Annotated in this window: 98 protein-coding genes (1 of these 98 running past the window's edge); 52 read left to right on the top strand and 46 right to left on the bottom strand. The window is 54.3% G+C overall.

The window, feature by feature from the left end:
- Nucleotides 1–284: 284 nt before the first annotated feature.
- Together PXG97_RS06290 and PXG97_RS06285 are read left to right on the top strand one after the other, a co-directional pair.
- The gene (locus PXG97_RS06290) at nucleotides 285–881 is read left to right on the top strand and encodes an acetyltransferase (protein WP_276496865.1); all 597 of its coding nucleotides are present in this window, start codon (nucleotides 285–287) and stop codon (nucleotides 879–881) included.
- Between the two features lies 1 nt (nucleotide 882).
- Complete coding sequence (locus tag PXG97_RS06285) at nucleotides 883–2,019, top strand: DegT/DnrJ/EryC1/StrS family aminotransferase (protein ID WP_276496864.1); 1,137 nt, start codon at nucleotides 883–885, stop codon at nucleotides 2,017–2,019.
- Nucleotides 2,020–2,101: 82 nt separating this feature from the next.
- On the opposite strand, the gene PXG97_RS06280 is transcribed toward PXG97_RS06285, so the two are convergent.
- Nucleotides 2,102–2,365, bottom strand: coding sequence for a hypothetical protein (locus PXG97_RS06280; RefSeq protein ID WP_276496863.1), 264 nt, complete (start codon nucleotides 2,363–2,365; stop codon nucleotides 2,102–2,104).
- An 802-nt stretch (nucleotides 2,366–3,167) separates the two neighbouring features.
- Here PXG97_RS06280 and PXG97_RS06275 point away from each other — a divergent pair.
- On the top strand, nucleotides 3,168–5,036 hold the full coding sequence (locus PXG97_RS06275; protein WP_276496862.1) for a polysaccharide biosynthesis protein: 1,869 nt from the start codon (nucleotides 3,168–3,170) through the stop codon (nucleotides 5,034–5,036).
- A 68-nt stretch (nucleotides 5,037–5,104) separates the two neighbouring features.
- On the opposite strand, the gene PXG97_RS06270 is transcribed toward PXG97_RS06275, so the two are convergent.
- From PXG97_RS06270 to PXG97_RS06255, 4 genes are all read right to left on the bottom strand, one after another.
- Nucleotides 5,105–6,004, bottom strand: a complete 900-nt coding sequence (locus PXG97_RS06270) for a flavin reductase family protein (protein WP_276496861.1) — start codon at nucleotides 6,002–6,004, stop codon at nucleotides 5,105–5,107.
- 118 nt (nucleotides 6,005–6,122) lie between these two features.
- Nucleotides 6,123–7,394 carry a fumarylacetoacetase gene (fahA, locus tag PXG97_RS06265; RefSeq protein WP_276496860.1) on the bottom strand — a complete coding sequence of 424 codons (1,272 nt, stop codon included), beginning with the start codon at nucleotides 7,392–7,394 and terminating at the stop codon, nucleotides 6,123–6,125.
- A gap of 374 nt (nucleotides 7,395–7,768) precedes the next feature.
- A complete protein-coding gene (locus PXG97_RS06260) occupies nucleotides 7,769–8,038 on the bottom strand; it encodes a NifU family protein (RefSeq protein ID WP_266051998.1) in 270 nt (89 codons plus the stop codon).
- A gap of 6 nt (nucleotides 8,039–8,044) precedes the next feature.
- Nucleotides 8,045–9,148 carry an Mrp/NBP35 family ATP-binding protein gene (locus PXG97_RS06255; RefSeq protein WP_276496859.1) on the bottom strand — a complete coding sequence of 368 codons (1,104 nt, stop codon included), beginning with the start codon at nucleotides 9,146–9,148 and terminating at the stop codon, nucleotides 8,045–8,047.
- 209 nt (nucleotides 9,149–9,357) lie between these two features.
- Between PXG97_RS06255 and PXG97_RS06250 the strand changes: the two genes are divergently transcribed.
- Complete coding sequence (locus tag PXG97_RS06250; protein ID WP_276496858.1) at nucleotides 9,358–9,891, top strand: O-acetyl-ADP-ribose deacetylase; 534 nt, start codon at nucleotides 9,358–9,360, stop codon at nucleotides 9,889–9,891.
- 173 nt (nucleotides 9,892–10,064) lie between these two features.
- The gene (locus PXG97_RS06245) at nucleotides 10,065–10,460 is read left to right on the top strand and encodes a helix-turn-helix domain-containing protein (protein WP_276496857.1); all 396 of its coding nucleotides are present in this window, start codon (nucleotides 10,065–10,067) and stop codon (nucleotides 10,458–10,460) included.
- Between the two features lie 218 nt (nucleotides 10,461–10,678).
- Here PXG97_RS06245 and PXG97_RS06240 read toward each other — a convergent pair whose 3' ends face one another.
- The 3 genes from PXG97_RS06240 to PXG97_RS06230 are packed head-to-tail and all read right to left on the bottom strand — an operon-like array spanning nucleotide 10,679 to nucleotide 12,547.
- Entirely contained in the window at nucleotides 10,679–11,269 is a 591-nt protein-coding gene (locus tag PXG97_RS06240; RefSeq protein WP_276496856.1) for a hypothetical protein, read from the bottom strand.
- Nucleotides 11,263–12,171 (bottom strand): relaxase/mobilization nuclease domain-containing protein, encoded by a 909-nt coding sequence (locus PXG97_RS06235; protein ID WP_276496855.1) that lies wholly within the window; start codon nucleotides 12,169–12,171, stop codon nucleotides 11,263–11,265. Before PXG97_RS06235 ends, PXG97_RS06240 begins: the two co-directional genes overlap by 7 nt.
- Nucleotides 12,164–12,547 carry a plasmid mobilization protein gene (locus PXG97_RS06230; RefSeq protein ID WP_276496854.1) on the bottom strand — a complete coding sequence of 128 codons (384 nt, stop codon included), beginning with the start codon at nucleotides 12,545–12,547 and terminating at the stop codon, nucleotides 12,164–12,166. The genes PXG97_RS06235 and PXG97_RS06230 overlap by 8 nt, the downstream gene beginning before the upstream one ends.
- Nucleotides 12,548–12,902: 355 nt before the next feature.
- Here PXG97_RS06230 and PXG97_RS06225 point away from each other — a divergent pair, with 355 nt between their 5' ends.
- The 12 genes from PXG97_RS06225 to PXG97_RS06170 all read left to right on the top strand — a co-directional run bounded on the left by PXG97_RS06225 (nucleotide 12,903) and on the right by PXG97_RS06170 (nucleotide 23,659).
- Entirely contained in the window at nucleotides 12,903–13,097 is a 195-nt protein-coding gene (locus PXG97_RS06225; protein WP_276496853.1) for a hypothetical protein, read from the top strand.
- Between the two features lie 92 nt (nucleotides 13,098–13,189).
- Nucleotides 13,190–13,483 carry a DUF4134 domain-containing protein gene (locus PXG97_RS06220; protein ID WP_276496852.1) on the top strand — a complete coding sequence of 98 codons (294 nt, stop codon included), beginning with the start codon at nucleotides 13,190–13,192 and terminating at the stop codon, nucleotides 13,481–13,483.
- Nucleotides 13,484–13,485: 2 nt separating this feature from the next.
- Complete coding sequence (locus PXG97_RS06215) at nucleotides 13,486–13,815, top strand: DUF4133 domain-containing protein (protein WP_276496851.1); 330 nt, start codon at nucleotides 13,486–13,488, stop codon at nucleotides 13,813–13,815.
- Nucleotides 13,816–13,830: 15 nt separating this feature from the next.
- Entirely contained in the window at nucleotides 13,831–16,275 is a 2,445-nt protein-coding gene (locus PXG97_RS06210; protein WP_276496850.1) for a TraG family conjugative transposon ATPase, read from the top strand.
- Complete coding sequence (locus PXG97_RS06205; protein WP_276496849.1) at nucleotides 16,250–16,921, top strand: plasmid transfer protein; 672 nt, start codon at nucleotides 16,250–16,252, stop codon at nucleotides 16,919–16,921. The genes PXG97_RS06210 and PXG97_RS06205 overlap by 26 nt, the downstream gene beginning before the upstream one ends.
- Before the next feature lie 15 nt (nucleotides 16,922–16,936).
- Complete coding sequence (locus PXG97_RS06200; protein WP_276496848.1) at nucleotides 16,937–17,560, top strand: hypothetical protein; 624 nt, start codon at nucleotides 16,937–16,939, stop codon at nucleotides 17,558–17,560.
- A 4-nt stretch (nucleotides 17,561–17,564) separates the two neighbouring features.
- Nucleotides 17,565–18,560 (top strand): TraJ family protein, encoded by a 996-nt coding sequence (locus tag PXG97_RS06195; protein ID WP_276496847.1) that lies wholly within the window; start codon nucleotides 17,565–17,567, stop codon nucleotides 18,558–18,560.
- Nucleotides 18,561–18,577: 17 nt separating this feature from the next.
- Nucleotides 18,578–19,186 (top strand): conjugative transposon protein TraK, encoded by a 609-nt coding sequence (traK, locus tag PXG97_RS06190; protein WP_276496846.1) that lies wholly within the window; start codon nucleotides 18,578–18,580, stop codon nucleotides 19,184–19,186.
- Entirely contained in the window at nucleotides 19,164–19,550 is a 387-nt protein-coding gene (locus PXG97_RS06185) for a hypothetical protein (protein ID WP_276496845.1), read from the top strand. The genes traK and PXG97_RS06185 overlap by 23 nt, the downstream gene beginning before the upstream one ends.
- Nucleotides 19,537–20,718 (top strand): conjugative transposon protein TraM, encoded by a 1,182-nt coding sequence (gene traM / locus PXG97_RS06180; RefSeq protein ID WP_276496844.1) that lies wholly within the window; start codon nucleotides 19,537–19,539, stop codon nucleotides 20,716–20,718. Before PXG97_RS06185 ends, traM begins: the two co-directional genes overlap by 14 nt.
- A gap of 1 nt (nucleotide 20,719) precedes the next feature.
- Nucleotides 20,720–21,508, top strand: coding sequence for a conjugative transposon protein TraN (gene traN, locus PXG97_RS06175; protein ID WP_276496843.1), 789 nt, complete (start codon nucleotides 20,720–20,722; stop codon nucleotides 21,506–21,508).
- 177 nt (nucleotides 21,509–21,685) lie between these two features.
- Nucleotides 21,686–23,659 (top strand): type IV secretory system conjugative DNA transfer family protein, encoded by a 1,974-nt coding sequence (locus tag PXG97_RS06170; RefSeq protein ID WP_276496842.1) that lies wholly within the window; start codon nucleotides 21,686–21,688, stop codon nucleotides 23,657–23,659.
- A 314-nt stretch (nucleotides 23,660–23,973) separates the two neighbouring features.
- Here PXG97_RS06170 and PXG97_RS06165 read toward each other — a convergent pair whose 3' ends face one another.
- Nucleotides 23,974–27,852, bottom strand: coding sequence for a phosphodiester glycosidase family protein (locus tag PXG97_RS06165; RefSeq protein ID WP_276496841.1), 3,879 nt, complete (start codon nucleotides 27,850–27,852; stop codon nucleotides 23,974–23,976).
- A 672-nt stretch (nucleotides 27,853–28,524) separates the two neighbouring features.
- Between PXG97_RS06165 and PXG97_RS06160 the strand changes: the two genes are divergently transcribed.
- From PXG97_RS06160 to PXG97_RS06130, 7 genes are all read left to right on the top strand, one after another.
- Complete coding sequence (locus tag PXG97_RS06160) at nucleotides 28,525–29,703, top strand: RNA-guided endonuclease TnpB family protein (protein ID WP_276496840.1); 1,179 nt, start codon at nucleotides 28,525–28,527, stop codon at nucleotides 29,701–29,703.
- Nucleotides 29,704–29,745: 42 nt separating this feature from the next.
- Nucleotides 29,746–31,659, top strand: coding sequence for a DNA primase (gene dnaG / locus PXG97_RS06155; RefSeq protein WP_276496839.1), 1,914 nt, complete (start codon nucleotides 29,746–29,748; stop codon nucleotides 31,657–31,659).
- A gap of 772 nt (nucleotides 31,660–32,431) precedes the next feature.
- On the top strand, nucleotides 32,432–33,679 hold the full coding sequence (locus PXG97_RS06150; protein WP_276496838.1) for a bifunctional 3,4-dihydroxy-2-butanone-4-phosphate synthase/GTP cyclohydrolase II: 1,248 nt from the start codon (nucleotides 32,432–32,434) through the stop codon (nucleotides 33,677–33,679).
- Nucleotides 33,680–33,881: 202 nt separating this feature from the next.
- Nucleotides 33,882–34,568, top strand: a complete 687-nt coding sequence (locus PXG97_RS06145; protein ID WP_276496837.1) for a hypothetical protein — start codon at nucleotides 33,882–33,884, stop codon at nucleotides 34,566–34,568.
- 145 nt (nucleotides 34,569–34,713) lie between these two features.
- Complete coding sequence (locus PXG97_RS06140) at nucleotides 34,714–35,358, top strand: HAD family hydrolase (protein WP_276496836.1); 645 nt, start codon at nucleotides 34,714–34,716, stop codon at nucleotides 35,356–35,358.
- A gap of 1 nt (nucleotide 35,359) precedes the next feature.
- On the top strand, nucleotides 35,360–35,944 hold the full coding sequence (locus PXG97_RS06135; RefSeq protein ID WP_276496835.1) for a DUF3267 domain-containing protein: 585 nt from the start codon (nucleotides 35,360–35,362) through the stop codon (nucleotides 35,942–35,944).
- Nucleotides 35,945–36,182: 238 nt separating this feature from the next.
- A complete protein-coding gene (locus PXG97_RS06130) occupies nucleotides 36,183–37,667 on the top strand; it encodes a S10 family peptidase (protein ID WP_276496834.1) in 1,485 nt (494 codons plus the stop codon).
- A gap of 119 nt (nucleotides 37,668–37,786) precedes the next feature.
- On the opposite strand, the gene PXG97_RS06125 is transcribed toward PXG97_RS06130, so the two are convergent.
- The gene (locus PXG97_RS06125) at nucleotides 37,787–39,262 is read right to left on the bottom strand and encodes a PQQ-dependent sugar dehydrogenase (RefSeq protein ID WP_276496833.1); all 1,476 of its coding nucleotides are present in this window, start codon (nucleotides 39,260–39,262) and stop codon (nucleotides 37,787–37,789) included.
- Nucleotides 39,263–39,381: 119 nt separating this feature from the next.
- The gene (locus tag PXG97_RS06120; protein WP_276496832.1) at nucleotides 39,382–39,897 is read right to left on the bottom strand and encodes a cupin domain-containing protein; all 516 of its coding nucleotides are present in this window, start codon (nucleotides 39,895–39,897) and stop codon (nucleotides 39,382–39,384) included.
- Nucleotides 39,898–39,971: 74 nt separating this feature from the next.
- Here PXG97_RS06120 and PXG97_RS06115 point away from each other — a divergent pair, with 74 nt between their 5' ends.
- The 5 genes from PXG97_RS06115 (at nucleotide 39,972) to PXG97_RS06095 (ending at nucleotide 45,391) form a co-directional block, all read left to right on the top strand.
- Complete coding sequence (locus PXG97_RS06115; protein ID WP_276496831.1) at nucleotides 39,972–41,057, top strand: Gfo/Idh/MocA family protein; 1,086 nt, start codon at nucleotides 39,972–39,974, stop codon at nucleotides 41,055–41,057.
- Nucleotides 41,058–41,136: 79 nt separating this feature from the next.
- On the top strand, nucleotides 41,137–42,192 hold the full coding sequence (locus PXG97_RS06110) for a Gfo/Idh/MocA family protein (RefSeq protein ID WP_276496830.1): 1,056 nt from the start codon (nucleotides 41,137–41,139) through the stop codon (nucleotides 42,190–42,192).
- A 62-nt stretch (nucleotides 42,193–42,254) separates the two neighbouring features.
- Nucleotides 42,255–42,668 carry a Dabb family protein gene (locus PXG97_RS06105; protein ID WP_276496829.1) on the top strand — a complete coding sequence of 138 codons (414 nt, stop codon included), beginning with the start codon at nucleotides 42,255–42,257 and terminating at the stop codon, nucleotides 42,666–42,668.
- Between the two features lie 780 nt (nucleotides 42,669–43,448).
- On the top strand, nucleotides 43,449–44,765 hold the full coding sequence (locus tag PXG97_RS06100) for a hypothetical protein (RefSeq protein ID WP_276496828.1): 1,317 nt from the start codon (nucleotides 43,449–43,451) through the stop codon (nucleotides 44,763–44,765).
- Between the two features lie 149 nt (nucleotides 44,766–44,914).
- Nucleotides 44,915–45,391 (top strand): Dps family protein, encoded by a 477-nt coding sequence (locus PXG97_RS06095; RefSeq protein WP_276496827.1) that lies wholly within the window; start codon nucleotides 44,915–44,917, stop codon nucleotides 45,389–45,391.
- 295 nt (nucleotides 45,392–45,686) lie between these two features.
- Here PXG97_RS06095 and PXG97_RS06090 read toward each other — a convergent pair whose 3' ends face one another.
- Nucleotides 45,687–46,961 carry a hypothetical protein gene (locus tag PXG97_RS06090; RefSeq protein ID WP_276496826.1) on the bottom strand — a complete coding sequence of 425 codons (1,275 nt, stop codon included), beginning with the start codon at nucleotides 46,959–46,961 and terminating at the stop codon, nucleotides 45,687–45,689.
- Between the two features lie 182 nt (nucleotides 46,962–47,143).
- Between PXG97_RS06090 and PXG97_RS06085 the strand changes: the two genes are divergently transcribed.
- On the top strand, nucleotides 47,144–47,932 hold the full coding sequence (locus PXG97_RS06085; RefSeq protein WP_276496825.1) for a PhzF family phenazine biosynthesis protein: 789 nt from the start codon (nucleotides 47,144–47,146) through the stop codon (nucleotides 47,930–47,932).
- A 66-nt stretch (nucleotides 47,933–47,998) separates the two neighbouring features.
- Here the strand turns inward: PXG97_RS06085 and PXG97_RS06080 are convergent, their stop codons facing one another.
- From PXG97_RS06080 to PXG97_RS06065, 4 genes are all read right to left on the bottom strand, one after another.
- Nucleotides 47,999–48,619 carry an NAD(P)H-dependent oxidoreductase gene (locus PXG97_RS06080; RefSeq protein ID WP_338088598.1) on the bottom strand — a complete coding sequence of 207 codons (621 nt, stop codon included), beginning with the start codon at nucleotides 48,617–48,619 and terminating at the stop codon, nucleotides 47,999–48,001.
- A 204-nt stretch (nucleotides 48,620–48,823) separates the two neighbouring features.
- The gene (locus PXG97_RS06075; RefSeq protein ID WP_276496823.1) at nucleotides 48,824–50,581 is read right to left on the bottom strand and encodes a M14 family metallopeptidase; all 1,758 of its coding nucleotides are present in this window, start codon (nucleotides 50,579–50,581) and stop codon (nucleotides 48,824–48,826) included.
- A gap of 232 nt (nucleotides 50,582–50,813) precedes the next feature.
- Nucleotides 50,814–51,263, bottom strand: coding sequence for a DoxX family protein (locus PXG97_RS06070; protein WP_276496822.1), 450 nt, complete (start codon nucleotides 51,261–51,263; stop codon nucleotides 50,814–50,816).
- A gap of 40 nt (nucleotides 51,264–51,303) precedes the next feature.
- Nucleotides 51,304–51,921: a mechanosensitive ion channel protein MscS gene (locus PXG97_RS06065; protein WP_276496821.1), complete on the bottom strand. Its 618-nt coding sequence runs from the start codon at nucleotides 51,919–51,921 to the stop codon at nucleotides 51,304–51,306.
- 121 nt (nucleotides 51,922–52,042) lie between these two features.
- Between PXG97_RS06065 and surE the strand changes: the two genes are divergently transcribed.
- Nucleotides 52,043–52,819, top strand: a complete 777-nt coding sequence (gene surE, locus PXG97_RS06060; RefSeq protein WP_276496820.1) for a 5'/3'-nucleotidase SurE — start codon at nucleotides 52,043–52,045, stop codon at nucleotides 52,817–52,819.
- Nucleotides 52,820–53,168: 349 nt separating this feature from the next.
- Here surE and PXG97_RS06055 read toward each other — a convergent pair whose 3' ends face one another.
- From PXG97_RS06055 to PXG97_RS06025, 7 genes are all read right to left on the bottom strand, one after another.
- Nucleotides 53,169–54,404, bottom strand: a complete 1,236-nt coding sequence (locus tag PXG97_RS06055; protein ID WP_276496819.1) for a TonB family protein — start codon at nucleotides 54,402–54,404, stop codon at nucleotides 53,169–53,171.
- Nucleotides 54,405–54,504: 100 nt separating this feature from the next.
- Nucleotides 54,505–55,803 (bottom strand): M56 family metallopeptidase, encoded by a 1,299-nt coding sequence (locus PXG97_RS06050; protein ID WP_276496818.1) that lies wholly within the window; start codon nucleotides 55,801–55,803, stop codon nucleotides 54,505–54,507.
- Complete coding sequence (locus PXG97_RS06045) at nucleotides 55,787–56,179, bottom strand: BlaI/MecI/CopY family transcriptional regulator (protein ID WP_276496817.1); 393 nt, start codon at nucleotides 56,177–56,179, stop codon at nucleotides 55,787–55,789. Before PXG97_RS06045 ends, PXG97_RS06050 begins: the two co-directional genes overlap by 17 nt.
- A gap of 129 nt (nucleotides 56,180–56,308) precedes the next feature.
- Nucleotides 56,309–57,688: a RagB/SusD family nutrient uptake outer membrane protein gene (locus tag PXG97_RS06040; protein WP_276496816.1), complete on the bottom strand. Its 1,380-nt coding sequence runs from the start codon at nucleotides 57,686–57,688 to the stop codon at nucleotides 56,309–56,311.
- A gap of 17 nt (nucleotides 57,689–57,705) precedes the next feature.
- Nucleotides 57,706–60,687, bottom strand: a complete 2,982-nt coding sequence (locus PXG97_RS06035) for a SusC/RagA family TonB-linked outer membrane protein (protein ID WP_276496815.1) — start codon at nucleotides 60,685–60,687, stop codon at nucleotides 57,706–57,708.
- 242 nt (nucleotides 60,688–60,929) lie between these two features.
- A complete protein-coding gene (locus tag PXG97_RS06030; protein WP_276496814.1) occupies nucleotides 60,930–61,505 on the bottom strand; it encodes a histidine phosphatase family protein in 576 nt (191 codons plus the stop codon).
- A 64-nt stretch (nucleotides 61,506–61,569) separates the two neighbouring features.
- Nucleotides 61,570–62,169 carry a GNAT family N-acetyltransferase gene (locus PXG97_RS06025; protein WP_276496813.1) on the bottom strand — a complete coding sequence of 200 codons (600 nt, stop codon included), beginning with the start codon at nucleotides 62,167–62,169 and terminating at the stop codon, nucleotides 61,570–61,572.
- 338 nt (nucleotides 62,170–62,507) lie between these two features.
- Between PXG97_RS06025 and PXG97_RS06020 the strand changes: the two genes are divergently transcribed.
- The 11 genes from PXG97_RS06020 to PXG97_RS05970 all read left to right on the top strand — a co-directional run bounded on the left by PXG97_RS06020 (nucleotide 62,508) and on the right by PXG97_RS05970 (nucleotide 74,867).
- Nucleotides 62,508–63,212, top strand: a complete 705-nt coding sequence (locus tag PXG97_RS06020) for an SDR family oxidoreductase (protein WP_276496812.1) — start codon at nucleotides 62,508–62,510, stop codon at nucleotides 63,210–63,212.
- Nucleotides 63,213–63,287: 75 nt separating this feature from the next.
- Nucleotides 63,288–64,406 (top strand): NAD-dependent epimerase/dehydratase family protein, encoded by a 1,119-nt coding sequence (locus PXG97_RS06015; protein ID WP_276496811.1) that lies wholly within the window; start codon nucleotides 63,288–63,290, stop codon nucleotides 64,404–64,406.
- Between the two features lie 56 nt (nucleotides 64,407–64,462).
- Nucleotides 64,463–66,508 (top strand): SDR family NAD(P)-dependent oxidoreductase, encoded by a 2,046-nt coding sequence (locus tag PXG97_RS06010; protein WP_276496810.1) that lies wholly within the window; start codon nucleotides 64,463–64,465, stop codon nucleotides 66,506–66,508.
- A 3-nt stretch (nucleotides 66,509–66,511) separates the two neighbouring features.
- Entirely contained in the window at nucleotides 66,512–67,522 is a 1,011-nt protein-coding gene (locus tag PXG97_RS06005; protein ID WP_276496809.1) for an MDR/zinc-dependent alcohol dehydrogenase-like family protein, read from the top strand.
- Between the two features lie 3 nt (nucleotides 67,523–67,525).
- The gene (locus PXG97_RS06000) at nucleotides 67,526–68,572 is read left to right on the top strand and encodes a Gfo/Idh/MocA family protein (RefSeq protein WP_276496808.1); all 1,047 of its coding nucleotides are present in this window, start codon (nucleotides 67,526–67,528) and stop codon (nucleotides 68,570–68,572) included.
- A gap of 9 nt (nucleotides 68,573–68,581) precedes the next feature.
- Complete coding sequence (locus PXG97_RS05995) at nucleotides 68,582–69,682, top strand: glycosyltransferase family 4 protein (protein ID WP_276496807.1); 1,101 nt, start codon at nucleotides 68,582–68,584, stop codon at nucleotides 69,680–69,682.
- Nucleotides 69,683–69,937: 255 nt separating this feature from the next.
- Complete coding sequence (locus PXG97_RS05990; protein WP_276496806.1) at nucleotides 69,938–71,062, top strand: CgeB family protein; 1,125 nt, start codon at nucleotides 69,938–69,940, stop codon at nucleotides 71,060–71,062.
- 7 nt (nucleotides 71,063–71,069) lie between these two features.
- Nucleotides 71,070–72,176 (top strand): CgeB family protein, encoded by a 1,107-nt coding sequence (locus PXG97_RS05985; protein ID WP_276496805.1) that lies wholly within the window; start codon nucleotides 71,070–71,072, stop codon nucleotides 72,174–72,176.
- Nucleotides 72,173–73,276: a CgeB family protein gene (locus PXG97_RS05980; RefSeq protein ID WP_276496804.1), complete on the top strand. Its 1,104-nt coding sequence runs from the start codon at nucleotides 72,173–72,175 to the stop codon at nucleotides 73,274–73,276. The genes PXG97_RS05985 and PXG97_RS05980 overlap by 4 nt, the downstream gene beginning before the upstream one ends.
- A 126-nt stretch (nucleotides 73,277–73,402) precedes the next feature.
- Nucleotides 73,403–74,215 carry a TIGR04290 family methyltransferase gene (locus PXG97_RS05975; protein WP_276496803.1) on the top strand — a complete coding sequence of 271 codons (813 nt, stop codon included), beginning with the start codon at nucleotides 73,403–73,405 and terminating at the stop codon, nucleotides 74,213–74,215.
- Between the two features lie 88 nt (nucleotides 74,216–74,303).
- Complete coding sequence (locus PXG97_RS05970) at nucleotides 74,304–74,867, top strand: NUDIX hydrolase (protein WP_276496802.1); 564 nt, start codon at nucleotides 74,304–74,306, stop codon at nucleotides 74,865–74,867.
- A gap of 442 nt (nucleotides 74,868–75,309) precedes the next feature.
- Here the strand turns inward: PXG97_RS05970 and PXG97_RS05965 are convergent, their stop codons facing one another.
- The 5 genes from PXG97_RS05965 to PXG97_RS05945 all read right to left on the bottom strand — a co-directional run bounded on the left by PXG97_RS05965 (nucleotide 75,310) and on the right by PXG97_RS05945 (nucleotide 83,636).
- A complete protein-coding gene (locus PXG97_RS05965) occupies nucleotides 75,310–76,878 on the bottom strand; it encodes an NFACT RNA binding domain-containing protein (RefSeq protein ID WP_276496801.1) in 1,569 nt (522 codons plus the stop codon).
- 116 nt (nucleotides 76,879–76,994) lie between these two features.
- On the bottom strand, nucleotides 76,995–77,756 hold the full coding sequence (locus PXG97_RS05960; protein WP_276496800.1) for an MBL fold metallo-hydrolase: 762 nt from the start codon (nucleotides 77,754–77,756) through the stop codon (nucleotides 76,995–76,997).
- Nucleotides 77,753–78,028, bottom strand: a complete 276-nt coding sequence (locus tag PXG97_RS05955; protein ID WP_276496799.1) for a hypothetical protein — start codon at nucleotides 78,026–78,028, stop codon at nucleotides 77,753–77,755. The genes PXG97_RS05960 and PXG97_RS05955 overlap by 4 nt, the downstream gene beginning before the upstream one ends.
- Before the next feature lies 1 nt (nucleotide 78,029).
- Nucleotides 78,030–78,410, bottom strand: coding sequence for a response regulator (locus PXG97_RS05950; RefSeq protein ID WP_276496798.1), 381 nt, complete (start codon nucleotides 78,408–78,410; stop codon nucleotides 78,030–78,032).
- A 3-nt stretch (nucleotides 78,411–78,413) separates the two neighbouring features.
- The gene (locus PXG97_RS05945) at nucleotides 78,414–83,636 is read right to left on the bottom strand and encodes a PAS domain S-box protein (protein ID WP_276496797.1); all 5,223 of its coding nucleotides are present in this window, start codon (nucleotides 83,634–83,636) and stop codon (nucleotides 78,414–78,416) included.
- Nucleotides 83,637–83,852: 216 nt separating this feature from the next.
- Between PXG97_RS05945 and miaA the strand changes: the two genes are divergently transcribed.
- Nucleotides 83,853–84,770, top strand: coding sequence for a tRNA (adenosine(37)-N6)-dimethylallyltransferase MiaA (gene miaA / locus PXG97_RS05940; RefSeq protein ID WP_276496796.1), 918 nt, complete (start codon nucleotides 83,853–83,855; stop codon nucleotides 84,768–84,770).
- Nucleotides 84,771–84,923: 153 nt separating this feature from the next.
- Here miaA and tamL read toward each other — a convergent pair whose 3' ends face one another.
- From tamL to pfkA, 3 genes are all read right to left on the bottom strand, one after another.
- Nucleotides 84,924–87,287 (bottom strand): translocation and assembly module lipoprotein TamL, encoded by a 2,364-nt coding sequence (tamL, locus tag PXG97_RS05935; protein WP_276496795.1) that lies wholly within the window; start codon nucleotides 87,285–87,287, stop codon nucleotides 84,924–84,926.
- Between the two features lie 4 nt (nucleotides 87,288–87,291).
- The gene (locus tag PXG97_RS05930) at nucleotides 87,292–92,331 is read right to left on the bottom strand and encodes a translocation/assembly module TamB domain-containing protein (RefSeq protein ID WP_476744921.1); all 5,040 of its coding nucleotides are present in this window, start codon (nucleotides 92,329–92,331) and stop codon (nucleotides 87,292–87,294) included.
- Between the two features lie 321 nt (nucleotides 92,332–92,652).
- Complete coding sequence (gene pfkA, locus PXG97_RS05925) at nucleotides 92,653–93,624, bottom strand: 6-phosphofructokinase (protein WP_276496794.1); 972 nt, start codon at nucleotides 93,622–93,624, stop codon at nucleotides 92,653–92,655.
- Between the two features lie 378 nt (nucleotides 93,625–94,002).
- Here pfkA and PXG97_RS05920 point away from each other — a divergent pair, with 378 nt between their 5' ends.
- Both PXG97_RS05920 and PXG97_RS05915 read left to right on the top strand, forming a co-directional pair.
- Nucleotides 94,003–94,365 (top strand): TerB family tellurite resistance protein, encoded by a 363-nt coding sequence (locus PXG97_RS05920; RefSeq protein ID WP_276496793.1) that lies wholly within the window; start codon nucleotides 94,003–94,005, stop codon nucleotides 94,363–94,365.
- Nucleotides 94,366–94,463: 98 nt separating this feature from the next.
- Nucleotides 94,464–94,778 carry a hypothetical protein gene (locus PXG97_RS05915; RefSeq protein ID WP_276496792.1) on the top strand — a complete coding sequence of 105 codons (315 nt, stop codon included), beginning with the start codon at nucleotides 94,464–94,466 and terminating at the stop codon, nucleotides 94,776–94,778.
- 135 nt (nucleotides 94,779–94,913) lie between these two features.
- On the opposite strand, the gene PXG97_RS05910 is transcribed toward PXG97_RS05915, so the two are convergent.
- The 3 genes from PXG97_RS05910 to PXG97_RS05900 form a co-directional block, all read right to left on the bottom strand.
- Nucleotides 94,914–95,540 carry a hypothetical protein gene (locus PXG97_RS05910; RefSeq protein WP_276496791.1) on the bottom strand — a complete coding sequence of 209 codons (627 nt, stop codon included), beginning with the start codon at nucleotides 95,538–95,540 and terminating at the stop codon, nucleotides 94,914–94,916.
- Nucleotides 95,541–95,586: 46 nt separating this feature from the next.
- Nucleotides 95,587–97,344: an SLC13 family permease gene (locus PXG97_RS05905; RefSeq protein ID WP_276496790.1), complete on the bottom strand. Its 1,758-nt coding sequence runs from the start codon at nucleotides 97,342–97,344 to the stop codon at nucleotides 95,587–95,589.
- 238 nt (nucleotides 97,345–97,582) lie between these two features.
- The gene (locus PXG97_RS05900; RefSeq protein ID WP_276496900.1) at nucleotides 97,583–98,776 is read right to left on the bottom strand and encodes an aspartate aminotransferase family protein; all 1,194 of its coding nucleotides are present in this window, start codon (nucleotides 98,774–98,776) and stop codon (nucleotides 97,583–97,585) included.
- A gap of 285 nt (nucleotides 98,777–99,061) precedes the next feature.
- Between PXG97_RS05900 and PXG97_RS05895 the strand changes: the two genes are divergently transcribed.
- On the top strand, nucleotides 99,062–100,594 hold the full coding sequence (locus PXG97_RS05895) for a PAS domain-containing sensor histidine kinase (protein WP_276496789.1): 1,533 nt from the start codon (nucleotides 99,062–99,064) through the stop codon (nucleotides 100,592–100,594).
- A 139-nt stretch (nucleotides 100,595–100,733) separates the two neighbouring features.
- Nucleotides 100,734–100,922, top strand: a complete 189-nt coding sequence (locus tag PXG97_RS05890; RefSeq protein WP_276496788.1) for a hypothetical protein — start codon at nucleotides 100,734–100,736, stop codon at nucleotides 100,920–100,922.
- Between the two features lie 56 nt (nucleotides 100,923–100,978).
- Here the strand turns inward: PXG97_RS05890 and PXG97_RS05885 are convergent, their stop codons facing one another.
- Nucleotides 100,979–102,076, bottom strand: a complete 1,098-nt coding sequence (locus PXG97_RS05885; RefSeq protein ID WP_276496787.1) for an MBL fold metallo-hydrolase — start codon at nucleotides 102,074–102,076, stop codon at nucleotides 100,979–100,981.
- Nucleotides 102,077–102,305: 229 nt separating this feature from the next.
- On the opposite strand from PXG97_RS05885, the gene PXG97_RS05880 reads away from it, so the two are divergent.
- The 3 genes from PXG97_RS05880 to pepE all read left to right on the top strand — a co-directional run bounded on the left by PXG97_RS05880 (nucleotide 102,306) and on the right by pepE (nucleotide 103,801).
- Entirely contained in the window at nucleotides 102,306–102,566 is a 261-nt protein-coding gene (locus PXG97_RS05880; RefSeq protein WP_276496786.1) for a hypothetical protein, read from the top strand.
- A 96-nt stretch (nucleotides 102,567–102,662) separates the two neighbouring features.
- Nucleotides 102,663–102,923 (top strand): hypothetical protein, encoded by a 261-nt coding sequence (locus tag PXG97_RS05875; protein ID WP_276496785.1) that lies wholly within the window; start codon nucleotides 102,663–102,665, stop codon nucleotides 102,921–102,923.
- A gap of 158 nt (nucleotides 102,924–103,081) precedes the next feature.
- Nucleotides 103,082–103,801, top strand: coding sequence for a dipeptidase PepE (gene pepE, locus PXG97_RS05870; protein WP_276496784.1), 720 nt, complete (start codon nucleotides 103,082–103,084; stop codon nucleotides 103,799–103,801).
- A gap of 107 nt (nucleotides 103,802–103,908) precedes the next feature.
- Here the strand turns inward: pepE and PXG97_RS05865 are convergent, their stop codons facing one another.
- From PXG97_RS05865 to PXG97_RS05825, 9 genes are all read right to left on the bottom strand, one after another.
- Complete coding sequence (locus tag PXG97_RS05865; protein WP_276496783.1) at nucleotides 103,909–104,349, bottom strand: Spy/CpxP family protein refolding chaperone; 441 nt, start codon at nucleotides 104,347–104,349, stop codon at nucleotides 103,909–103,911.
- Between the two features lie 7 nt (nucleotides 104,350–104,356).
- Nucleotides 104,357–104,797, bottom strand: a complete 441-nt coding sequence (locus tag PXG97_RS05860) for a hypothetical protein (protein WP_276496782.1) — start codon at nucleotides 104,795–104,797, stop codon at nucleotides 104,357–104,359.
- Between the two features lie 40 nt (nucleotides 104,798–104,837).
- Complete coding sequence (locus PXG97_RS05855) at nucleotides 104,838–105,377, bottom strand: RNA polymerase sigma factor (protein ID WP_276496781.1); 540 nt, start codon at nucleotides 105,375–105,377, stop codon at nucleotides 104,838–104,840.
- Nucleotides 105,378–105,512: 135 nt separating this feature from the next.
- Entirely contained in the window at nucleotides 105,513–106,469 is a 957-nt protein-coding gene (locus tag PXG97_RS05850; protein WP_276496780.1) for a transketolase family protein, read from the bottom strand.
- Between the two features lie 62 nt (nucleotides 106,470–106,531).
- The gene (locus tag PXG97_RS05845) at nucleotides 106,532–107,923 is read right to left on the bottom strand and encodes a vWA domain-containing protein (protein ID WP_276496779.1); all 1,392 of its coding nucleotides are present in this window, start codon (nucleotides 107,921–107,923) and stop codon (nucleotides 106,532–106,534) included.
- A gap of 43 nt (nucleotides 107,924–107,966) precedes the next feature.
- Nucleotides 107,967–108,836, bottom strand: coding sequence for a transketolase (locus PXG97_RS05840; RefSeq protein WP_476744964.1), 870 nt, complete (start codon nucleotides 108,834–108,836; stop codon nucleotides 107,967–107,969).
- A 151-nt stretch (nucleotides 108,837–108,987) separates the two neighbouring features.
- Nucleotides 108,988–109,437: a thioredoxin-dependent thiol peroxidase gene (gene bcp, locus PXG97_RS05835; RefSeq protein ID WP_276496776.1), complete on the bottom strand. Its 450-nt coding sequence runs from the start codon at nucleotides 109,435–109,437 to the stop codon at nucleotides 108,988–108,990.
- A 98-nt stretch (nucleotides 109,438–109,535) separates the two neighbouring features.
- On the bottom strand, nucleotides 109,536–111,452 hold the full coding sequence (locus tag PXG97_RS05830) for a M23 family metallopeptidase (protein WP_276496775.1): 1,917 nt from the start codon (nucleotides 111,450–111,452) through the stop codon (nucleotides 109,536–109,538).
- Entirely contained in the window at nucleotides 111,439–112,050 is a 612-nt protein-coding gene (locus tag PXG97_RS05825; protein WP_276496774.1) for a fumarylacetoacetate hydrolase family protein, read from the bottom strand. Before PXG97_RS05825 ends, PXG97_RS05830 begins: the two co-directional genes overlap by 14 nt.
- Before the next feature lie 356 nt (nucleotides 112,051–112,406).
- Here PXG97_RS05825 and PXG97_RS05820 point away from each other — a divergent pair, with 356 nt between their 5' ends.
- Complete coding sequence (locus PXG97_RS05820; RefSeq protein WP_276496773.1) at nucleotides 112,407–113,201, top strand: M48 family metallopeptidase; 795 nt, start codon at nucleotides 112,407–112,409, stop codon at nucleotides 113,199–113,201.
- An 11-nt stretch (nucleotides 113,202–113,212) separates the two neighbouring features.
- Nucleotides 113,213–113,848, top strand: a complete 636-nt coding sequence (locus PXG97_RS05815; RefSeq protein ID WP_276496772.1) for a hypothetical protein — start codon at nucleotides 113,213–113,215, stop codon at nucleotides 113,846–113,848.
- A 545-nt stretch (nucleotides 113,849–114,393) separates the two neighbouring features.
- Here the strand turns inward: PXG97_RS05815 and PXG97_RS05810 are convergent.
- Nucleotides 114,394–115,200, bottom strand: coding sequence for a 3'-5' exonuclease (locus tag PXG97_RS05810; RefSeq protein WP_276496771.1), 807 nt, complete (start codon nucleotides 115,198–115,200; stop codon nucleotides 114,394–114,396).
- A gap of 5 nt (nucleotides 115,201–115,205) precedes the next feature.
- On the bottom strand, nucleotides 115,206–115,343 hold the 3' portion of the coding sequence (locus PXG97_RS05805) for a UDP-N-acetylmuramate--L-alanine ligase (RefSeq protein ID WP_276496770.1). The gene runs 1,248 nt beyond the window's last position; 138 of the gene's 1,386 nt are visible here — the last part of the coding sequence; its start codon lies off the right edge, out of view; its stop codon occupies nucleotides 115,206–115,208.

Below are 115,343 nucleotides of genomic sequence, written 5' to 3'. Positions count from 1 at the left end.
AATAAGTTTGGCATTCAAACAAAGTGTGTAAGGGTTAAAAGCTTTCTCTATCGAAAATCCTGTTCATCCATACATCCTGTAAATCCTGATTAAGACAACTTACTGGACTAGAACGAACTATTTGCCCCTTCTCATGCTAACTTATAATAAAGTACAAGCTGCAAGCTTGCACCAAAGAAGGTCTAATGAGGTAAAATAAGCTTGTAGGCTCACTTCTACTGAATGTCACCGGATAAGTTCGGGGCCAGGAATAATAACTCTTCACTTTTAACTCTTAACTGAAAATGTATCTTTACGGAGCCAGCGGGCATGCCAAGGTCATCATTGATATTCTTCGGAACGTAGGGATTGCTGTGACTGGCTTATTCGACGATAATCCGGACCTAAAGGAGCTTGGCGGCATAAAGGTGCTGGGTAAGTTCATACAGGATCATGAGCTGGAGGAGCCGCTTATCATCAGCATTGGCGACAACCGTATACGGGCCAGGATCGCGCAGCAACTGCAGGTAACGTATGGGCGGGCAATAGATAAAAGCGTTATCTTGTCGCCAAGTGCTACGGTAGGAGAAGGCACTGTGGTGATGCAGGGAGCCATACTTCAGGCAGAGGTGCAGGTGGGCAGGCATGCCATCATCAACACAGGAGCTAAAATAGACCATGAGTGTGTGATTGGTGATTTTGCACATGTGTCGCCGGGTGCCGTACTTTGTGGTAACGTTTCGGTGGGCGAGGGTACTTGGGTCGGAGCCGGGGCGGTGGTGATACCGGGCGTGAAGATAGGTAAATGGTGTCAGATAGGAGCCGGAGCTGTGGTCATCCGCGATGTACCGGATAATGCCGTAGCCGTGGGCAACCCATGTAAGATTATAAAATACTGTTGATATGAACGAAAAGATCTGGCTCTCCTCGCCGCACATGGGCGAGAGCGAGTTTAAAAATGTAAAAGAAGCCTTTGACACCAACTGGATTGCCCCGCTCGGGCCACATGTGGACGGCTTTGAGCGTGATCTGGCTTCCTACTTAGGAGAAGGCGTGCATGTGGCGGCCCTAAGCTCCGGCACGGCGGCCTTGCACCTGGCGCTGATCATACTTGGCGTACAGGCGGGCGATGAGGTCATCTGCCAATCCATGACTTTCTCAGCCTCGGCAAATCCCATCGCATACCAGGGGGCCACGCCCGTATTTGTAGACAGCGAGGAGGAAACGTGGAACATGTCGCCGGAGCACCTGGAGGAAGCGATAAAGGACCGCATCACCAAAGGCAAAAAGCCCAAGGCGATTATTGTGGTGCACCTGTACGGCATGCCAGCCCAGATGGACCGCATCATGGCTGTTGCCGACAAGTATGAAATACCAGTAGTAGAAGATGCCGCAGAGGCACTCGGATCTTCTTATAAAGGGCGTAAGCTGGGTACTTTTGGTGCCATGAGCATCCTGTCCTTCAACGGGAACAAGATCATCACGACTTCAGGAGGTGGTGCCTTGGTGTCAAAAAACGAGGAGTGGATTAAGAAGTCGCGCTTCCTGGCAACACAGGCGCGTGATGCGGCTCCGCACTACCAGCACTCGCACATCGGGTACAACTACCGCATGAGCAACGTGTGCGCCGGTATCGGACGTGGACAAATGGAGGTGTTGGAGAAGCGCGTAGAAAAGCGCCGCAGCAACTATACGTTCTACAAAGAGGCTTTCGCTGAGCTGGAAGTCATTAAATTTGCCGAGGAGCCAAGTGCAGATTTCTACTCCAACAGGTGGCTCAGCACGATACTAGTAGAAGGTGAAGTAACCAGGGAGGACATTCGTCTGCACCTGGAGAAGGATAACATTGAGACCCGCCCGCTGTGGAAGCCCATGCACCTGCAGCCAGTCTTTGCCGATGCCCCCTTCTATGGCGACGGCACCAGCGAGCGTTTGTTCGAACAGGGACTTTGCCTGCCTTCAGGCTCTAACCTTACGGACGAGGACCTGGATAGGGTTGTGTCACAACTGAAGGCGCTGTATCAGGAGGAGAAAGTATAAAGTAGCAGTCAATCGCTCTAATAAACTGATAAAGGCCAAGGGATGACTCCCCTGGCCTTTACTTTTAAATACCAGAGTTTCTTTATTTTCCGGTGGGGTTGTTGCCTCCCTGGCCGCTACCCTCGCTTCCGGTTTCGCTACCCGGACGGGCCTCGTTATGCCTATTTTTATTCAGCGCGCCTTGCCCTTGCTGCTGGCTGGCTGTAGCTTTTGTGCCGTTTCTGCCTTCATCTACTCCTCCCTTGATGTTAGCTTTGTTGGAGTAGTTTTTAGGATTTGGTTGTGCGTTTGCTTTACTCGCCAGGTTTCTGTCGGTGTCTTCAGTCTTACTTTTCTTGTCTGCCATATCTGTTTGTTTTACTTGTTAGCTTTCTATTGCTTACGACCTCGGGCAAGCTTAGTTTATAGTTATTCGGTTAGGTGTAGTACAGCAGATGCCTTAAACACTTCTTTGACTTTCCTCCATACAAAGTGTGAAGCGAGATTTTTCTTCATAATAAAGAGGTATTAAAAATATGCTAGGAAAGAATCCAGATTTGAAGAGTTTTCTGCTTCGTGCAAAATAAGGCGTTTAAAGGTAATTAAAGGTTACACAAGCCCTTCTCAGAAGACTTGATTTGCTCCTGCGCATCATTTATTAATTACAACTTCAGTTAGGCTCTTAACGCGTAGAGGCGGCTAAGGTAGTATAGTGAAAAATCTTTCTTGAATAGAAGTACAAGCTGCAGCAGCCATGTATGGGTTTTTTATACTATATTTGCACAGTTTTTAGTAAAGTGTGTATTTTACTTTGCTAATATTCATTCTGGAGTGGTTAAAGGAGCAAAGTGCAATATTGTAACGCGAAGATGTTACAACTTAACTGCACTCTTTGCGTTCATAGGTACATGTTGTAGCTTACGCAACCATGACACCTGCATAATTATTTAACATTGTCTATCTTTTCTTTGAAGATGATGTTATTTAAATTTATGTGTAAACTTATTTGGTATCGATTGAGTAGTTTTTACAAAAGAATACAGTTCCTGCGTTGAGTGCCACTATCTATGATTGTGGCACAGCATCGTACTGTAAGGGTCTTCTATATGAAAATTTTGCTTAATAAGTCACTTCCTAAATGGATAGTGCTTTTAATAGATCAGCTAATCATGAGCTGGTCTTTTGCCCTTTCATTCTTTATAATTAAACAGTTCCACTTTGAGGAGATCATGCGTGGGCACTTTCTGGTGTACATCGGTCTCTTTGGGCTGGTGTCGCTGATCACCTTCTACACCATGCGCATCCATACCGGCCTTATCCGGTACTCCAGCATATACGACATATACCGCATTTTTACAGCTGTGCTCATTGCCAGCCTTGCCTACGGGGCCTTGATCGGCCTTTGGGTGGCGCCGGTGCATGGCATTGATTCTATAAACATTTACCTGGTCTTGCTCATCAGCTTCTTTGTATCCTCCACCCTGCTCACATTGGTGAGGATGGGAGCAAAAGCGCTATTTATTTTTTTCAAGAATGGCTCGCCGGGCGAGCGCGAGCGCGTGCTGATCTATGGTGCCAACGGCTTTTCCATATTGCTGAAGCAGGCACTGGAAACCAGTGGCATGGGGCGCTTTGTGATCGTAGGCTTCCTGGATGAGAACTCTAACAAAGTAGACAAGCACATTCACCAGAAGAGGGTATACCACATTGAGGACATTGAGCGCCTGCAGCAAAAGCTGAAGGTGGATAAGGTGCTGGTTTTTGCCGAAGACCTGAAGTCGGACAGCCAGAAGCTGTTTGTAGAGCGTTGCGTAGAGCTAGGCATTAAGGTACTGACAGTGCCCCCAACCGAGCAATGGATGTCTGGCCAGCTGAGCCTGAACCAGATCAAGGACCTGAAGATTGAGGACCTGCTGCAGCGACCGCCCATCGTGATCGAGAACGACCGTATTAATAAGGACTTGCGTGGCAAACGCGTATTAGTAACGGGCGGGGCTGGCTCTATTGGTTCTGAGATTGTGCGGCAAGTGTTGAGCTATGGGCCAGAGCTGCTGATTGTGTGCGACCAGGCTGAGTCGCCGCTGCACGAGTTGCAACTGGAGATGGAGGAGCAGTTCCCCGACGCGAAGATGGCTATCTTTATTGGGGACATCACGAATTCAACCAGGATGTACTCCATGTTTAAGGAGTATACGCCGGATGTGGTCTATCATGCCGCTGCCTATAAGCACGTGCCGATGATGGAAAACAACCCATGCGAGGCAATCCTGACAAACGTACTGGGTACCCGAAACCTGGCTGACCTATCGCTAACGTTTGATGTGGAGAAGTTTGTGATGATCTCCACGGACAAGGCCGTGAACCCTACCAACATCATGGGTACCACCAAACGCATCGCGGAGATTTACATTCAGTCACTGAATAACCTGCACCACGGCAAGGTGAATGGAAACAAGCACCCTTATAAGCAGGTGACGCAGACAAGGTTTATCACCACGCGCTTTGGGAATGTATTGGGTTCTAACGGTTCGGTTATTCCGCGTTTCCGCCAGCAGATCGAAAAGGGAGGCCCTGTTACCGTGACGCACCCGGAGATTACCCGCTACTTCATGACCATTCCGGAGGCCGTGCAGCTGGTGCTGGAGGCTGGTACGATGGGTAATGGCGGCGAGATCTTTATCTTCGACATGGGCGAGCCTGTAAAAATCGTAGACCTGGCCAAGAAGATGATCAAGCTGGCCGGTCTGATTCCGGATGTGGACATACCGGTGACGTTTACCGGCTTAAGGCCAGGGGAGAAGCTGTATGAGGAACTGCTGAACGAGGAGGAGCAGACTATCCCGACGCACCACAACAAGATCAAGATCTCGAAAGTGCGCCATTACAGCTACGATGATGTTGTGGTAGACATCGATGAGCTGATGCAGTTGAACAAGACAAAGGATGAGCTGCAGGTGGTGCGTAAGATGAAGCAGATCGTGCCGGAGTACATCAGCAAGAACTCTCGCTTCGAGGAGCTAGACCTGCAAATGGGATAAGAAAACAAACGAGCCCGCTACAGAAATAGCGGGCTCGTTTGTTTTGCAACAGCAGATGTATAAAGATGTTATACTTTAGCCTTCAGTAGCAGAACCTTCCAGGCTTTTTCTACCTGGTTATCTTCCAGTAGCTTTTTGCCCAGCAGTTCCAGTTCCTGGTGCAGTGCCGTAGGATCATTTTTATACTTGCTTAACGTATAGTTCACCAACGGATCCTGCTTAAAGTCCTCTACCTCCGTTTCTGACGGGACAGCCTCAGAGTTTCCGAGGCGCGCCAGGTTGTTTCCGGTAAGTATACTGCTGTTTCGGATGTACTCAGGCAGTTGGTCCACGCCAATGCCTTTGTTTCGGATCGGTTTAGGCAGCTCGAAGATGCAGTCGCCGTTGGCACGCAGGTAATAGTCGCCCCCCATACGCGCCACGGCATCTAGTTTAAACGGGTCTATTTTGCCGTTATCGTCAAGTATGTTTTCATGTACGTGGATGAGCACCACCTCACAAATAACTAAGTTACCGGCACCACCTTCAGGGCCAAGGCTGATGACATCCTTCACTTTGCACTCAAAAGCTACGGGAGCCTCCTTTACGCGAGGCGGCTGCACCAGCACGGAAGCCTCGGGCGTCAGGCCGGACTTTACAAACTCATTTATGCCCCGATCATACTCGGTGCTGGCCAGCGACATCTGCTCCACAATAGCATAGTTGGCTATGTTGATGACCACTTCACGTGTCTCCAGCACATTCTCCAATGTATGCTTGCTGGTGTTGTCGCGCACCCGGCGGGCAGGGGAGAACACCAATATAGGCGGCTTGGCGCTGAATACGTTGAAGAAGCTGAACGGGCTCAGGTTCACGTTTCCTGCGCGGTCGGTGGTGCTGGCAAACGCAATGGGCCTTGGCGCTATGGCACCCAGCAGCAACGCGTGTACCTCCGCCGTTTTTACCTCCTGTGGGTTTATCGTCTTCATGCAAATAAGTAAGTTTGGGAGTCAAAGAGTTTAGAAGTTAGAGCGTGAACGCGTCAGCTGTCTCACAACAATCCGGTCTTTAACCGGTAACAAATAACTATTTACGAACAACCAGCAACTAAACAGCCGGTAGCACCTTTGTACGCACCTCTCCGAAACCGATGCGGATGCCGTTGCGCTCGCTAAAGCCGCGCATGATCACTGTGTCGCCATCGTTGATGAACTTGCGCTCGGAGCCATCGGAGAGCTTGAGCGGGTTAGTGCCGCGCCAGGTGAGTTCCAGCATGGAGCCATAGGAGTCTTTCTCGGAGCCGCTGATTGTTCCGGAAGCATACATATCGCCCACCTGTATGTTACAGCCATTACTGCTCTGGTGCGCCAGTTGCTGGTTCATGTTCCAGTACATGTACTTGAAGTTAGAGCGGCAGATGCTGTTCTCCTCGCCGCCCTCCGGCTGCAGCAGCACCTCCAACTTAATGTCGTAGTTGTGGTTGCCCGTGAACTCCAGGTAAGGCAGCGGCTTAGGGTCCTGCACCGGCCCTTTTACCCTGAACGGTTCCAGGGCATCCAGCGTAACCACCCAAGGCGAGATAGAGGAGGCAAAACTCTTGGCCAGGAACGGGCCCAGCGGCACGTATTCCCAGGTCTGCATGTCGCGGGCCGACCAGTCGTTAAAGAGCACTAGGCCGAAGATATAATCATCAGCCTCGTTAGGGGTTATACTTTCGCCCAGTTGCGTTTCCCTGCCCGTGATAAACGCTACCTCCAGCTCAAAGTCCAGCAGCCTGGAAGGGCCAAAAGTGGGCGCCTCGGCATCCGGGGCTTTGGTCTGGCCATTTGGGCGATGAATATCCACACCAGACACCACAATGGAAGAGGCACGGCCGTGGTACCCGATCGGGATGTGCTTCCAGTTGGGCAGCAGAGCGTTGTTGGGGTCGCGGAACATGGTGCCCACGTTAGTGGCGTGCTCAATGCTGGAGTAGAAGTCGGTATAGTTACCCACCTTTACCGGCAGCATCATGGTTGCCTCGCTTTGCTTCACCAGCACGGCCCGGATCAGGTTGCTGTTGCCGCTGATCTCGTCGTTGTCGTTGCGGAGCAGCTCGGAGACCCGGTTGCGCACAGCCCGCCAAACCGGTTTGCCTAAGGCTATAAAATCGTTCAGATAGGGGCGGTGGAAAACGTTCGGGTCTAGGTCGATGAGCTCGAAGAAGTCGCGGCGGCCCAGTTCGCAGAGGTCCAGGATGTACTCGCCTATGGCTACGCCTACACGCGGGTCGCGGTCCTGTGTGCGGAAAATGCCGAAGGGCAGGTTCTGAATGGGGAAATCGCTGTTAGCGTCAATCTCGATCCAGGAGTGCAGAGATGGGTCGTTCGCTCTTATCATCGTGTCGTTCGTTCTGGTTTAGCTGTAGTACAAATATAGTTTTTTCGGGCGCTGAATCAGAATGATTAAAACTGATTTCATGAATTTTATACTTCCGGTGCCGCCGTTGAAGAAGAGAGGTGTTCTGTCGAAAATACCTCCTGTCATTCTGATAAGGAACTTAGTGGGGAAGGTGAAGCTGTTGTGCCTGGATCACGATGTTCTTTACAAAAGCATACCTTAAAGGCACTGGCTTTGGCAGGCACTGATGTTTTCCTTGAAGCTGTTGCTGTACAGGCCTCCAAAGTATGGCGCCTCTACAAAGGGCAACAAAAAAGGTGTGGCTACTGCTGCAGCCACACCTCTCGGTAATTTGTATGTTTTACCTCTATACTTTAGAGTTCGGTAGGAGTCACGTTAACAGCTTCCACGGCTTTGATCTCTGGCACCGCACGCAGCACCGACTGCTCCACACCTGCCTTCAGCGTCATGGTAGACATGGGGCAGGAGCCGCAGGCGCCCAGCAGTTCGAGTTTCAGCACCATCTCGTCTGTTACCTCCAGCACCTTTACGTTCCCGCCATCAGCCTCTAAATAAGGCCTTATCTGGTCTAGGGCCGACTCGATGCGGAGCATGAAATCCTGATCTACGTTTGTGGCTGCCATGTATTTTTAGCTTTTGATTTCTACTGGTTTTGTTTTGGCCATGGTCGCGTTGCGCAGCGATACCTGCTGGGCTACAGACTGGGCCAACTCTTTGAAAACACCGCTCGCCGGAGAATCGTTCTGCAGCACGACCGGAGTTCCTTCGTCGCCACTCTCGCGAATGCTTTGCACAATAGGCACCTGACCCAGCAGGGCTACGTCAAACTTATCGGCAAGCGACTTACCGCCACCCTGGCCAAAGATATAGTACTTGTTCTCCGGAAGCTCGGCAGGTGTAAAGTACGCCATGTTCTCCACAATACCCAACACCGGCACGTTAATTTGCGGCTGGCGGAACATCTGCAGGCCACGAATGGCGTCTGCCAAAGCCACCTTCTGCGGCGTGGTGACAATCACGGCGCCTGTTACTGGCAGGGCCTGCACCATCGTCAGGTGGATGTCGGAAGTTCCTGGAGGCAGGTCCAGCAGCAGGTAGTCCAACTCACCCCACTCCACGTCAGAGATAAACTGGCGTAGCGCAGAGCTGGCCATCGGGCCTCTCCAAACCACCGCGCCATCGGCAGGCGTCAGGAAACCGATCGACATCATCTTTACACCATACTTCTCCACCGGCTGTATGTAGTTCTTTCCGTGATCTCCCTGCACCATGTACGGGCGTTCGTTCTCCACGCCAAACATGGTAGGAATAGAAGGTCCGGAGATGTCGGCATCAATCAAACCAACGCGGGCACCACTCTCGGCCAGGGCAATGGCCAGGTTCGTGGTCACGGTAGATTTACCCACCCCGCCTTTACCCGAGGCCACGGCAATGATGTTCTTCACCCCGTGCAGCACTTCGGAGGTGTCGCCACGGCCGGAGGTAACGCGCGAGGTCATGTTCACGGTTACTTCCGCCTCTTTATCCACCATTGCGTGAACAGCGTTAACGCAAGCGTTGCGGATCAGGTCTTTCAGCGGGCAGGCCGGCGTGGTCAGAATCACCGTGAAGCTCACGTTCTTGCCATCCACCTGCACATCCTCCACCATGTTCAGCGTCACCAGGTCCTTGCCCAGGTCCGGCTCCTCTACATAGCTGAGGGCTTTTAGTATATCTTCTTTTGTGATAGCCATAGTATAAGTTGCGATTGCCCTGCAAAGATACAAACAAATTATTCCCCCTGAAAAGGCAAATCCTCTACTGTGCAACAAGTATGCGCTGGGAATAGTTTTAGGGAAGGGGAATTGTAGATTCGTAAACCTACAGACGTGTTAAGGTAGTCAGACGGAGCCACTGATCCCGCAGCTTAGTTGATAATCAGTTGCTATGAAAAAGTTAAACGATGCGTAAGACAACAGTAGAAGTGCAGCAGGGGGATATCACCAAAGTACAGGTAGACGCAGTAGTAAATGCTGCCAACAACAGCCTGCTGGGCGGGGGAGGCGTGGACGGTGCCATACACCGCGCAGGCGGACCAGCCATCCTGGAGGAGTGCAAACAGATACGGGCGCGGCAAGGGGGTTGTCCTACCGGAGAAGCTGTGATCACGACTGCAGGCAACCTGCCGGCAACCTATGTGATCCATACAGTAGGACCGGTATGGAACGGCGGGGGCAAGGGGGAACCGGAGTTGCTGGCTAACTGCTACCGCAACAGCCTGAAGCTGGCCGAAGAGAACGGTGTAAAAAGTATCGCTTTCCCCAACATCAGCACGGGCGTATATGGCTATCCCAAGGACAAGGCCGCCAAGGTAGCCGTGGAGGCGGTAAAATCATACTTGCAGGAGCACGAGACAAGTATAAAGCAGGTGGTTTTTGTGTGTTTTGATGAAGAGAATTACCAACTCTACCAGCATTTTGTAGGATCTAATCTCTAGATGTAAAAAGGCAGGTTTTGGTTTGTGCAGAAGAGCATATATCTTTAGCCTGTATTTTTTTCGCAGGTGCAGGAGCTTCTGTGCTTCCTGCTATTGTATTTAACAACAAAACAACTGTTTATTACAAGAAAATATTTCTTGGCTAAATAGGATTATTTTTGTATATTAGTTCTATGGAAACAGCAGTCAGAAAAAGACCCATACACCTGGGCGACCACGTAAGAAGAATGAGAACCGCTTTGGGAGTGAAGCAGGCTTCTCTGGCCAATGACCTGGGAACTACCCAGCAGAACATTTCCAGAATTGAACAGGAAGAAGACATGGACAAAGCCACGCTGGAGAAAATAGCCAGGGCCCTAGGCGTCACCCCGGAAGCGATTGAGAACTTTTCGGAAGAGGGGGCTGTGTTTCACATAAACACAATGAATGATAACTCGGTCGGCATGTTGAACCAGTATAACTTCAACCCTATCGAAAAAATCGTGGAGCTGTACGACGCGCTCCTGAAAAGCGAGCGGGAGAAGAATGAACTGCTTGCCCAGTTGCTCAAGGAAAAGCAGGCAGGTTAGCCGCTTGCGTTTAAGCCTGCATTTAGGGTGAGCACACAGCTATATACCTTGCGTTTGAGGTAGTGGGGAGATAGTTCTGCAGGTAAGCTGAAGTGCATGTGCGGACAATAGGTGACTAGCTGTCACAGCCTTCAATCCGAAAGCCTATAGTAGCAAGTATACCCAACAGATAGCCGCTCTTCCCTTCCTTGGTAAACCAAACTACTCGAAGGATCCCCTTATGGGGTGTCCTGCCTGAGCTTTTCCACCTGCCGTGCGGCTTCCCTTGCTTCTTCCTCTTTGCGTTTTGCCAGCGCTTCTGCCTGTGTCAGCGACCCCTGCCTGGCCTCCTCTTGTTCAACAAACGTTCGCAGGTTGCCCGGGTGGGATCGGTACACACTGTCTGCCCAGTGTGTGGCCTCCGGGTAATAGAGCCCGAGCAGGCGGTACTGCACGTCACGGCCTTCTAGCCTGCTGTTTTCCCTGTACAGGCTAAAACACAGGCCCGTGGCCAGCGCGGTGATGAGCAGCAGCACCAGTCCCCCGATGATAAACCATCTGGCGCTGTCCTCCATGTGGTGGTGGTGCTCAACGGGCAGCGCCCTGGGTATGGCCGAAAGCGTATGCTGAACCGCCCCGAGCTGGGCAGTCAGGGCCTCGAAATCCTCAGGAGGAGGTGCTTTCCGCAGAAGGTCCCTGATCTCGGCCAGCGCCGCGCTGTGGTCTGGCTGCTGGCTGCTGGCCTGCGTCGCTTCCAGCTCCCTGAGTTGCCTGGCCTGTAAAGCGAGCAGGGCCTCCGCGTCCGTTAGCCTGTCTGATAACTCTACCATTTCCATAGGTTCCTGTTAAGCGCCTGCCGTGTCTCCTGTTTCTGTGCTTCCGCCTGTCGGGCATCTGCCCTTCTTTCGGGCTGGAGTCCATTGATTTGTCCTTTTTCCTTCTGGACTGCCTGTGCAAGTGCCTGCTGTTGGTCAGGGAAAGCCTGGCGCCCCACGCCTGCCCTCAGCCGCTGGAGCCGGGCCTGCAGGTTGTGCTCTAGCTGGCGGGAGATGCTGCTATAGCTCAGTCCGGGGTCAATGGCCGACCCCTTGAAACTATAGTTTCCCTTCTTAAAGCTCACGCCCAGCACCTTGCCCGTGCCGCTGTCCAGTTTAAAACGCAGGGTAATGCCCTGCCTTTGCAGCCTCGCCCGGAGCTCCTCCCAGCTTTTGGCCTCTCCCAGCAGGGGGCGAAGCGCGTCATAAAGGGCAAAGCGGGCGGATTCCGAAGGGTTCAGTCGTTGCCGGTTGACCGCATCCTTCCCCGCATGCAGATGATAGCCATAGCGGGCTATCATCTCGCTGATCACCCGCATGCTGCGCGGCAGCTGAAAGTCAGCCTCGATCACCCTGCCTGCATAGCTGACCTTGTTGTAGAGGATGTGCACATGCGGGTGCTGCGTGTCGCGGTGTTCGACGATCAGGTGCTGCGTGTTGCGAATGCCCATCCTTTCCAGGTATTCCCGGGCCCGGGTCACTAACACTTCCGGCGAAAGCTTTTCCCGGTCTTTCCGGCTCCAGCTCAGGGATATATGGCCTACCTTGTTCTCGAGCTCGGGGTTAAGCTTGCTTACCAGGCTAAAGTCCCGAATCATGTGCGCCACGCTGTCGGTCCTGAGCCCGTCTGCCGCCAGGATACGCGCCTCCGGCTTGCCGACCACATAGGTCACGGAGGCCGCAATGCTCTTACTCATGCTTACTTTCCCGATCATCGCAGTCCAGGTAGCTAAGGAGGTGATCCATTTCTTCTTCGGCCCCCTGGCAGGCGCGCTCCAGCGTAGTGAGGCCCTGCCGGGTAGCTTGCTGCCGGATCAGGTTCACGTAGTTGTGGAGACAGGTAAGGTGCCGCACAAAGACTGCTTCCCCGGGCGTGAGCCTGGCCACGACCGTCCGTTGCTTGACGGCCGCCCGCAGCCACTGCGACTCCGACATGCCCGCTGCCCTGGCCTTTGCCTTCAACAGCAGTTTCTCGGTCTCGGTTAAACACGTCTTGGCCAGCTTTCCGTGTACGCGGGAGACAGGTTTCCAGGGCTTTCCCTGCTTTTGGTTCTGGCGCGCTTCTTTTTTCATGAGCCTGTGTGGTTTGTGTGGATAATAGTGTTGGCAGGTCCATCAGAGCCTGGGAGGCCGTTCGTCCCCCTGCCGGGTAACCGGGCTGCCTGCCTGTCAGAAGAGCTGCTGTGGACCCTTTTTCGGCTCTAAACGGGACCGGCCCGGGAAAGGATGTCCCGCTAATTCCCGCTGCTGCTGTATTTGATTTGCCCATACACGGTACATCTAAAGACACCCCCATTTTCATCACAAGTAAACTGCTGTTCATCAAGTTGGCGTGCTCACAAAAAAAGTTTGCCAGTACATTCCACCAACGCATCGCAGGCCGGTAGGGCACGAGGCGATCGGCAGGAACCACTAACGCCAGGACACCATGAGCTGGAATACTTTTTTGCTAACAAGCACGGCCCTGTACGCGGCCTACTACACAGGCCTTGTCCTCTTTGAGTTGTACGGCAGGCGCAAGGGCAGCGAAGAGGCCCCCGACACTGTCACCAGCTATACCCTGCCAGTGTCTCCAGGGCCTGACCCGGGAGAGCATGACAGGCAGGAGGAGCACTCCTCCTGATCCTTTAAAAAAGGAATTCCTCTCCCTTTCCTGCAGGGAGGGAGCCACCAGGCAAGCCATACCCAATGTCAAACCATAAAATCCTTTAGCACATGAAAAAGTTAGCTATCCTTCTTGTCCTGGCGGTGCTCGCCGCCGCCCCGGTCTTCGGACAAGGGGCCACCGGCATAGATGCCGGCGCCTCTGAGCTGCAGACCTACATAGACCCGGTAGGCAACCTGATTCTGATCATCGGGGCCATCGTGGGCCTGATAGGAGGCGTCAGGGTCTACATCAAATGGAATTCTGGAGATCAGGATACCCAGAAGGCCGTGATGGGATGGATGGGGTCCTGCGTGTTTCTGATGGTGGTGGGCGTGGTGATTAAAGCCTTCTTTGGGGTGTAGCCATGGACACGGCAGCGAATGCTGGGTTTGAGGTGTACAAGGGGCTGCAGAAGCCCCTTGTCTTCAAGTCCTTGAAAGGCCGGTACATCTATTGGGGACTAAGCTGTGTTGCCTCCGGCTTCCTGGCAGCCGTGGTCCTGTCGGTGGCGGTCAACTTCTTTTGCGGGCTACTGGCCCTGCTGGTGATCACCGGCGGCTGCCTGTGCTTTACAGCCATGCAGCAGAAAAAGGGCCTGCACCAGAAGACCCGGTCCAGCGGAATATACATCATGCCCACCCAGTGGCGGCGTCCTTCGCCAGTGGTGGCGAGCAAAACAATTTCTCCTACCTAAACCATGAGGCTTACTATGAAGAAACAACGATTTGGCCTTCCTTACATCGGTATCGGCCACCATGCGTATGACATTTTATACCATGCATGCGGTGACTACTCGGTCATCATCCAGCTCCACAACCCAGTGTTGCAGTACTGTGCCGATGCAAAGGCATACGCGGACTTCCATAAGGCCTTTGCCAGCCTGGTAAAGGTACTGGGCCCGGGCTATACCCTTCAGAAAACAGACGTATTAACCCGAAAGCGCTACAAGCCCCGACAGGCTGATGATTTCCTGAGCCAGCGGTTCCAGGAGACATTTGCGGGCAGGGCGTACCAGGAGGGGAGCACCTACCTGACCGTCACAAGGGAAGTGCACCGCTCGCATTTCTTTACCTATGATGCCAGGGACTTTGCCGCCTTCGAGCGAAACATCACCAAAGCACTCGACATCCTGGAACACAAGTCCTTCCAGCCGCGGGCCTTAAGGGAGCGGGAGATATGGGGGTTTATTTCGCGCATGCTCGCCTTCAACTTCTCAGACCAGGCTTACGCGCTTACGAACTTCCAGGTATCCGGTGAGCGCCTGCGTATGGGCGAAAAAGTAATCAGGAGCCTGAGTCTAGTGGATATAGATGAAGTAAACCTTCCTTCCAGCCTCAGCCCGGTGTCAACGCTTCCCCACGGGGATAAGCTACCGGCGGACCTGCTGCATTTTTTATACCTGGTGCCAGAATGTGACTGCCTGGTGTATAACCAGGTGATCCAGATCCCTGAGCAGCGCCAGGAGCTGGCCAGGCTGCAGGCCAAAAGAAAGAAGCACCTCTCCATACCTGACCCGGCCAATGATCTGAGTGTGCAGGATATTGACCTGGTTCTGGCGGCCGTCGCCAAGGATAACCAGCTGCTTGTGTACGGGCATTACAGCGTGCTGCTGTCAGGAAAAGAAAAGAAGCTGGACCGTGCTGTCAACTTCCTGGAAAGTGCCTTGTTTTCCATTGGCATTATCCCTTCCCAAAACGCCTACAACCAGCTTGAGCTGTTCCGTTGCGCGCTGCCGGGAAATGTGTCAGAGTTGAAAGGGTATGACAAGTTTATGACGACCTCAGATGCGGCCTTATGCCTGCTTTTTAAAGAGCGCCTGCCCCAAAACGAGCCATCCGCTTTTCAGGTTTACTTCACGGACCGGCAGGGGATACCCATTACGATTGACACGAGTGATGCGCCCGTCTTCTCAGGCCGGATGAACAACCGTAACAAGTTCGTGCTTGGACCCTCGGGAGCGGGGAAGTCGTTTTTCATGAACCACCTGATCCGGCAGTATGCCCTGCAGCACACAGATGTTATCCTGGTGGATACCGGACATAGTTACTCCGGCCTGTGTGCCTACTACAGGGGCCGCTACATTACCTACTCCGAGGAGCAGCCGATCACCATGAACCCCTTCCGGATCTCTGCCGCCGAATTCAACGAGGAGAAGCGGGAGTTTCTCAAATCATTGGTGGGCCTGCTCTGGAAAGGTGCCGAGGGCACTGTCAGCCAAATTGAGGACAGCGTCCTCTCTTCCGTTATCACTTCCTATTACCAGCACTACTTTGAAAACGGCTTGGAGAGCAGCTACCTTTCCTTCCAGTCCTTTTATGACTTCTCCATCAGAAAGATCGACGAAATTACGCAAAAAGAGGCTATTGACTTTGACCTGACAAGCTACCGCTTTATCCTTAAGAAGTTCTGCAAAGGGGAGGCGTATGGGCAGATCCTGAACAACGAAATGGATACTACCCTGTTTGACGAGCCCTTTATTGTTTTCGAAATTGATGCCGTCAAGGAGCATAAGGTACTTTTCCCGATCACCACCCTGATCATTATGGATGTGTTCCTTCAGAAGATGCGCCACAAGAAGAACCGTAAGGCGCTCATCATCGAGGAGGCCTGGAAGGCCATTGCCTCTCCACTGATGGCCGGCTATATCCTCTACGTCTATAAAACGGTCCGCAAATTCTGGGGGGAGGCCGTGGTCGTGACACAGGAGCTGGATGATATCATCGGCAATGTTGTGGTTAAGAACTCTATCATCAACAACTCCGATACCATCTGCCTTTTGGACCAGACCAAGTTCCGCGACAATTTCGATGAGATCGCCGCGCTGCTCTCCCTCAATGAGGTGGAGCGCAAAAAGATATTTACCATCAACAGCCTCGACAACAAAGCCGGGCGGGGCCGCTTCAAGGAAGTCTACATCAAGCGCGGGGCCACCGGTGAGGTGTACGGCGTGGAGGTATCGCTGGAAGAGTACATGACCTTTACCACCGAGCGCCAGGAAAAAGAGGCCATGCACGTGTACCTGAGCAAGTATGGAAATTACATAGAGGCCTTGGAAAGGTTTGTCGCTGACTTTAGGGCCTCAGGGCTCAAGCTACATGAGTTTGTTCACCTGGTTTTGCAACGCAGTTATGAGAAAGTACCTCTACACGCTTAGCTTCATGAGCCTGGTAATAGGTCATGTACTAGCCCAGCAGGTTGTTTTTGACCCGGCGGTGGTCTCCACACTTGTTGTGAACCACACGGCCCAGCAGGCGGCCTTAAACGACATCAAGGAAAACGAAGGAAAGATCGCGGCCCTGCAGACGACCATCAGCCTAAAGATGACGCAGATCAAGGAGCTGGAGGAAAAGATGTACAACTCCCTTAAATCCGTGCAATCCATTATCGGGCAGAGTAAAAACATTATTTACGCCTCCCAAATTGCCGCAGACATAGGCCGCTACCAAAACCAAATGATGGAACTGGCGCGCGGTGATAACGAGCTGCTTTTGATCGCTGCCAAGACAGAACTGGAGCTGCTCAACCGGACATCTGACCTGTTTACCTATATCTACCAGGTGGCTGTCATCGGCACGGATGTGAACCTGATGAACAACGCCGACAGGCTCACCCTGATCCGCCATGTGGTGGACGAGCTGCGAGTGATGCGGGGCCTGGCCTATTCCATTACCCGCAAGATGCGTGTGGCCAAGTACGCGGGGCTTTTGAAGACCATGAACCCGATGGGACTTGCCTACCCTAACAACAGCCAGGCGATCATCCGCTCCCTGAAGGATGAGTACAAGGCAATCAAGAAGTAAATTATCTCTATTGCTATGAATTCTATATTTGTACCCACTTTATGCCTGGCCCTGCTTCCTATACTCTTCACAGATGCCCTGGGGCAGGGCGTGCAGCCAGTTAACAGTAAAAACACAAGGTACCAGCTGGAGCGGGAGGTTGTTACCCGTTGGGGAAAGTTCAACCCGAAATTGTACTTTATTCTTTTCCATAATAAGTACAGGAAAGGACCTGACAGGCGGAACATGCTGCAGCTTGCGCCTACCATGGCTTTGCTGAGCCAGAACAGGATGAAGGCCCAGGCGCAGGAGGAAGCTGTAAGCCAGGTATATGAGCAGGAGATGTTCAAGTTTGCCGACAGGTCCCTGAATAAAGGCTACCACCTGTTGTATAAAAAGAAGATCGATGAACTCAACACTGCCCTATTGGGAATGAATGCCGAGGCGGTGCAGGCCGGGGTGCAGACAGATTATATTTTGGCCATCCATGCCGAGCGGGATAGAATCAACGCCGACATCGGGATCATCCTGGACGCTTACCTGGACGATGCCAAAAAAGGGGAGCAGCTGCGGGTATACATCGGGGAGCTTACGGCCTTGAGGAATGATTTCAGGCGGCTCATCTCTCTCTTTAAAACGAGTCAGGACTTAACCGACTGATGCCATGCGTGAATTGATCGATAAAGCCGTATTTGACCTGTTCGACGGGCTCTTTCTCAATATACAGGATTTGGTGAGTGTTTTTCTGTATGATGCGCAGGCCCTTTGCGCCATCAGCATGTTGCTGTACTTCGGCCTAGAGGCTTACAAAATGATGGCCGGGGATGAAACGCTTCGCATCATGCCTTTGCTGCGCCCTTTCGCCCTGACACTGGTGATTGTTTTCTGGCCAGGGTTTATCGACGCTGTGAACCTGCCGCTGCAGCTAGTCAATGATCAGGCAAAAGGCATGTACGGCGCACAGGTAGACCAAGTGGAGGATTTGCACCGGGAACGCCTCGCGCTGGTGGACAGTGTGGCTCGAAAGCTCTCTGAGAGCAGCGCCGAGTTTGAGCGGATTGAGAGTGAGGCCAGTGACGCGAGCTGGTACGAAACCATGGGGATTGACCTGCAGCCCCTGTTTAACAAAATGAAAGGGTATTACCTGATGCTGATGGCCAAGCTACACTTTACGGCGATGATGGTGGTGGAGTGGATGGTGATCAGCATCTTTCAGGTATGCTCCTACATTATCTATTTCCTGCAGATCATCTTTGCAGGCATTCTGGTGATCCTGGGCCCCTTCTCCTTTGCCCTTAGCGTGCTGCCGGGCTTTCGAGACTCCTACCTGACCTGGATTGCCCGCTATATTTCTGTAGGGCTGTACTCGGGACTGGGCTATATCGTTATGTCCATTGCCTTTGTGCTGGTCAAGTATGGGTTGATGAAGGAAATAGATATCCTGAAGGCAGTATTGGGCAACGAAGAGATGTTCATTGCCTACGTTTCCTTCCCCTCGGGCGGCATTAGTTTCTACATCGTTTCCTTGATTGTGGGAGGATTGGCCTTGCTGACCATTCCTATTATTTCCACCTGGATCGTGCACACCACGGGTGTGGGTAATGCCATTGGTACAATGGCAGGAGGAGCTGCGAAGGCGGCCGGAGGAATTTTAAAATAAACTAAAAAGCGCTTGCTATGATAAACAACCTCGAAAAGAAAATGAAGCTGGCATTTGCCGTGAGTATCGGCAGCTTTATATCCTCCATCATTATAGTAGGTACAGTTTGCGCCTTTGCCTTTCGTTATGCCGAGGAGCAGCGGAAGAAGATCTATGTGATCGACCACTCGGTGCCGCTCTTGGTGGAGCAGACCGAGCTGGGGGTAAACCGGACAGTAGAGTACAAGTCGCACGTGAACATGTTTCACCTGCTATTCTTCACGTTACCTCCAGATGACGCCTACATCAAGAACAACATCTCCAAGGCCATGTACCTAGTGGATGAATCCGGGCTGGCGCAATACAACAACTTGAAGGAGAAGGGCTATTACAACCAGATACTGGCTAGTTCTGCGGTTTTGACGATCAAAACCGATAGCGTTAAAGTGGACGAAAACAGGCACTTTACCTACTACGCCACACAGCGCATTGAGCGGGAGACCTCTGTGATGAAAAGGCTTCTTGTCACAGAGGGGGATCTTGAGGAAGTGCCGCGCACAGCCAACAACCCCCATGGACTTTTGATAAAAAACTGGAAAACGGTCATGAACAAGGACTTGGAGTATGTCGAAAAGAAATCCTTTTAGCGGTAACATAAAGCAATGGCTTTCATCCCTCAAGGAAAGTGCCAGGGACTACTGTGCCTCGAATCCTAAAGCAGTGGTGCTGGCCATGCTGGTTTTACTGTCTGTGGCTGTCATAGGGCTAATAGTCGTCCGGCACCTGCACCAAGGAACCTATGCGGTGTCGGCTGGCAAGCTGTACAGGCAGCTTGATACTTCTGGCGACAAGATGACTATAGGCAGGTCGACTACCGCAGATATGCTGGAGCTGATAAAGCTCTATAACACAGCCAGGCAGCTGAATCCTGACAGCCTGCGTGCCCAAGACGGTGTTTTTCTCAAAGCTATTGATCAGCGTTTAAACCGAATCATCCATGAAGAGAATTAACTTTCGGCATCCTAGGTATGCCATCCCGCTCATCATACTCCCTTTCCTTGTCCTGCTTAATTACCTGTGGCTGGACATGACACCGGCGGCCACCGCCGCACAAACGAAAGTGGAACTTACCGAGACAACAGCCCTTAATACCTCCCTTCCGGATGCGAGCCTCGGAAAGCGGGAAATAAAGGATAAGTTCTCGGCTTTTCGGGACGAGTTTAAGTATAGGACCGACTACTCGGCCATGCAGGAAATCGGGGAGGACAGGGTAGACCCCAGGGACATTGCCTATGGCAGCGTGTACACGGAGGAGGAGCGGCGGATGCTCGACAGTCTCCATAACCGTATCCTATCGGATCAGCAGCCGGAGGAGTTTATGGAGCGGGTAAGCCAGCGGCAGCGCCTCAGCTCAGAGCGCTATGCATCTGCTACTGCCGCTGTGCCTGGACGGTCAACCCGACCTACGCGAAAAGTTGAATCGGCATATGAAGCGGAGATGCGGCTGTTCCGGGAGCAGATGATGTTTATGGACAGCCTGAGCCGGGTAGGAGAGGAACCTGTGCCTTCTCGTAGGGGGCCACAGCCGCCAATGGCCAAAGTACCGGCTTCCGAAAAGCAAGAGCCGGCACCGTTACCCGTGACCAAAAGCAGGAATACGAATAGAGCCTTTTTCAATACCATTACAGCCGACAGTGAGGAGCCCTTTGTCAAAGCTATTCTGGACGAAGGGTTGAAGGTGATGCAAGGTGGCAGGATCAGGATTCGCTTGCTGGATGACATCTATGTCCGGGACTATGAAATCAAGAAAGGCAGTTACCTGTATGGTACGGTTTCCGGTTTTAGTGCCCAACGAATTGAGATAGCCATCCGCTCTATACTCTACGGGGATCAAATTATCCCGGTAGACCTAAGTATCTACGACAACGATGGCCTGGCGGGGCTGTATGTCCCGGATTCGCAGTTCCGGGACTTTACAAAAGAGCTTGCCGGGAATGTGAGCAGTGGTCATTCATTTACTTTTGAGGATTCACCTGACAATGCCAGCCAAGTGCTTTATTCTATTCTGGAAAGGGTTTCTCAAACCACCACCCGCGCCGCAGGCAAAGCCCTCCGGAAGAACAAAGCTAAGTTGAAGTACAACACCCTAGTTTATTTGATAGATAACAAAGCCCTGTAATATGAAAAAGCTACTGCTTCTATATGTGTTGTTTGCCCTGCTGTTTTCAGCCTCGGCACAGGATTCCCTTCAGGTAGTGCACGTGCATGAAAGCATCTCCACGCATATTGTGAGCCCTGAGCCGATACAATACGTGGATATCTCCACAGATGATGTAGCCGGGGACATACCTGTCGCCAACATCCTTCGGGTCAAACCCAAGCACGGTGGCGCAAATCCGGGTGTTATCACCATCGTCGGAGAGCGCTTCCTTGTACAGTATAAGCTAGCCTATAGCCGAGCGGATCGGGCAGACACGGAGGTGCGTATAGACCCTACCCAATTAGATGATTACCTGAACCCAGCTGTGGCCATGAGCCGGGAGGACATGGCACGGTTTGCGCTGCTGGCCCTCCAGCGAAAACCCCGGTTCAACAGTGTGACTACGAAAGGGCAGGGGATGCGGGCAAGGCTGAACAACATCTATACGGTGGGGGACTATTTCTTTATTGATCTCTCCCTTAGAAACGACACCAACATTCCCTATACGGTCGATCAAATACGGTTTAAGCTAGAGGATAAAAAGGTTGTGAAGGCCACTAACTTTCAGCAGGTGGAGCTACAGCCCAGTTTTCAGCTTTATGACACGGGGCACTTCAAGCGCCAGTACCGGAACGTGTTTGTGTTCAGGAAGTTTACTTTCCCAGAGGAAAAGGTGTTCCATATTGAGGTGGCCGAGGAGCAGATTTCAGGGCGCACCATCTCCCTTAAAATCGACTATTCAGACGTGCTGCAAGCAGACATGCTTTAACCTGCATATGCCTCCTTGTCGTGCGCCAGCGTGGGAGACACGGTGAGCTCCCGGGCAGGCTCGCTGTTTCAGGGCCTGGTAGTATTCGTATTTCTTGTTTCTGCGCCTTGCCATGTGGCAAGATTTGACCTTAGCTCATTTTCCAGCCTCCTGACCAAACCGCTGTCGACTAAGAAGATGGAAGAATCCACCCAGCTTAAAACGCTTTACTCTTTTCTGCAAGGGCTTGTCTACTTTACGATACTGGTGGAGGGGGCTGTTTTCCTTTTTAACGATACCTCCTGTCTTCACCCCTTGCAGCCGATTTTTCAGCGGCTGCAGCGCATAATTATTTATGAGCACATCTACTTTTCAAAGGCTTTTACTTTCGGACTGATTCTGCTGGTAAGCATGGGGACCAGGGCCCGCAAGGATCCGGAGCTTGATCTGCTCCGTGGTATTTTTCTTCCTTTGCTGCTTGGTTGCGTTCTTTTCTTTGGGGCAGGTTTCTTTTATACCCCTAAAAGCAACCTAATGCTCCTGGCAGGCGTCTCGCTGCCGGATGCCCTCTACATGCTGCTATCGCTTTCAGGAGCCGTTCTGGTCCATATGGCCCTGGATAATATATCAAAGCACTTGCAGCACCGGCTCCTCCAGGACCAGTTCAATGTAGAGAACGAGTCTTTTGCGCAGCCATTAAAACCTGATTGCACACCCTATTCGGTTAATATCCCAATGCATTTTTATTACAAGAAGCGGCGGCAGCGTGGTTGGCTCAACCTGGTAAATCCTTTCCGGGGCACACTGCTCATAGGGACGCCCGGCTCGGGAAAGTCCATTTCGGTAGTGCTACCCTTTATTCGGCAGCTGTTGAGAAAAGGCTTTTCGATGATGGTTTATGATTTTAAGTTCCCTGACTTGGCCAAAGCCACCTATTACCACTACCTGGCCAACAGGAGAAGGGGGATAATACCAAAACATAAATTTGAGGTGATCAATTTTAGCAGTTTGGAGCACAGCAAAAGGTGCAACCCTTTAAAGCCGGAGTACCTGCCCACCCTGGCTGATGCCATCGAGACAGCCGAGGCACTGCTGGAGGCCCTGCGGAAAGGAGACAGAGCATCTGGCGCTGCACAGTTCTTCAACCAGTCTGCCGTTAATTTTTTAGCCAGCTGCATCTACTTCCTGAGCCGCCACGTAGGGGGACGGTATTCTTCGTTTCCGCATGTTCTTTCTTTTATAAGTCTGAGCTATGACCAGATCTTCGACGCACTCTTCTCTGAGCCCGAGCTCGAGAGCATGCTTTCTCCCTTTGCCACCGCCTATAGGCATAAGGCTTTTGAACAACTGGAAGGGCAGATCGGGACACTGAAGATCAACATAGGCCGGCTGGCTACAAAGGAAACTTTTTGGATCCTGTCAGGGGACGATTTTGACCTCAAGATCTCCAACCCGGATAACCCTGCCGTGCTGGTAATAGCTAATGAGCCGTCCACGCAAAGTACTAATTCGGCCTGCAACGCCCTTGTGATCAACCGGATCACACGCCTGATCAACACCAGGGGAAACCTGCCCTGCGCTCTGGTGGTGGATGAGTCCCCCACACTTTACATACACCGGGTGGAAAACCTGATTGCGACTGGCCGCAGCAACCGGATAGCCGTCCTTTTAGGCTTACAGGAGCTTCCGCAGTTACGGCAGCAGTATGGCCGGGAAACAGCTGATACTATTTGCTCGGTAGCGGCCAATGTGCTTTCCGGCGCTGCCCGCCACAAAGAAACGCTGGATTGGCTGGAGAAGCTCTTTGGAAGGGTGAGGCAGCTGAAGGAGGGACTCAGCATAGACCGCAGCCGTACCACCGTTAGTATGAGCGAGGAGATGGGGCCACTGATTCCGGCATCTAAAATAGCCAGCCTGCAGGCTGGTGAACTGGTAGGACAGGTGGCTGTGGAAAGCAAAAAGTACAGGGGCAAGTGTGTAGGTGGCACCTACCACTGCAAGATAGCAATAGACCCTAAACAGTTGCGAAGAGAAGAAAGCTACTATCCTGACTTACCCAGGTTTTATGATTTTGGCAGTCCTCAACAGAGGGACCAGCTTTTATTGGCGAACTATGATAGGATACGGAATGAAGTGTACGCGCTCTTTGCAGCGTCAAAGGCTGGTGCATAATCAGGCGGTGTTATCACTCCTGCTCATTTGGCTTTAGACAGTTTTCTTCGGATGTGACTTGTTTTACGTTTCCAGCCCAAACCAGAAAGCTTTATAATGCCATAAGGACTTCACTTTTATTCACTCACTTTTTAGGTGCTTCCCCTTCCGTACTGAAATTATTCTGAGGGCTCCATAAGAACAAAGACGTTGATTAGTCCTGTGCCAGCTGGACAGCTGGCACAGAAGCTTTCTAACATTTATGCTCGCTTTTGTAAGGGAGTAGGCTTTGTTGAAGACTGTCGGCCTTCAGTCAACAGACCGGGCCAAAAGGCCTACTTGCCGGTCGTCCGGATCTGGGCCCCCTCTTCCAGCACATACTTGTAAAAGCCGCCGCCTTTGTCCCAGCTGCAGAAGATGAGGGTGTCTCCGTTGGCGGAAACACCTAGGCCGCGTGCTTCAGCCCCGTCCAGTTCCGGCAGCTCCAGCGTCCACATCTTCTTGCTTTGCTCGTCACGGAAGTGGAAGGTGGCGGGTACCACGCCGCTGGCACGCACGACCGTCCAGAGGGTATTGTTTGGGCCTACCTCTATGGCGTTGCAGCCGGCGGCTGTGCTCGTGATGTTCTCCTGCAGCTTATACTTTATCCCATCCTGGCTGGTGTATACTTGTATGTAAGGGCTTCCAGAATTTGGGAAGTATAAGGTTTTTCCGTCGGGCGTCATGGCGAACTCGCGGGCAAGTATGCGGTCTGGCAGCAGAATAGTGCGCACCAGCTCAAACGTATGCAGTTGGTTTTCACTCTGCTTCAGCACGTAATTTGGATCCTCGCCAAACAGCGACATCGCGTATACTTCTCCTTTGTCGTTTGCCCGGGGCGAGGTGATGGCCCTTCCGCCTGCAGGCACCTCCCAGGCTGCTATACCTTCCCCGGTGACGGCATCGATTTTAAGCAAGTGCCTGTTGCGCGCGATCAGGATGTTGCCGTCGGCATCGGTTCCAATCCCTCCTATGGTTTTTAGATGATACTCCTGCCCGTTTACCGTCACTTTTTCCAGCGGCGAGAAGGACGCATCAGAGCCGTCAGGGTTTTTGATGTGCAGCGTTCCGTTGTAGCTGGCCAGCCACAGTTTGCCCTGCCTGTCCCACTTGGCTCCGTAGCCGGCACCATCCGCTAGTTTGCCAGCAAATCTGTACTTCGGGGCTGGCACCTCCACAAAATCCTCCAGCGGCTCGTTGCTCTTCATCATCCTAAAAAGCTGTGCCGGTCCGTACGTAACATGCTTACCATCGGAGGCGATGATACGGTGGTAGAAAGTCAACGCCTCGCCCTCGGCAGCGTTTTGCAGCAACGCGTACCAATCCTGCTCACGCGGTTTTATACCTGACACGCGGCCAGTGCTCTTGTGCCACAACAGGTTCTGGAAAGAGGAGTCGGTGGCCAGCTGATAAGTATAGGAAACAAAATCTCCGTCTGGATCAACAGCTTTGGGCCAGCTCACGCCGAAAAGAGCCTCCGTAGAGCGTACAGCGTACACGTTGCGGGTGTTGTGGGAGTTCACGGCCACTGCCCCCGGAGCCTGATTGGCAGCTGGGTACAGTTGAGCCCGTACCTCTTGGTCCGGGTTCTTGTCGGTTGTAATACGGATGTAGAAGGCCCCCACCGATAGCAGCTCGTTAAAGCCGGCAGGCGCGTCCATACTTCCGCTAAAGCTGCCCTTGTGTCCGTTCCTGGATTTCACCTTCAGCGGCAGCACCTGCTCGCCCTGCTCGGTGTGGCGGCCACGGTAAAGGGCAATGTCGGTAGCTTTGCCTTGCAGTTCACTGAACGCACCACTCACGTATACTTTGCCGTTGCGCACCTGTACCTCCGCTGAGCCTGTGGCTGCTGTTGGGCGGGCGCTAAGCTGATGAAGCCCGGAGAAAGTGCCGGAGGCCTTGCTTGTTAAACTTACATCGCGGCGGATAAGGTAGCCGTTTACCCCTTCGATAAACTGCGGCAGCACTTTTTCATCAAATACCACCATGTCTTGCGAGGCTTCTTTGCCGATGTCGTAGGTCGTGTAGATAACCGTATCCTGGTCGTAGAAGATATCCACCAGAGTGACGGTGTTTACCGGGGCCTTTTCCAAGGTAAGCCAGGAGCGGGGGCCGGAGCCGGCAGCACCGGCATTGAGCAGCTCCAGCTGGCCGCGCTTGCCCGGGTAGTAAGCATGCTGGTGGCCGCTGATGTAAGTATGTACCTTATACTTTTCAAGTAGCTGTTGCAGCTTCTCCGGGTTGTGGAGCAGGTTACCTTTGGAGTCGCGCTCCTGCGCCACGGCGTAGAGCGGCATGTGCCCCAGCACAAACCTGTACTTTGCCTGCTGTGCCTCCGGCCTGGCAAACTGCGCCTCCATCCATTGCAGGTTTTCTTCGGTTATCTCCGGCGAGGAAGCCTCCCAGGACACGAAAAAGGCATCTCCTTGCACAAAAGAGTAATAGTAGGGGAAGTTGCTTTTGTCGATGAACCTGAGGTTTGGCAGGTTCCCTGGTTTGGTCCAGTACGAGCCGGCCGCATTGCGCTCCATGGCAAAAGAGCGGGAGCCATCGTGGTTGCCGAGCGTGAAGGCAAACGGGATCTTGGCTTTGCGGAGCGGCGCAGCGATGTGATTATCAAACCCGCGCCACATTTTCTCCAGCGTTTCCGCTTCCGACACACCCTGGCCGGCCACCATGTCGCCGCCGCATACCACCAAATCAGGTTGCCAGATACGCGGTATGCGCTGCATGATGCTGTCCACCTGCCATTCGTAGGTGGCATCACCCAGGCCGGAGTTCAGGTCGCTGATCACGGCCAGGCGCAGGTCGCCGCGGCGCGCAGGTAGCTCGGGGTATGTCTCAATTGCCACCAGGCGGACGGCGTCGGCCACTACTTTCTTGCCTTCTCCCTGCCCCAGGAGCTCCAGGTAATCAGCGGGGCCAAGTATAAAGTTGCCCAGTACATTCCAGCGGCCGCTGGTAGCGTAGGTTTTCTGGTTTACGTACAGCGTATCGGTTTTGCCGCTGTGGTGCAGCACGTAAGGTACATTTCGAGCATTACTGGCGGTGTCTACCGTCCACCAGGCAGCCAGCTGATACTTGCCTTTGGCGATACTGTTAAAGCCGTACCTGGCTTTGTTGTAGTCACTACCGGCAGCGGCCTGCCGTGAGAGGGTGGCGCCATAGAAGCTGGCGTGGTTAGTGTTGCGCCACAGGCCATACTCCGTGTAGTGCTTGCTGTCGGTGTCGATGTAGGTGATGTCGCGCTTCGGCCTTTCCACCTGCTCGGCCAGCACCAGTGCATTGGCGTTTTTGCGGAGGCTGTTGCGGTTGCCGTTCGGCACGTCCGTTGGGATGTTCACCACCTCTCCGGCCGCTACCATAGCCGAGGAACCACCGCCGTCCAGGTTCACCGCATCCACGCAGCCAAGCCCCTGCATTATCCCTGCCAGTTCCTTAATCGTCACCCCGGCGCTGGCGCCCTGCCTGCCATCCACTACTACCATCACTAACGTGTGCTCATCGCGGTAGCCAATGGCCGTGCGCGGGTTTCGGGCCAAATGCCCTGCGCCAAAACCTTCTACCGTTCCTACATCCACCAGCTTGCCCTTTTTCACGAGTATCGGACCACCGCCCACGGCCTGGCTGGGTAACCACAGCTCCCCGCCCTGCGCCTTGGGGGCTGGCCTGCCCGGTTGGTTGGGTTGGCTATACTTGTAGACCAGGCTCTCCGAAGGGTTAAACGTCCAGGTGATCTCCGGTTTGCCGTTAACCATGCCAAAAGCCCCTCGGGTGACGAAGTTACTGCCAGACTGCTTAAGCCCGGGCTCCACGACCTCGCCATCAGAAATATAAAGGCTCACCGACCTTGTAGGGCCAAAATAACCACCGTTGATGGCCAATACGGCATCATGGTCCTGGTAGTGCTCCAGCGTGGTTTGGCGTTTGGCCGGGTCTCCGGCCGCTCGCAGTTTAAGGTTCTCATCCCTTAAATCCACAGTCGCATACATGGCCCGCAGTGGTGCGCCGTCGGCTAAGGGAGTGTTGGTTTCATACACCTTGATAGAAGAGGGGAGAAGTATGTTCAGGTCCTCGCGCGGCTCCCAGGTAAGTTTCTGCGCCTGTGTTGCCTGCGCTAGGAGTAAAAATACTAATTTGGGGAGATGCCGGAGTAGGGTAAAACGTTTCTGCATAGGGTGCTGGGGCTGTGAATGCTAAGACTCAAAAATAAGACTTTCTCTATACTTTGAATGCTAAACATTGATTTTGTGCTTTTCTGCGGGGCAGGAGTACGCTTCTCGAGCCTATGCTCCTAGACTTGGAAAGAATTAATCCTCCCCTTTGCGATGCAGAAGGTAACAGAAAGACTTTCCTTATCACCAGTTTGCCTTCTACCTTTATTTTTTTTCAGAATACATATTTTCATTTGGCAGCTTAAACGGAATAGTAGTTTAGGTAGCTTTTCTCATCCGGCCTTCGCTTTCGACCTAAATCAATGCTTAGTGAGCCGGAGCCGTCCAGAGCAATGATATCATAGTGGTGGCTATCGCTACCAGTAGGTAGCAATCTGTACACCTTGTCTATTCTCAGATAAAACGGAATGGTGGAAAGAGGTATTAACAGGTTTTCACGAATCGATAAATATTGTAAGTGTAAAAATTAACATGTTGGTTGATCTTAACAGGGGAGGCAGACACAGGGGAAGCTTGGAAATCTTAGTAAAATAAATCCTAAGCCTCTCTAAGAGGTATAGGATTAGGTGCTTGGGGTGAGCTGATGTTTGGCTGAGCTTCCCCCAAGACGAGGAAAATGTAATATTCTAATCATGTGCTGTTCAAGGATAATGTCATATCTTTGTCTTACAAATGCTTAAAGCCTTCAAATACCGCTTAGTTCCGACTGCTGAGCAAGTCATTTTGCTAAACAAGCATTTTGGCTGCACCAGGTTTGTTTTTAATTGGGCATTGGCGGAGAAGATAAAGGTGTACCAGACTATAGGCAAATCACTCACTCGCTTCGACCTGAGTGCGAGGCTGACTGTCAAGAAGGCAGAGCATGAATGGTTGAAGGAGGTCAATAGTCAATCGCTACAGGCAGTATTAAAACACCTCGATTCTGCCTACACTCGTTTTTTACGTGAAAAGAAGGGGTTCCCACGCTTTAAGAAGAAGCAGAACAGGCAGTCATTTGAGTGTCCGCAGAACGTCTGGATTGATGACGATACGGGGCTAATCAAATTACCAAAAATAGGGAAGGTTAGAGCAATCTTATCTAGGAAGCTGAAGGGTTCTGTGAGAACAGTCACTGTATCTAAGACACCGACAGGTAAGTTCTTTGTATCAGTGGTGGCTGAAACACACACAGCCGCTCCTAAGTATGAGGCTCCTGACCCGGCGAAGGCAATTGGAATAGATGTAGGAATTAAACATTTTGCCACCCTGTCCACAGGGGAGAAGATAGCCAACCCTAAATTCCTTAGTAAGTGTCTGCAAAAACTAAGGAACCTGCAGTACCGCCACAGTAAGAAAAAGAAAGGCGGCAGCAACCGCAACAAATCGCGGCTGAAAGTGGCGAGGCTGTATGAAAAGGTTAGCAACCAGCGAAATGACTTCTTGCACAAAGTGTCAACACGCATTGTCCGAGAAAACCAATCGGTGTGTGTGGAGAACCTAAACATCATCGGAATGGTGAGAAACCATAAGTTGGCACAAGCTGTTTCTGATGTGAGTTGGGGTAGATTCGTAGAGATGTTGAAATATAAGTGCGAGTGGCAGGGTAAAAGATTGCTGCAGATCGGTATGTTTGAGCCATCCTCGAGGCTTTGCACTTGTGGTACACGTAACAGCAACCTAACGCTGAAGGATAGGGTGTGGTTGTGTGGAGTGTGTGGAGCTGTACACGAGAGAGATACGCTGGCTGCAAACAACATCGTCCGCTTCGCTTTTCAAAAACAGAATAAAATAGGGTGGGACACATCCGAATTAACGCTTGGGGAGACTGTGGCTGTAGCTACGTCTGAGAACCAAGAATCCCATTCTCTTTAGAGGAGGGAGTGTCAACTTTGTCATCCCCTAATACTTTTGCCCATGTCCCTCATCCCAAAAGAAATAGTTGACCAGGTTATTGCCCAGGCCGATATTACGGAGGTAGTAGGCGATTTTGTGTCGCTCAAGAAGAAGGGGCAGAACATGTGGGCCTGCTGTCCGTTTCACCACGAGAAGTCCCCGTCTTTTTCTGTATCACCAGCAAAGGGTATTTATAAATGCTTTGGCTGCGGCAAGGCCGGTAACTCGGTGCAGTTCATCATGGATGTGGAGGGCACCAGTTTTCCGGAGGCGATCAAGTACCTGGCCAAAAAGTACAGCATTGAGATACCCGAGGAGCAGCACGACCCGGAGTATGCCCGGGAGCAGAGCGAGCGCGACAGCCTGTTCATCGTGTCTGACTTTGCCGCCAAGCACTTCCAGCAGCGGCTGCAGGGGCATGAGCAGGGGGCAATCGGCCAATCCTACCTGAAGCAACGGGGGCTGAGCGCCAGCACCATCAAGAAGTTTGAACTAGGATATAGCCTAGATGAGTGGACGGACCTGACGGATACCGGATTAAAAGCCGGTTATAAGCAGCAGTACCTGGAGGCAACGGGCCTCACAATCGTAAAGGAGGAGGGCAAGAAGTACGACCGCTTCCGGGGCCGCGTGATGTTCCCGATCCACAACGTGTCGGGGCGCGTGGTAGGCTTTGGCGCCCGTACCCTCAAGTCCAACGACAAGAAAAGCCCGAAATACCTTAACTCCCCGGAGTCTGACATTTACCACAAGAGCCATGTGCTGTACGGTTTGTTCCAGGCGAAGCAGGCCATGCGCATGCAGGACATGTGCTACATGGTGGAGGGTTACCTGGATGTGCTCTCGCTGCACCAGGGCGGTATCGAGAACGTGGTGGCTTCCTCAGGAACCTCGCTTACCGAAGGGCAGATCAAGCTAATCTCGCGCTATACACAAAACATCACCGTGCTTTACGACGGCGATGCGGCAGGTATAAAAGCCTCTTTGCGTGGTATCGACCTGATCCTGGAGCTAGGCCTGAACGTGAACGTGGTGACCTTTCCGGAAGGGGAGGACCCGGATTCATACATCCACAAGGTTGGGGATTCTGCCTTTAAAACATACCTGAAGGAGCATTCACAGGACTTTATCTCCTTTAAAACAAGCCTTTTTGCCAAGGAGGCTGCCGGCAACCCGGTAAAGAAAGCCGAGGCGATTAAAGAAGTAGTGGCCTCCATATCCAAGATACCGGATGCCATCAAACGGACGGTGTTCTTCCGCAGCTGCAGCCTGATTTTCGATATTGATGAGCAGGTGCTGATATCGGAGTATAACAAGATGCACCTGCAGGGGCGGCAGCAACAGCACAAAACCGGCAGCCCGGAGCCCGACTACATGCCGCCGATGCCGGAAGAGGAGGAGGAAAAGCCTGCCTCTGATGCCGATGTACTGCAGCGCTACGAGCGGGAGATCGTGCGGATGCTGCTCAATTACCCAGACCGCCTGCTGGAGGACGGCCTCACCACCTGCCAGTACATGCTGGAGCAGCTGGAGGACATCGATTTCCGTACGCCATTGTACAAGCGCTTTGTAGAGCTGGTAACCGAGAAGCTGAACCAGGGCGTGGTGCCCGTGGCGGATGATTTCATCAACTACCCCGACGAGGCGATCCGTACAGAAGCCATTCACCTGCTCTCAGACCCTTATGAGTTGAGCCCGAACTGGGCTACGCACCAGATCTTTGTTCCCCATGAAACAGACCTGCTGCCCTACGGAACAGAGCGTGCCGTGCTGCGCCTGAAGTTCGTGTACCTGAAACTGATGATCGACGAGGAGGCACTCAAGCTGAAGATCGTGACCGATCCGCAGGAGCAGGTAAACCGTCTGGTGGCCGTCATGAACCTGAAAAAGCTTCACAAGCAGATCGGGGACCTGCTCGGGATCGTGGTGTTTTAGCGGCCCCAGGCCCAACCACCCCTACCCCTCCTTGGCTAAGGAGGGGAGCCTGCTTATACTTTGGCTGAAGCATTAGTTTCATAGCTGCTAGGGTAGCATCAGCAGAAGCATGAACCCACCCCACCCAGGAGGGGAATTGCTCATGTTGTAGAAGATCCACTAATCCACGTTCTGCAATAATAGTTCAACCACCCCTATCCCTCAGAGCTACGCTCGCTACCTTCGAACTCGCCTTCTCGGTAGTCCAAGGAGGGGAGCTCGGCTCAAGCTCCGTCAGCGGTGGCTATCGAACCAGATCCCAGTCCTTGGGTTGAGCGCCTTGTGAGATCCGGTGCCCGAAGGGCAGCGCCCTGGCGCAGGAGGGAACACAGCGCGATGCCCTTATCGAGGGCCCCTACCCCCAGGACGAGCCCTCTCGGGCTGGAGAGCACCAAAGCCGGAAATGAAACGAATAGGTTATAAAGCCGTGGATCAGTTGCAGCTAACAAGAGTAGCTTGCCTCCAGTTGCTAAGAGCAGCGGCTATGAAAGTATAGCAGAAGTAGGTACAAAACGGTACAAGCTGCAAGCCCGTGCCAGCGGAGAAAAGCCAGTGTTTCCACCTCACCCCAAACCACATTAACCTTAAATCTTACCCTTCATCAACTAATCTCACTCCAAAACTGTTATGCAATAAATAACGGCATTGCGGTATAAACTTTCTATTTTTGTACCGCTTTACAAAAGATCAACGGCCTTGCTGCTTTGGGCAGTGCGGGCATAAAGTAGAATATATGGAAACCAATACAACTGGTGATATCAGGCCTTTGGACAGCATTGAGGCTGCCATTGAAGATATACGCCAAGGCAAGGTGGTAATCGTAGTGGACGACGACGACCGCGAAAACGAGGGTGACTTTGTTTGCGCGGCCGAGAAGATCACCCCGGAGATAGTGAACTTTATGGCGACCCATGGGCGTGGACTGATTTGCGCGCCGCTTACCGAGGAGCGCTGCGATGAGCTGGGGCTAGAATTGATGGTTGGCCGCAACACTGCGCTGCACGCCACGCCGTTCACCGTGTCGGTAGACCTGATCGGACATGGCTGCACCACGGGCATCTCGGCATCCGACCGTGCCAAAACTATACAGGCGCTGGTAGATCCAAACACCGATCCGGAGTCTCTGGGTAAACCAGGCCATATTTTCCCGCTGAAGGCCAAGAAAGAAGGCGTACTGCGCCGAGCCGGCCATACAGAAGCCTCTGTGGACTTAGCTCGCCTGGCGGGCCTTGCCCCTGCGGGTGTGCTGGTGGAGATCATGAACGAAGACGGTACCATGGCCCGCCTGCCCGACCTGGTAAAGGTGGCCGAGCGGTTCGACCTAAAGCTGATCTCGATAAAGGACCTGATTGCCTACCGCCTCAAAAAGGAAAGCCTGATTGACCGGGAAATCGTGGTGCAGATGCCAACCGATTATGGTGTGTTTGACCTGTATGCCTTTACACAGCGCAGCAACGGTGCCAAGCACCTGGCCCTGGTAAAAGGCTCTTGGGAGGAAGGTGAGCCAGTATTAGTTCGTGTGCATTCCTCCTGCGTTACCGGCGATATCTTTGGTTCCTGCCGTTGCGACTGCGGGCCGCAGTTGCATGAGGCCATGCGCATGGTAGAACGTGAAGGCAAGGGCGTGATTGTATATATGAACCAGGAGGGACGTGGGATTGGCCTGCTGAACAAGCTGAAGGCTTACAAGTTGCAGGAGCAGGGGCTGGATACCGTAGAGGCAAACCTGGAGCTGGGCTTCGGCATGGATGAGCGCGACTATGGTGTGGGAGCGCAAATCCTCCGCGACCTGGGCGTTACCAAAATGCGCCTGATCTCGAATAACCCACGCAAGCGCACCGGCTTGATGGGCTATGGACTGGAAGTGGTGGAGCGCGTGCCGATAGAGGTGATACCCAACGAGCACAACCAGAAGTACCTGACCACTAAACGCGATAAGCTGGGCCACGAGATACTCAAGAACATGACGGTCAACAAGTAAAGGCCGCAAAACCATACTTTTAAAACCTGCACAGGCTGCCTGTGCAGGTTTTTTAGTTTTAGGGTAGTTTAGGTAAGGCAACCAGGCAACTTTTCTTTCAGAAAATCATACAAAATGTATAACGTGTTGTTACTGAGTATGTAGAGGCAACGGAGAGCTTGGTTTATTGTGTCATATTCAACTGAAACTACTACCTGAAACTATGAAAAACAAAATTTTATCTAATACCTACCTATACTTTGGGAGCCTGCTGTTTTGCCTATTGTCGGTGGAGGCGTTTGCGCAGTATCGGCCAGAGATAGACATACAGGAATGGCCCTCAGGCAAAGTTGTACTTACTTCTGGGGATACCATTTATGGGCCCATAACTTTTTACAGGACAAAGGAAGTGGTTAGCGTTCTAAATGACGACGGGACCAAAAGCACCTTCTCCCCAGTAAATGTACAATATTTTATAGGCCAGGAAGAGCCGAGCGGCAGGCCCTATACTTTTCGGTCGCTGATGTGGAACCTTGGCCGCGACTACTCAGATTTTAAAAAACCCACCTTCTTCGAGCAGCTCAACCAGGGGCACTTCACTTTGATGATGCGGGAGGAGTATGTGCGGAAGAATACATCCCGCTCCAACCTGCTGTATGCGCACAATGCCATATATGATTCACAGTATTATGTGCCGGGCAGCGAGTGGGCAGACCAGATAAAGGGCCTCTATTACATTTTACTGCCTGATGGCCAGGTAATAACGCTCCGAAACGCAAGGAAAGACCTGTACCGGCTGTTTGGAAATAAATCCAGGCAGGTAAGGAAGTATGTAAGGGAGAAGCACCTAAGCTATGAAAAGCCGCACCAGATGATGGCGATCGTTAACTATTATAACTCGCTGAAATAGTGCCTCCCGCTAAGTATAAGCAAAAGGCGGAGCAACGGGGCGTAAAGCGGATGTATCAAAGCAAGAAGTAGGCATCATATGCTGGTAGCGTGCGCATTTCCCTGGTAAAACGCGTACCTTTGCCCTGGTACTTACAATACTCAATATGCCAAACACCCAATACGATGGGCTCATCTTCGACCTGGACGGCACCCTCTGGGACTCTACCCAAACCATTGCCGAAGCCTGGAATGCAGCCGCTGCCCAGTTCGATTTTGTAGACTTAACCCTTAGCCAAGAAGATATCCGCAACATTGCCGGCATGCCTTACGATGCCATCTACCAAAAGCTCTTCCCGAACCTGAATTTAGAGCAGCGCCAGCAGCTGCAGCAAACGGCGGCCAAGTTGGAACTGGAGTACCTGCAGGAGAAAGGCGGTGAGCTATACCCGGCGCTACGGGAAACACTGGAACAACTGCAGGCCAAGTATAAACTGTTCATTGTGAGCAACTGCCAGAGCGGTTACATCGAAACCTTTCTGCAGTACTTCGACCTGCAGCCATACTTTACCGACATTGCCTGTTACGGCGATAAAAGCCTGCCGAAAAGCGAGAACATCCGGGCGGTAGTGCAGCGCAACCAGCTACAGCGCCCCGTGTACATTGGCGATACACAAGGCGACTACAGCGCCAGCGTGCAGGCAGATGTGCCTTTTATACTTGCCCAATACGGCTTTGGCGAGGTGCAGGCGGAGGTGGAGCAGATTGCGCAGTTCAGCGATCTGCAGAAACTGGCAAACCATAGCCAATAGCATGCTGGAAGAGCCGTATGAGAAAACAGAGCTAACGCTTACGGCAGCCGAGGCCAACGTGAAGGCGCTGGTGTTCATGCTGCCTATCCTGGTACTGTACATAGTGCCGTACGTGCTGCTGTGGCCCGGGCGGTTCAGTTATGGGGCTGTAGAAGGCTTCGTGCGGGAGCAGGGCGTACAGGTGCTGTTTTACCCTTTCCTGATGCTGCTGGTGTTCGTGCTGGGGGCGGTGGTGCACGAGCTGCTACACGGCCTTACCTGGGCCGTGTTTTGCCGGCATGGGGTAAAGTCTATAAAGTATGGCGTGCACTGGCGCTACCTGACGCCTTACTGCCACTGCCAGGAAGTGTTGCCGCTGCGCCCTTACGTGTTAGGCGGCATAATGCCGGGCTTGGTAATGGGTCTGCTACCAGCGGTGGCGGGAATGGCCACAGGCAATCTCCTGCTCTTCCTGTTTGGGCTTTTTTTCTCCATTGCCGCCTCCGGCGATTTGCTGGTGCTCTGGATGCTGCGCCATGCCAAACCCTCTGACTTCGTGCAAGACCATCCCGAAAAGATCGGCTGCTATGTGTTCAGCAGAAGGTAGTACTCATTATTAGTTATCAATTGTTCGTTTTACGTTATTTGTTACTCGTAATCGATTACTCATGTACGTCCGTCTCTGACAGATAAAGTTAGCTCACAAACTCTTTAACTCTTTAACTCCCCAACTCTCTATCTCTCCATCTTTCCACCTCCTCTATCTAATTTTCCCTATATTGTAGGCTCTTCCTGGGCTGCATGAGCAAGTGCGGCTAATTTTGAATCTATAGTATAAACTGACAATGAGAAAGCTTTTGGCACTGGCCCTTTTGCTGGCCGTACTAGTGCTTCCGGCGGCGGCACAACGCGCCATCAACCCAGATTCTACGGTTACCTCCAAACACCACGTTACCATTAAAGGGCAGCGGGTACCCTACACTGCCACCACGGGCACCCAACCTGTGTGGGATGAGAACGGCAAAACCATAGCCGGCTTGTTTTATACGTACTATGAGCGCTCGGATGTGAAAAGTCGTGATGCACGCCCATTGGTGATTTCCTTTAATGGCGGTCCGGGATCTGCTTCGGTGTGGATGCACATTGCCTATACTGGTCCGCGTTTGCTCAATATTGACGAGGAGGGGTATCCGGTGCAGCCTTACGGCTTCCGCGAAAACCCGGAGTCTATCTTGGACGTGGCCGACATTGTGTTTGTCAACCCGGTGAACACCGGCTTTTCGCGCATGGCAGAGGGCGTGGAGAAAGACAAGCTGAAAGAGAAGTTCTTTGGCGTGAATGCCGACGTGAAGTACCTGGGCGAGTGGATCAATACCTTTGTGTCGCGCAAGGGCCGCTGGGCATCCCCGAAGTACCTGATTGGCGAGAGCTACGGCACCACCCGCGTAGCCGGGCTGGCGCACGAACTGCAGAACTCGCAGTGGATGTACCTGAACGGCGTGATTCTGGTGTCGCCGACGGAACTGGGCATTGAGCGCAACGGCCCTGTGGATGCGGCGCTGCGCTTGCCTTACTTTGCCGCCACCGCCTGGTACCACAACAAGTTGCCCCAAGACCTGCAGCAGCGCGACCTGACGGACATGCTACCGGAGGTGGAGGAGTTCACCATCAACGAGCTGATCCCGGCCCTTAGCAGAGGCGGTTTCCTGGAGGAGGCGCAAAAGAAGCAGATTGCCGCCAAAATGGCCCGCTATGCCGGCATCTCGGAGCAGAGTGTACTGCAGCATAACCTGGACGTGCCGACCAACTTTTTCTGGAAGGAGCTGCTCCGCGACCAGGGCTATACCGTCGGCCGCCTCGACTCCCGCTACAAAGGAATCGACCGCCAGGATGCCGGCGCCCGTCCGGACTTCAATGCAGAGCTTACCTCCTGGCTCCACGCCTTTACCCCGGCCATAAACATGTACCTGCGCGACGAGCTGAAGTATAAGACGGATGTGAAGTATAACATGTTCGGGCCGGTGCACCCCTGGAATAACGACAACAACAGGACAGGCGAGAATTTACGCCAGGCCATGGCCCAGAACCCGTACCTGCACGTGATGTTCCAGGCGGGATACTACGATGGGGCCACCGATTACTTCAATGCCAAGTACAGCATGTGGCAGCTAGACCCAAGTGGCCGCCTGAAGGACCGCCTGAGCTACAAAGGCTACCGCAGCGGGCACATGATGTACCTCCGCAAGGAAGACCTGGTAAAAGCCAACGAGGATATCCGCGAGTTTATCCGCAACTCCTTACCGAAAAAGGGGCAGCCGGCTATGTACTAAAACAGCGCTACCAGCTGCAGCATATAAGTATAGGCACTTAGCTCGTTTTAAAATAAAAGAAAGCCGCAGGCAATTTGAGTTGCCTGCGGCTTTCTGGTTTTTACCGGAGCAAGTATAAATTACTCCACCGGCATCAGCCTGTATATTGTGCCGGGCGTTTCTACGGCTACGTACAGGAAGCCGTCCGGTCCCATTTTCACGTCGCGCACGCGGCCAATGTTCTTTAGTAGTTTCTCTTCCCCGAGTATCTTCTCTCCGTCCATTTCCAGGCGGCTCAAAAACTGGAAGCGCAGCGACCCCACCATCAGGTCGCCTGCCCAATTCTTGTAACGGCTGCCGGTAACGAAGGCCATACCCGACGGGCCAATGGATGGTACCCAGTAGTGCAGCGGCTGCTCCATGCCTTCTTTCTTCGTTAGCTCGGTCAGCACGGTGCCGTTGTAGTTGATGCCATAGGATATAACCGGCCAGCCATAATTTTTGCCTTTCTCTGCGACGTTCACCTCGTCGCCGCCACGTGGGCCATGCTCGTGCGTCCAGATCTCCCCGGTTTGCGGATGGCGCGCCATGCCCTGAATGTTGCGGTGGCCGTAGGAGAAGGTACTCGCCACAGCGCCCTGCCGGTTCACGAAGGGATTGTCCGAAGGAATGCTGCCGTCGTCCTTAACGCGGTGCACTTTGCCCGCGTGGCGTGCCAGGTCCTGTGGGTTTTCGTCGTGGTTGCCGCGGTCGCCTACCGAAATGTATAGATAGCCATCCTTGTCGAACTCCAGCCTGGAACCGTAGTGGTGGCGGGTTTTGCTGTAAGGCAGCGCCTCAAAAATCACCTGTTGCTCCGAAAGCTTAGTGCCGTTCAACTTGGCGCGCATCACGGCGGTAGTGGAGAGGGTGCTGCCGCCTTCCTCTTTAACGGCAGAGTAGGAGAGGTAAATGATGTTGTTTTGGGCAAAATCCGGGTGCAGCTCTACATCCAGCAAGCCGCCCTGGCCCTGTGCCAGCACCTGGGGCGAGCCTTCTACTTTTTGCAGTTTCTGCTCCTTGGAGTGGCGGTAGAGGGTGCCCGACCGGTCTGTGATCAGCATGTCGCCACCAGGCAGGAAAGCCATCCCCCATGGCACATCCAGGCCGGTTACCACCGTGTCGAGGCGGAACTGCTGCTGCTCTGACTGCTGCACAGCCGCCACCGTTTTCTCTTCGCCAAAATCGTAGGCTTTGATCTCTTTGATGCCCTGCTGGATGTAGGCCACCAGTTCCTTTATCTGCTCGTCGGTGAAAGTCTCGGCAAAAGCAGGCATGCCTTCGTCCGGATAGCCGTGCTTGATGGCCTTGAACAGGTCCTCGTCGGCGCTGCCGTGCTTCCATTTGCGGTCGGCGAAGGCCTCCAACTCCTCGCCGTGGCAGCCGGAGCAGTAGCTGATGTAGGCGGCTTTGGCACCGTTTAAATCGGCCTCTGGGGCAGCAGCGGCCTGCGTGGCAGAGCCGAGGGCGGCTGTTGCGGCACTGGTGGAGGTGGTGGGTGAGGAAGTGCTGTTGCAGCTGCCAAGGCCAAGGGTAGATGCGGCCAGTAAGGCGTACAGGGAAGGTGCGTTTTTCATGCTTTTTGCTTTGCGCATAGGTAAACCAAGTATAGTTTCTGGCAAATATAGTTATCCTGTCGGTTTCCTGGCAGGGGCTGATGGGAGAGCAAGAGGGCAAGCGGGCAGGTGCTTGCAGGTCAACCCTGCTTCCAGTGCTGCAGCAGCGGGCCGTCTTGTCCAAAGACGGGGTCGGCGGCAGGTAGTGCCACCTGTGCTATATTCTTTTTCTTCTCCTCCGGATCGTCTTTTTCAGTGCAGATGTCATAGTCTTCCTGACCGGCAGGGTAGGCGCCCACCACCTTAAAACCCGAAGCAGAGGATTTCAGGCAATGGCCTGTGCCGGCGGGCAACACCAGCATGTCGCCGGCGCTTACTTCTAGCTCTTCGCCGCCGGGCCCGCCCAGTAGAAGTACAGCCGAGCCAGCCGCCACGCCCAGCACCTCGTGCGCCTTGCTGTGGTAGTGGTGGTAGCCAAACACGCCATTTACCCAACTGCCGCGCCAGTTGTGTTGCCTGAAGGCCTCTTTAAACCGGCTCACCAGATCATCCTTCTCCGAAAACACCTGCGCATATACCAGCAAGGGCAACTGCGGGTTGTTGGGGATGTTGCCGTGGGGCTGCAGGTGGAAGGGGATTGTTGTTTGTTTCGCCATAATTCCTATATTTATACGTAACAATTACGTTGTCAGCCCTGAAGGATTAAACAAACGATAAAACATTTATACTTATGCCTCACGGAACAACGCCCTTGCGCACACTGGTAGTAGGCTGTGGTAACATGGGCGCCTCGCATGCGCTGGCTTACCATGCTCTGGATGGTTTTGAGATCTGCGGCCTGGTTTCTACCGGCGCCAGTAAGGAAGCCCTGAATGAGCAGCTTGGCGGCGGTTGTCCTTTGTTCAGCGACTATGAGGAAGCCTTACACGAAACCCGCCCGGATGCAGTCTGCATCTCCACCTACCCCGATACCCATGAAGCCTATGCCATTACAGCCCTGGAGCAAGGATGCCATGTGTTTGTAGAGAAACCGCTGGCTGACACCGTGGCGGGTGCTGAGCGGGTTGTAGAAGCTGCCCGGCGCGCAAACAAAAAAGTGGTGGTGGGTTATATCCTGCGGCACCATCCTTCCTGGGAGCGTTTTATCTCCCTTAGCCAGGAGTTGGGAAAACCGCTGGTGATGCGCATGAACCTGAACCAGCAAAGCCACGGCCGCATGTGGGACGTGTACCGCAACCTGATGAAGAGCCTGAGCCCGATTGTAGACTGCGGCGTGCACTACATCGACGTGATGTGCCAGATGACGCGCTCCAAGCCGGTGCAGGTGAGCGCCATCGGCGCACGGCTTACCGACGACATCCCGGAGGACAACTACAACTATGGCCAATTGCAGATCCGGTTCGAAGACGGCTCGGTGGGCTGGTATGAGGCCGGCTGGGGACCGATGATGAGCGAAACCGCCTTTTTCATCAAAGATGTGATCGGGCCAAAAGGTTGTGTGTCGATAGTAGCGAGAGACGCAGGCGGCGCCGGCAAGTCGGACTCGGTGGCGGCACATACCCAGACCGAGGCGTTGCGCTTTCACCATGCCGACCTGGACAAGCATAACCAGTTTCTGAAAGAGGACTCCTGGATCAACCTGGAGGACGAGCCGGACCACCAGGAGCTCTGCAACCGGGAGCAACGCTATTTCCTCAAAGCCATACAGGAAAACCTGGACCTGGCAGAGCACCTGGAGGATGCGGTGAACAGCCTGCGCATCGCCTTTGCCTGCGACGAGTCGGTACGGACAGGGCAGGTGGTGCGGCTAAGCTAATTGTATACTTATATAAATGCCCCACTCAAACCCCTAAGCAGGAGAAGTGGCTCTGATTCATACTTGGAAAAAGTTGCCTATGCACGCATCTACAGACCGTCGTACGTTCCTTAAAACAGCTACCGTTGCCGGTATCGGGCTTGGCCTCTTTGGCAGCGCATTTGCTGCACTCGCCCAGAACAAGCCTGCCAAGGAAATCAAAGTAGGCATAATCGGCCTGGACACCGAGCACAGCGTCAAGTTCACCGAAATCTTCCACGACCCGAAGGCTGCAGCCGATGTAGCCGGTTTTAAAGTAGTGGCCGCCTACCCGTATGGCAGCCGCGACATCGAGTTCAGTGTGAATACCATACCCGGAGCCACGGAGAAAATGCGCAGCATGGGGGTGGAGATCGTGGACTCCATCAAGGCGCTGCTGCGCAAAGTGGATGTGGTGCTGCTGGAAACAAATGACGGACGCCTGCACCTGGAGCAGGCCCTGCCGGTGCTGAAGGCGGGCAAACCGGTGTTTATCGATAAGCCCATCGCCGCCTCCCTGGCCGATGCAGTCGCCATTTTTCAGGCGGCGGAAAAGTATAGAGTGCCTGTCTTCTCGGCTTCCTCCTTAAGGTACATGGACAGCGCGCAGCAGATCCGGAACGGAAAGATCGGAAAAGTACTGGGGGCCGATGCGTATAGCCCGGCGGTTATCGAAAAAACGCACCCTGATTTGTTCTGGTATGGCGTACATGGCGTGGAGGCACTTTTCACGGTGCTGGGAACCGGGTGCAAGAGCGTGCAACGTACCTACACCGAAGGGGCCGACGTGGTCGTGGGGGTGTGGGAGGACGGCAGGCTTGGGACCTTCAGGGGCCTGCGTGCCGGTGCGCACGATTTTGGCGGAACCGCCTTCGGGGAGAAGGGAGTTGCCACTTTCGGACCTTGGGAGGGGTACCGCCCGCTGGTAGTGCAGATTGCCGAGTTTTTCCGTACAGGCAAAGCACCCATTAGCCCGGAGGAAACGCTTGAGATTTTTGCCTTTATGGAGGCCGCAGACGAGAGCAAAGCCCAGGGAGGAGCTACAGTGAGCCTGGAGAGCGTGATGCAGAAGGCCCGTGCCGCAGCCGATAAGCAACTAGGCGCTTTGAAAGGGTAAATTCATGGTTTTAGAAGTACTTTATACCAGTCCTAAAATTTAGCTATACATACTTTAACACGATGAAAAAACTATCCAGAAGATCCTTTCTCGGAAACACGACCTTTCTTTCCTTTACCGGTGCGCTGGGCCTGATGCCCCTGTTTGCCAGTGCTCAGAAAAAGCCCAAAAACAACTTTGTGCATCATGTATACTTCTGGCTTCACAACCCCGGCTCCGAAGCAGACAAAGCCAAACTGATCGAGGGGCTGAACACACTGAAGGCCATCAAGGAGATACGGCTGGCTAAGATAGGCGTGCCGGCCAGCACCAACCGCGATGTGATTGAGCGGGGCTACGCCGTGTCATGGCTGCTATTTTTCGATAACCTGGAGCAGCAGGAAGTCTACCAGAAACACCCCGTTCACCTGCAGTTCGTGGAGAACTACTCGCACCTGTGGTCGAAGGTGATCGTGTATGACTCGGTGGATGTGTAGAGACCATACCAGCGCTCCACCTTTATAAAGGGTTCCTACCCTAAAACGGGGGTTGGGGTTTCCCATTACCAGGCCCAACCACCCCTGCCCCTTATAGCTACGCTCGCTACCTTCGGACTCTCGTTCTCTGTAGTTCAAGGAGGAGAGCTCTGTTCAAGCTCCGTCAGCTCTGGCTATCGAACTGTTTCCCAGTCTTTGGGTGGGGGTAGGGGCCCTCGAAAAAGAGCGCCTATGCGAGTTTTTCCGGTACCGAGCGAGAGCGAGGGCAGGAAAAGCTCCCAGCGCGATGCCCTTATTGAGGGCCCCTACCCCCAAGACGAGCCCGCTCGGGCTGGAGAGTAGAAAGTATTCTATGCAACAAGCTGGTGGTAAAGCTGTTGATGAACGGTAGCTAGCAAAGATAGCTTGGTTCCAGTTGCAGGAAGCTATGGCTAATAGCGGCACAAGCGGGCGCCTGCGCCAGAGAAAGTATAAAGTATAAACAGGTTTAAAGCATGGCTTTTCAAGCTACTAAGTTCACAAATCCGAGATAGTAGAAGGTCACGAGTTGCAAACCCGCGGCAGCGGAGGGAGATATTGCGATCGTAAGTATAAAGGATAATGTTAAAGTCAAAGTTTGGCTTCCCAAGCAAGTTGAGTCACAAACCCGGCACCCTCTGGCCTTGTCTGAAGTCTTGGCCATATGGTGCCAGAGTATGAGCATTAGTAAATTATAACCTCCCACTTCCTTGCAAAATCTTATCTTGCTACCTTAACCATACCCATACCAAACCACCCTCTATGAAAAAAGCACTGTTGCTCCTGCTGGCCGTAGCCTGCTGGGCCTGCACCTCCACCCAAACAGAAACCGAAACCGCCGAAGTGGCCACCATGGATCAACTGGCTGAGCGCTATGTGAAAACGCTGCTCCGGCTGGGCCAGTACGACAGCGATGTGGTGGATGCTTACTACGGCCCGGAGGAATGGAAACCTACGGAAGCAGCGGCAGATTCGCTCCCGGCCGAAGCGTTCTTAAAAGAGTTCAGGGCGATTCAGGAGCAGCTGCAGGCGCAGGACACCACCAGCTTGCCTGCAGACGAGCAGCGCCGCCTGGCTATGTTCAAAAAGCAGATGCTGGCCGCCATCACCAAAGTAGAGATAATGCAAGGTAAAAAGTATGGCTTTGATGAAGAGGCCAAACTGTTTTACGATGCCGAACCGCCGCACTACGAGCTGGCCTACTTCGACTCTATCCTTACCGAGATTGACCGCGAGCTGCCGGGCAAGGGAAGTATAACTGAGCGCTGGGATGCCTACCGCGCCAAATTTGAGATACCGAAAGCCAAACTGGACACCGTGTTCAAAGCCGCCATTGCCGAGGCCCGCAGCCGCACCAAAGCGCACTATGACCTGCCGGAGCGGGAGAACTTTAAACTGGACTTCGTGACGGACAAAGCCTGGTCGGGCTACAACTACTACCAGGGCAAAGGCTATAGCCTCATCCAGATCAACACTGACTTTCCGATCTACATCGAGCGCGCCATCGACCTGGCATCGCACGAAGGCTACCCCGGCCACCACGTGTTTAACGTGCTGCTGGAGCAGAACCTGGTGGATAAGAAAGGCTGGAAGGAGTACTCTATTTACCCGCTCTTCAGCCCGCAAAGCTTAATTGCCGAGGGCAGCGCGAACTACGGCATTGAGGTGGCCTTTCCGGCAGAGGAGCGCCTGCAGTTTGAGAAAGAGGTACTGTTCCCGCTAGCCGGCCTGAACCCGGCAGAGGCCGACCGTTACTACAGCATCCTTGCCAAAATAGGGCAACTGGATTTTGCCGGAAACGAGGCGGCCAGGCATTATCTGAACGGCGAGATCAGCAGAGAAGAGGCTGCCGACCTGCTCGTAAAGTATAACCTCTACCAAAAAGACCGCGCTCTGCAGCGTACCCGCTTCATGGACAAGTACCGCAGCTACGTGATCAACTATAACCTGGGCAAAGAACTGGTGCGCCACTACATAGAGCGCAACGGCGGCACCGACGATAACCCGGAGAAGCGCTGGGAGCTGTTCGCAGAGCTGCTCTCCAACCCTTACACCGCCTCCATGCTGAAACAGAAATAATAACCTTCTGCCAGTGCCATAGTCGTATACAAAAGCAGTAGCCCACGTAGGTAATAGAACTGCCAATGACATTGGTCATTGGCAGGAAGGGGAGATCTTCTCATCTTCCTGCATCAACAAAGTGTATCAACTATAAAGCAAGACAGACTATGGCAAATAAGAATCTGATAGGCATAGATGCCGATAAAGCGCAACAACTGGCAGGTAAACTGAATAAGCTGCTGGCGAACTACCAGCTGTTCTACATCAATGCGCGGGGCTTCCACTGGAATATCTCGGGCAACAAGTTCTTTGAGCTGCACGCCAAGTTCGAGGAACTGTACAACGATGCTATCGTGAAGGTGGACGAGATCGCCGAGCGCATCCTGACGCTGGGCCACACGCCTTTCCACTCCTTCTCGGCATACCTTGACAACGCTTCCATCAAGGAGGTGGCGAACGTGTCGGATGGCAACCAGGCGGTGCAGGAGGTGCTCAATGGCTTCAGCGTGCTGCTTGAGTCGGAGCGCGAGCTGCTGGCGTTGTCTGGCGATGCTAATGACGAAGGCACCAACGCCCTGATGAGCGACTACATCCGGGAGCAGGAAAAGCTGGTGTGGATGTACTCGGCTTACCTGAAAGATTAAGCTTTCGCTTATGCTTTAGCGGAAACAGGCAAGCCACTCCATTGCGGGGTGGCTTACTTGTTTTATACTGGAAGGAATTGATAACAGGATCTATCTTGAGAAAAAGGAGTTTAACAAAGCCTGCCGAGAGAATGGAAGAGTAGACTTGCTATTTGGCGATGATGAATATGCCAATATCGTTGAGGGTGCTTATGAAGAGTAGCTCCCCCAACAAAGTTGTACAAACCATACTTCGGCTGAAGACCTCGCCCGTTTCATACACAAGGACGCTAACTTAAAACAATCTCCTGCCGCCCTAGCTGTGCCAATTACCCATATGCTCGGCGTGCGTTTTCAGGTAAGCCCCCTCTTTGTAGAAGGTGTCGTAAAACGCCAGGTCGAGGTGGTGGGCCTGCAGGTAAGTGATGACAAAAATAGAGGGCACTGTGCCCGGGAATTTGCCAAACGTGTCGTAGATGTACTGCGCCTGCAGCGCCACACAATCCCTAAATTCTTCAGAATGCACTTCTGCCGCATTTCGCACTATTTCTGATTGCTTCCAGGGGCCGGGAGTGCCGGCGCTAAAAGGGCCGCCCTGGCCAAACTTCCGGTCGCAAACAGCCTCCACGGCTGCGCGCATGTTGGGGTAGTGCGGTGGGCAATAACCCTCCATCACGCCCTGCAGGCCTGTGGGGTTAGGGTAGGGCCATCGCTCGTCGGTGTCATACCTGAACCCAAGTCCTGGTACGGCAGGGTTACTGCTAGCCCCGAGCATGCTGAAAGGGTCGATGCCGTTAAACATCCAGCCGCCCAGCCCCATGGCCTGCAGCATCAGGGCGCCGGCGTAGCAGCTTGTGCTCAACTCTGCCGTCAGCTCCGCCATCGACCACTGCTCCAGAAACGTGATCGGCCACACATTTTTCGGATCGGCCAAACGGCTATACTTCTCTATGCCGGGTATAGCCCGTTTATGGATGTCGTCGGTGAGAAACAGGCCATTCTGCAGCATATAGCAAATGGCCAGCAGTACGTGCTGCGATAAGTCTCCTACAGGTATCACCAGCAGGGTGCCCGGCTTGTTGACCACCCAGGTGTTGTGCGCCTCCACATAAGGCACCTCACAAGGCAAGCCTACACGGCCATCCTTCAACTTCCTTACCTGTCCCTTTAGTGCGTTTACCACGTCTCCAAGCTCCAGATGGCCTTCGGCATCTCGTTCGGCAGCGGCGGGCGCATCCCGGTTGTCAAGCACGTACACGCCTTCGTCGTCGGTAAAGAAGGTCATGCTGGTATGGAAGCCGGCCGCGGAGGGGAAAGTGCGGCCCCCGGCGGCCCCGGCGTAGTTGGACAGGTGTGGGGCATAGCGCTCGGCTCTGTAGATCATGTGGTGCCAGCTGGTGTTTCCGGCGCAGGTAGCCACTACCAGTAGCTTTTCCAGCTCCGACAGCGGCATGGGCGCTTGTTTAGATTGATAGGCGAAAACACCATCCGGAATCTCGGCCCCCATAAAAAAGCGGCGCGAGCGGCGGCCTAGCAGTGCCTCCACCAGCCCGAAATCCATCATCTGTCCAAAACCCTTCGGTAACTCCATCCTGCTGCTTTTATTCTTTAGTTTTACCTTGCAATCTTGTCAATCGTTGAGCCGCTGGCTAAGTATACAACCAGCTGCAACTAAGTTTTCGACATACTTTCCGCTGCCCGCGGCGGCACGGGTGCTTATCTTTTTGCTACCTTAGCAGTAGAAAAAGATCACTTTTAAAACCCGAGATCAGCTTGAAGAAAATACCATTATACCAGATCGATGCCTTTACAGACAAGGTGTTTGGCGGAAACCCTGCAGCCGTGTGCGTGCTGGATGCCTGGCTGCCCAACGAAACGATGCAGCAGATAGCCGCTGAGAACAACCTGGCTGAAACCGCTTTTGTCGTGCCGAAAGGGGAGGAGTATGAGATCACCTGGTTTACGCCCACGGTGGAGGTTGCTTTGTGCGGCCACGCCACCTTAGCTGCGGCTTACGTGCTGTTTACCTACGCTGGCCACACGTCGGAGGTGATCCGATTCCAGTCGCGCCGCAGCGGTTTACTAACCGTTACGAAGCAAGGTGATGCCTTAACGCTAGACTTCCCGGCAGATGTGCTGGAGCCCGCCGAGACTCCGGAGGCATTGATCACGGCGCTTGGCAAAACCCCGCAGGAAACCTATAAAGGGAAGACCGATTACCTGCTCGTTTATACTTCTCAGGCCGATGTGGAGGGTTTTGATCCGGACATTGCGCTGCTTAACACGGTGTCGGCCAGAGGCGTTATCGTTTCTGCCCCGGGGCAGGAGGTGGACTTCGTGTCCCGCTTTTTCTGCCCGCAGGTAGGTATCCCCGAAGACCCCGTTACCGGCTCTGCCCACACCACGCTGACGCCTTACTGGAGCGAAAGGCTGGGCAAGAAAAGGCTGCAGGCCCGGCAGCTCTCCAAGCGGCAGGGCGCGTTGCATTGTGAGTTTCTGGGTGACAGGGTGAAGATAACCGGCAAGGCAGTGACGTACCTGAAGGGAGAGATAGAAGTATAAGTTTGCTTAAAAAACAGAAAAGGCCACCTCAGCGGTGGCCTTTTCTGTTTCTAAATATAGTGCGTGTTATACTTCGTCCAGCGCTACGAAAAGCTGCTCCTTGTCGCGGCGCACTTTCTTGGCTGTGGCCAAGAAGTCGGCCTCAGCATGGCGGAAGCCGAGCGGAAGCAGGGTTACGCTGCGCAGGCCTTTCTCTTTCAGGTTAAGCAACTCGTCCAGGGCGGCCGGGTCAAAGCCTTCCATCGGAGTGGCGTCCACTCCTTGCTCGGCAGCAGCGGCCAGGGCAGTACCCAGGGCAATGTAGGTCTGGCGGGCAGCCCACTCATACTTCTGCTCCTGCGTGCGGCTTACCACGCCATTCATCAGGCTGGCTTTAAAGTCAGCCAGCGACTCTACAGGAATGCCACGTACTTCGGCAATGTTTTGCATATACTCGTCTACCTGTGCCTCGGTCACGTCGTTCCAGGCCGCGAAAATCAACAGGTGCGATGCCTCCACGATCTGCGGCTGGTTGTAGGCCACTTTCTGGATCTGCTGGCGCAGCTCCGGGTTTTCCACTACCAGAATTGTATAAGGCTGCAAGCCCATGGAAGAAGCCGAAAGGCGGGTAGCTTCCAGTATATAGTCAACTTTTTCTTGTGGCACGCGCTCTCCCGTCATGCGTTTGGTTGCGTAGCGCCAGTTCAAATGCTGTAAAAGACTCATTAGAGTGATATTTGTTTTGATAAATAATGTATGTACATGCAAATTTAACTCCAAAACATGTAAACCTCTGCATAAGTTTCCGATTTTTTCTGGCTGCCGGGGCTTTGGGTTTATACTTCTGCTTTGGCTGAAACGCAAGAAGCCATCCCTCAGGGTGGCTTCTATACTTGATACTTGGCTTATACTTTACAGCGGCAGCTTTACGTCCTGCATCAGGCGGCCTACCGGGTACAGCTGGTGCGTGTACTCATAGTGCGGCGTGTTTCGGTACACAAAGTCGAGCTGGGCACGGGCGTTTTTGGCTAACTCCGGGTCCTGCTTTTTGCGTGCCTCCAGTTTTTGGCGCAACTCTGGGTTCTGCTTCAGGTACTGGGCCGCCAGGTCCTCAAACACATAGCTGGAGAAGTACTCCTTCTGCATCAGGATCGAGTCGAAGAAGTTCCAGTTGAAGTAGGAGTCCACGGCCTGCGGCTCCAGCACCTCCACCAAAAAGCGGTTGGCCTCCTGGTTAAGGTACACCACGTAATCGCCCTTAAAGAACTGGCGCGGCATACGCTTCGTCTCCACCTGTACATCGGAGTGCAGGTAATGGCCCTCGTAGGGGCGTTGCCCTGTTTTATAGTCGGTGATGTAGTAGGTGTCGAGGGTTAGGGTGGTATCGCGCTTTAGCTGTTGCATTTGTACCTTGTTCAGTTTCAGTCGCTCAATCACCTCGTGCCAGGCCTGTGGGATGATGTAGGCAACAGGCTTCTCAACGGTCACCGCCGGCACAAACTCATCGTAGTAATCGATCTTCTTGCTGTAAGGCGACTTGCGATCGTAGTACAGGCGCTCGAGTCCGCTTACCTCGCTTGGTTTATACTTTGCCTCATAGCCCAGGAAAGGAATCTGCGTTACCTTGGTGGTGTCCAGCCTCCAGTTGAGCGGGAACTTCTGCTGCGTGAGCGTCTGCTGCTTGGCCTGCTGGCGCAGTTTGCCTATCTCGTCGGCATCGCGGTGCACCGTCTCGATCATGTTCTCCATCAGCTTGTAAGTGGCTTGCACGCGCTGGTTAAAGGGTTTAAGCATGTGCGTTTCGGGTACAAAGCCGATGGTGTTGTAGAGGGTAGTATAGCCTGTAGCGTAGCGCGGCGACTCCATAAAGCCGATGATGCCCTTGTCCGGCGTCTCGTCCACGGTGTTCATGTACGGCACCATCGGAAACTTGTCCTGCTTCATGCCATCATACAGCGTCGGCACCATTTTGCCCTTCAGGTACTTGGCCAGCGCAGGGCTGAGTTTGTTGTGCTGCGTGGCGATGAGCGTCATCACGTGCTGGTAATCGGCCCCGTTGGAGGTATGGTTGTCCATGAACACGTCGGGGTCCCACTCCCGGAAAATCTGGTGGAATGTCTGGGCGTTGCGCGAGTCGGTTTTGATGTAATCGCGGTTCAGGTCCAGGTTACGGGCGTTGCCCCGAAAGCCATACTCCTCGGGCCCGTTCTGGTTGGTGCGGGTGTGGCTGTTGCGGTTCAGGGCACCGCCGATGTTGTACACCGGGATAATGGCCAGCACCACGTTATCCAGTTGCTTGCGCAGTTTCTTGTTCTGCAGGTAATCGCGGGCCAGCATCATGGTGGCGTCAATGCCCTCCGGCTCGCCCGGGTGAATGCCGTTCTGGATCAGCAGCACCCGCTTGTTTTTTTGTTTGATAGAGGCAGGGTCAAAATCCTTATCCGTGGAGACGATAACCAGGTGCAGCGGGCGGCCCGCATCAGTAGTGCCGTAGGGCACCATCTTTACTTCCTCATAGGCCTCGTCGAGCTTCTGGTACCACTGTATCGCCTCGTCGTAGGTGGCGGTTTGGTTGCCGTTGCCCTGCTCGTAGGGCGTTTGCAGTTTGGGCTTGTCTTTATCGGGCGCGCCGGTACTAAGCAGCGCAGCAAGTAGTAAAGTGGTTAGCATGGTTCAGTTAACAGGAAAGATCAAGAAGCAATGATAAGGATTTCTGCGGAGTTAGGCAGTTAGAAGGCTAAAAAGTTGTAGAGAAGCAGCTTTTTGAATATCTCCGAAGGTGCATCGGCCTCACTGCATCTGGCAGATTGGTGAGTATCCTAAAGATAGGAGGGCATCAAAAAAGACGCAATGGTTTGTTGCGTCTTTGAAGTATAGCAGCATCTCTTGCGGTGCCGAAGGCTTAAGCGAAGTACTTTCGGCTGCGGGCCTTGTCTTTGTGCAGGAACTTATGGTCGAGGCTATAATTGCCAGGGCCAATAAAAAGCAGCGATGCAAAAAGAATGGCCGCCTCCAGGGAGTGGGAATAGCCCCCGAAACCATCGCCGCCGGCTACGTGGCGGATGGTGGCTACAATCATCGTGATCAGCAGCAGTACAACGGCAGGCCGGAAAAGCAGGCCCAGCAGCAGCAGTGCCCCGCCAACTACCTCGGCAAACGCCGCCATAAATCCCCAGAACACAGGAGCGAAGCCGATTCCCAGGAGCCCCATGTTTTGGCCTATCGCTTCCCAGCGCTCGGCGCCGCCAGCCATTTTAGGCCAGCCGTGGAGTATGAACATAACGCCGATGCCCACCCGGAGCAGCAGCAGACCGAAGTTCTTGGACTTGTAGCCAGAGCGAAGTATAGCCATGACAGCAAGTATAGGAATTTACCCTGAACATAGCAACTTACTAATATACTAAGATTTTCCGGATGAGCAGATTAGCGGGTACGGTGGCGGCGTTTACGCTGGAAAGCTGGTCTTTAGGCAAGGTGCTGTGGTCAAGTATAAAGCTCATGCCGGCATCCGGGGCAAGGGCCACTAAATTGCCTTCCTCAAATGTTACCTTCCTGATTCGGTAAGCCTGCTGCAGCTCGCTGTACTTAGAGCCCACGCTGATGTCTTTTGCCGTCTTGAAATCAGGGCTGAGCACGCTGATGCGCCACACCTTGCATGCCTCCTCGCACTGCTGCTCCACCAGCAGGCCCTTGGCCTGACCTTCCGGCTTTAGCAGGTATGCGGTGCTTTGCGTGCCTTCCTGCCGCAGGGTGGTGTCTGTTAGGTGGAGGCCGTCGTTTACCTGCTCCTGCAGTTGCGCTATGGGCATGCCGATCTTCACCTCTCCCACGCGCTCCTTATCTATCACAAAGAGGATGGGGTCGGGGGCAGTGGGGGTTACCTCGGTGGCGTCCGGAAGCATGGTTTCTTCCGGGGCACCGGCAGCTTCTTCGTTCTGTTTATCCTGCTGCGAGAGACAAGCTGCCATGCCTGCCCCCAGCAGCACCGCGTATATGATATTCTTCAACATGGTGGCTCGTTCTCGGTGTTATTTAATTGTATAAACCTTGATGTGCAGCCGCAGGTTGTAGTATATTAGCATGAAATCGAAAATCGTTCTTTTTGTCACACATCAACTGTAAATAATTAAAATGGCTAAACCTTTAATCTTAGTTTCCAACGACGACGGTATAACGGCACCAGGCATCAGAACACTGGTGCGCGTGGCCATGAAAGTAGGGGAGGTAGTAGTAGTGGCCCCCGATTCGCCTCAGTCGGGTATGGGGCACGCCATTACCATTGGTAACACACTTCGCTTAGATAAATCCATTGCGCTGGAGGACCTGGGCGTGGAGGCTTACGAGTGCTCCGGCACCCCGGCTGACTGCGTGAAGCTGGCCAAGCACCACGTGCTGCGCGACCGCCAGCCTGACCTGGTGGTGAGCGGCATCAACCACGGCTCCAACTCCAGCATCAGCGTACTGTACTCCGGCACCATGTCGGCGGCCATCGAGGCGGCCATTGAGGGCTTGCCGGCCATCGGCTTCTCGCTCTGCGACTATGGCCACGGTGCGGATTTTTCGCACACCGAGGAGTTTGTGGAGACGATCATTCGCCAGGCGATCGAGCACGGCATCCCGGACAACACCGCCCTGAACGTAAACTTCCCGAAGAAAAGCGATGACCCGATCAAGGGCATCAAGGTATGCCGCCAGGCCCGCGCCAAGTGGCAGGAGGAGTTTGACGAGCGCCTGGACCCGCACAACCGCAAGTACTACTGGATGACGGGCAGCTTCGTGAACCACGACAAAGGTGAGGATACCGACGAATGGGCGCTGGTGAATAACTACATTTCCATCGTGCCTTGCCAGTTCGACATGACGGCCCACCACGCTATGGCGATCATCAATGAGGACTGGAATTTTTAGTCGTTAGTTACTGGTTGTTAGATTTTCTAACCTCCCAGCTCATACTTGACTTTAATAAAAGCCCTGCTGAGACAATTCAGTAGGGCTTTTATACTCGTAGAGTTTTTTACCTGGTGAGAAAGACACGGACTGTAAGTATAATACTGTCGCTATGCCGGGAGAGTACCGGTGACAGGGCCGGTTCGTTTTACGCATGAGGCCCCTAAAATACAATCATGCTGTTAAGAACCTTCGTGGAATAAGGGCAGCCTACCCCGGAGGCTAAGTCCATGCTACCTGCCATCAGGATTCGTTCAGGATGACAATTTTATACTCCAGCATCTGGAGGGGTTACGTGCAAGAATACCTGTTATTTATACTTTGTCACCACCACATCAGCATGCATGGGTTTATCAGCTAAGGACTTCGTGGTGGCATCATTAATTTTAAACCATACGGCCAGTGTTTGCAGGCCCTTCCCATTATAGGTGATAAATCTCTCTTCTTTGGCAAGCTTCAGTACCCGGAGGACTTCATCCTGCAACTCTCTGTTCTGGTTCTTTCCTAATACATAGTGTAGCGTTCCGTTCTCCAGCATCTCATACTCCATCTCAATGACACTTTCTGCATCAGTGCCGGGATAGCGGAGGTTTTTGGCAAAGAATTTAGCGAGTTGTTTCGGGAATTCCCTGTCCGGGTGAGCAGAAGCCGAAGGTTGGGCTTTGGCTGGGCTGCTTGCTTCCTGTTGGCTTGCTGGCGAGGGGAGGGAATGGTCTATGGGATCAGCCTCGGAACCCAGAAACTGCACCGGAAGCGCTATTTCGGCCGCAACCGGTTGCCCGTTTTTAGTGGCGGGCTGCCATTGGCCGGAGGTGGCTTTTACAGCGGCTGCGGCGGCCTCTGCCAGCTTGGCCACTATGGTTTTGTTCTGCAGGTTAAACGTGGAGGCATCCATGTAGTCAAGCTTGGTGTCCGGGCCTACAGTTTTCTTCAGCTTGGTGCTGGCCAGTTTGATGTTGGATACGGTGCCGTCTTTCTCTACCGTAAACTTCACGACCACCCGCGCGTTCAGGTGCTCCTGCTTGGCTGCTTCGGGTAGTTTCAGGTGCTGGTGTAGCGTCTGCATCAGGGCCTGCTGCCCGCCTTTAAACTGTGGCTGCTGGTCCGGGGCGGCGGCCTCGGCAGGCTCCGTTTTCATGGCAAAGCGGATGGGCAGGGTATATTTTACGGCTACGATCTTGCCATTCTGCTTGCCCGGCTGCCACATGCCGTCCATCAGCTTGATTACGCGTACCGCCTCCGCATCGGTGCTGGAACTGAGCGGCTTTACCACCTGCGCGCTCTTTACTGAGCCATCCGTGTCAATCACAAAGGTCACCACCACCAGTCCCTCCACGCCAGCTTTCACAGCATCTTCGGGATACTTGATGTTGGTGCCCAGAAACTGCATGAGGCCTTTGTCGCCGCCTTTAAAAACCGGCATCTGCTCCACGTAAGTATAGGGCTTGTCCGCTGTTTGGGCAAATGCAGCTGGGGCAGCGGCTAGCGTGGCCATGCTTAGCAGTGCGCTCGCAACCAGCCGGATAAATGTGTCTTTCTTTTTCATGGTTTGATTGGTTTGTTTTTTACTTGGAAAAAGGCAATAATTATCCTGTATCAGCCCAAAACGAGCTGAAAAAGGTGTTTATTAAAGGGAAATTTATACTTTACTTGATGGCGAAGCGGATAGGCAGGGTATACCGTACCGGCACGGCCTTACCGTTTTGTCTGCCGGGGTTCCATTTACCGTCCATCAGCTGTACCACGCGCATGGCCTCCTCGTCAGTGCCCTGCCCCAGGGATTTCACTACCTCAATGTTGGATAAGGAGCCATCCCGGTCAACAACAAAGCTCAGGACCACCAAGCCTTCCACGCCGGCCGCCTGTGCTGCCTTCGGAAAGCGGGTATTTTTTCCCAGGAACTGCATCAGGCCTTTGTCACCGCCTTCAAACGTGGGCATCTGCTCCACGTAAGTATAAGGCTGTTCTCCGGATGGAGCAGTTACTTCATCGTCTGAAATGGTTACAGCTGGAAGCACGTCAGAGCTGGTGCTTGGGGTTAAACTTGAGTTTTCGGCCGTAGCCTGCTGCCGGGCCAGCAGAAAGGCTAATGCCAACAGGAGCGGGGCGGCGAGCAGCGGACGCACCCAGCCTGGTTTGTGCCCCTGCCGTTGCAGCATCTGCAGCCGCTTGAGCACCTGTGGCTTGGTAAAGTAGCTGCCCACCGGCAAACCCATACTTACCAGGGCCTCCCGGGAGAGGAGGGACGTATACTTTTGCGTTTGGTGCCGGCTCACCACGGCAGCGTCGGCCTGGTACTCGTGCACATCGCGCAGCTCCTGCTTTAAAAGCCACACGGCAGGGTGAAACCAAAGTATAGCCGAGAGCAGCTCGTATAAAATGACATCCCAGGTATGGCCATACTTTACGTGCGCCAACTCGTGGGCCAGCACCTGCTCCCGTTCCTGGGGTTGCAGCGGCTCCTGCTGCTGGCTCAGGAAGATGTTTTTCCCGAAGGCGAAGGCGGGGTAAGGACTGCTCAGGTGGTATACTTTTACCCCCTCAGCCTGCCGCGCAAGTATAGCCTGGGCCTTTAGCTGCCGAATCTGCCACAGCTGCCGCACGAGCTTGGAAAGCACCACCGCCACACCCAGCAAGTACAAGGTCGTCAGCAGAGGAACCCAAGGGAAGGCTGCTCCGGTTTCCGCCGCCGCTTCAGGCCGGTAGGCGGTTACCACTACCTCGCCGAGCTGCACTGCCTGTAGCACCTTGGAGACGGCGGCATCCGGGGAAAGTATGGCAGGCCATTGGATTAGGGGGAGCCGCAGCGCGATGATGGGAGCCAACAGCAGGTACGCCCGGTTAAAGCGGAAACTGTTCTGGCCCCGCAGCACCAGGAAGTAAAACAGGTACAAAGCCAGCAGGGCAATGCTTACCTTGAAAGTGTAATTAAGTAGTGCTTCCATCGCTTTCCTCGTTTTCGTCCAGGTTTTGCTTTACGTGTTTTAGCAGCTGGTCCAGCTCCTGCACATCCAGGTTGTTATCCTTGGCAAAGAAGGAGACCAGTTTCTCGAAAGAGCCGCCAAAGTAGCCGCTCATGAAGTTCTTCAGAAAAAAGCTTTTATACTTGTCCTGCCCTACCAGCGGGAAGTACTGGTGTGATTTGCCAAAGGCCTCGTGCCCCACAAAGCCCTTTGTCTCCAGGATACGCACAATGGTAGACACTGTATTGTAGGCGGGCTTCGGCTCAGGTAGCTCCTCCAGAATGTCGCGTACAAAGGCCCGCTCCAGCTTCCAGAGCACCTGCATAATTTCTTCCTCGGCTTTGGTCAGTTCTTTCATAGAAGTATAAAAGGGTGATGTTCTGTGGTAAATATATAACTATATACTTAGTTTAAAAACTAAAAGTTTAGTTTTTAAGGAAAAATTAAAAGCCCCTGTACTTACAGGGGCTTTTTGGTGTTGCTCTGTTTATCCGGAGTAGCCGGGGTTCTGTGTAAGTTGGCCTTGGCTAGCATCTATCTCTCTTCTCGGGATAGGGAAGACCAGCTCCTCAGCATCCCAGGGGATGGTGTAATCTTCTCCTACCAGCTCTCCCTCAGTGCGTTTAAGGTCATGAATACGGAAGCCCTCAAAGGCCAGCTCAAGCCTTCGCTCCAGCAGCACGTCCTCCAGCGTAACGCTGGTCAGCAGGGTGGCGCCAGCTCGTTCGCGGATGCGGTTGATATCCTCTAACGGCGTTGCGCCCACAGCCGAACCCAGGCGCAGGTTAGCCTCGGCTCTGATAAGGTACATCTCTGCTAAGCGTACCACCGGGATATTCTGCCCGTAGCTCGTCCACTTGCCGCTTTGTATGTCGCCATACAGGAAACCGGTGTAAATCAGCTGTGTCAGGCGGGTGTCCTGCTCCTCGTACAGGTCCGCAGAGGCTACGGTTACGTCACCACGGCCAATACCCTCCAGGTCGGCATAGAAGGTGGTAAGGCCGTCGTTGGCGGTACCGGCGTTGTTCTGGTCGTTCTGCTGTATCTCAAAGATAGACTCTGCTGTGTTGTCATTTTGAAAGATAGCCGATACCGAAGGGTTCAGGGTAAAGGGCCCTTCCTCTATAACGCGGTTCGCCTCCTGCAGGGCAGCCGCGTAATCCTGGCGCTGCAAATGGATGCGGGCCAGGAAGGCGCTGGCGGCATAGGTGTTCGCCCGCTCCTCGTTTAGCTCCGGCAGCAGTTCCTTGGCACGCTCCAGGTCCTGGATGGCCTGCTCGTATACTTGGGCAACGGTGTTGCGCGGGGCAAAGGCTCTGGCTTCTGCCTCTGTGGTTACCGGGGTGGTGCGGATCGGTACACCAAGGTTGGTCGTAGGGTCGCCGTCGTTCCACGCTTTTCCGTAAAGCCGCACCAGTTCAAAATGCAGAATGCCCCTTACAAAGAGCGCCTCCCCCTCGATGCGGTCCCGTACCTCGGGGTCTGTGGCCACCTCCAGCTTGCTGAGCACAATGTTTGCAAGGTTAATGGCCTCGTAGGCCGTTAGCCACGTGCGCTGGGCCTCTATGTTATCCGATGTCATGTTCTTGTTGCTCACCTGGCGATAGCCGGCAAAGGTACCATACCAGAACACGTTCTCCTCGGAGGCAAGCAGCTCAGGAAGCAGCAGCAGGTTGGTGCCGTACAAGGATGGCTCCCCCAGCAGGGCGTACATGCCGATCACCGCACCCTGCAGGTCCTGCTGGGTGGTGATCGCGTTTCGGGCATCTATGGATTGCTGCGGCTCTACGTCCAGCATGTCCTCGCAGCCTGTGGCGCCGAGGCAGAGGGTGAGTAGAGCGATCAGTATTTTATTTTTGAATGTCATGTCTTGTCAGATTTAGATTACAAACCAATGTTCACGCCTATGGTAAAGGTTTTGGCCAGGGGCGGAGTGTAAAAATCGTGGCCAAGGTTCACGTTGCTGCGTCCGAAATAGGTGGTGTTCACCTCAGGGTCATAGCCTTCATAGTCTGTAAAGGTGGCCAGGTTCGTTGCCTGCACGTAGATTCTGGCCGACTCCAGGTGGAGCCTCTCGGTGATGGCGGATGGCAGCCTATAGCCTAGGTTCACATTGTTGATTCTCAGGAACGAGCCGTCCTGTACCCATCTGGAGGAGCGCTCGCCGCCGTTTCCCTCCAGATACCTTGCCTGCGGCACATCGGTAATATCGCCGGGCTGTTGCCATCTGTTCAGCTGGTCCTTTGTCTGGTTATCGAAGTAGTCCCCGTTCACTGATTGGAAGAAACCGGCCATGTTGAAGATGTCATTGCCCTGCACAAACTGCATCAGCACGTTCAGGTCGAAGCCTTTGTAAGAGAAGTTGTTTGTCAGGCCGCCTGTGTACTTGGGGTTCGGGTTACCCACGCGCTGGTCCTCAGCCTGGCTGTAATCACTGGTCACCTCATCGCTGCCTGCCTGGATGTAGAACAGGGCATCCCCTGTCTGCGGGTCAACGCCGGCATACTTAGGGCCCCAGAAAACAGCCATCGGCTCGCCCTCACGTATCTGCCCCAGGCCTCTGGAGTTACCGAAGATCGTGTTTCCGCCAAGGTCGGTTACTTTGTTGCGGTTAAAGGCGATGTTAAAGTTGGTGCTCCACTGGAACTCTCCCACCAGGTTGCGGGTGTTCACAACAAACTCAACCCCCTTGTTTTCGAGTTTACCGATGTTCTTGGTGATGATGGTGTAGCCGTTGTAGCCGGGGATCGGCAGGTTCAACAGCAGGTCTTCCGTGTTCTTCACATAATAGTCCACTTCGCCCGTAATCCTGTCGTCAAACAGGCCGTAGTCGATGCCTACATCCAGCTGCTTGGTTTTTTCCCAGCGCAGGTCCTCGCTTGGGAGGCTGGTAGGAATCAGGCCTGCCAGCTCTTCATAGGCGGCAGCGCTGTAGAGCGCCAGCGGGGCGAAGTTGGCAATCTCGGCATTACCTGTCAAACCGTAGCTGGCTCTTAGCTTTAAGAAGCTAAGCAGGTTGGAGTCGCCCAGAAACGGCTCCTCCGACACAATCCATCCGGCTGAAGCGGCCGGGAACGTGCCGTAGCGGTTGCCGGAGCCAAACCTGGAGGAACCATCCACCCGGACGCTGCCACTGAACAGGTACTTTTGGTTGAGCACATAGTTGGTGCGGGCATAGTAGGAAACGAACACATAACCTGTCTCGGAGGAGGAGCCGCTGGTAATACGCGCCGCACTGGCTATCTTCCTGAAACGGTCGCTCGGGAAGCCACGGGCCTCCACCGAGGCGGAGCTTGTGCTGGCGTCCTGGTAGCTGAAACCTGCCAGTGCCTCTATCTTATGGGCATCATTGATCAGGGTATTATAAGAGAGTGTATTGTTCGTGTTGTAGTTGATAGACGTAAGCTGCGAGTTATAGCCGTAGCCGGAGGGGCCACCGTCTTGTGTCTGGCTGCCCAGGTACAGCTCTTCCTGGAGGTTCAGGAAATCTATGCCATGCTCTGTCCTGAACGTAAGGTTTTGCAGCAGGTCCACTTCCAGAAAACCGGTGCTGATCGTGCGGTAGGTGGTGGCGTCGTTAAAGCCGTCGCGCTGGTCTATCAGGTTATTGTAGTAAAGCGTCCTTCGGTTTAGCTCCCCCGTTTCCGGGTCTATCTTGGGCTGGATGGGGGGGAGGGCGTTCAGCTGAATCACATTGGAGAAGGCGTTGTCGTCGGATACGCGCTTGTTAAGCGTGCGGATAAGGGAGACGTTGGCGCCAATCCTGAACCTGCTGCTGATGCTGTGGTCAATGTTAAAGCGCCCTGAGGCCCTGTCAAACTCGTTGCCGATCAGGATGCCGTCTGTGGTGTTGTAGTTGCCATTAATGTAGAAGCGGGTTTTCTCGTTACCGCCGCTCAAACCAATCTCATACTGGGATACGCTTCCCGTCCTGAAGGGCTCCTCTGCCCAGTTCTGGTCGTAGGGGGAGTTGATGTCCAGGCCGTTTCTGGCGAAGGTGCTCTCGGGGTCGCGCCCCACATTTTCGATCGCCTCCGTGAACAGCTCTATGTACTCCGACGCATTCAGGAACTCCCGGATCTTGGTGGGGCGGCTAAAGCCGGTGTAGTAGTTGAACGTGATGTTGGTTTTACCGGCCTGCCCTCTCTTGGTGGTAATGATAACCACACCGTTGGAGGCCCTGGAGCCGTAGATGGCCGCTGCAGAAGCATCTTTCAGGATCTCGATAGAGGCAATGTCGTTCGGGTTGATATCGGCGATGGGGTTGAGGGGCTCGGAGTTGCTGGTGCCCAGGTCAGAGGAGGTTACCGGAATACCGTCCACCACGTAAAGCGGCTGGTTGCTGGCCGAAACGGAGGCAGCACCCCGAATACGAATGTTAATGCCCTGTCCCAGCTTGCCACTGCCCTGGTTAATGTAAACGCCGGCCGCTCTGCCCTGCAGCGCCGACTCAAGCGATGGGGTGGGTATGTTGGCGATCTGCTCACCCGAGATCTGCGCAATGTTACCTGTCAGCTCCTGCTTTAGCTGGGTGCCATAGCCCACTACCACCACTTCCTCCAGCTGTCTCTGGTCTGTGCTGAGCTGTACGTTTATGGTGGTTCGCCCCTGCACAGGCACCTCTTGCGTCGTCATGCCAACAAAGCGGAAGACCAGGGTGGCATTTGGCTGCACGCTCAGGTTATACTCTCCGTCCGATCCGGTGGTAACGCCATTGGTTGTGCCTTGCTCCAGCACTGTAACTCCGGGCAGTGCGGATCCATCCGACGCCGAGGTTACCCTGCCGCTTACGTTCTGCGTCTGTGCCCACACCTCCGGTGCCAGCAGCAAGATCATCAGTAAACTTAGTAGTACATTTTTCTTCATGGTTGCGGGGTTTAGTAATAAGGAGTGTTCTAATCAGTCTATTCAAATAGAAGCAGCGTGATTTACTCGACTGCAGCCGTGAGCTGGTAGAGTAGGAAGGGTCTATAAGTATGTTTTACCAGAAGTTACAGGCGATCATCAGGAACGAGCTGCTGGATAGGCAGTTGCAACATGCACAGCTACAGCAGGTATTTATACTTTATAGTAAGCGTCAAGTTGCATTTATAAGTATAAATATTTACTTATTCAAGGGTAAGCATATGTACTGATAGAAAGCTGCTGCCGCCTTTTATACTTTCCTGCCAGCCAAGTTGCCTTAGCTCGCGGCGGATAAAGTTGTTGAGCAGGCCATGGGCGACCAGCACAGTGGTTTGGTGCTGGCGGGCATCCTGGTCCAGCAGTTTGGCGGCTTCACGGGCTCGGGCTCGTGCCTGGCGGAACGTCTCGATATCGCGACTGTTAAAGCCCAGGAACCAGAGCAGGCGGGCACTCAGCAGCCACAGTTTGATGGGCATGCGCAGCAACGGCAGCGTAAAAATGCGGCGCTCGAACTCCCGGAACGTCGGATCAATCTTCAACTCGACCCCATCCCCGAAAATAGCGCGGGCCGTGAGTTGGGAGCGCACCAGCGTGCTGCAGAACACTTTCCTGATTTGTTTATAGGGCAGCGCCTCATGCTGGAGCACAAACTCCTCCACCTGGGCTGTGTCGTAGTCGGAGATGTACCTGCGGGCAGCCGCTGCATCAAAAAAGCCCTTACGGTCTACCTTGGGCTTGGCGTGGCGGATAAGGAAAATGCGGTGTGGGCTAGGGCTCAACGGTCTGCAGCTTTGGTTCCGGTATACTTACCCGTAACCGCCGACTGTGGTTGCTGTGATTCTATCACGTACCTGCTGAGGCAAGAAAATCGGAAAACACCCGCTGTTTTATGGCTGGCCACTCAGCCCGGAGAATACTATAGTATATGGTGTCGCGGCGACGGCCGTCATGCATTTGGGTGTGGCTGCGTAGCACACCTTCTTCTGTGGCCCCGATCTTAAGCATGGCCCTGCGCGAGCGCTGGTTCAGCACGTCGGTCTTTAACTCCACCCGCTCCATGTGCAGCTCCTCAAAGGCATACTGCAGCAGCAAGAATTTGCAGTGGCGGTTCATCCCGGTGCCACGGCAGGCCTTGCTCAGCCAGGTCCAGCCAATTTCCAGGCGCCTGTCGGGCAGCGAAATGTTGCCGTAGCTGGTGCTGCCGGCCAGTCGCCCCGTGGTCCTGTCCACGATCATAAACGTGTAGCGGGTGCCGGTGGCAAAGCCCTGCTCCACAGTGGCTGCCCATGCCTGCAACTCCTCGGGAGTGCTGATGCGGGTGGGCATGAAGCGCCAGATGTCTTCGTCATAAACGATGCTGGCAAGGTTGTTTACATCCGTCGGCTGGTAACGGCGGAGCAGTACGCGGTCGTCCTGCAGTTGGGTGGCTGCTTGAAAGTCCATACGAAGGGCATATAGCTAAGAGCGGGTAAATTAGTCAGTTTATGCCTCCCTGCAAAGTATGGGATGCCGCATACAGGTGCAGCCTGTGCTGTCGCTTAGTTAGAGAGAGGTGCCTGCGTGGGATTGGCGGGGCAGCACGACTTTGCAGTACAACTGAAACGCAGGAGAATTTAGGATTCTTCGGAGGTGAAACTTCTTAAATGGGCGCTAACAGAATAATTAGGCTGGTTTTATATAGCAATCTTTCAGCATCTACAACCCTATTTCCCTCTGCTACGTTCAACCAACAAGTTTTTAGCACCCTTAAAATTTAGGAGGAGGATATACTAGCGACCAACGTGCAGCAGCTGAAAGGTAAACATGCGATCATAAGCGGAGGCGGTTCCGGCATTGGAAGAGCCATTGCCGAGCAGCTTTCTGCAGACGGGGTAAACACCGCCATTGCTGATCTGCACCTACCTGCTGACCTTTCCTCCGGCATCACCCCCTTTAGCTGTAACGTAGCCGATGCCGCTGCGGTAGACACCCTTTTTTTTGAGGTACAGCAGCAGCTGGGCAAGCCCAACATACTGGTGTGCAGTGCAGGGCAGGGGGTGCACGAGAAGCTCACGGAAGGGGACCCGGAAAAGTGGCAGCACGTGATTAACACCAACCTGATGGGCACCCTGCGCATGATACGGGCCTTTGTGCCGGGGATGCAGGAGGCAGGCGCAGGAGATGTGGTGATTGTCTCGTCGGTGGCGGCCGGGCAGGCGTATGCCTACGGAGGCATCTACGCCGCTACCAAAACAGCCCTGCAGGTAATCGCTGAAACCCTGCGTCAGGAAGTACTGCCTACCATTCGTGTCACGGTTATAGCCCCTGGCGTAACCGACACGGCCTTCTTCAAAAACACCCTATCCGGAAGCCAGACGGTGGAGAGCATTGGCTACGGGGCCATAACGCCAGGGCAGGTGGCCGATGCCGTGCTTTACGCCCTGCGGCAGCCGCCGGGGGTATCCATCAACAACATCACCCTCAGGCCTACGGCGCAGGCTTTTTAGCATTAGCCGGAATCAACCAAGAACATCAGCACCCACAATAATTAAAACAGACTAAACAGACAGAAACACCTAACTATGAAGAACAGAGTATTGATAACCGGAGGAGCCGGATTTATTGGGTCTCACCTGGCCGATGAACTGCTGCAGCAAGGCTATACCGTAAGAGCACTGGACAACCTGAGCGAGCAGGTGCACGGAAAAGACTGCCAGCGACCGGAATACCTGCACGAGGACGTGGAGTTGCTGGTAGGGGATGTGCGCAACCCGGAGGACGTGGCCCGTGCCCTGGAGGGGGTGGACTACGTGTTTCACTTCGCGGCCATGGTGGGCGTAGGGCAGAGCATGTATGAGCTGCGCGAGTACACGGATGTAAACAACATCGGCACTACGGTGCTGCTCGAAGCGCTGATCAAGAACCCGGTGAAGAAACTGGTGGTGGCCAGCAGCATGAGCATTTACGGGGAGGGCCTGTATAAAACGCCTTCCGGTGATTTGACTACCGTGCAGGAGCGCCCCCTGGAGCAGTTGAAAGCCGCCGACTGGGAACTGTACAACGGGCAGGGCGAGCAGCTGCAGCCGGTGCCAACGCCAGAATCTAAGACGCCGTCGCTCTCCTCGGTGTACGCGCTGAGCAAGTACGACCAGGAGCGCCTTTGCCTGATGGTGGGCCGCGCCTACAACATCCCGACCGTAGCGATGCGCTTCTTTAACGTGTACGGCACGCGCCAGGCGCTTTCCAACCCCTACACCGGGGTGCTGGCTATCTTTGCCTCACGCCTTCTAAACAACAACTCCCCCATGATTTTCGAAGACGGGTACCAGCAGCGGGACTTTGTGCATGTGCGTGACGTGGCCCTGGCCTGTCGCCTGGCCATGGAGAAGGAGGAGGCCACTGGCAAGGTGTTTAACGTGGGCAGCGGCAACAACTATACAATCTGCGAGATAGGCGAGCGCCTGGCCACCGTGATGGGCAAAACGCACCTGAAGCCAGAGATAACAGGCAAGTACAGGGTGGGGGACATCCGCCACTGCTACGCCGATATATCGCTGGCCAAAGAAGTGCTGGGCTTTTATCCGCAGGTAGAGTTTAATGCCGGGCTGGAGGAACTGGCCAACTGGCTGGAAGGGCAGATTGCTGATGACCGTGTAAATGAGGCAAGCGCAGAGCTCGCCGCACGAGGGTTAACCGTGTAAGCAGCCAACCCAAAACGTCAAATAAGAATTGAATGAAGATGAACACAGATACACAAATGAGTAACAGCAAAACCGCTTTGCCGGTGGTGGGGCTGGTGGAGTGGTTTCGGCCTGGGGAGTATGAGCATGTAAAAGAGACGCTGGCCAGCTTAAAGGAGCTTGGCGTAACGGAGCTGCGCACCGGGGTGTCGTGGGCCGACTACTACACCGCCGGCGGCAAAGACTGGTACGACTGGCTGATCCCTACGCTGGCGAAGGAGGTGAATCTGCTTCCTTGCTTTTTGTACACGCCCCCAAGTATAGGCGAGAAACCCCGTACCTCCTCCCCCCCAAAAGATAAAAAGGCCTACGCCGATTTTCTGGATGTGTTTATTGCCAAGCACGGAGAGCACTTTGAGTGGGTGGAGCTGTGGAACGAGCCGAACAACCTGACAGAGTATGACTTTGCCCATGACTACGGCTGGAATAAGTTTGCCGAGATGGTGGGCGGCGCAGCCCACTGGTGCCAGCAGCTGGGCAAGAAAACGCTGTTGGGCGGCATGAGCCCGATAGACCCGAACTGGCTGCAGACCATGTACGACCACGGCGTGATGCAGTACATCGATGCCGTAGGCATCCACGGCTTCCCACACGTGTTCGATCAGATGTGGGACGGCTGGGAAGAAAACGTGCAGGCAGTACGTGAGGTAATGGCGCGCAATAACTGCAAGGCCGAACTCTGGATAACTGAAGCCGGGTTCTCTACCTGGCAACACGATGAGTACAAGCAACTGCAGGAGTTTGTGGAGGTGCTGAAGGCGGACGCCGTCCGTGTATACTGGTATGCCGTAAAAGATTTGGATGCAAAACTACCAACAGTCGGTGGTTTTCACCTGGATGACCGGGAGTACTACTTCGGGCTGAAGCGTGCCGACGGCACCAGCAAGCTGCTTTACCGCCTGTGGGCACGCCACGGCCTGGAAAAGCTGCACGAGCTGGCGTACGTGAAGCGCACCATCGACGACGATACCCAACCTTATACTTTGATAACCGGCGGCGCCGGCTTTGTGGGCACCAACCTGGCCAAGCGCCTGCTGGAGCAGGGCAAGCGCGTGCTGGTGTTCGACAGCCTGAGCCGCGAAGGGGTGGAGAAAAACCTGCAGTGGCTGCACGATACTTACGGCGATAAGCTGGAGGTGTACGTGGGCGATATCCGCGACATGCAGGCCGTGCGTCAGGTCATGAAGCGTGCCGAACAGGTGTTCCATTTTGCCGCCCAGGTGGCCGTTACCACTTCGCTGGACCTGCCCATCAACGATTTTGAGATCAACGCGCGCGGCATCATTAACGTGCTGGAGGCGATACGGGAGCAGGACACCCCGCCACCGCTGGTGTTCACCTCCACCAACAAGGTATACGGCGGCCTGGAGGACATGGAGTTCATCTCCAACGGCTCCCGCTATTACCCGGCCGATGCCAGCGTAAAGAAGTTCGGCATCTCCGAAAAACGCCACCTCGATTTCCATAGCCCGTACGGCTGCTCTAAAGGCGCGGCCGACCAGTATGTGATCGACTATGCCCGCACCTATAACCTGCCGATGGCGGTGTTCCGGATGAGCTGCATCTACGGCCCGCACCAGTACGGCAATGAGGACCAGGGCTGGGTGGCGCACTTTGCCATCCGGGCCATAGAGGGCGAGCCGGTAAACATTTACGGCGACGGCAAGCAGGTGCGCGATATCCTCTTTGTGGAGGACCTGGTGGACGCCTTCCTGCTGGCGCAGGAGCACATGCCGCACATCACCGGGCAGGCCTTTAACATTGGTGGCGGTCCCGCCAACACGGTTAGTTTGCTGGAGCTGCTCAAAACCATTGGCAAGTACCGTGGCAAAGAGGTTCCTCTCAAGTTCGGCGACTGGCGCCCCGGAGACCAGCATTACTATGTGTCCGACACACGCAAGTTTCAGGAGGCCACCGGCTGGTATCCGAAGCACAACGTGCAGGAGGGCGTTGCCAAGCTGTACCAGTGGCTGTGCGAGAACCGCGGCTACGAAGTGCCGATGACACTCTCCACCGTTTTAGAAAAAGAGGAAGAACCTGTTAAAAAAGCAGCAGTAGCTTAATCTATGCAAGACACCCTTACAACTGATCAGAAACCGGTAGCCGCTACCCAGGCTACCACCATGCGGGCGGCCGTGGTAACCTCGCCGCAAAGTATAAAAGTAGAAGAAACCGCCCTGCCTGAGCCAAAGGCAGGGCAGGTGCGCATCCGGCTGCAAGGTTGTGGCCTGTGCGCCTCCAACATACCTGTGTGGGAGGGGCGGGAGTGGTTTAGCTACCCCGTGGAGGCCGGTAACCCGGGCCACGAAGGCTGGGGTGTGGTAGATGCCGTAGGGGAGGGCGTAACTGCCGTGAAGCCCGGCGACCGCGTGGCGGCCCTGTCTTATAACGCTTATGCCGAGTACGATCTGGCCGATGCCGATAAGGTGGTGAAGCTGCCGGAGAGCCTGGCGGGTAAACCTTTTCCGGGAGAGCCGCTCGGTTGCGCCATGAATATCTTCGGGCGCAGTGACGTGCAGGCGGGGCAGACGGTGGCCATATTGGGCATCGGTTTCCTGGGGGCGCTGCTGGTGCAGCTGGCCAAAAATGCGGGCGCGCGTGTCATCGCCGTGTCGCAGCGGGAGTTCTCACTGGAGGTTGCCCGTGCATGTGGGGCCGATGAGGTGGTTAAAATGGATGATCACTATAAAATCATAGAGAAAGTTAAAGAACTGACAAACGGAAACTTCTGTGAGCGCGTAATAGAGTGCACCGGAAAGGAGTGGCCGCTGAACCTGGCTGGCGAATTGACGGCTGAGCGCGGCAGGCTGGTCATCGCCGGTTTCCATCAGGATGGGATGCGTCAGGTAAATGTCCAACTTTGGAACTGGCGCGGCCTCGATGTCATCAATGCGCATGAGCGCGACCCAAAAGAGTACATTAAAGGTATCAAAGCTGCCGTAGCGGCTGTGGAGCAAGGTAAAATTGACCCAGACAGCCTCTATACGCATACCTACACTTTAGATAACATAGCGAAAGCATTCGAAAATCTCACAAATCGCCCTGATGGCTTTGTGAAAGCCCTAATAACGTACTGAAACATGACGGAAACTGTACTAGACAAGGCGGAAGCCTTACCTGCATCTTCTTCTTCTATCCATTCAAAACCGAAACTCGGGTTCCTGGGTGTAGGCTGGATCGGCCGTAACCGCATGGAAGTGATCGCAAAGCACGAGGCTGGGGAGGTGACATGCGTCTCTGACACAGCAGCCCAGAATGCGGAGGAGGCCCTGAAAAGTGCCCCGCAGGCTGAGCAGGTACACTCGCTGGAGGCCATGCTGCACAAGCCGGAGCTGGACGGAATCGTGATTGCCACGCCAAGCGCTTTCCATGCCGAGCAAAGCATGCTGGCGCTGGAGGCCGGTAAGGCTGTGTTTTGCCAAAAGCCGCTGGGCCGCAACGTGGAGGAAACAAAACGCGTGGTAGAGGCTGCCCGCAAGGGCGACAAACTGCTGGGCGTAGACCTGTCTTACCGTTACACCAAGGCCATGCAAGAGGTGTACAAGGTGGTGCAGAGCGGGGAGTTGGGGCAGATTTATGCCATCGAGCTGGTGTTCCACAACGCCTACGGCCCGGACAAAGCCTGGTTCTACGAGCCAAAGCTCTCCGGCGGCGGCTGCGTGATTGACCTGGGCGTGCACCTGGTGGATCTGGCGCTGTGGGGCATGAACTTCCCGAAAGTCAAAAACGTGCAAAGCCACCTCTATGCCAAAGGCAAGCCGATAAGTATGGTGGAGGGCAAGGTTGAGGACTATGCCACGGCCAGTATTGAGCTGGAAGGCAACACGCATGTGCAGCTAAGCTGCTCCTGGAACTTGCCAGCCGGACAGGAAGCCATCATCAGCGCCACCTTCTACGGCATCAACGGTGGCGTAGCCTTCAAAAACGTGAACGGCTCCTTCTACGACTTTGTGGCGGAGCGCTACTACGGCACCAAGACAGAGCAGCTGAGCACCCCTCCCGATGAATGGATGGGCCGTGCCGGCGTGGCCTGGGCAGAGCGCGTTGCCGGCGGCGAGGGCTTCAGTCAGGAGGCAGAGGAGTTTGTGAGAGTAGCAGAGGTACTAGATAAAATTTACGGAAGATAAGAAGAGAACATGGAAGCACATCATCCCTCAAAGATATTGATGACCGCTGATACCGTTGGTGGTGTCTGGACATACGCGCTGGAGCTGATCCGGGCGCTGGCCCCGTTTAAAACGCACGTTTCCCTGGCTACCATGGGTGCCCCCTTGTCGGAGGAGCAGCGCGCGCAGGCCGAGGAAATCGACAACCTGACCATTTACGAGAGCGACTATAAGCTGGAGTGGATGGACAGCCCCTGGGAGGACGTGGAGAAAGCGGGCGAGTGGCTCCTGAAGCTGAAAGAGGAGGTGCAGCCTGACCTGGTACACCTGAACGGGATGGTGCACGGCGCCCTGAACTTCGGGGTACCAACCGTGGTGGTGGTGCACTCGTGCGTGCTGTCGTGGTGGAAAGCCGTGAAGGATGAAGAGGTGCCGAAGGAATGGGACAAGTATAAAGAACTGGTCACCCAGGGGCTGCAGAACGCCACCATGGTAGTGGCACCTACCCAAGCCATGCTGCACCAGGCCGAAGCGCTGTACGGCCCGTTCCAGAACAGCACGGTGGTGTACAACGGCCGTGGCCAGCACACATTCCTGTTTGGCAAGAAGGAGCCGTTTGTGTTCAGCATGGGGCGTGTGTGGGATGAGGCCAAGAACATTTCGATGCTCGCGCACATCGCCTCCGACTTGCAGTGGCCGGTATACATTGCCGGCGATGCCCGCCACCCGGCTACCGGCAAAGAGGTGCAACTGGAGAACGTGCATTTCCTGGGGCAGCTGACGGAGAAAGAGGTGTCGGACTGGTTGTCGAGAGCTTCTATTTATGCCTTGCCTGCCAAGTATGAGCCGTTCGGGCTGACGATTCTGGAAGCCGCCATGTCGGGTTGTGCACTGGTGGTAGGCAAAACCGACAGCCAGGCTGAGATTTGGGGCAACGCCGCCAAGTACGTAAACCCGAACGACGCCGATGAACTGCGCGACACCATCAACCACCTGATCGACGATGAGTTTGGCCGTAACATTATGGCTATGCGGGCCATTAAGCGCTCCCATGGCTACACAGCCGACCCAATGGGCCAGGACTACGACCATGTGTACCGCCAGCTGCTGAAGCAAACCGTTACCGCGTAAATGGTGAATAAGCGATTGAGGGCATGAGTAAATTTCAACTTTGAATAGTTGACTTTGGGTTACCTGAGTGCTCTGGAGGCTTGGCAGCAACGCCATCTTGTAAAGATGCTGGTGGCGTAATGCGAAGGCTGTCGGTACCAAACAACCAGGTTTTCTCGGGATGGCAAAACAGAAATTCAAAGCATACAATTCACCCAACCACGCATCCACTCAGTCACCATTGATTTACTCAATCACACATTCAAAACTAACCCTATGAATATTACCCTTTTCTACCACTCAATCCTTTCTGACTGGAACCATGGCAATGCGCATTTTCTGCGCGGCATTGTGCGGGAGCTGGAGGAGCGGGGGCACCAGGTGAACGTGTACGAGCCCGAGAACGGCTGGAGCCTGCAGAACCTGGTAGAGGGCTACGGTAAAGAAAAGCTGGACGAGCTGCAAACTTATTATCCGGGCATCAGCACGAACTTTTATACTTTGGAAAGTATAAACCTGGATGACGTGTTGGCTGATGCTGACCTGGTGCTGGTGCATGAGTGGAACGAGCACGCACTGGTGAAGCGCGTCGGAGAGCACCGCGCCAACAGCGGTAAGTATAAACTGCTGTTCCACGACACGCACCACCGCGCCGTAACAGAGCGTGAAAGCATGGCCAAGTATGACCTGACGCACTACGACGGCGTACTGGCCTTCGGGCAGAAGATACGGGATTTATACTTGCAGGAGGGCTGGACCCAGAAAGCCTGGACCTGGCACGAGGCCGCCGACACCTCCGTTTTCTACCCGCACGAACGAGGAAACGTTGAAGGCGACCTGGTGTGGATCGGTAACTGGGGCGACGAGGAGCGCACAGCCGAGCTGCATGAGTTCCTGATCAACCCGGTGAAGGAGCTGGGACTGAAGGCCAAGATCTACGGCGTGCGCTACCCGGAGCATGCCCGTAAAGCACTGGCCGATGCCGGTATCGAGTATGGTGGCTGGCTGCCCAACTACAAAGCCGCCGAGGAGTTTGCCAAGTATAAAGTGACGGTGCACGTGCCGCGCCGGCCATACGTGGAGGCATTGCCGGGCATCCCGACCATCCGTCCGTTCGAGGCCATGGCCTGCGGCATTCCGCTGATCTCCTCGCCCTGGGATGATGCCGAAAACCTGTTTATGCCGGGAGAGGATTTCCTGGTGGCCCGCAACGGCGAGGAGATGAAGCAGCAGCTGCAAACCATTCTCAACAACCCTGAAAAAGCAAAAGAAGTGGCCGCACACGGACTTGAAACCATTCGCAGCCGCCACACCTGTGCCCACCGTGTAAATGAGCTGGAGAAAGTATGTGAGGAGCTGGGCATAGCCGAATCAAAAATCTATCTCACCCAAAAAGCTTAAACCCCTCATGAAGAATACCAAACTCAACATCGCCTTCTTTGGCTCCAGCCTGGTGTCTGCTTACTGGAACGGTGCCGCCACCTACTACAGAGGCATTGTGAGAGCCCTGAGCGAGCGCGGCCATCACGTTACGTTTTACGAACCCGATGCCTACGACCGCCAGCAGAACCGCGACATGGAGGACCCGGACTGGGCCAAAGTAGTGGTGTATGAGGCCACGGAAGAGGCGGTTCAAAAATGTTTAGAGGATGCCCAAAGCGCCGACATGGTAGTGAAGGCCAGCGGCGTGGGCGTGTTTGACGAGTTGCTGGAGCGTGAGGTGCTGCAACTGCAGACCGAGGAGCGCTTGGTGGTGTTCTGGGATGTGGATGCCCCAGCCACTTTGGACCGCGTGCACAACAACCCCGAAGACCAGTTCCTGCAGCTGATCCCGCAGTACGACATGGTGCTGACCTACGGCGGCGGCGATCCGGTGGTAAATGCCTACGAGGCGCTGGGCGCGAAAAAATGCGTGCCGATCTACAACGCCCTAGACACCGCCACCCACTTCCCCGTGGAACCAGACCCTCGCTTTGCCTGCGACCTGGCTTTCCTGGGCAACCGCTTGCCTGACCGCGAGGCCCGCGTGGAGGAGTTCTTCCTGAAGCCAGCGGCATTGGAGCTGAATAAGAAGTTCATTATTGGGGGCAGCGGCTGGGGTGACAAGCAGATGACGGATAATGTGCACTATGTGGGCCACGTGTACACCAAAGACCACAACGCCTTTAACTGCACCCCGAAGGCGGTGCTGAACATTAGCCGCGAGAGTATGGCCCGCTACGGGTTCTCGCCGGCCACACGCGTGTTCGAGGCTGCCGGAGCCGGAGCTTGTATCATTACCGATTATTGGGAGGGGATCGACTTCTTCTTTGAGCCAGGCACCGAGATACTGGTGGCCAAAGACGGGGCCGAGGTGGCCGAAATTATGGCTGATTTATCTGCAGAAAAAGCAAAAGCAATCGGAGAAGCTGCGTATAAGAAAGTACTGGCTGCGCACACCTATCATCACCGCGCAGCGCAACTGGAAAAACTGCTATACGCAGAAGTTAAATCTACAAACAAAGCATTAGCATGAATATCGTAATTCTTGGCTTATCCATCACCTCCAGTTGGGGCAACGGCCATGCCACCACGTTCAGGGGTTTGGTAAGGGAGCTAAACAAGCAGGGCCATCTGGTTACTTTTCTGGAACGGGACGTGCCCTGGTACGCCGGCAACCGCGACCTAGCCAACCCGGAGTACTGCCGCACGGAGCTCTACAAATCGGTGGATGACCTGAAAAACCGTTTTACAGAAGAAGTGCGCGAGGCCGACATGGTGATTGTGGGCTCTTACGTGCCGGAGGGCGTGCCTGTAGGAGAGTGGGTGATCAAGACGGCGCGGGGCATCAAGGCTTTTTACGACATTGATACACCGGTAACACTAGCTAAACTGGAGCGCGAGGATTACGAGTACCTGCACCCGAACCTCATTCCCAAGTATGACCTGTATCTGTCGTTTACCGGCGGGCCAACCCTGGACCTGCTGGAGCAGAAGTACGGCTCGCCCATGGCGCGTGCGTTGTACTGCTCTTTCGACCCAGGCCTGTACTACCCGGAGCTGATGGAGTGCAAATGGGATCTGGGCTACCTGGGCACCTACTCCGACGACCGCCAACCGCCGCTGGATAAGCTGATGCTGGAGGCCGCTAGGCAGTGGCCGTTAGGGCGCTTTGTGGTGGCAGGTCCGCAGTACCCGGCAAGTATAAAATGGCCCTCCAACGTGGAGCACATCCATCACCTGCCGCCTGCCGGGCACCGCACCTTTTACAACAGCCAGCGCTTCACCATGAACATCACGCGTGCCGATATGGTGAAGGCCGGCTATGCGCCAAGCGTGCGGCTGTTCGAGGCAGCGGCCTGCGCCACCCCGATCATCTCCGATTACTGGGAAGGTTTGGAGACGATCTTTGAACCCGGAACAGAGATCCTGATTGCACGGGATACCAAAGATACGCTGAAGTACCTACGCGAGATCTGCAAATCGGAGCGTAAGCTGATAGGCGAGCGTGCCCGCAAAAAAGTGATGGCCCACCACACGGCCGCCCACCGCGCCAAGGAACTGATCAATTATGCCGAAGAACTAATGACGCTGGGAAACTCTTTTGCCAGCACAAAGGTAGGCCAGGAAGTATAAACTTTACGTACGCATCTAACAGACAGCCGCTTCTGCACTAGGCCAGGGCGGCTGTCTTCGTTTATGTATCAATAGCTGCTGCACCTGCGTAAGCATGCCTATATACTCATAAAAACAACCTGTCCTATGTCGGAAATAGAAGCGCTTGCACCCTGGTTCCACAACCTGCACCTGCCTGACGGCAACCAAACCGCCCCCAATCATTTTCTGGGTGATTTCCCGAAGTTCAAGTGGCTGGAGTTGGAGCCGTACCTTCCGGAAGATCTATCGGGCTGGGAAGTGCTGGATATTGGATGCAACGCCGGTTTCTATAGTATAGAGCTTGCCAAACGAGGTGCCAACGTACTTGGCATTGACGTGGACCCGCACTACCTGCGGCAGGCGGAGTGGGCAGCGAAGCAGTTCGGGCTGGAGGATAAAATCGAGCTTAAACAAATGCAGGTGTATGATGTGGCCCGCCTCGACCGCCAGTTCGACCTGATCTGGTACATGGGGGTGCTCTACCACCTGCGCTACCCGTTGCTGTCTTTGGATATCCTGTCCCAGAAATGCCGCCGCCAGATGGTGTTTCAGACCCTGACCATGCCGGGTAAAGAAGTGGCGGAGGTACCGGAGGATTTTGAGATTAACGACCGCCAGCGTATGCTGCAGGAAGGCTGGCCCAAAATGGCCTTCATCGAAAAACGCATGGCCGGTGACATCACCAACTGGTGGGCACCTAACCATGCCGCCATCGAAGCCATGATGCGCTCCTGTGGCTTCAAAGTAAAGGATCGCCCGGGGCATGAGCTGTACATACTAGAGGTTGATGAGCAGCTGAAGCAGCACCAGCAGTGGAACCAATCGGAGTACCTGTCAGCTACAGGCCAGGATTGGCAGGAGGCCGTACAGCAGAAGGTAGCCGGCAAAAATGAGTACATGGTGCGGCAAAAAGAGTAGCCCGGGAGCAACTCGACCTATAGTGCTGTGCCTCTTTGCCATGCCCCAGGCATGGCTTTTTTACGCTAATAAAGTATAACTTGCAAGTATGAGTGACAAGAGTAATACCCTACAGCCCTGGAAGATCCTGCGGTCGGACATGGTGGTGGATGAGAAATGGTATAAGTTGCGGCGCGATGAGGTAGAGTTGCCCAATGGCCACATAATGGATGATTATTACGTGAGCGTGCGCCCCAACGTGGTGCTGGTTTTTCCGCTTACGGAAGATAACCATGTCATTTTTGTGCGCCAGTACAAACACGCAGCCGCCGACATCTTTATTGAGCTGCCGGGTGGTGTGGTAGATGAGCACGAGATAGAGCCGCTGGAAGCTGCCCGCCGCGAACTGCTGGAGGAAACAGGCTATACCTCTGAAGAACTGGAGCCGCTGCTGGAGGTGATCGACAACCCCACCAAAGACACCAACAGAATCTACTACTTCCTTGCACGGAACGCCCGTAAAATAACCGAGCAGGACCTGGATATAAGTGAGCACATTGAAGTACTGAAGGTACCGCTGGAAGAGCTGGAAAGTATGGTGTTGAGTGGAAAAGTGAACGTGGCCGGCTCTATTGCCTTGAGCTTGCTGGCTTTGCGGAAGTTGGGAATGTAGATATACTTTTTTGCAGCACCGGCTCCAACCACCCCTGCCCCTCCGTGTTTAAGGAGGGGAATTCTGTTCCAGCTCCGTCAGCCTAAGCTATCGAAATATTTCCCAGCCCTTGGGTGGGGGTAGGGGCCCTCGAAAAAGAGCGCCGTCTAGATTTCCGGTGCCGAAGGCATTGCGACGCAGGAGCAAAGGAAATGTAGACAGCGCGATGCCCTTATCGAGGGCCCCTACCCCCAAGACGAGCCCTCTCGGGCTTGAGAGCAGAAAGTATACTATGCAACGGTAGGCTTGTAAGGCCGTGGATGAACAGGGGCTAGTAAGGGTAGCTTGTGTCCAGTTGCATCAAGCAGCGGCAATAGCACGAGCTACAAGCTCGCACGAGCGATGTCAAGTAGCAAAAGCAGCGGCTATAGAAGGCACAAGCGGATGCTTGCGCCAGAAACCTTTATCCTTTCGCAAACGGATTCTCCGGCTTTACCAGCAGCACTTTCTCCCGCTCCACCACCACAGCCCCGGCAGGAGCACCCTTCGGCTTGCGCACCCACTTTTTGGGCGTGTAGATCACCGGGCACAGCGAATCCGATTTCCGTTTGCTGTAGTAGGCTGCCAACTGTGCCGCCTTTTCCAGCACCGAATTTGGGATTGTTTTCCCCGCCTGGTACTTGATCACCACGTGCGAGCCGGACACGTCTTTGGCATGCAGCCACATATCCTCCTTGTACGTATGGCGCTGTGTCAGCTCGTCGTTGTTCTGGGAGCTCTTGCCCACCAGTATCTTAAAGCCTTCGCTCTCAAACACCCGAAACGGAATCTGCACCTGTTCCTGCTGCTTGCTGCCAAGCAGGTGGTTATACTCCCGCAGAAACACCTTCAGCTGCTTATAGTGCTCCACCTCGGCTAGCGCCTGCAGCGCGTCCTCCAGTATGATGAGCTCCTCCAGCTTTCGCTCTACTTTCTCCTCCAGCTGCTTTACCTCCAGGTGCTGGTTCTTGGCCTTGCGGTAGAGGCGCTCAGCATGCTTCTGTGGGGTTTCGTTTTGCTTTAAAGTATAGGTGCGGGTTTGGTCGGTATAGAAATCGTAGAGCTCCACCTCGGTGGCGCGTGGCGGAATATTGGTAAGGTTGGCCATGAGTACGTCGGCGGTCTGAGAGTAAGAGCGGTTGTGGCGCAGCTCCTGCAGCTTCTCCTCGCTTTGCTCCATCACCGTTTTGGTTACGTGCCGCTTGCGCTCCAACTGCTGCCTGGCCTGCTCATACTGCCGCTTAAAACCCGTCTCAGACAAGTATAAACGGGTGAAGTTACTAGCCGCCTCCAGCGGATCCGGATAGGTATACAACACCTCGCCGAGTGGCAGCAGCGACAGGCGCAGTTTATCCTGTAGCTTGATAATATAATATGCCCCAGGCGCCTCCAGGATGTCTAACATGTTTTGCACCAGCTCCCACTTCTCCTCCAGCGTGGCTTGGCTATACCCGCGCTCCTCTAAGTATAAAAGGGGCACATCCCCAAAGGTAGGGTACACTTTGCGCAGGTTACCGTCGGCGGCGGAAAAGGCGGCGAAGTTCTGCTGCAGTGGCCGGTCCATGTGCAGCGGGTCGAGTTCGGCATCGGCCGGGAACTTCTTCAGAAACAGCTTTATGGCCTCCCCATGCTGGTAGAGCACGATGTTGGAGCGGTTGCCGAACATCTTGAACAGCAGCAGGTAACCGCCCGAAAGTATAAGGTAGAAGCTGCGCTCGTTCTGGTGCTGCACCACGTCCTCCACCGTCTGCCCCTGCATCTCCTGCAGTAGCTCAATAGTGTTGGCGCGGGCTCTCTTAAATTCAGTAGGGAAAGAGAGCGAGGTAAAGTGCGGCCCCAGTTGCGCCCGGATGTACAGTTCTTCTCCATTACGGGCAAAACCAAGTATAAGCTCGGCCTTGTTCTGGCTGAAAGCCGTAACTACCTGCATGCCGGTAAGCTTGGGCTTCAGTGCCTGCGCCAGTTGCCGTAAGAAGTAAAAGTTCAGGTGCATTTTTAGGACAAAGGATCTAATAACAAAAGACAAAGGATGTTTATACTTTATTAAGGCTCTATGACAAATTAACAAAAGTCACTTGTCTTATGTCACGCAGTCCTTTGCCAGGAAAGTTATACTTCTAGCTGCAGGCCGTCGTAGCCGAGGCGGATGAAGTCCGGCAGTTGCAGCTCTACCTCGCGGTGCAGGCCCATTAAATGGCTGATGTGGGTGAGGTACGCCTGCTCGGGCTGCAGGTCCTCCAATACGGCGATGGCCTCCTTCAGAGAAAAGTGCGAGATGTGGTGCTCGTGGCGCAAAGCGTTAAGCACAATCACTTTAGAGCCGCGCACCTTCTCTTTTTCCTCTTCGGAGATGTAATTGGCATCGGTAATGTAGGTGAAGTCTCCGATGCGGAAGCCCAGCACGGGTAATTTGTAGTGCATCACCCGGATCGGTGTGAACACAACGCCCTCTACCTCAAAGGGCTCTGTCGTGATTGGGTGCAGCTGCACCTGCGGAATGCCCGGATACTTGTAATCCGCAAAGATATAGGCGTACTCCCGCTTGAGCTGCTCCAGTACGCGCTCTTCGCCATACAGAGGCATGTCTTTGTGCTGCGAGAAGTTAAAGGCACGGATATCATCGAGGCCGGCGGTGTGATCCTTGTGCTCGTGCGTAAACACCAGGGCGTCAAGCTTTCGGATGCGCTCACGCAATACCTGTTGCCGGAAGTCGGGGCCCGAGTCGATGATGATGCTTTTGCCATCGACCTGCAGGTGCACCGACACGCGCAGGCGCTGATCACGGTAGTCTACAGAACGGCAAACCTCGCAAGTGCACCCGATAACTGGTACGCCCTGCGAGGTGCCCGTGCCTAATAATGTTATTTTCAATTGGCGTTCTCTTCGTTTCGGATCTCGTGGTAGAGCTGCCTGGTTTTGTCGCTCAGCCGGCTCTCATCCACAGAAATTGTGCGAAGGATATCGTAAAGGCAGTTGATCTTCCCCTCCAGGCTGTAGTACTTGTTCACTACCGCCACCTTCATATCTTTTAGCACACAGTAGCCGGCTTTAAAGTTGCCTTTTTCATAACGCAGCACAAAATCCGACTCTGCAAAAATATCCTCCAGCTTGTTTAAAAATGGCCGCGTGTACTTTAGCTGCATTTTACTTTACCGTATACTTCTTAACTGTCTGCACCAGCATATCAAAGTCGAGCGGCTTTGGCAGGTAATCGTTGATACCTACGGCTTTGAAGTCTTCCATGCTATAGTTGTTCGCGTTGCCTGTTACCGCAATGATCGGAATGTTGGCAGTCTCTGGGTCCTTGCTGCCGCGAATCTCCTTGGTGCAGTCCATGCCGTTTTTCACCGGGATGTTCAGGTCCATCAGGATGCAGTCGATCTTGTTGGATTCTACCTGCTTCAACACCTCACCGCCGTTTTTGGCCACGAGGATCCTGTAGTTCTGCAGCTCCAGGATCTTCTTCGTTAGGTTCAGGATTACAGAGCTATCCTCAGCGATCAAAATAGTTTTGCTTTCTGCCATTTTCTAACTGAATATAATGTCCTTGTAAGTTTTTTTATAGTGTTCGTACTGCTTTTGCAACTTAGAGAAGTTTTGGTTCACCTCCTCAAAGTTGTCGCTCTTAATATCGTGTTCTAGCTGTTTGGCAAGTTCTGCCAGCAGATTGATGCCTAGCGTAAAGCCTGTACCTTTAAGTTGATGCAATGTACTTAAAATACCTTTGTAATGTTGTACATCAAGGTCTTTTTTGGCTTCCTCGAGCAATCCAGCGGCTTCTTCCTCAAACTCGGTATATAATTGCTTGGTAAAATCCTCTCCGCCAATTTCGCGGAGCTGCTCCACCACCGCCATGTCAATAATTGGCTCCTGGTTTTCCAGCTCTTCTGCGGCGGCGGCACCGGAAGTGCCTGCCTCCCAGCCGTTTTTATGCCATTTGCTGATCATGGTGTGCAGGTCCGAGCTCTTTACCGGCTTCGACACATAGTCGTCCATGCCCTGTTTCATGAACTTCTCGGCATCATCTTTCATCGAATAAGCCGTCATGGCAATGATAGGGGGGCAGTTGTCGCCTAGCTGCTCCTTGATGTGCCTGGTTGCCGTAACCCCATCCATCTCAGGCATCTGGATGTCCATAAAGATGATGTCATACTTGTTGCGGTTGGCATGCTCTATGGCCTCGTAGCCGTTGGAGGCAATCTCGGTAATGCAGCCCAGGCGCTCCAGCTGCTTTTGGGCCACCTTCTGGTTAATCTGGTTGTCATCTACCAGCAGCACGTATGGCGTAAAGTCCAGCGAGCTTACTTCCTGGTGTTGCTGCAGCTGCCGGAGCTGCTGCTCCTCTACCTCGGCCGCGCTGGCCACGCGCACCTTGATGTTAAACCAGAACACACTGCCATCACCGGGCTTGGAGTCCACGCCGATATCGCCCCCCAGCAGTTGCGTGAGCTGCTTCGATATTGCCAAGCCAAGGCCTGTGCCACCAAATGTTTTGGTGGAGGAGTTATCCAACTGGGTAAAGTCGTTGAACAGCAGCAACTGGTCCTCCGGAGAGATCCCGATACCAGAGTCCTTCACGCGCACGTTCAGCCTATAGTTGTCGCGGCTCAGCTTATCGGCCCCCACGGTGATGCTCACATCGCCGGCGTTCGTGAACTTGATGGCATTGGAGGTAAGGTTAGACAGTATCTGCAACAGCCTTGTCTCATCGGTTACGATGTGGCGCGGCACGTTAGGCTGGATGGTATAGGTAAAGTTCAGGTCCTTCTGCTGCGCCCGGTTCACGAACAGAGAGTGTATCTTGTCCAGTGTCTCGTGCAGGTCTACACCGTTTTCGTGCAGTACCAGCTTGCCCGCCTGTATCTTGCTCAGGTCCAGGATGTCGTTCAGGATGGCAAGCAACGCGTCCGACGACTTGCGCAGGGTGTCGATGTACTCGCTCTGCTCCGGGTCGGTGTTGATCTGGCTCATCAGGTCGATCATGCCGATGATACCGTTCATAGGGGTACGCAGCTCGTGGCTCATGTTGGCCAGGAACTGGGTCTTCACCTTAAGCAGGTTCTCCGCTTCCTCTTTGGCACGCAAAAGGGCGATCTGTGTGCGCTTCAACTCGGATACGTCGCGGACCACCCCCTCCAGGCCCACTGGCTCGCCATGCTCGTTGTACACCAGCCTGGCGTCGAGCATCACGGTTATTTCGGAGCCATCCCTGCATACCATCTCCACTTCAATGTCCCGGACGTTACGCTGCTCCAGCGCCAGGTCGCGGATGCGCTTCTGGTCCCCCGGGTTAACATAGAACTGCCCCGATGGCTTGCCCAGCACTTCGTTTTCGCGGTAGCCGAGCAGTTGAAAGACAGACGGGCTTATCAGTTGCAGGCTTCCCTCCAGATCAACGCGGTAGTACACGTCCTGGAACGACTCAAAGATGCTGCGGAACTTCTCCTCGCTCTCCGACAGGGCCAGCTCCGACTTCTTCTTGTCGGTTATGTCCAGCGCGATACCGGAGATCTCCTCAAATGAGCCATCCTCCATGTAAATGGGGTGCAGGTATACTTCGCGCCAACTCCTGCCTTGCTGCAGCTCGATCTCAAAGTGCTGCGGATGCCCTGCAAACACCTGCTTATACTTATCCTCCCAAAACGCATAGGAATTCTCATGCACCATAGAGGCATCATCAATGCGAACGAACGGGCTTAGCTCATAACCGTTTCGCTGTTCAAACTCCTGTGCAAAGTTGCGGTTGAAAGAGGTAAGCTCGTAGTTGCGGTTGATGGACCACATGTGATGCGTGCCCGACTCAAAGATAGCGTTTAGGCGCGCATTCTGGGTATTAATCTGCTCCTCGTTGCGCTTACGCTCAATGGCCAGCGCCACCTGGTTAGAGATAAAGTGCAGGATCTCGATATCGGTGCCGACATAGGCCTCCGGGTTTTGGTAATCCTGCAGTGTGATGACGCCTATGATGCGCTCGCCAATAGCAAGCGGGGAGCAAAGGATAACCTCCGGCACCGCCCCAAACAGGGTCAGCCCCTCGCGCTCTGCCAGCTCCAGCAGCTCCTGCTTCTGCATGTACAGCGGCTTGCCCGTGGCAATGATGTACTCTGACAAGCCCCGTGAGAACGGCCGGCGGTTGTGCTGTTTCGAAGCCTTGTCGGTAAACTGATCTACCAGGTATACAAAGTTGAGGTTGTTGTGGTCGTTATCACAAAGCGCGATGTAGATGTTGCGCGTCTCGATGATCTTGCTCAGCTCGCGGTGTATGGCCGAGTAGAGCGAGTTAAGGTCTTTGCTGCTGATGGCCAGGTTGGCGATGCTGTAGTACACCTTCTGCAGCCGCTCAGCCTTGATGCGGTCGGTAATGTCGTGCAGGATGGCACGCGTGGCCACCGGCCGGTTATCCTGCCAGCTGCAGGTGATACTGCCGATCAGGTGCACCGGCTTTCCGGCCTTGGTCAGGAACACCGTTTCAATCTTGTTCACATTCTCGCCTTTGTACAGATTGCGCAGCTGGTAAATCAGCTTGGCCTTGTAGTAAGGGTGCACAATGTCGTTCAGGGTGAGCGACTCAATATCCTGGTCGGTATAGCCTAGGCGGTCTTTCCAGGCTTTGTTTACAAAGATAAACTTGTTGTCAACCGAGATGTTCTGGATAAGGTCGTGGGCATTGTCGAAGAGGTCCTGCAGGCGTATCTTGTTGTCCTTGAGGGCCTCCATGGCAATGCGCTTGTCGGTCATGTCCTTGCCTACGCTGGTGATGCCGGTTACCTGCCCCTCAGTGTCGTACTCAAACATGCTGTTCCACCGGATGGTCTTCAGCTGCCCCGACTTGGTGATCACATCCCGCTCATAGTAGGTGCTAAGATGTTTTGTTTCCAGCGATCTCTTGAAGTCACGGAACCGCTGCGTGCGCTCCTGCTGCGGCACCAGCAGGTCGTAAAAGCTCTTGCCGATCAGCTCCTCCTCCGTGTACTCCACATACTTGAGAAAGTAATCGTTGGCAAAAGCGATGTTGCCTTCGGTGTCGAGGCTGTAGTACACCAGGTTTACCTTGTCCAGGAAGCTGCGGAACTGCCCCATGGACTCATTCAGCACTTCTTCGCGGCGCTTGGTCTGCTGTGTTTGCTTGCGCTGCGTGATGTCGCGCTTGAACACCTGGATATAAGCCTCGCCGTCCAGGAGAAGGCGGTTTACCGTAAGCTCCGCGTCAAACAAGGTGCCATCCTTCCGGCGGTTTTTCCACTCAAAGGTGACGGAGCGGCCTGTCTCCAGCACCTCGCGCATAATGCGGGCGGTCTTTTCCACAGAGCGCTCCCCGTCCGGCTGGAACTCCGGTGAGTAGTCAATGGGCGACTTGCCAATCAGGTCTTCGCGGGTGCAGCGGAAAAACTCCAAAGCCTTGTCATTACACTCAAACACCACCCCGTCCTTAAACAGGAGTATGGCATCGTATGAGGCCTCGAAGAGCAGTTTATACTTGTCTTCGGTGTTGATGAGCTGCTGCTGCAGCCGGTGGCGGTCTATATAGTTGCCAATGGCAGAGCCAATAAAATCCAGCAACGACACAAAGGACTGCGTCATGCGGGGCTCGTTATTAGGCCAGATCAGGATCAGGGCCAGCACCTTCTTATCGGTGGCGATCGGCACCAACGTAAGGGTGCGGCGGAGGCTCTTCTGCAGGTGCTCCTGCAGATGCACCACCGCGTGGCGCCGGTTGTCGCCCATCAGCTGCTGCAGCTGCTCAGGGGATAGCTGCAGCTCGTCAGGGAGGGCAGGGGAGGGTACCTCTCCCGCTGAGTAGGAGAGCCTTGCCTGGTCCGGGAAAAAGGAGTTGAAAGTATAAACGCATCCGCCTTCCACATCGCTTTTCTCCAGGAGCTCATCCAGGGTGTTGTGGAGAATGTCATAGGGGCTGTCGGAGGAGGAGAGGTTGGTGATCAGCTGGTTCACAAACTCCAACTGATGGTTGCGGAAACGCACGTCCTGCTCAGTCTCGATCACCTCGTTCAGGTTCTTAACAGTGCCATAGAGTATATCCTGGGCTTTGAACTTTCCTGGCTGCAGGGTAATCTCCACAGGCAGCAGGTCTTGGTTGCCCTGGTGCAGCCACCATTCAAATTTCTGCTTTCCTTCCTCCAGCGCCTTCTGTAGCTGGCCCCTTAGCGCAACGCGCTCAAACAGGTTTAACCTAAAAGCCCGAAAGATCGACTTGCCCGTAAGGTTTTCCTTGGTCAGCCCCACCAGCTGCAGCGCCGCCTGGTTGATGTCTATGAAGTGGCCCTCGCAGTCGAGCAGGAACATGGGCTCAGAGTTTTCCTCAAACACATCATGGTAGCTGTCGCCGTCGTAAGGCAGCAAGGCCGTGGCCTGCCCCATGTTGGCCAGCTCCACGCACACAAATGTGCTGCCCTGGAAATGCACCATGCGGCAGCTATACGTAAAGGGGTTGCAGCTCTCATCGTCTGTATCCACAGAGCCTGTAAACTTGCGTTGCTTCTGCAGCGCTTCCATCAGCAGGCCAAACTGCTCCTGCGTGATGCCGAAAAGGCCTCGGAGGTCGCGGCTAGTGCTGAGGTCGGAGCCGCTAGGCCGGTAGTTGCTCGTTTGTGCATTGGCCGCCAGCACCTGTCCGCTTGGCAGGGCCACCACCACGCCATGGGTTGGTTTGGCCAGTTGCACCAGCACCTGCAGCAGGTTAGAGGCTGATTGTATGATTTTCTCGTCAGGCTGCCGGGTTGAAGTATAAGGCATAGTTAGTGTCTATAAGTATAACAGCAAGCAAATGCACAGAGGCAAGCGCAAAGCCTATACTAATTTCATAAATAAAGCGATAATTTAGCAAAAAAATAAAGAGCAGACTATCGCTCTTATAGGGTACAACAAAACGGTGCTGTGGTTTGTGCCTTTGCAGGCAGTGTGGCAGACAGTTTTTTGCATCAGATTTTGCAGCTATCAACCGGAAAAGGCATGGAAAGAAGACAGAAGCACCTGGTAGTGGTGGTGGGCCCAACGGCGGTGGGCAAAACAGATTTGTGCGTGCGGCTGGCTAAGCAGTATAAAACCGAGATCATCTCCGCTGACTCCCGGCAGTTCTTTACTGAGATGAGCATCGGCACGGCCAAGCCCACAGCAGAAGAGCAGCAGGGGGTAAAGCACCACTTCGTGGACTCGCATAGCATAGAGGAAGACTACAGTGCCGGCGCTTTTGAGCAGGATGTGCTGGTGCTGCTGGAGCAGCTGTTCCGGCAGCATGATGTTGTGATTATGACCGGTGGCTCCGGGTTGTATGTGCGTGCCGTACTGGAGGGCATGGATGAAATGCCGGAGGTGGATCCACAGGTACGCGCACAACTGACGGAGAAGTATGAGCAGGAAGGGCTACAACCTTTACTGGATCAGCTGCAGCTGCTGGACCCTGTATACTTTGCCCAGGTCGACCAGGCGAACGTGCAGCGGGTAGTGCGGGCACTGGAGGTGTGCCTGAGCAGCGGAAAACCCTACTCCTCCTTCAGAAAAAGTGAAAAGCAGGAGCGGCCCTTCAACAGCATCAAAATAGCCCTGAACCGCGATCGTGCCGAACTCTACAGCCGCATAGACCGGCGCATGGACCAGATGCTGGAGCAGGGGCTACTGGAGGAGGCCAAGCGCCTGTACCCACACCGCCAGCACAACGCGCTGCAAACAGTTGGCTACAAAGAGATTTTCGACTACCTGGAGGGCAAGTATGACTGGGAGGAAGCCGTGCGCCTGCTAAAACGAAACAGCCGCCGCTACGCCAAGCGCCAGCTTACCTGGTTCAACAAAAACCCGGAGGAGTATGCCTGGTTTCACCCGCAGCATTGGGAGGAGGTTGTTGCCTTTATCAATGAGCGAATGAGTGGGTGAGTGAATGTTTATTTACTCCCAGTTCTGTCACTTGTAAAATTTTAGTAGCGGCTTGCAAAGGCCGTCGAACCTCGCCAACAAGATCCTTCCAGGATGACACGGAAAAATCACCTATTCACGCATCCGCTCATTCACCCAACCACCCATTCCAAATTAGAACGGATAGCCAATGGCGATGTTGAGCACCATGCCGTAGTCGCCGCTGAAGCTACCGTTAAACTCGTCCAGCACCAGGCGATCGCCTTTGGGTAAGTAGGGCACCCGCACCGGTATACCCAGATCCAACCGTATCACAAAGAACTCGATATCCACCCGCAGGCCCACGCCCGTACCCAGGGCCAGTTCGCTCAGGAAGTCCTTTGCTTCAAACTTGGCTCCCTCTTTTTCCGTCTCACGCAGGTTCCAGATGTTACCGGCATCGGCAAAAACAGCGCCCTTGAAGAAGCCGACGATCGGGAAGCGGTACTCCAGGTTTGTCTCCAGCCTGATATCACCCACCTGGTCAAAGAAGGAAAAGGCAACGGAATCCGGAACGTCGTAGGTGCCCGGCCCGACGCTGCGCGCCCGGAAAGCCCGCACGCTGTTTGGCCCGCCCACCGAGAACTGCTTTACATAAGGCATGGTTCTGGAGTTGCCATAGGAATAACCCACGCCGGTGGCCAGTCGCCATACCAGTTGGCTCTCTTTCCCCAGGTTCAGGTAGTGCCGGAAGTCGTTGTCCAGCATCACATACTGGGCGTAACGGTCCTTATACAGTACGCGCGGCTCTTCCTGGGTAGGCTTGGGCTTGCCCGTTAGCGACTGAAAGCCACTCACCACGTTGCCCGACATGTCCAGCGTCACCCGGTCAAAAACGTTGCTGGTGCGGTCTTTATACATCTGGGTGCTATAGGTCATCTGGTAAATTCCGCCGATGATGAATTGATTCTCAAAGCTGCTCTGCAGGTACTGGTTCCTGGCTAACAGTGTATCAAAAGCCTCGGTGGAGTTGGTCAGGCGCACATACTGCAGGTTGATCGGGGTGGCGTCGAACGTGAGGGTTTCCTTAGGGCGCCAGGCATAGCTGTAGGTGGCATTGTAGGAATTCAGTTGATAATAGCCAGAGCGGCTCAGAAAATTAAAGCCAAGGCCAATGCGGGTTTGCGGTACGAATTCCGTGCGCAGGTTGCGCAGGTTAAACGGCGACACGATGCGGGGAATGGCCAGAGACGTCTGCACCCCCAGCTCATAGGAGGGAATGCTGCTTTTCGCTGGCGGGTTCACGCCTTCCGGCGCCTCTCCCGTACCACGGCCCCCCACCTGCGATTCGAAGCTGCCGGTAAACTCCACGTTCAAAACCTCAGAACCCCTGAAAGTATTTCGGTTCCGGAACGACACTTTGAGCCCCGGTCCGGCAAAGTTGTTCGACTTGGTCACCATCTGCGCCTCCGCCCGCAGCGATTTCTTAAGGGCCGGCGTCAGGTACACAAAGGCATCCAACTTATCGGTGTTCACCGTGTCGCGTTCGTAATCGATGTTTACGAATTTGTAGGCCGCCAAACCCGACAGGCGCTTAATGGTGAGCAGGTGGTCTTCGCGGGTATAAAGGCTATCCTGCTCCAGAAAAACCCCGTCTAGCAGGTGGCGCGCCTTTAGGTATTCCTCGTTCGGGATGTAGTGGTAGCCTTGGAAATCGATGGTGTCCCGCACGGCAAGGCTGTCGCCGAGCGAGTAGTTGGCGAAGATGAAGATGTCATCCAGCGCGTAAGGCTGCAGTGCCTGCGAGGAGGCAGCCTCTTTCACGCGCATCAGCACGTCGGCCTGCCGGTTGCCAACGGTGGTGTCCACACTAAAAATGAGCAGTTCAGGGCTGAAGTAGTAAAACCCCTTGTTCTTGAGCACGCCGTCTATCCGGATGCGCTCATCAGTCATGATACCCAGATCATATGGCTCCCCTGGCTTTAGGAGCGATTCTGGCTTTGTCTGCTCAATAGCCTGGTGCACGGCCAGTGAGTCATTTAAGGTATACTTGATATTGCGCAAGCGGTACGGTTCCCCCACGCGGGCTGTCCAGCTAATGGTGGCCTTCTTTTGTGCTGTGTCTACCTCCGTAGTGCTGCCCACCTGGTTGTTGAAGTAGCCCCGGTTGTGCAGGCGGTTGCTCATTACCTGGCTCACGCTGCCGGTGTCTACCTGCGAGATGAGCACCGGCGGCTCTCCCAGTTTGGTCATAACCCAATGCTTCAGACCTTTTTCCTTCTCGGTATAGAAGGCGTTGTAAATAGCCAACTTTGGGCGCAGCCCAAGTATAGAGGCGTTCGGCTCAGGGCGTACGGCGGCACTAAGCTCCGTTTCCAGCGCAGCGCTGCGGTTGCTGCTGTCTTTTTCCCCGTTCACCTTCACGCTAAAGCCGGTGAATAGGGCATCACCCTCAGGCACCGTTTTGGTTACACTGCAGCCTGCCAGCAGGAGCCAGCATAGCAACAGCATGAGTGTGCAGGCCTTGATTGGCCTGGTCCGGGGGTAGTTTTTGAGCATAGTTTTAGTTTGTACCTTTTTCTTTAAGTTCTGCCTCTAACTCTTTCTCCTCCTGCCTTATTTTCTTTGCTGCCTCCAACCGGCGCTCCTCATCTCTTCTGCGGCGGCTCTCCAGGTCACGGAACAGGTCAGAGAAGTTGTTGTACTCGCGCACAAAGATCAGCGCCAGACCCGTGGCCCGCACATCGCCGCCCTCTATCACGCCTTCGTACTGGTTGCGCTGGAAGCCCCGCACCCGCAGCCTGCCATCCTCGGTCAGGGAGTACTCTACGGAGATGTCGCCGCCGAAGCCGCTCATGGTCTGGTTCGTCTGGCTGCCGCCCTCCAAGCCAATGTCGGTACCTACCCTTACGGTGAGCCTGTCGTTGAGGAACTGCTGGCGCATGGCCACGTTCAGGTCGGTGCGGCCCTCGGCGGAGCCGGAGGAATAGTCCTGGTAAGAGTCCACGCCAAGCTCCAGACCCAGGCCACCTGCGTAGCGGTTGGTGAGCTGGTTCAGCTGGTCTGTCATGACCTGGCCCAGGCTGTTGCGTGCTGTAGACTCAAAGCCACCGCCCCCGGAGCTGGTAAGTGGATCAGGCGCCATAAAGCGGTTCAGCACGAGCAGCGAGAACACTTGCTTGTTCAGCTCTGACTCATCCTGGCGCAGGTTTCCGAGGCTTGTTTGCACGATTCCCGGAACGCTGCCCCGCTCTTCCTCAGGCAGCCGTATGTCAAAACTGATTTCAGGCGTCAGCAGCTCGCCCCGCACAAATACCAGCACCTCGAAAGGCACCTGGTTTCTAAGCGCAGGGTCTTCATAAGAGGCAGCTTGGGTTGCCACCAGCTCTTGGGGTGCCGTTTCTACGTTGTAAATGGCGGTGATGTCCATATTGGCCTGCAGTGGATCGCCGGTCCAGTTAATGTAACTACCCTCGGCAATATCCAGCTCACGGGAGGCCAGGTCGTAGAAGTCCATGCTATACCGCCCTTCCGTAACCGTGTACCGGCCAGACATGTTAATCTCTCCGCTTGGACGCATGCCAATGAAGAGCGGGTCAGCGGAACCGCGCACCGTCAGGTTATCACCTGTTGTGGGGTCAATGATGATGGTGATCTGGGTGGCATCGGTCACGGTAAGCTGCGCTTCTACATCAGCTCCTACAAAGCCCGTTATCTCGGTGGTATCGCTCTGCTGCTCGCGCAGGATGCGGGTCATCTCGGGGTTCAGGTTCACAAATTCCACGATGCCCTCGCGCTCGGCGGCCCCTACTTGGTCGGCGGGTATCACTGTGGTGAAGTCAGAGCCATCCAGCACACGGGCATTTACCTTGATAACAGGCTGCATCATGCTGCCGGTAATGGTGGCATCCGCTCCCACATACACGGTGCCGTAGAAAAGGCTGTTGTCCTGGGCAGTGGAGTTAAGGGCCAGGAAGCGTGGGGTTGCCACATCCAGCGCAAACTCAAAGTCGGTGTAGGTCTGCGTGAGCATGCTACCGTTTACCTCTAAGTTGTTGCCCAACGAGTCGGTGATGGTAAAGTCGTCAAAACGGATTCCCTGCTCATCAAACACCAATTGCTCGTTCTGCAGCGTGAACAGGGAACCCAGCATCACGAGGTTAAACTGTGCCCGGTTGAAGTTCAGCTGCCCCCTTATGTCGGGTTGTGCCAGGGTGCCGCCAATGCGCAGGTCGCCGGTGGCCCTGCCATCCAGCTGATCTACCATACCTGCCATAAAACCTTCCAGCGAGTGCATGTTGAGCCGGTCTATACTTGCGGTCAAGTTCAGGAGCGTGGCCTCGGCCTGCGGTTGCATATAGCCATCGATCGTTACCTGGTTGTTGTTGCCGGTAAGGTTTGCGTTGATGTCGTAGCGGTTGTTGGCACCGCTTCTGGCGTTTAGGGCCAGGTCGCCAACCGGCACCCCCTCGTAGGCGAAGTCTGTAACGGTGAGGTCGGAGGTGAAGGCCAGGTTATCGCCCATGATGTTGCGGACGGTGGCGGTGCCATTGATCGTGCCGGCGATCAGGCTGTCCTCCGGCGCCTGAAAGGTGCTCATGATGTAGGCAATGTCCACGTTCTCGAACCTGGCCTCCAGCGGTGCGTTAGGCGCTACCGGTCCGGTACTGTTTAGCAGTATCGCCTGGTTGTTGTGCTGCAGCCGGATGTTGTTTGCATAGAGCAGGTTGGTATCGAACTGCAGGTAGTTATCCTGCGGCACGTCCCAATCATCCCCGTTTATCACCAGCTGGTCGGGGTTGAAGGAGAAGCGGTAGCCGCGGCCCAGGCTGTTCAGCACGCCGCCCACCACAAAACGCTCGTTCTCTTGCTGCAGGCTATCGCCGGCAACGGCAAGGCGTACGGCTAACTCGTTGTCACGGGCGGCCCCGTCCAGGCTGATGTTGTCCATGGTGAGGGAAGGGGAGAGCAGCCGCTGCAGGTTAAGCTCGTAGGCCAGTTGCTCCCTGTCGCCACGCACCGAAAGGTCTAGGTTCTGCAGCACATAATCGGTATACACAATGCGGCTGATGCGGCCATCCAGCTCCAACTGCTGGTTATCGCCGTTGTAACTGGCCGTGATAGGCGTGGCCAGTTGCAGTTGCTCCAGCCCAGGCACAAAGGAGGTGATGATACCGGTTTTCTTCAGGTCGATGGTGGCAGTGAAGTCGCCCAGGTTCAGGTTAGCAGGGTAGGGCGGGTCGGGCTGCAGGTCCACATAGTTCGAAAAGTGCTTCAGCAGGGCTGTCGGCAAAGTCGCCAGGGTGTTCTGAAACTGCATGTCCGCATCCACCACGTCAGACTGCACCGTTATTTCGGCGGCCTCACCGGTTTGCAGCAGTGCCAGTGCCAAGGTGTCTATAGGATAGGTGTTGCCATTGTATTCTACCCTGAGCGCCTGCCCCTCCAGCTCCCCGCTCAGGGTGCTGGCATCGGCCCCGGTAAAGTCGCCCTGCAGTTGCCCCCGTACGGCCAGCGGCTCCGGGTACAGGTTCAGCGAGTGCAGGTTGGCCTGGTCCAGGTCCAGGTTGAAAGTATAGGCTTGCTTTTCGGCATTACGCAGGTTAAACGTTCCGTTCAGGTCGAAGGCCAGGTTCTGGTCATTGGCTTTGGCCTGTACCGTGTAGAGGTTTTGGTCAATAGTGGCTACCAGGTCAATATCCTTATAGCTGTAGTTGCTGTAGTCGAAGAGCTGAACATCAGCCTTGACCTTAGCGCGCATGGTCTCGGGTGTGAGGCCGGTGCCACGTGCCTCAGCCACAAGGGCTACCTTACCGAGGCCCAGGCTATCGGCCATAAGCTGGCTCAGGTCGAAGCCGCCGCTGCGCACGGTGGCTGTAAAAGTCTCGTTAGCCCCCATATCCACGTTGGCCACCACGTTGCCAAAGGAGGTGCGCAGGTCAGTGTTGGCGTCGAAGTTGGTGAGTGTGCCGGTATAGTTGCCGGTCATGCTCATCTGGGACGGCAGCCGGAAATCAGGTGGAATGGTACCTGCTGGCACCAGTGCCTGCACATCGGTGCGGGTGGTGGCGAAGCGGTCTATGTCCAGGTCTAAGTATAAATTGTCCGGATCCATGGCATTGCGCACGGTGCCGCTCACATCTACCCGGGTATCGCGCAGGCCTGCCAGTTGCAGGGTCTGCACGCGCAGGTTTTCCATAGGCCCCTCCGCCCGTGCCGTTACCTTGATGTTAGCGTTGGCTATACTTCTGAAAGATGGATTTTCGGCTAAATCCGGCATAAAGTACAGGACATCCTGCATGCCAATATAGCTGTTGCGGATATCCACATCCAGGGCAATCTGCTCCGGGTTTTCGGCCATGGCCTCCAGGGAAGGATAAGACATGGCTAGCTTGTTCTGCAGATGGCTGTGGCCGGTTTTCAGATCGAGGTCCGTAAGGCTGGTGTGTGTGGAGTCGAAGATGATATCGGCCTCAAAGTTTTGCAGCGCAAAGCCGCTCTGCTCCTGCAGTGTCAGTTGGTTCAGGGTGGCCTCCGTGCGGCTCAGGCTGTAGCTAATGTCCTGCGCATCCATAAGAATGTCGGTGAACTTCAGGTGGTCGTAATCCATGCCGCTCGGTTGCCGCGGAGCATTGACGTTATCAAAGGCCACATCCAGGTCCGAGACGTCCAGGTCGCCCAGGGTTACCACCCAGTTTACCGGCTGCCCCTGCGCCTGCTCCACCGACTCGTCCAGCTCCTTCACTGTGCGCTCCGGGTTCACGGCCAGCGAGTCGGCAGGTTTATACTTTTCCTGCACATACTTCAGGTCTGTGTTGCGCAGGGCAAAGCTTTTCAGCTCCACACGGGCATTCTGCAGGTCTATGTTGTCTGATACCACTTCGGACTCTCCAAGCGCCAGCTCGATGCGCTGCTCTGCCGGGCGGCTTAGGTAGCTGAGGCGAATGTTCTCCAAGGCCAAGCGGTTCAGGCCGAAGTCCATCTCCAGCGGTTCGTAGGCGGAGGTGTCGGGAGGGGGAAGCTTGGTTTGCTCATAGGCCACCCAGGTGTTGGCCAGCCGCACCTCATCCACCAGGTACCGCTGCTCCTCCAGGTTCAGCTCATCCATGGTGGTGGTGAGCTCGCCCACGCGGGTACGGATGTAATTGCCGCCGGCGTCATCCCGGAACACCACATACACGTTATCCAGGTTCACGGTGCCCAAGGTAATCTGCATGGCCGAGGCGCTGGTGTCGGCAGGCTGGGCGGTGGTGGTGTCGGTGGCGAAGGCCTCCGTGATAAAATCGAAGTTGGTGGTGCTGTCTTCGCGGATGTGCAGTTTCAGAGTGGCGTTGTCAAGGTCTACCTTGCTGATGTTCACCTCGCCCTTCAGCAGCGAAAGAATGGCCATGTCGACGCCCAGCCGCTCAGAGTACCACAGCGTGTCCTGCTGCTGGTCCTCCAGGTAAACGTCCTTCAGTACCAGCGCATTGCGCCAATCGGTGGTAAAGCCTCCGATGCTCACCTCGGTGCCAAAGGTTTTCTGCAGGTAGTTCTCCCCCTGCCGGGCCAGGTAGTTCTGCACCCCCTGAAACTGCAGGGCAATAACAATGAGAAGGAGCAAGCCTACAATGATGGCAAGCGGCCAGAGAATGACCTTCAGGGCGACTTTAGCTATATGTTTGGCAGATGCGATGTGTCTCTCTTTTTAAGTTTGTGTTCTGCTTTTACGGAAAAACATGCTGCGGGATAGGGTTTTTGGTATGTATGCTGTCTTTTTCTTTGAACAGAACAGGCTAAAAGGCTTTTTTGCAGGAGATGGGAAGACGTATGCAGTTGCATTATCCGAAGGAGAGGGAAGAGTAGGGGGCAGCCGAAGGCACAAAAAAATACCCCGGGCAGCGCTTTAGGCCTGCCCGGGGTATTTGCACGTAGGCTTTTGTGCCTACACGGAAAGTACGTTCACCATTTTAAGGTAGTGCGGGTTGATGAGCTTGTCTTTGGTTATCGTCTCGATGAACGGCGTGTATACCAGCTCACCGTTGATGATACCGGCCATCTCACACTTGCGCCCTTCTAGCAGACCCTCCACGCAGGCGATGCCCAACTGGCTGGCCAGCATACGGTCGGCGGCGGTGGGAGCACCCCCACGCTGCACGTGGCCAAGTATGGTTACGCGGGCATCCATGTGCGGCAGCTCCTCCTGCACCCTTTGCGCTACCACGTTCGCGTTACCGGCTTCATCGCCTTCTGCCACGATAACGATAAACGATGTTTTGGAGCGGTTCCAGCCTGTTCGTAGGGTATCCACCACCTGCTCTATACTTGTCTCGGCTTCCGGAATCATCACGATCTCGGCCCCGCCGCCTATGGCACAAGGAATGGCAATGTAGCCGGAGTCACGGCCCATCACCTCAATAAAGAACACGCGGTCGTGGCTGTCGGCCGTGTCCCGGATTTTATCGATCGCGTCGAGGGCGGTGTTCACGGCGGTGTCGTAGCCGATAGTATAATCGGTGCCGTACAGGTCGTTGTCGATGGTGCCGGGCGCGCCAACGGTTGGAATGCCAAACTCCTCATAAAAGATGTTGGCGCCGGTAAAGGTGCCGTCCCCGCCGATGCACACAAGCCCTTCGATGCCGTGCTTCATCAGCTGGTCGTAGGCCTGCTTGCGGCCCTCCGGCGTCAGGAACTCCTTGCTGCGCGCAGAGCGCAGCAGGGTGCCGCCTTTCTGGATGATGTTGCTTACCGAGTGGGAGTCCATCTTGTAGATCTCACCCTTGATCATGCCTTTGAAGCCCCGGTGGATGCCGTATATCTCTACCCCATGATAAACGGCCGCCCTCACAATTGCCCTGATACATGCGTTCATGCCTGGCGCGTCGCCGCCCGAAGTAAAAACTCCTATTCTCTTCATGGTGTTGTTGTGTCTGTTAGTTGTGGTACTGATATTCAAATCTCCGAAATCGAAAATTAACAATAGGTTAATTTATGCGAGACACCCATCCTGCTCGTTACGAATAGGAGGCCTGCGTAAAAACTGCCAATATAATCAGACTTTTAAATAGAGAAAAGCGTATGTTATATCGGCACACGGTTCGCTTGCCGTGTGGCGATGCCTGCAGGCATGATATTTAAGTAGCAGGTCGGTCCCGGACTTTTGGCACTTGGGGCCGTGTCAGCATAAATTGGAGCCCAATTAAAGTAATTTAACCTACAGAGGCAACGTATGTTCGGTTTTTTTGAGAGCGAAGAAACAAAAAGATTAAAAAGCCACATTGCAAACCTTGGGGCATTGGCAAAAGTAGATGGCCACTTGGATCCTACGGAGATGAAATTCATCATCGCCATTGGGCAGCGGCATGGCATAAAGCCTGACGAAGTGCGCCACCTGCTCACGGAGGTGGAGCGGAAGGCGCCCCCCTTGCCTACCAACGACTCCGAGCGCTTCGACCAGATCTACGACCTGGTGGAGATGATGCTAGCCGACGGCATCGTGGACGAGAGCGAGATGGACTTCTGTATCAACATGGCGGCAAAACTGGGCTTTAAGAAATCCATTGTGGGGGTACTGGTGCGTAAGATCACGATGGGGGTAAAGGACGGCCTTACCCGCGAAAACATTAAGCGCGACACCCAAGCCTTCTTAAATTACTGATAAAGTCATATTTATACTTTATACTGTAGGCGGTATTGACCTGCCCTGGGCACGTATACAAGAAGTATAAGTATAACCCTAAAGTGCTTTTAAGCCGAATGAGGCAAAACCCGTATTCTTTCCTATTTCTGATCTTATCCTTGTACGGCAGCCTGCTAATGGCCGTGGCGGCCTTCTACCTGTCTGGCAATTACGACCCGCTGGTGTTCCTGCTGCGGTTCAGTACGTTTTGGTTCTGCAGCTTTCTACTGGCTATGCTGGTGTTCCTGTACTATACCCGTCAGCAGATCTACTCCCTGTCTAAGGTGGACCGGAGGCTGGTGATGCGATTAAGTACCTATGTCGTGAGCGGGGGTGTGGTGCTGGCTGTTGCAGTGGCCTACACGCTTTTCCATTTCAGATCCATCTGGTAAAAAGAAGGGCATTGTGTCCCGGGCTTTAAAGCGAACGGTATAAAGTAAGACTAGCAGGTATACCTTTCAGGTGCTTGATGTGCCGCGTCTTCGCCAAACAGGCAGCCGCACCGCGAAGTAAAAGGAAGTTCTAGCCTAATGTTCCTCCCCCAACGCAATACGCTCAAAGCGGCCATCCTGGTACATAAACATCGTGGTCTCCTTGCCAACGCCCACGGCTATGGCATCGTGCGGGAGTTCTAACTTGTTCGCGTTGTTAGGGTTCTCCACTTCCTCGCCCTGGCGTATGCGGTAAAGGTAGTATAGGCTTTTAAGCTTGCCCCGCTCGTTAAACATGATGTCCTGCATCAACTCGTACAACTGATAGTTCCCATCCTGTTGCTGGACGGCAGCCACCATCATAACCTTATCTCCCTTCTGCAGCTGCAGCGCTATGTCCTGTAAGTTGTCGCCTGTAAAATCCCCGCGCGTAATGGCAGGGCTTTCGGTATGTTCTACCGCTTGCTGTACGGCATCGGCCATCAGCTCGGGGTACTGCCACTGCGGGTACTTATCGGCCAGTTGCTGCAACAAGGCGGGTGGCAGCGGAAAAGTGGGGGATATGTTATTCTCATCTGTCTTCACGGCGTCCTTTGCCGTGTTGGCAATCGAATCGAGTGCCTCTTGAGGAGGAGCCACCTGCACGTGCTCGTCTTGCACCTCCTCGTTTTCGGGGGAGCAGGCAAGCAGGCAGAGGATAAGCAAGTATAAAGTGTGTCTCATCGTGGTTCGTTCTTTAGTTTACTGTACTGGCTTTGCCGGCAGGCAGTTACAGTGGCCAGAACAACGGTGTCATGAACAGGATTACGAGGATGAGCAGCAGCGTAAGCGGTGACCCCACCTTGATGAAGTCCATGAAACGGTATTTGCCGGGGCTGTAGACAAGGACACAGGCAGGCTCGAACGGGGTTACCAGCGACACAGAGGCAGACAGCATGATGGCAATGGCAAACGCCCTGGGGTCTGAGCCCAGGGCCTCGGCTGTTCTTAAGGCCACCGGCACTACCACAAGGGCCGCAGCCGCGTTAGACATGGGTTGGGTAAGCAACACGGTTAGCAGCACGAAGCCTGCCAGCACCGCCATTTTACCCCAAGGGCCTAACAGCTCTACAATGCCATCGGCCAGAAACCCGGCTGCACCAGAATTTTCCATGGCTGTGCCAAAGGCCGTCATGCCGCCTATCAGTATAAGCAACTTAAAGTCTATGGCGGCATAGGCCTTTTCGGAGCTGATGCAGCGGAAAAGGATGGTGCAGATGGCGGCAAACAGAAAGGCAATGGAAAGGGGCAGCACCTGCAGTGTGCCAAGCAGTATGGCCACCAGAAAGCAGGAAATCGCAATAATGCCCTTGCGCTTCTTAAAGAGCAAGGGCTCAAACTCGCCGAGCAGCGCCATGTTACTCGAGTTCCGGAGCTGCTCGAGCCGCTCAGGGGACCCCTGCACCAGCAGCAGGTCCCCGAGCTGCAACTGTGTGCGGCCGATCTTGGTGCGCACCGTTTCGCCGTGGCGCGAGATGGCCAGCACCACCAGCCCGTAGCGCTGCAGGAAGTTAATCTCCTTCACCGTGCGACCGATCAGGTTGGACTGCCGCACCACCAGCAGTTCGGCCAGCCGGATGTTGTCCGTCACCAGGTCTTTTTCCAGGATGACGTCGGCCATGATGTCGATGCCTTTGGTTTCCTTCACCTTTATCAGGTTATCCAGGTCTCCTTCTACCAGCAGCACGTCGCCTTCCTCTATGCGGGTGCGGAAGTCCGGTAAAAAGTTATCCTTGCCACGGATGATGTTGAGAATTCGGAAGTTAAGCGAGGTAAGGTCGGAGGCAAACACCAGTTGCCCCACCAGCGGCGACCCCGGCCGCACCACGATCTCCGTCAGGTATCTCTGCAGCTTGTACTCCTCGGTCAGTTGCTGGTCTTCGTAGTTGGGCAGCATGCGTTGGCCTATGGTAAGCATGTAGATTATCCCTATGATGAAGATCGCAATGCCGATCCCTGTAATCTCGAAGAGGCCGATGGGGGGGAGCCCTGCCTTGGCGATGTAGCCGCTCACAGCCACGTTGGTAGAAGTGCCGATAAGGGTGCAGGTGCCGCCCAGAATAGCGGCAAAAGCCAGCGGCATCAACAGCTTGGAGGCACTGGTCTGTATGCGCCTGGAGAGGCCCACCAGCGGTGTTACGAACATGGCTGTCACGGTGGTGTTGTTCATGAAGGCGGATACAAACCCTGTTACCACCATTACGATGAGCAGCATCAGACTGGTGCTCTGTTGCGCCAGCCGCGCCAGCCGCACCACGGCAAAATCAAGTATGCCCGTCTCCTGCAGGGCGGCACTGAGGATGAAGATAGAGGCAATGATAATGATAAAGTCGCTGCTAAAGCCCGCAAAGGCCTCTTCGGCCGTGATAATGCGGGTGCTCGCTAATATGATGAGCATGAGCAGCGTCACGATCTCGATCGAGAACTTCTCAGTGGCGAAAAGCACCACTGCAATCACCAGCAGTGTCAGCACAAGGGCTATTTCCATAAAGGTCTGATTGATGTGCCTATACCTCAGGAGCAAAGCATAGCCCCGGTTTTTACGTGCAATCTGGGCTGCGGTTGCTGTTGTAGCGGATGGTATTTTGGAGAGCAAGCGGCGCTTTTGCCGGCAAACTGCTTTACATACAAGAAGGTGGACTGGCCGCAAAATAAAAAGGAGACGCAGTAGGGCTGCGTCTCCTGTATACTACAAAGTACGAACTGATAAAGTATGAACTGTGTGGCTAGTGGCCTGCTGGCGCCTCGTCTATGGATTTGAGGATCACGGCGCAAGCCTCACGGATCTCCTCCTCTGAGATAACCAACGGCGGTGCAATACGCATGGAGTTGTCGCAGAACAGGAACCAATCGGTAAGCACCCCATTCAGGATGGCGCGGTCAATCACGGCCTTCAGCACCTCAAAACTTTCGAACTCGGCGGCCATCATCAGGCCGCAGTTTCGTATCTCCTTGATGCGCGGGTGCACGAGCAGCTCTTTGAACAATGCTGCTTTCTGCGCTACACCTTCCAGCAGGTTTTCGTCTAGTATGGTTTGCAGGGTGGCCAGCGAGGCGGCGCAACTGACAGGGTGGCCGCCAAACGTGGTGCAGTGGCCAAGGATAGGATCCGTTTTGAAGGCACCCATCACTTCCTGAGGGGCGATAAAGGCCCCGATCGGCATGCCGCCGCCCATGCCTTTGGCGCATAGAAGTATATCTGGCTCAATGCCAAACTGCTCGAATGCCCAGAAGGTGCCGGTGCGGCCAAACCCGCACTGTATCTCGTCCAGTATCAGCAGGGCCCCCACATCGGTGCAGCGCTGGCGCAGGAGCTGCAGGTAACTGTCTTTTGCCACGCGCACGCCTGCCTCACCCTGTACCGTCTCCACAATAACGGCGGCGGTGCGGCTCGTGATGTCCTGCAGGTCGGGCAGGTGGTTGTAGCTTATGTGCCGCACGTCGGGAAGCAGCGGGCGGAAAGCATTCTTAAAGCCCTCACTGCCGTTTACCGACAAAGCCCCTTGGGTGGAGCCGTGGTAGGCGTTGCGGCAGGAAATAAGCTCGGTGCGCCCCGTGTACCGCTTGGCCAGTTTCAGGGCGCCCTCCACAGCCTCTGTTCCGGAGTTCAGGAAATACACGTTATTCAGCCGGTCCGGGAGGGTGGCCGTGATGGCCTGCGCCAACAGTGCCTGCGGCGCCTGTACGAACTCGCCGTATACCATCAGGTGCAGGTACTTATCCAGCTGCTCCTGTATGGCCTTCAGCACGCGCGGGTGCCGATGGCCCACGTTGCTTACGCCTATGCCCGAGATCAGGTCGAGGTAGCGCTCCCCTTGCGTGCCATACATGTAGACGCCCTCTGCCTTCTCCACCTCAATCATCAGGGGGAAGTCTGATGTCTGCGCCACGTTCTGCAGAAATAATTGCCTCATCGAAATCATGTGGCAAAGGTACGGAAATAACTACAGAAGATAGGGCGATAGGCAGCGGCAGAAGATCAGCCCCTGCATGAACCAGCGATAAGACTCTATACAGAGGCTACTGTTGTTGTGCTTCGAAGGGATTAAATTGAGATTAAAATTGCACATAAAGAAGTTTTTTGCCGGTTAACTTCTTTATGCTTTTTATATTACAACAATGCTGGGTAGTTTTAGTATTACCACTGTTTGGTAGAACTGTTCATCACATACTCTTTACCGGACCAGAGCCGGTAAACTTCTCAAATGGGTACGGAAAATTATATCTTACAAGACTCTTCTGAGCTGCTGTCAGAAAATAAAGATCTATACAGGCTGCTCGTACAGGGGGTGCATGATTACGCTATATTTTTATTAAGCCCCACAGGATACATCCAAACCTGGAACGCCGGTGCCGAGAAAATTAAAGGGTATAAGCCCGAAGAAATAATCGGCAAGCATTTCTCCACCTTCTACCCGGATGAGGCCAATAATATAGGACACCCGGAGATGGAACTCAAGCACGCCACCGAGCACGGCCGCTTTGAGGAGGAGGGGTGGCGCTTAAAAAAGGACGGCTCCAGGTTTTGGGCCAATGTGGTGATCACGGCTATCCGCAGCAACGTGGACAAGCATTTGATAGGCTTCTCCAAGATCACCCGCGACCTGACTGACCGGAAGATGCTGGAGAGCAAGCTTTCCAAGACTATGGAGGAGCTACGCGAAAGCGAGGAGCGGGCCAGGCTGATGACGGAAGGAGTGAGAGACTACGCCATCTTCATGCTGACGCCGGAGGGTAGGGTGGCCTCCTGGAACCATGGCGCTGAAAAGATAAAGGGGTACAAGGCAGAAGAGATCATAGGGCAGCATTTCTCTGTTTTCTACCCTGAAGAGGCCAGGCAAAGAAACTATACCGACTACGAGATAAGCAGGGCCATACAGGATGGGCGTTTCGAGGACGAAGGCTGGCGTGTACGCAAGGACGGCAGCACCTTCTGGGCCAACGTGCTTATCACCCCTGTCTATAACGCAGAGAAAAAGCTGATCGGTTTTACCAAGATTACGCGCGACGTCTCAGAGAAAAGAAAGAACGAGGAGCTGATGCGCAAAAACAAGGAGCTCCACAGGATTAACACCGATCTGGACAACTTTGTGTATACGGCTTCCCACGACCTGAAGGCCCCGATCTCCAACCTGGAGGGCTTAATCGCCCTGCTTAAGGCGGACCTAGGCCCGGATGCGGAAAAGCACCAGGAGGTGATGGCCAGGATAGAAAGTTCCGTTAGCCGCCTGAACAGCATAATATTGGACCTGACCGATATCTCCAGGATACAGTATGAGGAGCAACTGCTGGAGGATGTGTCGCTGGAGGGCTTGGTGGCGGAGGTGGAAGGCAGCCTGGAGAGTCTGATCTACTCTTGCAATGCCGTGATCGAGAAAGATTTCACGGGGTTCAGCCATCTGCACTACTCCAGAAAGAACCTTCGCAGTATACTTTTCAACCTCATTTCCAACGCTGTGAAGTATGCATCGCCGGATCGCCGCCCCGTCATCAGAATCAGCACTGAGCGGCAGGGAGAGCAGCATGTGTTATCAGTGTCTGACAACGGCTTGGGGATAGATAAGAAGCACAGGCAGAAGATTTTCTCGATGTTCAGGCGTTTGCACACGCATGTAGAGGGTACCGGCCTTGGGCTATACCTTGTGAAGCGCATCCTGGAGAATTCAGAAGACAGGATTGAGGTGGAAAGCGAAGTAGGGAAAGGCTCCACGTTTAGGCTGTACTTCCACCAGGGCTAAGCAGCCTTTGTGTCTGTGGCAGCTCAGTGTGCCGCCGGCTGAGGCAAAGCTTTAATCATTCTGTGGGAATATCCGTACAAAAGGCTGAGCTGGAGGATACAGAACAGATGTATCACTATAACAAAAAGGAGAACGTACCATGGCAAGAGGAGATAAATCAGCCTATACAGATAAGCAAAAACGCAAAGCCGAGCATATAGAGGAGGGCTACGAGAAACGCGGTGTGAGCCACAAAGAGGCTGAGAAGCGGGCCTGGGCCACTGTAAACAAGCAGGATGGCGGCGGCAATAAGAGTGGATCGGGAAGAAAAAACCATCCAAGCAGCTAAGCGAATCATAATCAATGAAAAGGGCCAGGAAGCAATTTCCTGGCCCTTTTCATTGATTACGGGTAGTTGTTAGTGTGCTCTGTCGGATCGTCATGTTGAGGGTCTACGGCCGTGGGGGTGTCGCGCAGCACGCGGTTATGTGAGTAAGGGCGCTGCCCAAAGCCACGGCGCGACTTTTTGTTGTAGTTCGGGCCCTTCTTATGGTTGCTGCGCTTGTTCCAGGCGGCTAAGGCCACGCCCGCCAGTGCCACTGCGCCAGCCACTGCCAATACCTTCGGTACCGGGTTGCTCACCGGCGGCGGTACCGACACCACCCCGTACTCATCCACCACCGCTGGCTCATGCACGTAGCGGCCATGCCGCGGTACGGCCACCAGCCAGAAATCATGCACCAGGCGCTCCAACTGCTGGCGCAGTTCCTCTCCTTGCATAGGCATACCATGGCCCGTGGCGGCAATTTCCGGCTTCAGGTCATTTAACGCCTCCACAGAGTGGTGAGCCGAACCCCAGTCGGGCGTGAAATAGGCCGGTGGGCCATGCACCTCGCGCTTTTGGGTCATCACCGCTATGGCCGACTCACCATGGCGCGTCACGAAGGCGTCGCCTGCAATTAACACACGGTCCTCATCCCGGAACAGGGAGACATGCCCTGGCGTGTGTCCCGGTGTGTGTATCCAACGCCATCCCTCCAGCCCCGGCACACTGCCATCTCTGGGGAGCAACTCTATGTGGTTCTTAATGTTGATCGGTTTCTTAGGATAGGCGAAAGACATGTAAGACATCGCCCCGCCGCCTACGCTTGGGTCGGGTGGCGGGTAGCTGCTCTGGCCAGTAAGGTACGGGAGCTCCATCGGATGGGCATAAACAGGTATGTCCCAATGCTCCGCCAGTTCCTTTACCGCCCCCACATGGTCGAAGTGGCCGTGGGTAAGCACAATAGCGCTTGGCCTGCTGTCGGGGCCGAATATCTCTGCGGCGGCCTCCCTTATTTTGGATGCCGAGCCGGGCACACCCGTATCTACCAGCACCCACGAGCCATCGGGGTTGGCCGCAAAGTATAAGTTAACAAAGATGGTCTTAAGCCCCCACACCCGCGGGGCAGCGGTAAAGGTGTGTCGTCTTCCGGTTTTGTTCCCTGCTGCTGTTGTTTCCATAGGCGTACGTGTTTTGAGTAAGAACCTGAATCTGTACTTACGGAACATCCGCCTGTAAAGCTGCCAAAAATGGCAGGCCCTACTAGTTTTTAGATAACTTTGCGGCCTGATGGCTGTTTAGGCAAGTGGAGGCACACTTTTTGTGCCCAATACCTGACAAGCCGGAAAATATGGCCCGGCGTTTCCTGGTTTTCAGGAATTTTTTATATTAGAGGAAAGTTTACAATACATGGTTAATTTATTCGTACCCCCGAGCTATATGGCCGTTTACGCGAAGTGCGTGGATGCGTCGTTTCCAGCCTTCGAGCCGGATGAGTGGATTCAGGAAGGAAAGGTGTACCCGGTAAAGCATTTCACGGAGCCCCTAAACCAAGGCGAAGGCTTTGCGGTTACCATCATGGATGAGGATGGGGTAGAGATACACCCGTCGCCGTCGCACTGGAGCTTTGCCTCCACCCGCTTCGAGCTGTATACCCTGCACCTGAACTAGACCAAAATCCGAAAATCTACGTTAAACAATAAAGGCTGCCATGTGCAGCCTTTTTTATAACCTTATTGTTGGATAGTGTAGCAGAGACGTTTACCCATGAGTGCCGAAGAATTTAACCAGTTGCCGCCCCACCTGCAGGCAACGCTGGCCTTAGACCAGGGCCACTACATTCACCACCGCATCAAGGGCTGGTGTAAAATAGACCTGTACTGGCTTCATGACTTTTATGTGGAGCTTTGGTTTCTCTATGACCTGAAGAGCATCGGCCTCGTGCGCGCCCTCACCAGTAACCGGCAGCTGGAGCCCTACCTCGAAACCATCAAGCTGAAGCTGAAAACCCAGAAGAAGGATAGATGAATCCGGAGATCTAGAGAGGAGGAAATGTGCAAATGCGTGAAGTATGGCACAATTGTAAGCCCTGTACTATACTCCCTGATAGGTGATCCCCTTCTCGCCAAACCTCCCTATTTCTAAGTCCCCTCGTCTCCATACTTTCAAATTCCCTATCTTTGGGTATGAGCAGAAACTTACTTTTAATCAGCACCTCTACCACGCATGGCACCGGTTACCTGGAGCATGCCGAACAGGAGGTAAAGGCCCTGCTGGAGGGCAAAAAGAGCATCTTGTTTATACCGTACGCCCGCCCGGGCGGCATCTCGCATAAAGACTATACGGCCAAAGCGCACCAGGCCTTCGAAGAGTGGGGCATCAGCGTGAATGGGGTGCATGCCTTCGATGACCCGGTAAAGGCCGTGAAAGAGGCAGAGGCTGTGTTTATCGGCGGGGGAAACACCTTTGTGCTGCTACGCCAGCTGTACCAGAACAAATTAGTGGAGCCGCTGCGCGAACGGGTGCAGCAGGGGATGCCCTACATGGGCACGAGCGCCGGTACTAATGTAGCCGGCAGAACCATTGGCACCACCAACGACATGCCGATCGTGCATGTAAAGACCTTTGATGCACTTCAGCTAGTGCCCTTCAACATAAACCCGCATTTCCTTGACCCGGACCCAAACTCCACGCACATGGGCGAGACGCGCGACACACGCATTGCCGAGTTTCACCACCACAACCGCCAGCCGGTGATAGGCTTGCGCGAGGGCAGCATGCTGCGCGTACAGGGCGATACTATCAAACTACTGGGCCCGCACCCGGCACGCGTTTTCCTGCAGTCCGAGAAGCCTATGGAGTTTAAGCCATCCGAAGACCTGAACTTTCTGCTGGATGTTTACTAAAGTATAAAGCCCGGCGCCAAGCCTCTGGCTCCGGGCTTTGTACTTGCAGGAATAGAAAAAGGCGCTCCTAACGGTAGCGCCCCTTCCACTCTCAACTTTAGCCAATTTTAATTGCTCGCCCTTTTATCGTCCAGGCGTTTCAGGAGCATCTTGGTGAAGTCCCGCTCACCGCGATAGAGCTTAATGAGTTGTTTGTTGGAGATGATCTTCAGGTATTTGCCGGCATATTCCTTCTCCAGTTCCAATTCTTTCTCTTTGGTAACAAACATGTTGTCGATGCGGGCTTTTGCCTCCTGCTCACTCAGGGCATCCACGTCCTGGCGATAGCCGCTCCGGTAGCCTCTGATCAGGGTGCGGCGCTTGCTCTCGTACTCGTTGTACAGCGGCCAGAACTTTTGCGACTGCTCTGCCGTGAGCTCCATCTTATCTGTTAAGAAAGCTACTTTGGCGGCCTCTACGTTTTCGGAACGGTTATCTTGGGCCGTGGCGGCAGTGCCGCCAAGCAGCAGGGCAAAGCTAAATACTAGTAAAAAGGTAATACGCTTCATGGGTGATTTAGTAATCAATGTCATTTAGGTTGTAGTACTCCAACTCCGCTTCGGCGGCGGTGGGGCTTACGTTCAGAACCTCTGCCGGCAGTTCCTGCTCACGCAGCGTGTTCAGCTCGGCAAAGTCTGTGGTCTCAATGGTGGCGTAGGTGCTCAGGTAGTTCACAATCTCCGCATCTGACACTGCGGTTAGGTTCATGATCTGGCTTTCCTGCGCATCCGGCACGCTGTTGTAATACACGCCTACAAACACCAGCAAGAGCAGCACCAGCGGTGCCAGCGCCAGGCGCAGCGGTTGCCACAGCTTTGGTAGCGGCAGCCAGGCTGCCTGCTCTTGTGCGGCAGTACGCTCCATTACGCGCATCGGCAGGCGATCGAAATAGCCATCCGGCGCCTGGTACGGGTTACGCTTTGGTATGTCGCTGAGCTTAAATTCTTTCTTCATCATGGTCAACTCTATCTGTTAGATAAGGCCTGCTCCCTATAGTTTAATCCAGCTTTATAAATTCTTCAATTTTTTTCACCGCAATGTGGTAAGATGCCTTCAGGGCGCCCACGGAGGTACCCAGGATCTCCGACATCTCCTCATACTTCATTTCATCGAAGTACTTCATGTTGAAGACGAGGCGTTGCTTCTCGGGCAGGCGCAGGATAGCCTTCTGCAGCTTCTTTTGCACCTCATCGCCAGCCAATTCAGGGCTTGATTCCACCTTCTCCATCAGTTCGGCGGTCACATCGTTTAGGGGCAGGAAGAACTTCCTTTTTTTGCTGGACAGGAAGGAGAGGCACTCGTTGGTGGCAATACGGTAAATCCAGGTATAAAGCTGTGCGTCCTGGCGGAAGTTATCCAGGTTCTTCCACACTTTCAGAAACACGTCCTGCGTCAGGTCATCGGCGTCGTCGTGGTCTATCACCATCTTGCGGATATGCCAGTAGACCTTCTCCTGGTACTTGCGCACCAGCTGGTTAAAAGCCATGTTGCGGCTCTCAGGCTGGGCGAATTTCTCAAGTAGCTCTTTGTCTTCCAACGGAATGTATCGGTAAACAGGATCGGCGGGCTCAGGAGGGCGAAAGCTTCCTGAGGAAACAGCAAGTATACAAAAAAGAGAGGGAGATACCGCTGTACCTCCCTCCCTAATTTATCTGCGAAGGTATAAAAACACCTACTGCTTTCTGCTGATGGCGCGCTCTGCGGCCGCCACAATGTCATTCTCAGTCAGGCCATACTTCTCCATCAGTTCCTCCGGGGTACCCGACTCACCAAAGGTATCGTTCACGGCCACGTACTCCTGTGGCAACGGTTTGCCCGTGACCAACACCTGCGCAATGCTGTCGCCCAAGCCACCGATGCGGTTGTGCTCCTCGGCCGTTACCACGCAGCCTGTTTTGGCCACCGATTTCAGCACCGCTTCCGCATCGAGCGGTTTGATGGTGTGGATGTTGATAATCTCGGCAGAGATACCTTTGTCTGCCAGGAGCTTCCCGGCAAGTATGGCTTTCCAAACCAAGTGTCCGGTGGCGAAGATACTGACATCAGTGCCTTCGTTCAGCATCACAGCCTTGCCAATCTCAAACTTCTGGTCGGCAGGGGTGAAGATAGGCACCACCGGGCGGCCAAAGCGCAGGTACACCGGCCCGTCGTGCTCGGCAATGGCCAGGGTGGCAGCTTTGGTCTGGTTATAGTCGCATGGGTTGATCACCGTCATGCCGGGTAGCATTTTCATCATGCCGATATCTTCCAGGATCTGGTGCGTGGCGCCGTCTTCGCCGAGGGTAAGGCCCGCGTGCGAGGCGCAGATCTTCACGTTTTTACCTGAGTAGGCTACAGACTGGCGGATCTGGTCGTACACGCGGCCGGTGGCGAAGTTGGCGAACGTGCCTGCAAACGGGATTTTCCCGCCAATGGTCATGCCTGCTGCCAGGCCGATCATGTTGGCCTCGGCGATGCCCACCTGGAAGAAACGCTCCGGAAACTCTTTCTGGAAGGCGCCCATTTTAAGGGAGCCGATGAGGTCGGCGCACAGGCCCACAACATTAGGGTTCTGGCGGCCAAGTTCCAGCAGGCCATCACCGAAACCGGAACGGGTGTCTTTTTTCTCTGTATACGAATACTCTTTCATCTGCATGTTTTTTCTGCTTAGAGGAGGGGCTGCTGTTCCAAAGTCGCAGGCCGCACGCTCCATTACCTGTTAAAAATCCTTACTGTTGTCGTCGCTCCGGATCGTATCGTGAAGTCCTGCACAAAGGTGAACTTACTCGATTTGGCCGACTTCATTCTGTATACTAATTTATACCTGCCCGGCTGCAAGGGCAAGATTAGTTTGCTGTTGTCCTCCGGCAGGTTGTAAAGCCAGCGCTGGGCGCCGCTCTCGTGCAGCTCGTACACGCTACCGTAGCCCTGCATTTGCGAGGGTATGGCCAACTGGCCTGGCGGCGGGATCGTGATAGTGTTCGTCTCCCCCTGCTTTACCTCCACGTTGCGCAGGATGATGCGCGGCATCGTGAGGAGCTCCAGGTCATACTTGCCCGCCAGGTACTTCTGCCGGTTGCCGAAGGCCTGCACGTTCAGCGTCTTGTCTGAACCCGCCTGCCGCACAATAGCGTTCAGCAGCCGGTAAGGCGACGGGCCGTCCTGGCGCAAATAGAGTTCCCCCTGCGGCGCCTTCACCTTGATGACGTTGTTCCTGCCCGGCTTTATGCGCAGGTCGCGCTCTATTACGGGTGGTACCGTGTTTACCAGCAGGTGGTAAGGCAGCAAGGCATCCACATCCAGCACGTCTGTTTTGCCGTCGGCATCCAGGTAATGCACATAGTCATACTCTGCCTCCCCGGTCAAGGCGTTCACAAAGGTCAGGTTAACGCCTGTTTCGCGGGGGCGCTCCTGCTCGTCCAGCAGTTCCACGCTCACGGTCGTCTTGCTCAGCGTCTGCGTCACAATCTCGGTCAGCACCCTTTCAAAGGTCTTGATATCGGCGGCATTAAAGTACTGCCCAATGCAGTTCAGCTGCTTTTCCTGCTCTGCCTCAATGCCGATGCCGATCACGAAGGGGCGCAGAAAAATGCGTTTCCGCTGCAGCGCCTCCGAGGTGGCGCAAGGGTCGCCGCCGCAGGACTCCAGCCCATCGGTAATCAGGATCACCACGTTGCGCGCCCGGTCCTCCGGAAAATCGCCGGCGGCCTGCTGCAGCGAGTAAGTGATAGGCGTGTTGCCGCGCGGCACGATCGCGTCCAGCTTCTTCTTGATCGCCTCGGCGTTATCCTCCCCAAAGGACACCTCCAGTTTGGTGTCTTTGCAGTCGTTGCGTTCGCGGCCGAATTGGTGGCCGTAGGCCCGCAGCGCCACTTCCACGTTCTCATACCGGTCCAGCGAGTCTACCAGGTGGCTGAGCAGGTTCTTGGCCACCGTCATGCGGTCGCTGTTCTCCCACTTGGCCAGCATGCTTCCCGAGGCGTCCAGCAGGAACAGGATGCGCGTTTTAGGCTGCGGCTTGTTATCCTGGGCAAAAACGCTCCCGATTGCCAAGGTCATCAGCAACAGAAGGAGGGCGCTTATACTTTTGCTCCGGCTTGCCATGCGCTAAAACGGTAGGGGATGGGCTGAGGCGATAAAATGTATGTTAGTAGTCTGCAGCCTGTTCCACGGCCAGCTGCTGCAGGGCTATCTCCAGCTGCTCGTCGTTTGGCGCCACACCATGCCACTTGTGGGAACCCATCATAAAGTCCACCCCAAAGCCCATTTCCGTGTTCATCAGGATCAAAACCGGCTTTCCTTTGCCCGTGGCGGCCTTGGCATCCTCCAGGGCTGGCAGCAGCAGCTCAAAATTGTTGCCGTCGGCCTCCAGCACGTGCCAGCCAAAGGCCTCGAACTTGGCGCGCAGGTCACCCAGACCTGCTACTTCAGCGGTCGAACCGTCTATCTGCTGGCCGTTGCGGTCTACGGTGGCGATAAGGTTATCCACTTTGTGGTGCGCGCCATACATGGCAGCTTCCCAAATCTGGCCTTCTTCCAGTTCGCCGTCGCCCATCAGCACGTACACCAGGCTATCGTCGTTGTTCAGCTTTTTGGTTTGGGCTGCACCCAAAGCCACAGAAAGCCCCTGCCCCAGTGAGCCGGAGGCAACGCGGACACCCGGCAGCCCCTCGTGCGTGGTAGGGTGGCCCTGCAGCCTGGAGTTTAGCTTGCGGAAAGTGGCCAGCTCTTTAACGTCAAAGAAGCCGGCACGGGCCAGCGTGCTGTACCACACCGGCGAGATATGGCCGTTGGAGAGGAAGAACAGGTCTTCGCCTTTGCCATCTATCGTAAAATCGGTGCTGTAGTTCATCACCCTGAAATAGAGCGACACGAAGTAATCGGTGCAGCCAAGTGAGCCGCCCGGATGGCCGGAGTTAACGGCATGCACCATGCGCACAATATCGCGGCGCACCTGCGCAGCCGTCTGCTTCAACTCTTCGATGCTTAGGTTATGTGGGTTCACGTTTTTCTGAATATGGTTGTAAGGTTGTTGAATAAAGTATACGGCCTGCCCCGCATGGCAAAAGATACTGCACCGGCAGCCGTATCTACATATTTATACTTGTACTGACGTCCAAATATAACAAAAAAACGCAGCTGCGGAAGGAGGCAGCTACGTTTATGTTTTACTTCAGTATCTGTGCGGCGTGGTCCTTTGTTTTCACTTTTGTGATGATGTCCTGGATGTTACCCTCTTCATCTATCACAAAAGTATAGCGCATTGTGCCCATGTACTTGCGGCCATACATCGATTTCTCCTGCCACACCCCGTACTGCTCTACGATCTGTTTGTCGGTGTCGGCGATAAGCGTGAAGGGAAGCTCATACTTACTGATGAAGTTCTGGTGCGATTTTTCGCTGTCTATACTTATGCCGATCACCTCATAACCTTCTTTTTTCAGGCCGCCGTAGTTGTCGCGCAGGTTGCAGCTCTGGGCGGTGCAGCCAGGTGTGTTGTCCTTGGGGTAGAAGTAAAGGATCACTTTCTTGCCGCGGTAGTCACTTAGCTTGACGGTTTTTCCGTTCTGATCTTTGCCTTCGAAATCAGGCGCTTTGTCTCCGATGTTCAGTGTCATATTTTTCTTGATTCCTTGACTATTTGATGAAAGACAAAGGACTCTTGTGGATCTTCTTTAAAGTCTTTTGTCCTTCGTCAAATAGTCCTTAGTCTATCTTAAATTCTGGTAGTGTAGGTGGCTTCGTTGCCGGCGTTATCCTTCACCTTCAGGATCACCTCGCCCGACAAAGGTATGTCTTTATCGAGTTTCTCAGACCAGATGGTGGCGGTTTTATGCTCATACTTCATCAGAAGCCACTTTCCGTCCACCCAGGCATTAAACGAGTTAAGGCCCGACAGGTCGTCGGATATCTTGAAGCTGATGCCGTTGCGGCTCTTGCTCACAAGCTTGATGTAAGGCGCCTTGGTGTCTTCCAGTACTTTGAACTTGCCCATGTTCTTGGTGTAGAAGGTGACGGTGTTGCCTTCCCATTTGCCGCCTGTGTAGCCACGGCCACGGCCCAGGCCCAGGAAGTATACGGCCGCCTTGCTTTGGTCAACGCCCGTGGTATCCACTTTCAGGGTAACCTTGATTGCCTTGTGCAGCGGCGTAAAGTAGTCGCCGATGGTAAACTCCCCCTTGTCCAGGCTTGTCTGCAAGTATAGGGTGTCGTACAGCGATTGCTTGTCGAAGTTCAGCTGCAGGTAATCGTTGCGGAAACGGAAATCTTGCGCCGGCGGCACCATTTTCTCCAGCCCGAAGCTGGTGTTCAGGCCGCAGAAGCGCATGGAGTCCGGCAGGCCGGCACGCAGGTCGTAGAGGCTCACCGAGACAGAGTTGCTGACGTAGCTGGGTACCAGCATCAGCTCCCGGCCACCCACAAACAGTTCGATGTTTTTCGGTGTGGCGCTGGTGTCGGCGGCACTGATCTTAAGCACGTTGCCCACAATCTCGTAGCCGCTGATGGCTGGCTTGATCACTTTGTCCGACCTGGACTGGGTAAACGTCGGCTTTTGCCCTTTCACCGTGAAGCTGAGGGTGGAGGTGTTGTTATAGGAGTCGCGAGCCACCAGCTTTACCTGGTAAACCGAGTCTGGCTGCACCTTCAGGCGGCCGTCGTGATCGTTGGCCTTGTACAGCGGCAGGTCGTTGCCATGGTCCACAAAGGCTTTCTGAAACGTGCTGCCCCGGCGCTTGTACTGGCCATAGTTAATGTGCTGCGACACCTGCCGCGACAGCTCAAAGGGCACTCTGTCGATGTAATGGTTGTAGAGCTGCTTGCCGTTCACGAAAAGCGTCACCTCCTGGGTACCGTTCTTGTTGGTGGCCCCGTCCAGCCGGTCGATGGTCTGCAGCTCCAGCCCCAGCAGGCCATGGGCGTGTACCGTATCAGGCAGCACATAGTTGTTACCAACTTTTTTCGTCCTCAACTCGGTGCGTTCAAACTCATTGTTTATCCTGGAGTGGATGTTGAGCGGTGCGATGCCCACACTGTAGATGTCCGGCGGCGTGGTGTCGATCACCTCCTTAAAAGTATAGCGCAGCGGGTTGTAGAGGCGGTCTTCCTTATCGCGGATCTCGAAGTGCAGGTGAGGGCCACCCGAGCCACCCGTGTTGCCCGAGAGGCCGATCACGTCGCCGCGTTTCACAGGGAACTGCCCCGGCTCCGGGAAAAGCTCCAGCTCAAAGGTCTGCTTCTCGTACTGCTTCTGCAGGATATGGTCAGCCAGCGGCTTGTAAAACTCCATCAGGTGCGCATAGGTGGTCACCAGCCCGTTGGGGTGTGTTACATAGATGATGTTGCCGTAGCCGTAGGTGGATTGCTTGACGCGTGAGATGTAGCCGTCGGCGGCTGCGTGCACGTTTAGGCCCACGCGCTGGTCAGTCTTGATGTCGAGCCCGCCGTGGAAATGGTTCGAGCGGATCTCACCCATGGTGCCTGACAGGAAATTGCGCTCGCCCGGCTTTATCGGGAAGAGGAAATAATCGGCCGGGGCAGGCATGGGGGCCTCAGCCGGCATCTGCGCCATGGCGCCAAAGCCAGTGAACAAAGCAAGTACGGCTGTGGCAAGCCGCTGTTTATTTAACTTCAAAATCGAGGAGTTTCTTGTCTTCAACATATCCTTCCAGCCTGTCTCCAATTTTAACGGGGCCTACGCCCTCCGGTGTTCCTGTGTAAATAATGTCCCCTTTTTTCAGGGTGATGAACTTTGAAATGTAGGCGATGATGTCGTCAAATGAGTTCAGCATCATTTTAGAATTTCCCTGCTGCTTTGTCTCGCCGTTCACATCCAGCCTAAAGCTGATGTTCTGCAGGTCCGGGAAGTCTGACAGCGGCAGAAACTCGGAGATGGGGGCAGAGCCGTTAAAGCCTTTGGCCAGTGTCCAGGGTAGTCCCTTGGCTTTGGCTTTGGCCTGCAGGTCGCGCGCCGTGAAGTCTATGCCCAGGCCGATGGCATCGTAGTACTTGTGGGCAAACTTCTTCTCGATGTTCTTGCCCTCGCGGCTGATGCGCAGGATCAGTTCCACCTCGTGGTGTATGTCGTTGCTGTACTCGGGATAGTAAAATGGTTCGTTGTGGCGAAGTACGGCTGTGTCGGGTTTAAAAAATATCACAGGCTCGTCTGGCACCTCGTTCTGGAGCTCGGCAATATGCTCAGCATAATTCCTGCCGATGGCTAATATCTTCATGTAAAGGGTGTTTTCGGTTCTATTCTCAAAAATAGGATTTCTAACGGAGAGCCCCAGCGAAATCAGCAAAAAAATAAAGGGCCTGCGGTACACGAGGCCGCCTGATTTACACTTGTTTCGGCCACCCGGGAGTGCAATTGCTGTAGGCGCTCTGTCTCATAACTCTTATCCGCGGTGCTATCGTATACTTGTGCAGGAACCGATGTTTTAAGCTGTTGAAGCGGAACAGCCTAACGTTAGATCGGCTCCCGAAGTATCTATTAATGCTAATTTATTCATATAATTGCGATCGGTTTCTGTAAAATTGGTTCAAAATTTGAATTGGGTCTCCAGAAGCCATTAAAACATATAAAACGATGTATAAGAAGATTATTGTATTTACACTAGCTGTGGTTACGTTAGTGGCCTGTACAACGGTGCCGATTACAGGCCGCCGGCAGCTAAACCTGGTGTCTGACGCCCAGATGCAGTCGCTGAGCTACGATGCCTACAACCAATTCCTGAAAGAGAACAAACTCTCCCGCGATGCCCAGGCCACAGCCATGGTGAAGCGCGCCGGCCAGCGCATACAGCGGGCCGTGGAGCAGTACATGGCCGCCAACGGCCTGTCGCAGGAACTGCAGGGATTCGAGTGGGAGTTTAACCTGATCGAAGACGACCAAGTGAACGCCTGGGCGATGGCCGGCGGCAAGACTGTGGTGTATACGGGCATCCTGCCGGTGGCGCAGAACGAGACCGGCCTGGCTGTGGTAATGGGCCACGAGATCGCTCACGCCATTGCCAAGCACGGCAACGAACGCATGAGCCAGCAACTGGCCCAGCAGTTCGGTGGGCAAACGCTTTCTGCACTGGCTGGCGCTCAGCCTGGTACGGCCCAAAACCTGGTTATGGCGGTATACGGTGTAGGCTCTCAACTGGGCCTTCTGAAGTATGGCCGCACCCAAGAGTCGGAGGCTGACAAGTTAGGCTTAATTTTTATGGCCATGGCTGGATATAATCCAGAAGAAGCTGTACCTTTCTGGCAGCGGATGGAGGCGAAGAGCGGTGGCCAGGCCCCGCCGGAGTTCCTATCCACGCACCCAAGCGCCGGTACCAGACAGGCAGACCTGAAAAAGTTTATGCCTGAGGCGCTGAAGTATTACAAGCGCTAAAAAACCACTACATGACCACAGACAAAAGAAGCCGCACGTCCGGCGACACCCTGAAGAGAAGCAGGTTGCTATACCTGCTGTTTTTCCTGCTACTGGCTTCCTCAGCCTGCTCCACCAGAGAGTTTATACAGGAGGAGAACGGGGAAAACCCGGAAGGGGGCGAGCTGGAGGCAGAGGTGCCTTATGATGGTGTGCTTCTGGCGCAGGTCGTGTTTGATACAGTGGATTACATTGTGCCTACTGGGCAGTTGATGCAGCCCTTTATCAAGGAGTTTGGCGATGGCACGGTGGTGGACAAGGTGATGATCCGTAAGGTGCAGGAGACGAAGGAGGATGAGCCGGCGTATTACCTGGTGGGCCTGGGGATACAGAACGGTGCCTACAGAAGCATGGCCCTGGAGCTGGACCTTGCCGCAGATAACAGCCTGTACCTAAGCAGTAAGGGAGCCCGGCATATTTGTCGTTCCTCCATAGGCTGTGGGTTTTGCTACTTCACCTTTTCCGGCAACCGCATCACGGGGTGCCAGTGCTCTTCCAGGGCCCCTGGCAATAACTGCGAGCACCGCTATGCTGAGGGTAACTCGCTGTTGAAGGACAACCCCAGGCTCCGCTCTACCCGCGAGCAGGAGGATAAAAAGAAAAAGTAACTCTACTTATAACAGAAGCGGCCACTACATTGTAGTGGCCGCTTCTGTTATTATACCTTTCCAAGTCGCAGTTGGTTCTTACGGTGCAAGCACTAGCCCATTCAAGGAGAGGGGCTATAGGAACGATCAACCCACCCCTAATCTCTCCGAGGAGGGGAATCTCCTGCAGACAACTACATCCCCCTACCCCCTTCGAAGGGGGACTTAGTTCAAGTTGCATAGCAGCAGCTATCGAAAACTGTTCCCAGTCCTTGGGTTGAGCGCCTTGTGAGATCCGGTGCCCGCCAAGGGCATGCCGAGAGAAGCGAGGCAAGGAGGGAACACAGCGCGATGCCCGAGGACGAGCCCTCTCGGGCTGGAGAGCACCAAAGCCAGAGATGAAAAGAGCCGCTCGTAAAGCCGTGGATAAACAGTGGCTAGTAAGGATAGCTTGCTTCCAGCTGCGGAAAGCAGTTGCAACAGGGAAAGCCCGAGCTGCAAGCTCGGGCTAGTGGTTAAGCTACACCGCAACAGCCACATTCACCTAAACCAGCTTCTCCCACTGCCTAAGATACTTGCATGCCGCGCAACCGGATGCGCGTGAGGACCTTTTTGGTGTACAGCGGGAATTCGCTTTTCATCATCCAGTCGTAATAGCTCGGTTCTTTTTGCAGTACTTCCTCCACCGGCACATTTTTATACTTGCCAAAGTTAAATACCTCCTGCCCGGCGTTGTTATATACAATGCGCCCCGAGAGGTCAGCGGTTTTCTGGAAGGTAAACTTGTGCAGGGCCGCCATATCGTTCTGCACCGGGTACTCCGTCAAACCTTCCGAAGTCTCGAAAGGTGTTTCCTGGTAGCGCTCCAACTGTGCCTTCAGAATCTCATAAGTGGCCACAGTATCAGCCTCTGCGCTGTGGGCATTGTCCAGCGTCTTGTTACAGTAGAATCTGTAGGCCGCTGACAGCGTGCGCTGCTCCATTTGGTGGAAAATGCGGCAGGCATCCACAATGCTACGGTTCTCGATGTCAAAGTCGATGTCGCAGCGCAGGAACTCCTCAGCCAGCAGCGGGATGTCGAAACGCAGTACATTGTAACCGCCCAGGTCGCAGCCCTCCAGAAACTTATTCAAGTCGTGCGCCACCTGCTTAAAGGTAGGGCAGTCCGCCACATCCTCATCATAGATCTTATGGATCAGGCTCGACTCCAGCGGGATCGGAATGGTGGGGTTGATGCGGCGCGTCTTCAGGATTTCCTCGCCGTTCGGCATCACTTTAAGGGCACTCAACTCTACAATGCGGTCTTTGCCGATGTCAGTGCCGGTGGTTTCTAGGTCAAAAAAAACGATAGGGCGCTTGAGGTGTAACTTCATGCTTTCTAGGATTTCAGAACCGCCTGCGTTAGCGCCTCCAGGTTAATGTTGTTATAAGTGCCCGAGCTCATGAGCAGCAGGTTGGCGTTTTGCCAGTTGCGCTCCAGAAGGTGCTGCTGCAGTGCCTCTGAGTCGGTGAATAC

Origin of the sequence: Pontibacter litorisediminis, assembly GCF_029360645.1 — a bacterium.
GTDB lineage: Bacteria > Bacteroidota > Bacteroidia > Cytophagales > Hymenobacteraceae > Pontibacter > Pontibacter litorisediminis.
Note: the sequence above shows the minus strand (reverse complement) of the source record. Positions and strands in the feature narration are given on the sequence as shown.

Coding starts and splice junctions, on each gene's coding strand:
- PXG97_RS06290 (WP_276496865.1), top strand. CDS start 285: ATGTATCTTTACGGAGCCAGCGGGCATGCCAAGGTCATCATTGATATT.
- PXG97_RS06285 (WP_276496864.1), top strand. CDS start 883: ATGAACGAAAAGATCTGGCTCTCCTCGCCGCACATGGGCGAGAGCGAG.
- PXG97_RS06280 (WP_276496863.1), bottom strand. CDS start 2,365: ATGGCAGACAAGAAAAGTAAGACTGAAGACACCGACAGAAACCTGGCG.
- PXG97_RS06275 (WP_276496862.1), top strand. CDS start 3,168: ATGAGCTGGTCTTTTGCCCTTTCATTCTTTATAATTAAACAGTTCCAC.
- PXG97_RS06270 (WP_276496861.1), bottom strand. CDS start 6,004: ATGAAGACGATAAACCCACAGGAGGTAAAAACGGCGGAGGTACACGCG.
- fahA (WP_276496860.1), bottom strand. CDS start 7,394: ATGATAAGAGCGAACGACCCATCTCTGCACTCCTGGATCGAGATTGAC.
- PXG97_RS06260 (WP_266051998.1), bottom strand. CDS start 8,038: ATGGCAGCCACAAACGTAGATCAGGATTTCATGCTCCGCATCGAGTCG.
- PXG97_RS06255 (WP_276496859.1), bottom strand. CDS start 9,148: ATGGCTATCACAAAAGAAGATATACTAAAAGCCCTCAGCTATGTAGAG.
- PXG97_RS06250 (WP_276496858.1), top strand. CDS start 9,358: ATGCGTAAGACAACAGTAGAAGTGCAGCAGGGGGATATCACCAAAGTA.
- PXG97_RS06245 (WP_276496857.1), top strand. CDS start 10,065: ATGGAAACAGCAGTCAGAAAAAGACCCATACACCTGGGCGACCACGTA.
- PXG97_RS06240 (WP_276496856.1), bottom strand. CDS start 11,269: ATGGTAGAGTTATCAGACAGGCTAACGGACGCGGAGGCCCTGCTCGCT.
- PXG97_RS06235 (WP_276496855.1), bottom strand. CDS start 12,171: ATGAGTAAGAGCATTGCGGCCTCCGTGACCTATGTGGTCGGCAAGCCG.
- PXG97_RS06230 (WP_276496854.1), bottom strand. CDS start 12,547: ATGAAAAAAGAAGCGCGCCAGAACCAAAAGCAGGGAAAGCCCTGGAAA.
- PXG97_RS06225 (WP_276496853.1), top strand. CDS start 12,903: ATGAGCTGGAATACTTTTTTGCTAACAAGCACGGCCCTGTACGCGGCC.
- PXG97_RS06220 (WP_276496852.1), top strand. CDS start 13,190: ATGAAAAAGTTAGCTATCCTTCTTGTCCTGGCGGTGCTCGCCGCCGCC.
- PXG97_RS06215 (WP_276496851.1), top strand. CDS start 13,486: ATGGACACGGCAGCGAATGCTGGGTTTGAGGTGTACAAGGGGCTGCAG.
- PXG97_RS06210 (WP_276496850.1), top strand. CDS start 13,831: ATGAAGAAACAACGATTTGGCCTTCCTTACATCGGTATCGGCCACCAT.
- PXG97_RS06205 (WP_276496849.1), top strand. CDS start 16,250: ATGAGAAAGTACCTCTACACGCTTAGCTTCATGAGCCTGGTAATAGGT.
- PXG97_RS06200 (WP_276496848.1), top strand. CDS start 16,937: ATGAATTCTATATTTGTACCCACTTTATGCCTGGCCCTGCTTCCTATA.
- PXG97_RS06195 (WP_276496847.1), top strand. CDS start 17,565: ATGCGTGAATTGATCGATAAAGCCGTATTTGACCTGTTCGACGGGCTC.
- traK (WP_276496846.1), top strand. CDS start 18,578: ATGATAAACAACCTCGAAAAGAAAATGAAGCTGGCATTTGCCGTGAGT.
- PXG97_RS06185 (WP_276496845.1), top strand. CDS start 19,164: ATGTCGAAAAGAAATCCTTTTAGCGGTAACATAAAGCAATGGCTTTCA.
- traM (WP_276496844.1), top strand. CDS start 19,537: ATGAAGAGAATTAACTTTCGGCATCCTAGGTATGCCATCCCGCTCATC.
- traN (WP_276496843.1), top strand. CDS start 20,720: ATGAAAAAGCTACTGCTTCTATATGTGTTGTTTGCCCTGCTGTTTTCA.
- PXG97_RS06170 (WP_276496842.1), top strand. CDS start 21,686: ATGGAAGAATCCACCCAGCTTAAAACGCTTTACTCTTTTCTGCAAGGG.
- PXG97_RS06165 (WP_276496841.1), bottom strand. CDS start 27,852: ATGCAGAAACGTTTTACCCTACTCCGGCATCTCCCCAAATTAGTATTT.
- PXG97_RS06160 (WP_276496840.1), top strand. CDS start 28,525: ATGCTTAAAGCCTTCAAATACCGCTTAGTTCCGACTGCTGAGCAAGTC.
- dnaG (WP_276496839.1), top strand. CDS start 29,746: ATGTCCCTCATCCCAAAAGAAATAGTTGACCAGGTTATTGCCCAGGCC.
- PXG97_RS06150 (WP_276496838.1), top strand. CDS start 32,432: ATGGAAACCAATACAACTGGTGATATCAGGCCTTTGGACAGCATTGAG.
- PXG97_RS06145 (WP_276496837.1), top strand. CDS start 33,882: ATGAAAAACAAAATTTTATCTAATACCTACCTATACTTTGGGAGCCTG.
- PXG97_RS06140 (WP_276496836.1), top strand. CDS start 34,714: ATGCCAAACACCCAATACGATGGGCTCATCTTCGACCTGGACGGCACC.
- PXG97_RS06135 (WP_276496835.1), top strand. CDS start 35,360: ATGCTGGAAGAGCCGTATGAGAAAACAGAGCTAACGCTTACGGCAGCC.
- PXG97_RS06130 (WP_276496834.1), top strand. CDS start 36,183: ATGAGAAAGCTTTTGGCACTGGCCCTTTTGCTGGCCGTACTAGTGCTT.
- PXG97_RS06125 (WP_276496833.1), bottom strand. CDS start 39,262: ATGAAAAACGCACCTTCCCTGTACGCCTTACTGGCCGCATCTACCCTT.
- PXG97_RS06120 (WP_276496832.1), bottom strand. CDS start 39,897: ATGGCGAAACAAACAACAATCCCCTTCCACCTGCAGCCCCACGGCAAC.
- PXG97_RS06115 (WP_276496831.1), top strand. CDS start 39,972: ATGCCTCACGGAACAACGCCCTTGCGCACACTGGTAGTAGGCTGTGGT.
- PXG97_RS06110 (WP_276496830.1), top strand. CDS start 41,137: ATGCACGCATCTACAGACCGTCGTACGTTCCTTAAAACAGCTACCGTT.
- PXG97_RS06105 (WP_276496829.1), top strand. CDS start 42,255: ATGAAAAAACTATCCAGAAGATCCTTTCTCGGAAACACGACCTTTCTT.
- PXG97_RS06100 (WP_276496828.1), top strand. CDS start 43,449: ATGAAAAAAGCACTGTTGCTCCTGCTGGCCGTAGCCTGCTGGGCCTGC.
- PXG97_RS06095 (WP_276496827.1), top strand. CDS start 44,915: ATGGCAAATAAGAATCTGATAGGCATAGATGCCGATAAAGCGCAACAA.
- PXG97_RS06090 (WP_276496826.1), bottom strand. CDS start 46,961: ATGGAGTTACCGAAGGGTTTTGGACAGATGATGGATTTCGGGCTGGTG.
- PXG97_RS06075 (WP_276496823.1), bottom strand. CDS start 50,581: ATGCTAACCACTTTACTACTTGCTGCGCTGCTTAGTACCGGCGCGCCC.
- PXG97_RS06070 (WP_276496822.1), bottom strand. CDS start 51,263: ATGGCTATACTTCGCTCTGGCTACAAGTCCAAGAACTTCGGTCTGCTG.
- PXG97_RS06065 (WP_276496821.1), bottom strand. CDS start 51,921: ATGTTGAAGAATATCATATACGCGGTGCTGCTGGGGGCAGGCATGGCA.
- surE (WP_276496820.1), top strand. CDS start 52,043: ATGGCTAAACCTTTAATCTTAGTTTCCAACGACGACGGTATAACGGCA.
- PXG97_RS06055 (WP_276496819.1), bottom strand. CDS start 54,404: ATGAAAAAGAAAGACACATTTATCCGGCTGGTTGCGAGCGCACTGCTA.
- PXG97_RS06050 (WP_276496818.1), bottom strand. CDS start 55,803: ATGGAAGCACTACTTAATTACACTTTCAAGGTAAGCATTGCCCTGCTG.
- PXG97_RS06045 (WP_276496817.1), bottom strand. CDS start 56,179: ATGAAAGAACTGACCAAAGCCGAGGAAGAAATTATGCAGGTGCTCTGG.
- PXG97_RS06040 (WP_276496816.1), bottom strand. CDS start 57,688: ATGACATTCAAAAATAAAATACTGATCGCTCTACTCACCCTCTGCCTC.
- PXG97_RS06035 (WP_276496815.1), bottom strand. CDS start 60,687: ATGAAGAAAAATGTACTACTAAGTTTACTGATGATCTTGCTGCTGGCA.
- PXG97_RS06025 (WP_276496813.1), bottom strand. CDS start 62,169: ATGGACTTTCAAGCAGCCACCCAACTGCAGGACGACCGCGTACTGCTC.
- PXG97_RS06015 (WP_276496811.1), top strand. CDS start 63,288: ATGAAGAACAGAGTATTGATAACCGGAGGAGCCGGATTTATTGGGTCT.
- PXG97_RS06010 (WP_276496810.1), top strand. CDS start 64,463: ATGAGTAACAGCAAAACCGCTTTGCCGGTGGTGGGGCTGGTGGAGTGG.
- PXG97_RS06005 (WP_276496809.1), top strand. CDS start 66,512: ATGCAAGACACCCTTACAACTGATCAGAAACCGGTAGCCGCTACCCAG.
- PXG97_RS06000 (WP_276496808.1), top strand. CDS start 67,526: ATGACGGAAACTGTACTAGACAAGGCGGAAGCCTTACCTGCATCTTCT.
- PXG97_RS05995 (WP_276496807.1), top strand. CDS start 68,582: ATGGAAGCACATCATCCCTCAAAGATATTGATGACCGCTGATACCGTT.
- PXG97_RS05990 (WP_276496806.1), top strand. CDS start 69,938: ATGAATATTACCCTTTTCTACCACTCAATCCTTTCTGACTGGAACCAT.
- PXG97_RS05985 (WP_276496805.1), top strand. CDS start 71,070: ATGAAGAATACCAAACTCAACATCGCCTTCTTTGGCTCCAGCCTGGTG.
- PXG97_RS05980 (WP_276496804.1), top strand. CDS start 72,173: ATGAATATCGTAATTCTTGGCTTATCCATCACCTCCAGTTGGGGCAAC.
- PXG97_RS05975 (WP_276496803.1), top strand. CDS start 73,403: ATGTCGGAAATAGAAGCGCTTGCACCCTGGTTCCACAACCTGCACCTG.
- PXG97_RS05970 (WP_276496802.1), top strand. CDS start 74,304: ATGAGTGACAAGAGTAATACCCTACAGCCCTGGAAGATCCTGCGGTCG.
- PXG97_RS05965 (WP_276496801.1), bottom strand. CDS start 76,878: ATGCACCTGAACTTTTACTTCTTACGGCAACTGGCGCAGGCACTGAAG.
- PXG97_RS05955 (WP_276496799.1), bottom strand. CDS start 78,028: ATGCAGCTAAAGTACACGCGGCCATTTTTAAACAAGCTGGAGGATATT.
- PXG97_RS05950 (WP_276496798.1), bottom strand. CDS start 78,410: ATGGCAGAAAGCAAAACTATTTTGATCGCTGAGGATAGCTCTGTAATC.
- PXG97_RS05945 (WP_276496797.1), bottom strand. CDS start 83,636: ATGCCTTATACTTCAACCCGGCAGCCTGACGAGAAAATCATACAATCA.
- miaA (WP_276496796.1), top strand. CDS start 83,853: ATGGAAAGAAGACAGAAGCACCTGGTAGTGGTGGTGGGCCCAACGGCG.
- tamL (WP_276496795.1), bottom strand. CDS start 87,287: ATGCTCAAAAACTACCCCCGGACCAGGCCAATCAAGGCCTGCACACTC.
- pfkA (WP_276496794.1), bottom strand. CDS start 93,624: ATGAAGAGAATAGGAGTTTTTACTTCGGGCGGCGACGCGCCAGGCATG.
- PXG97_RS05915 (WP_276496792.1), top strand. CDS start 94,464: ATGAGGCAAAACCCGTATTCTTTCCTATTTCTGATCTTATCCTTGTAC.
- PXG97_RS05910 (WP_276496791.1), bottom strand. CDS start 95,540: ATGAGACACACTTTATACTTGCTTATCCTCTGCCTGCTTGCCTGCTCC.
- PXG97_RS05905 (WP_276496790.1), bottom strand. CDS start 97,344: ATGGAAATAGCCCTTGTGCTGACACTGCTGGTGATTGCAGTGGTGCTT.
- PXG97_RS05895 (WP_276496789.1), top strand. CDS start 99,062: ATGGGTACGGAAAATTATATCTTACAAGACTCTTCTGAGCTGCTGTCA.
- PXG97_RS05890 (WP_276496788.1), top strand. CDS start 100,734: ATGGCAAGAGGAGATAAATCAGCCTATACAGATAAGCAAAAACGCAAA.
- PXG97_RS05885 (WP_276496787.1), bottom strand. CDS start 102,076: ATGGAAACAACAGCAGCAGGGAACAAAACCGGAAGACGACACACCTTT.
- PXG97_RS05880 (WP_276496786.1), top strand. CDS start 102,306: ATGGTTAATTTATTCGTACCCCCGAGCTATATGGCCGTTTACGCGAAG.
- PXG97_RS05875 (WP_276496785.1), top strand. CDS start 102,663: ATGAGTGCCGAAGAATTTAACCAGTTGCCGCCCCACCTGCAGGCAACG.
- pepE (WP_276496784.1), top strand. CDS start 103,082: ATGAGCAGAAACTTACTTTTAATCAGCACCTCTACCACGCATGGCACC.
- PXG97_RS05865 (WP_276496783.1), bottom strand. CDS start 104,349: ATGAAGCGTATTACCTTTTTACTAGTATTTAGCTTTGCCCTGCTGCTT.
- PXG97_RS05860 (WP_276496782.1), bottom strand. CDS start 104,797: ATGATGAAGAAAGAATTTAAGCTCAGCGACATACCAAAGCGTAACCCG.
- PXG97_RS05850 (WP_276496780.1), bottom strand. CDS start 106,469: ATGAAAGAGTATTCGTATACAGAGAAAAAAGACACCCGTTCCGGTTTC.
- PXG97_RS05845 (WP_276496779.1), bottom strand. CDS start 107,923: ATGGCAAGCCGGAGCAAAAGTATAAGCGCCCTCCTTCTGTTGCTGATG.
- bcp (WP_276496776.1), bottom strand. CDS start 109,437: ATGACACTGAACATCGGAGACAAAGCGCCTGATTTCGAAGGCAAAGAT.
- PXG97_RS05825 (WP_276496774.1), bottom strand. CDS start 112,050: ATGAAGATATTAGCCATCGGCAGGAATTATGCTGAGCATATTGCCGAG.
- PXG97_RS05820 (WP_276496773.1), top strand. CDS start 112,407: ATGTATAAGAAGATTATTGTATTTACACTAGCTGTGGTTACGTTAGTG.
- PXG97_RS05815 (WP_276496772.1), top strand. CDS start 113,213: ATGACCACAGACAAAAGAAGCCGCACGTCCGGCGACACCCTGAAGAGA.
- PXG97_RS05810 (WP_276496771.1), bottom strand. CDS start 115,200: ATGAAGTTACACCTCAAGCGCCCTATCGTTTTTTTTGACCTAGAAACC.